Below are 115,343 nucleotides of genomic sequence, written 5' to 3'. Positions count from 1 at the left end.
GTGATGATCAGCCGTGAAGGTACACGTCCACTGCTAGTTGAAGTTCAGGCACTGGTCGATGATGCGCATGGTCAACCGCGTCGTGTAGCGTTAGGTCTGGAACAAAACCGTCTGAATATGCTGTTAGCCGTAATGCATCGTCATGGCGGCGTACAAACCTCTGGTCAGGATGTCTATGTCAATATCGTCGGTGGTTTAAAGATTACCGAAACGGGTTCTGATCTGGCAGTTCTACTTGCCTGTGCATCGAGTATCCGTGGTAAAGCTCTGCCGCAGCAACTGGCTGTGTTTGGTGAAGTTGGTCTATCAGGAGAAATCCGTCCGGTACCTAATGGTCAGGAGCGTCTCAAAGAAGCCATCAAGCATGGTTTTAAATATATTATCCTGCCGCGTGCTAATGCCCCGCAGAAAGAAATTCCGGGCGTACGCTTTATTGCGGTTGCCCGTCTGCATGAAGCCCTCAGTGAAGCCATGACTTTGAGTGATGAACTGTAGGATTCAATTTGTAGCACTCAGTTTGGAATTTCGGTAAAAAAATACAGTTTTTTGATTGAAATTCCATGTAAAGCCTATATAAATAGAGTGTTCAAATATATTTTTTACATAGGAAAATTGAATGGAAGTTCGACAGCGCGGTTTGATCGCGGGTTTCTTGACTGCAGCATTACTGGTTGCGCCTCTAGCTGCTGAAGCAAAACGTGCCGGTGGTGGTAAAAGCCATGGTATGCAACGTTCTGCTGCGCCGACTCAGACTTATCAACAACCTCGTCAGGCAGCTCCTGCACAACAGGCTCCGACTGCAGGTGCAGCAACTCAGCAGAAATCTGGTTCAGGTGTTGGTGGTATGGTTGCTGCGGGTGTAGCGGGTGCTGCAATTGGTGCCGTCGCAGCGAATGCTTTGGCAGATGACAACGCGGCATCTCAAGCACAAGTTGAAGCTGTTCAAGAAGAAGAACAAGGTGGTATCCCAGGCTGGATCTGGATCTTACTTGCTGCAGCTGTTGCCTTCTTCATTTTCCGTAAGATGGGCGCAAAAAAAAAAGTAACTTCTAGCAATCCATTCGCTCCAAACAATGGTGCTGGTTCGTCAGCACCATTTGGTCAAGCACCTGCTGCACCTCGCGGTGGCGATAGCACCAATATCTTTGGTCAGAATGTCGGTGGTCAAACACCAGGCAATAATGCCCCATTTGGTTCTGCTCCGGTAAATAATGCGCCGTTTGGTACTGCTTATACTCAAAGCGGTAGTCAGCTTCCTGATGGTACTGAACCTGCTGCCTTCTTGCGTGTTGCGCGTCAGCGTTTTAACCATATTCAGTCTATGAATACGGCAAGCAACATTTCAGAAATTCAGCGTTATCTGACCCCTGACCTGTATCAGTCTATGTATAACGACATTATGGCGAATCAGGATCAGGACGTTGCTGAGTTCTCTAACCTGAATGCCATGGTTGTAGATTCATCAAATGAAAATGGTCAATACGTGGTGAGCGTACGCTTTACCGGTACAGTAAGTGAAGACCTGAACAGTCTGCCACAGCCATTTGCTGAAGTTTGGCACTTTGTAAAACCTGCAGGTTCTAACCAAGACTGGTTGGTTGCGGGTATCCAGCAAGAAAGCTAAGACTTAAGTATTTTTAATGAAACAGCGGCCTTCGAGCCGCTGTTTTTATTTTCAGTATTGGGTTCCCATGCTGTGTTTCACAATCTATTTATCCCCCTATTTATACTGCTTAAACTCACACTTCAGTTTAATCATTTAAAAGATCTTTAAAAATAGTTATTTAAAATATAAACAATAATTGTTATCATTCGCATCAATGAAATTCCCACAGTTAAATAGCAGTATTTTCAATGACCAGCAGTCCTCATATGGATCTTACAGCTACTGAAAAATTAGCTGTCCCGAATCCAGTCATCCGATCTAAAAAGAAAGTGCAGCCCAAACTCACGGCTTATCGCTTTATGATTTTCTACCGTTTCATACTTGCTGCTTTAGGCGGATATGCTTTAGCCACTTTTGCAGCCATAGTCATTGCTCAGTACTTCAGTGATTATCAAAGTAGTGCTGCCATATCCGCCACTATGATCGCTTTTCTTTTACAGACAGGGGCTTTCATCTGGGTATTTATGGTCAATAAAACCCTAAAAGCGACGCTGGGCATTTTGGTTCCAGCTGGGTTGTTCTATATCGCTTACCAGTTTTTAGGGAAATAAGATGAGACCAGATGCAAAACCGGAAGGTCCACGCCAGTCAATGTCATGGTTGCATACTTGGGCCAGTTTAATCTTGGGCTGGCTGCTTTATGCGATTTTTCTGACAGGTACATTAAGTTTTTTCCAGAATGAAATTACTATCTGGATGAAACCAGAGTTGCACCAGTCTGTTCCGCAAGCCACCCAGATTGAACAGACCCGAGTGGCACTCGCCTATTTACAGAAAAATCATCCTGATGCGGGTAGCTGGGCCATTCAGCTGCCGCATGCGCGTCAGAACTATACCACGCTCAATATCCGTGGCGCTGGTGAAGATCCTCGTGCACGCCGCGGCGGCACACGAATTACTTTGGACAGTGCAACCGGTGAAGTACTAGAAGCACGCGAAACCCGTGGTGGTGGTTTCCTGTACCGTTTTCATTTTGATTTATATGGCATGCCACGTATGTGGGCACGCTGGATTGTCGGGATTGCGACTTTACTGATGATGGTGGGGATTATCAGCGGGATTATTACCCATAAGAAAATCTTTAAGGATTTCTTTACCTTCCGCCCAGGCAAAGGACAACGTTCATGGCTAGATGCACACAATGCAACCGCGGTATTTGCACTTCCCTTCCATATTATGATTACATTCAGTGGCTTATTGCTGCTGTTATTTACCATCATGCCTTGGGGCGTAAACCAGATTTATGAAAATCGTGGTGCTTTCCTCCAAGATCAGCGTAAAACTTTAGTTCAAGATAATAGTCAGGAAGCTGAATCTCGTGCAGGTCGTGGCGAACGAGGTAAAATGGCAGGTCGCGGTGAAGCACGTCGATCTCGTGACGAAAATTCCTCTGCCCGTCCAGCGCCTTTAACCGATCTGGCACCGGTTCTGGCAGCTGCGGACAAAGAATGGAATAACAATCCGGTTGGTACCATCACCATTATTCGGCCAAATACCAGCCAAGCTGAAATCGAATTACGTGCTCTGAATGGTATCAGTGTTGCCTATCGTAGCGTGTACCCAAGTCTGGAATTCAACGGCGTAACCGGTGCGCTCAAACCGGATCAAACCGAACTAAAAACCCCTTCAGTCGCGAATGGCATCTATAACGTAGTGACTTCACTGCATGAAGCACGCGGTGTGGATCTAGCCCTGCGCTGGTTATTGTTCCTGTCCGGTATTGTCGGCACATTGATGATCGCTACTGGTCTGATTCTATGGTGTGTGAAACGTGCACCGCAACAGCAGAAACAGGGCTATAAATCCTTTGGTTATCATACGGTGGAAGTGACCAATATCGCAGCAATTATCGGTCTACCTATTGCCTGTGCTGCTTACTTCTATGCCAATCGTTTTATTCCGGTGGAACTGGAAATGCGTGCCAACTGGGAAATCCGTACCTTTTTTATAGTATGGGTGCTGACTTTCTTCTATGCCATGATCCGGACGCATCGTCAGGCCTGGTTAGAGCTGCTGGCACTGGCAACTGCTTTATTTGCCCTGCTTCCGGTCATAAATGTCCTGACTGGTGGACAGCCAATCTGGAATACTATAGCGAATGGTCAATGGGTCATTGCGAGCTTTGATCTGGCTATGTGGCTACTAGCTGTTGTGTTCTGGCTTGCCCTTAAGAAAGTGAAAAATCACCAAGGCTTGCCTGCTAAAAAAGCCAAGACTACAGCTGTGGAGACTGAAGTATGATGTTCTTCTTATTCATCTGGTCTGTATCTTCACTGGGCTTTATTGCCCTGGCTGCTTCAATGTCTAAACATCAAAAACAGATATTTGGCAAAGAACTGGATGCTGGCAAAAACCGATTAGCCACACTTGCTGGCTGGGGACTACTGATCATTGCGCTAATTTTTTGCCTGTTTAGCGGTACGATCAGCAATATGGTCAGCTATTGGCTAGGCAGTCTGACTTTTGCAGCATTAGCAGTTGGTCTGAGCCTAACTTACTTTGAATCAAAAATTAAAATAATCAGTATTGGCTTTGTGCTTATTGCCTTCATTTCTGGACTAATTTGCGTATTTTAAGCTCAATTTAATTCCTTTTATAAAAAAGCCAGTCTTCGGATTGGCTTTTTTATTTTGAACCTTTTAATCTACATGCAAAGATTTTTGAGATTTTGACATGACCGAGCGTGTTTCTCCCCCTGCCACTCTGGCAAACCGCGCACTGGCAGGCAATGCCGAAGCACAATTTGAGCTTGCCGAACTATATATGCACAGCGAGCATGAAGATGACATTATCCTGGCTGAAGAATGGGCACTGAAAGCGGCTAATGGCGGTCTGGTTGAAGCCATGTACTGGCTCGGTGAAGGTTATACGGTTTATGCCAAAGAAATTGCGGAGGAAGACCCGGAAGATTCTAAAGCTCACTTTGAGTTAGCCTATTACTGGCTTAGCAAAGCCAATTTCGAAAAACACCCAGCGGCGACTTTAGAACTGGCAGGTTTTTATCGTCGTGGTGATGTAGTTGAAAAAGATGTCGAAAAATCTATTGCACTGGTGAAACAGGCAGCTGAATGGGGTGAAGTTCAGGCCATGCGTGACCTTGCCTTTATCTATGCCAATGGTTTGGGTGTGGTAGCAGATGACATACAGGCAGATTACTGGACACAAAAAGCAGACGAAGCTGAGCAGGAAATAGAATAAAGAAGAAGCCCATCAGATGATGGGCTTTATTTATGGATTGTTCCAACAGCCTGAACTTTCACTGTTAAAAACTCTATTTCTATCTTTGAGTTAAGTTTATTTATTAGCTGTTTTACTCTATAACAATAGTCTTGATCATTTTTAAAAACTGAAATTGCTACTTTACCATCAGCTTTGTTTTTAAAGATTTGTTTAACTAAATGGTGCTCTTGCTCTCCTAACCCCCAACCATAAATGACTAGATTTTTACCATCATCTAAAAACTCAGGAAGAATTTCATAAAAGACTTTACTCAAATAATTACTATCTCTGATTGCATCCATTTTTTTTACACTAGTCCCTTCAGCAACAAAAATAGGAATATTATCGTCAACCCAATTTTTTTCGATTATTTCTAATAGATCCGATTGATCCTTTCTTTTCACTTTACGTTCAACTTTATTTGCATAGCGAAATAACGTTAGATTACCATGCTGATAAAAGGTTCTAGTAATTTCCTTTTCATAAGGTCTTCTGTAATATGGCGTTTTCAAATAATCCCATCGATCAAATATAATCCCTTCATTCTTAAATCCATCTTTAAATACATGACCATCATTATTTTTTTCATTTCCATACATTCTTATCCAATGTAAAATAAGATCATAATTAAGTGAAACGATAGTAGAAAATTGCTTGGTAAACTTATAAAGAATAGGTAATTGCTTAACTATTTGAGCATGTTCACAATGAACCTCTTTAACAACTTCGATCAGTGCTTGTTTGATATTCTCATATGCTGAATCAATTTTCGGATCTACTATTCCCAAATGTTTATTTACCAACTTTGCATGCCAAACTAATCTCAAGATTAGCTCAAAATCACATGTATCAAATTCAACAAAAAGTTTAGATATATCTTCACTGAAAAGTTTTAATTTCTCAGCTTCTGCTTTTAATGAGCTAAACCCAAATTTAGAGTGCAAAGTAATACTAGCACCATTTCCAATAATTAAATTGCTATGCCTATAGTTATCTTTAATTTCAACCCATTCTTTAATTGAATACTTTTCATTGTCCGTCATAGTTTAATCTCAAAATTTTCTTATTAGTCAGATATTAAACAATTTCGGATTGGAACCAAATTAATTTCCAAGTACAATACCCCGCTAGTCGAGGGATGCTGCGACGTTTTACAGGTACGAAATGTAAAAGCGCCAGGCTCGACGATCGGTCCATCTTTTTCTAGACAGACCAACAACGGCATCCGCGAACTGAATGATCAATTATTGTTTTTTATAAGGAGATCGTGATGAACGCGGTTAATGCTTCATTTACAGATTATAAAGTTGCCGATATTTCACTGGCTGACTACGGCCGTAAAGAAATCAAACTTGCAGAAGCTGAAATGCCAGCCCTAATGGGTCTGCGTAAGCGTTACTCTGCTGCTAAACCACTTGCTGGCGCTAAAATTTTGGGTTGTATCCACATGACAATCCAAACAGCTGTTCTTATCGAAACTTTGGTAGAACTGGGTGCTGAAGTTCGTTGGACATCTTGTAACATCTTCTCAACTCAAGACCACGCTGCTGCTGCCATTGCTGCGTCTGGTGTTCCAGTATTTGCCTGGAAAGGCGAAACTGAAGAAGAATACATGTGGTGTCTTGAACAACAAATCAATGTAAACGGCACACCTTGGGATGCCAATATGATTCTGGACGATGGCGGTGACTTAACTGCACTTGTTCATGAAAAATACCCAGAAGTATTAGCGAAAATCCACGGTATTACTGAAGAAACAACAACTGGTGTTCAACGTCTGCTTGAAATGTGGAAAGACGGTTCACTTAAAGTGCCTGCAATCAATGTAAATGATTCAGTAACTAAATCTAAGAATGATAACAAATACGGTTGCCGTCACTCACTGAACGATGCCATCAAACGTGCAACAGATATGTTGTTATCTGGTCGTCGTGCGCTTGTCATTGGTTACGGTGACGTAGGTAAAGGTTCTGCACAATCGCTTCGTCAAGAAGGCATGATTGTACGTGTTTCTGAAATCGACCCAATCTGTGCAATGCAAGCATGTATGGACGGTTACGAAGTTGTATCTCCATACAAAAATGGCGTGCAAACAGGTAAGAAAGAAGATGTAAATGCTGACCTTCTTTTAAACACTGACTTGATCGTAACAACGACGGGTAACTACCACGTATGTGATGCTGCAATGCTTGATACATTAAAAGCAGGTGCTGTGGTATGTAACATCGGTCACTTCGACACTGAAATCGACACCAACTACTTACGTGGTTACAAGTGGGTTGAAGTTAAGCCACAAGTACACCAAGTGTATCGTTCAGAAAACGAAAATGATTACCTGATCCTTCTTTCTGAAGGTCGTCTGGTGAACCTTGGTAATGCAACAGGTCACCCTTCACGTGTGATGGACGGTTCATTTGCTAACCAAGTCTTGGGTCAAATGCATTTATTCGCTGAGAAATTTGCTGATCTACCTGAAGATCAAAAACAAGCAGCGATTCGCGTTGAACTTCTTCCTAAGAAATTAGATGAAGAAGTTGCGGCAGCCATGGTTGCAGGCTTTGGTGGTGTGTTAACGCAGTTAACGCAAGAACAAGCGGATTACCTTGGTGTAGCTGTTGAAGGTCCGTTTAAGTCTGACGCTTATAAATATTAATTAGCCCTCACCCCATCCCTCTCCCATAGGGAGAGGGTGAAACTCTCAAGTCATTTACATCTCAGGTTTTATTTATGACATGTAAATAATTTGATTCAAAACCCTGTGTTATTCAGTAATGAATACTCCTCTCCCTTTGGGAGAGGTCAGGGAGAGGGTGAATAAAAAGTATTTATAAAAAGGATTTAAACATGTCTAAACAGATTCCTATTTCTTTTGAGTTCTTCCCAACCAAAACTGATGCTGGTGCGGAAAAACTTAAAGTAGTTCATCAAGAACTACAATTGTTAAACCCAGAATTCTTCTCTGTGACTTATGGTGCCGGTGGTTCAACCCGTGAACGCACCTTGTCCACATTGGCTGATTTCAATGGTAAAGGGACGCCAGTTGCCCCTCACCTTTCATGTATTGGTGATAGCAAAGAACGTATCGCAGAATTACTGGATTTATATAAATCTCAGGGTATCAACCGTATTGTGGCACTGCGTGGTGATTTACCATCAGGTCAAGTCGGTTTAGGTGAATTACCATACGCTCAAGATTTGGTTCGTTTTATCCGTGAACATTCAGGTGATCATTTCCATATTGAAGTGGCAGCCTACCCTGAAATGCATCCACAAGCAGACAACTTTGACGCTGATATCAAACGTTTCTGCGAAAAAGCCCGTGCTGGTGCCAATGCTGCACTTACACAGTTCTTCTTTAATCCAGATGCGTACTTCTACTTTGTAGAACGTATCCAAAAAGAAGGGGTGAATATTCCTGTTGCACCGGGCATTATGCCAATTACCAATGCCAGCAATTTAATCCGCTTTGCCGATGGTACAGGTGCAGAGATTCCACGCTGGATTCGTAAACAATTGGCAACTTATGGTGACGATACTGCATCCATCAAAGCATTTGGTCATGAAGTGATCGTTAAACTTTGCGAACGCCTGATTGCTGGCGGTGCACCAAGCCTGCACTTCTACACCATGAACACCACTGACCCTACACGTCAACTTGTAAAAGACTTAGGTCTTGCATAAGTTTTGAGGCGGTATTTTACCTCCTTAATTTATCCCTTTGAGAGAAATACAGAGGGGGGCGTAAAAAAAATACCGTCTTGTTTTGTTCCACTTGAGAGTAACCCTTAAATGCCACGTTTTTTTATTGAAGCAGACTTAAATGTTGATTCCACGGTTGAGTTAACTGAAACCGTTTTTCATCATTGGGTGAAGGTATTACGTGCTCAAGTCGGTGAAAAAGCTACCCTGTTCAATGGACAAGGTGGTGAATATGAAGTTGAACTTGTAGAAGTTGCCAAAAAGTCAGCTACTGTACAGGTCAATAGCTTTAACCCAAGCAACCGCATGCCAAAATTCAAAGCTTTATTGGGTCAGGTCATGAGTAAAGGCGACCGTATGGATTATGCCATTCAAAAAGCGGTTGAACTTGGTGTCTCAGAAATTCAGCTTTTAACCTCTGAGCGCTGCGAAATGCGCCTCAAGTACGATCGTGACCAAAAAAAGCTCGATCACTGGCAAGCTATTGCTACGGCAGCCTGCGAACAATGTGGTTTGAATATTATTCCAAAAATTCTCCCTCCGATGTCACTAGAAAACTGGTTGCAAAGTGAACTTCCTCAAACCAAGCTCGTGTTGGCTCCAAACAAAGATGAAGTGGATGTTCTTTACAATGCAACGCCAGACTTGGCATTACTCATTGGCCCAGAGGGTGGACTCAGTGAGGCTGAAATCTCTGCTGCCAATACTCAGGGATTTGTGAACTGGTGTATTGGTGAACGTGTTCTGCGTACCGAAACTGCGCCTGTCGTAGCTTTATCTATTTTGAACTACAAATTTTAATTTCTCTCAATGATCAATTTTACTTTATCGCATTTGTAAAAATTTGTGGGGCTTTTGATTGATTTTTATATATTGGCACTTTAGTCTTAATAAGATAAAAATGAATGACCTATTAAATGATAAAAGTTACTTATTTAAGGGGCTTAATAAAAACAATGCAGTACCACCCTTACGTAGATTAAAGGCATCTTAATCATGATTCATAATCAGGATGATTATATTCAGCAGCAGCTAAACAGTGCACAAATCGTGAATACGATTCGTCACAGTCGATACTTTTTAATTAGTATCCTGCTGGTATGTCTTTATATCTTCTGTATTTACCAGTTACATTATCATCCGGCAGACAATTACCTGAATCTCTGGTTTATTCTTACTGAGATGGTGGTCTGCATGTGCTGGCTGATTAGTACCGTCTACTTTAAACCGAATGAGTTTAAACTGGAAACTGCTCACCGCTGGCTACAAATCCAGTGTCTACTGGTAGGTATCTGTATTTCAACCGGGATTTTTACCCTGTATGTTCATTTGCCGCGTGTAAATCCATCTTTTGAACTGATTGAAGCACTGACCCTGACTGGCTTGCTGATTATGGTGACTCAAGCTTTTGGTCTCACCTATCTCACGCAAAAACTGAGTTATTTCTGCCTGATATTCTTGCCGTCCCTGGTCCCATTCTTCTTTCTGCAGATCACGGAATCCTCTTCACTTAATCCGTTTTTCAGTCTGGCACTAAACTTTTCTGTCATTGTCATTTTACTGTGTGCCAATAGTACTTACCGTATTCATCAACGTACTTCACGTCTATATGCGGAGAATAATCTGTTGGTGACAAATGCTGAACAGCAAGTTACCTGGACTGATGAACTGTGTAAACAGTTACAAACTGAAGTAAATAAATCCAAAGATATCGAACTTCAGTTACAGCTCAATAATCAGCTGCTAGAACAAAAAGTGCGGGAACGTACTTATGATATCGAGCAGATTAATCTTGCCTTACAGGACCAGCATCAGAATCTGGAACTTGCGCATGAAATTGCAGGCATCCGCCCTTGGGACTGGAACATTAAAGATCGAACTATTACCCTGACTACACATACACAAGAAAAAATCCAGCGCAGTTCTGGTCAGCATCAGGCACAACTGCATCATCTGATCCATCCGGATGATCTTCATCATTTCAAAGATATGATGAAACAGCATTTACGCGGTCAGGTAGAACGCTATGAAGCCACCTACCGCATCCAGAATACCCAAGGGGTATGGGGCTGGGTTCATGATATCGGGCGTGTCATCAGCCGTGATCCAAAAACCAATAAACCTGTACGCATGGTCGGTATTCGCCGTGACATTCAGCAGGAACGTAATTCTCAGGAAGGATTAAAACTTGCAGCCAGCGTATTAGAGCAAGCGGCTGAAGGTATCTTTATACTTAATCAAGAGCTGAGCTATATCGAAGTTAATCCTTTTTTCGAGCAACTTTCTGGTTTTGAACGTCAGCAAATTCTGGGCAAGCACCTGTTTGATATTACGGTAAATACCAAATCTCAGCAGCGCAGTGTACATGCCAATATCATCAAACAGGTCATGAAGATTGGTTCTTTTGATGGCGAACTTAATGAAAAATTCTTGTCCGGCAAAGAGATGCCACTATGGTTGCATATCAATGCCATTATGGATGATGAAGGCCGTATCACCCACTATATCGGGATTGTGTCGGACCTGACTGAACGTAAGCTTCAGGAACAGCGTCTGTCTTATCTGGAAAATTATGACACCCTGACCGACTTACCAAATCGTTTCTATTATAACTATCAGCTGCACCAGTACCTGGTGACACAAAAAGATTCCATCAAGCAGATGGCGGTGATTCGAATCAATATCGACCGTTTCCGTCCGCTGAATGAATATCTGAGCAACAACGGTGGTGATGAGTTATTACGTCAGGTGGCACAGCGCTTACGCTTGACCAATGCTGAAGCCATGTTTGTTGCGCATTTGAATGGTGATGACTTTGCCATTCTATATGAAATCTCGCATATTCGCCCTTCTGTGCAGGAACATTGTGAGCATATTGCGAAAGCCTTTAGTCAGCCATTCAATATCTTTGGTCAGGACTATGAAATTACGCTTTCAATGGGGGTAGCTTTCTACCCTGATCATGGCCGTCAACTGGACTATCTCAATAACTGTGCCGAACAGGCACTGAGTGAAGCCAAGAATCTCGGTGGTAATACCATTCACTTTTATTCAAGTGAAAATACTGCCCTGCTGGAACAAGGAATTTTCATTGAACGCGATCTGCGTAAAGCCATCCAGAATGGTGAACTGATCGTCTATTATCAGCCGAAGATCAATCTTAATGACCAGAAGATCTACGGTTTTGAAGCCTTAATCCGCTGGAATCATCCGGAGAAAGGCATTATTCCACCGGGGATGTTTATTCCACTGGCAGAGCAGACCAGTATGATTTCGGAAATCGGTCAACTGGTGATACAGCAAACGGCAAAGCAAATCCGTAAATGGAATGACCAGGGTTTCCATAATATCTGTGTTTCGGTGAATATTGTGGCGCAGCAACTCCGCCGCGGCCAGTTACTGGATGATCTGGATGAAGCGATCAAACTGAGCTGTATTTCTGGTTCGAATCTAGAACTGGAAATTACCGAATCTTCATTGGTAGAAAATTCTGAAACCGTAATGAATGTGCTGAATCAGATCAAGGAACGTGACATCAACATTTCCCTGGATGACTTTGGTACGGGCTATTCGTCCCTGTCTTATCTAGCAGAGTTCCCAATCGATATTTTAAAGATTGACCGCAGTTTTGTATCCAAAATTGGTGAAGCCAAACAGGATGCTATTGTCAGTGCAATGGTTGCAATGGGCAAAGCCATGGGAATGAAAGTAGTGGCTGAAGGTATTGAGACAGAGCAGCAGCTAGATTTCCTGCGTCAACTCGGTTGTGATATTGCACAGGGTTATCTGTTTTCCAAGCCGCTTCCTGAACAGCAAGCGACCGAATTTCTTGAACAAAATATGACACCTGAGACTTATACCTATCAAGTATAAATCCAGACCTAAGACCAATTATTTCTTCAAAAAACGGGTGCGTTTGGCTGGGCTAAGCGCACAACTAGTGATATATTCTCCTGTATTCCGCGGTTATGTTACCTGCAATTGGGTAATTATTGATACATCGAGAGACTAATGGACGAACAATCTTTAAAACAACAGGCACTGTACTACCACGAATTTCCTACCCCCGGCAAAATCAGCGTCACCCCAAGCAAACAACTCGTTAACCAACATGATTTAGCACTAGCTTACTCTCCAGGTGTTGCAGCGCCGTGTTTGGAAATTGAAAAAGACCCATCTAAAGCAGCGCTGTATACAGCACGTGGCAACCTGGTTGCGGTAGTAAGTAATGGTACAGCGGTTCTTGGCCTGGGTAACATTGGTCCTTTAGCATCTAAACCGGTTATGGAAGGTAAAGGCGTCCTGTTCAAGAAATTTGCTGGCGTCGACGTATTCGATATCGAAATCGCAGAAAATGATCCAGACAAAATTGTCGACATCGTTGCAGCATTAGAACCGACTTTTGGTGGTATTAACCTCGAAGATATTAAAGCACCAGAATGTTTCTATATTGAACAGAAACTTCGTGAACGCATGAACATTCCGGTGTTCCACGATGACCAGCATGGTACATCAATCATTGTAGGTTCAGCATTACTCAATGCTTTAATTATCAATGGTAAAAAAATTGAAGAAATCAAGATCGTAGCATCTGGTGCAGGCGCTGCTGCATTGTCTTGCTTGAACCTTCTTTGTGCACTAGGCGCGAAGAAAGAGAATATCATCGTTGCGGACTCACGTGGTTTATTGACTACAAAACGTGAAGGCTTAGATGAATCGAAAAAAGCGTATGTACAAGACATCGAAGGTACTCAGCTTGCTGACGTAATGGACGGCGCAGATATGTTCTTGGGTCTGTCTGCTGCAGGCATTCTGACTCAAGACATGGTCAAGAAAATGGCCAAAGATCCAATCATCTTTGCCTTGGCTAACCCGGATCCGGAAATTTTGCCAGAACATGCCCATGAAGCACGTTCAGACGTGATCATGGCAACTGGCCGTTCAGACTATCCGAACCAGGTGAATAACGCTCTTTGCTTCCCATACATCTTCCGTGGCGCACTCGACGTTGGTGCAACCACCATTAACGAAGAAATGAAGATTGCTTGTGTACACGCGATTGCGCGTATGGCACATGTCGAAGCAGATGCTGCATCTTATGGTGAAAAATCAGCATCATTTGGTCGTGATTACTTAATTCCTCGCCCACTGGATCAACGTTTGATTTTAGAGATTGCGCCAGCAGTTGCTAGAGCAGCGATGGATTCTGGCGTAGCAACACGTCCAATTCAAGACTTCTCTGTGTATCATCAACGTTTGTCTGAGTTTGTTTATAACTCAGCATTTATGATGAAACCGATTTTTGCTCAAGCAAAATCAGATCCTAAGCGTATTGCATATGCGGAAGGTGAAGATCTTCGTGTACTTCGTGCTGTACAAATTGCAGTGGATGAAGGCATGGCGAAGCCAATCTTGGTGGGCCGTACAGCAGTAATTGAAGCAAATATCAAAAAATTGGGCTTACGCTTGGAAAACGGGGTGAACATCACCATCGTTGACCAAGAAAAGAACCCAGACTACGAGAAATTTGCCGATGACTACTACAGTATTATGCAGCGTAAAGGGGTAACACCAGAGTACGCACAACGTGAAGCTCGTCGTCGCTCAACACTTATCGCATCTATGCTTGTCAAACACGGCCTTGCAGACGGTATGTTATGTGGTACGTACTCAAGCTACGACATCCACTTGGACTTCGTCAGCAATATTATTGGTAAAAAAGACGGTCACAATACCTTCTTTACTTTGAATGCCTTGATGCTTGAAGAGCGTAACCTGTTTATTGCAGATACCTATATCAACCGTAATCCAACTGCTGAACAGCTTGCTGAGATGACCATTCTTGCTGCTGAAGAAGTACGTCGTTTCGGTATGACACCACGTATTGCGCTATTGTCTCACTCTAGCTTCGGTTCTGACCAGAACGATGCCAGTGCACAGAAAATGCGTAAGGTCTACGACATTCTGTCTGAGATTGCGCCTGAACTGGAAGTTGAAGGTGAAATGCATGGCGATGCGGCACTGGATGAAAATATCCGCCAGTTTGCTTATCCGAACTCACGCTTTAAAGGTGCTGCGAACCTGTTGATCATGCCAAACTTGGATGCAGCGAACATTTCGTTTAACCTGTTAAAAGCAACTTCTGGTAACAATGTGACCATTGGCCCGATTCTGCTGGGTGCAGCGAAACCAGTTCATATTTTAACGCCGACAGCGACTACACGCCGCGTCGTGAATATGACTGCTTTGACTGTTGCAGAAATCCAACAAGCGGAACAAGACGCCCTGTAAGCAAACGCGGCGAACGCCGAGTTTCTTGACTTGAGAAAACCTCTATTCTGTAGCATGATGCTTCTAAGAATAGAGGTTTTTTCATGCAAGTTTATTTAGTAGGCGGTGCAGTTCGGGATCATTTGCTCGGACACCCCTATCACGAAAAAGATTATGTAGTGGTGGGTGCAAGCCCCAATCAAATGCTCAATCTGGGCTATCAGCCGGTTGGGAAGGATTTCCCTGTATTTTTGCATCCTGAAACAAAAGAAGAATATGCATTAGCACGTACCGAACGTAAATCCGGCACTGGTTATCATGGTTTTGAATTCCATACCGATACCAGCGTCACGCTTGAACAGGACTTGATCCGTCGCGACCTGACCATCAATGCCATGGCCATGGATGAAGCCGGTCATGTGCATGATCCCTATAATGGTCAACAGGATCTTGCTGACCGCGTTTTACGTCATGTTTCTGATGCTTTTATTGAAGATCCACTCCGCGTATTACGTGTAGCGCGCTTTGCTGCGCGTTATCATGCAATGGGCTTCCATGTTGCCACAGAAACACTCGATTTGATGCGTCAACTCACTGAATCAGGGGAATTAAATACGCTAACACCTGAACGGGTCTGGAAAGAAACATCCCGTGCCCTGATGGAATCACATGCGGATATTTATTTTGAAGTATTACGCAGCTGTGGTGCATTAAAAGTACTGTTCCCAGAAATTGATGCCCTGTTCGGCGTCCCGCAACGTCCGGAATATCATCCGGAAATTGACTGCGGTATTCATACCATGATGTCGCTACAACAGGCTTGTCGCCAGAACTATGATTTGGATGTACGTTTTGCTGTTCTGGTGCATGACCTAGGTAAAGCCTTAACACCTGCCGAGGAATTGCCACGTCATATCATGCACGAAGAGCGTGGTGTACAGCCGGTAACTGAATTGTGCGAACGTTTCAAAGTACCAACTTATACCAAACAACTGGCAATTGCGGTCTGTAAAGAACATTTAAAATGCCATCAGGCACTCAATCTGAAACCAGGTACTTTATGGCGGCTATTGCAACGTCTGGATGTATTACGTCGCCCGGAACGTGTAGAAGCTTTTGTGCAAGCCTGTGAATGTGATTCTCGTGGCCGTTTAGGTCTGGAAGACCGTGCCTATCCACAAGCCCAATATGTGCGCGAAGCCATGCAAGTGGTTCGTGGCATCAAGGCTCAGGATTTACCAGCAGATATTCAGGGTCCTGATATTGGCGAGATGCTGATTGAACGTCGTATTCATGCCTTAGCCGAGCTGAAAGAACGCCATACTGCTTTAATTTAAGAAAGCTCCTTCGGGAGCTTTCTTCTTTGTATATATTGATATCTAAAATACTTTTATTCTGCGCACTTATATTCATATTCAAAATTATTAGAATTCATTGACCTCACCTTCCGCCTAAAATCAGCTTATCTCTCTTTCGCTTCTGTCTGGATAAAAACTTATGAATTTCCTGATTCGTCCTTTGCAACTTGAACAGGATTTGTATGCAATCCATGCACTTACTACACAACTTGGCTATCCCACCACAGTAGAAAATATTCAGCAGCGCTGGCAACGCATTCATCAGGATGCGAATGATTTGACGCTGGTCGTTGAACATGAATAACAGGTCATAGGCTATGCAGGTTTAATTCAGGAATACACCTGGGAATTTGATGGTGGATATTTGCGAATTCAGGCTTTTGTAGTTGATCAAGCTCATCGTGGGCAAGGTGTAGGGAAAAGCTTCATTGCAACGATTGAAGAGTTAGCTAAACAACGTGATTTAAAATTGATACAAGTAAATAGCGGCAATCGTGAGGAACGTTTAACTGCACATGCTTTTTATCAAAATCTGGGTTTTGATGCTTACAGTATCGGTTTTCGAAAATATCTGGCTTAATCAGCCTGCTCAAATAACAGGCTGATTAGATCAGGAGGAGGATCAGGAAATATCTGCCGGGAAAGTAATAACTTTCTCAAGCTTCATCTGATTGGTGGCAATCATCAACAGACGATCCACCCCAAGTGCGATCCCAGAACATTCCGGCATATTCGGTAAAGCAGCCAACAGATATTCATCAATCGGTATGACATGTAAACCGAGAGAGCTACGCTCTGCATTATCTGCTTCAAAGCGTGAGCGTAACACTTCCGCATCAATCAGCTCATCATAGGCATTCGCCAGTTCCAGACCTTCTATATAAAGTTCGAAACGTGCTGCAACCAGTTCACCATCTTCATCGATTTTGGTTTTTGCTAATGAAGCAAGTTCAGGCGGGAAATCGGTCAGAAATACCGCTGTGTCAAATCCCAAGCTCGGTTCCACCATATGCGAGAACAACAGGTCAATATAGGCCAGACGATCCTGCCCCAGATCCAGATTTAAACCAACGCGACGGCAGCAGTCTTTCAATTCCTGTAAAGTTGCCTGTAAGGGATTCAGATCCAGTCGATCCATAAAGGCATGTTTATAGCTCAGTACTGTTGGACGGACTTCACCAAAACGGGCTTTTAATACTACATTCAACAGATCTGAAACTTCAAACATCAGGTCTTTCAGGCTAAAGCCCGGACGATACCATTCCAACATGGTGAATTCGCTGTTATGTTTACGCCCATGCTCATCATCACGAAACACTTTGCAAATCTGGTAAATCGGACCACTACCACTTGCCAGCAGGCGTTTCATCGCAAATTCAGGAGAAGTTTGCAGATAATGGGTATTGAGCTTACCCAGTACATGACGTTGTGCTTGCACAGATGCCAGATGCACATCGGTCACACCCGCTTGAGACAAAATCGGGGTTTCTACTTCCAGCACATCACGTTCCGCAAAGAACTGACGCAGCTGTGCATATAAATGAGCACGTGCTCGCATCGCATTTACATCACAGCTCGGTTGATAAGCAATCGTCATGCTTTCGGCCCTCCATGTGCTGCCCATTCACGACGTAACGGATAGGTCTTACGTAAATGGTCAAAAGCCTGTTGATCGACTTTAGCGTCTTTTAAGCAAGCACGCAGATTGGCATCGTCACGTTGGATATCATAGATTTCATCCAGGTGCTGTTTGAGAGCTACTTTTAAATCCTGCCCTGTAAAATATGGCACACATTCTGGTAACTGGCTTTCAAACTGCTTATTAATTTCATAGCCAAAATGACGACAGAAAGCCTCATAGATCATTTGTGTACCACGCGCCTTACCTTCCAGACTATAACCGGCAATATGTGGCGTTACCAAGCTGACCAGATCCAGCACTTCAGCTGAAATCACCGGTTCATGTTCAAATACATCCAGTACCACCTGACGCTGAGTTGCCCTGATATCAGCGATTAATGCTGCTTCTTCAACGACTGGTCCACGCGCTGAATTGATCAAGATGGTTTCAGGCTTCATTTGGGCAAAGGCATCTGCATTGATCATATGATAAGTCGGATGCTCACCCTGTTTGGTCAAAGGCACATGAATACTGATCGCATCGGATTGCGCCAATAAGCATTGCAGATCAACCTGTTCAATATGGTCTCTTTGTACAAAAGGATCACAACCGATCACATGCCAGCCTAGCAGACCTGCCATATAAGCCAGTCGCGTACCCACGTTGCCTAGCCCAATAATTCCCAAGGTAAAATTGGCGCCAGCATCCAGGAGTGCTGGACGAAGTTTTAATAAGGCAGTAATCACGTACTCAGCTACGGCTTGGGCATTACAACCGGCGGCATTGCTCCAGGCAATTCCCTGCTGTTCAAGTGCAGCAATATCCAGATGATCCGTACCAATCGTGGCACTACCAACAAACCTGACCGAGCTGCCTTCTAGTAGCTGTGAATTGACTTTGGTCACTGAACGCACCAGTAAGGCATCTGCATCCTGCACATCTGCCGCAGTCAGTGTACGCCCTGCACAATGCTGAATCTCGGCAAATTCTGCAAAGAAATAATCGGTAAATGCCAGATTTTCATCTGCGACAATTTTCATAATGCCTTCCAACAACACAATGCCGTTATCTTAACGCGTGATGCTGCTGATGACCATTCAGTTATGTGGACTTCTATTTTCTTAAGTGATTAAAAAAAACCGAAGACTGGCTTCGGTTTAAGTAAAAAAAATTAACAGTTTAGGAAGCCGCAGATACAACATGATCAATAATACCCTGCGCATTGAGCGCGGCAATTTCTTCGGGACTACGGAACTGGGACAGAATCTGCTGGGTATGTTGTCCCAGTTTTGGCGGTGCATGACGATATTGTACAGGTGTATCCGACAGCTTGATCGGTGAACCAATCATTTTAAACTGGGCGTTTAAAGGATGCGGTAAATCTACCAGCATTTCCCGTGCAGCAACTTGGGGCTCATTCAAAGCATCTTCAATCGAGTTAATCACACCGACGGGGACTTTGACCGCGTGAATGGCATCAACCCAGTCTTTGGCATTTTTTGCAAGAAAATATTCTGATAATAAGGGAATCAGTTCATCACGATGTTTCACCCGATCCTGATTGCGTTGGAATTTTTCATCCTGCAAAAGTTCAGGTAACTCAATTGCCATGCATAAATCCCGGAATTGCTTATCATTGCCACAGGCGATAATAAATTCCTTATCTTTGGCTTTAAAGGTTTGATAAGGCACAATATTGGGATGATGATTTCCCATTCGTTTTGGTGCTGTTCCTGAAGTAAGATAGTTCATTCCCTGATTGGCCAAAGCGGCTACCTGTACATCCAGCAAAGACATATCGATATATTGACCTTTACCTGTATGATGACGAGCCAACAGCGCAGCCTGAATGGCAATGGTCGCATACAGCCCGGTTTGAATATCCACAACCGCTACACCGACCTTCTGTGCTCCACCACCCGGGACATCATCTGCTTCACCGGTAATGCTCATCAGACCTGACATACCTTGAATAATAAAGTCATAACCCGGCTCTTCGGCACGAGGCCCGTTCTGACCAAAGCCAGTAATCGAACAATACACCAGCTTCGGATTAATGGCCTTTAAGCGTTCATAATCCAGCCCATAGCGTGCTAATGCACCCACTTTATAGTTTTCAATCACCACATCCGCAGTTTTGGCAATATCCCGGATGAGTTCCTGTCCTGGTTCAGAGGCAATATCGACAGTGACCGAATATTTATTACGATTGGCACACTGAAAATAGCCTGCCTCACGGGTATTTTCACCAGATGGCGTTTTCATCCACGGCGGTCCCCACATGCGGGTATCATCCCCCACACCTGGACGCTCGATCTTAATCACTTCAGCACCCAGATCTGCCAGAATTTGTCCACACCATGGTCCTGCCAGCACTCGGCTTAAATCCAGTACGCGTATTCCTTTTAATGCACTCATGCTCAATCCTTTTTTCATTGGCTAGGAAACCCAACCTTTATAATGTTGATGATTACTGACTTGCAGTCGCTGGACGAGTTGGTTTCTTCGCAGTCACCGATCCAACTGAATCGCCATGTTCTGCTTCAGCCGGCTTCACCAGGCTGGACTGTTGTGGATCATATTGACGTTCACGAATAAACAGTCCTGGAATCACCCCGGCAATAAAGTAAGCAGTTCCCATCACGATAAATGCCATGGTGAACGAACCACCTGCGGCAATAAAACCGATAGTTGCCGGTGCAATCGCAGCACCTAGACGGCCCATGTTATAGGCTCCACCAATTGCCGTACCGCGTACATCAGTTGAGAAGGTTTCAGCCATATAAGTTGCATTGACACCGTATGGAATTCCGTAAAGGAAACCGAAAGTAATCAATAAGTAGGCAATATTGGTTGGAGTGTTATAGAAAATGATGATTGGCAGGAAAGCCGCTGTACTGACCGTACCAAATACAAAGGTAATACGACGTCCAAATTTATCCGCTGCATAACCGGCAATAATCTTGCCCAGAATCATGGCGGTATAAGCACCGACCATATAGCCAGTCAAGGCTTTGAAATTCATATTGAGTTCGGTTTCCAAATAGGTCGGCATCCAGTTATTGACACCGTAATAACCGAACTGCAGAAATGCGGCAGTTGTCATCCATAACAGGAACATACGGCGATGCGACTGATGGCCAAAAATACGCTTATAAATGCTTTCTGATGGTTGTTGAGCAGTAACTGTTGTTTCTGGATTTTCCAGTTTCAGCGCTTTACGTTTCGCCTGCTCGATTTTCGCTTCCTGCCAGGATGCTGGCTCTGGCACAAAACGCATAAATAGCAATGCAAAAGCGGCGGGAATGATTGTCACGTAGAACAGCATGCGCCAGCCATAGTCTGGAATAATCGCACCTGCCATCAAAGTCGCCACGATATAACCGACAGTTTGACCCGTCTGTAAGGTACCCAATACTGTAGTGCGGTATTTGGTCGGTACATATTCTGCCATCAAGGTATTACAGGCCATGTACAGTGAACCCAGGCCGAATGCACCAATAAAGCGAAGTACCATGAATTGCTCATAGCTTTGAGTGAAACCCAAGATACAGGTCATAATTGAGAAAAACACGACTGACCAAGCGATGGTTTTTACCCGTCCAAACTTGTCGCAGGCCCATCCACCGGTAATCCCGCCAAGTGCCATTCCGGCCAAAGAGGCACTCCCCAGCATTCCGGCCTGAAACGAAGTCAGGCCAAATTCTGCTTTGAGACTGGTCAAGCTAAATGACAGCAGCATGATGTCTACACCGTCAATCACCAGAGAGACGAATGCGAAGATAAATGCCAGTTTCCAGGTATGGGCATGAATGCGATGAGCTGTGCCGACATTATTCGGTAGCTTTATCCCCAAGGCAACGGCGTCCTGATGGAGACTATTTTGATTTTCGTTGTTCATGTATTACCTCATTTTCCCAAATGAGTCATCGACATTCCTCTGTCTTCAGGTTTACAGCAGCGTTCTTTATTCTTTTTCTGCTTACATCTTATGAACTTCTGCTTATTAATACTGAGAATGACAAGAAAGCTTCACGATGAATCCTTTATTTAAGTTATTGACCGGTTTTTAGGGACAAAAGCCCTAAGGATGCTCAATCCTGAGCATCCCGAATTTAGAAAATAAATTAATTAGAAAAAGCTGCGATACCTGTTTGGGCACGACCGAGAATCAGTGCGTGTACATCATGGGTACCTTCATAGGTATTCACCACTTCCAGGTTGACCAGATGACGTGCCACACCAAATTCATCAGAGATGCCGTTACCGCCCATCATGTCACGCGCAACACGAGCAATATCCAGGGCTTTACCACAGTTATTTCGTTTGATCAGTGAAGTTCCTTCTACCGAAGCAATCCCTTCATCTTTCATACGGCCAAAACGTAAAGCGACCTGTAAGCCAAGCGCGATTTCAGTTTGCATATCCGCCAGTTTTTTCTGAATTAGCTGGTTGGCTGCCAATGGGCGACCAAACTGTTTACGGTCCATGGTGTATTGATGCGCAGTATGCCAGCAGAATTCAGCTGCGCCCATCGCACCCCAGGCAATGCCATAACGTGCACTGTTCAGACAGGTAAATGGTCCACGTAAGCCACGAATTTCCGGAAACGCATTTTCTTCTGGAACAAATACATTATCCATCACGATTTCGCCGGTGATCGAAGCACGCAAACCCACTTTGCCGTGAATCGCTGGTGCAGATAAACCTTCCCAGCCTTTTTCCAGAATAAAGCCACGAATATCCCCAACATTACCTTCAACAGAGACTTCTTTCGCCCATACTACAAATACATCGGCAATCGGACTATTGGTAATCCACATTTTTGCGCCAGTTAAGCGGTAACCGCCATCGACTTTCTTGGCACGGGTAATCATGCTGCCCGGATCTGAACCATGATCTGGTTCAGTCAGGCCGAAACAGCCGATATATTCACCAGTTGCCAGTTTTGGCAAATACTTCTGTTTTTGCTCTTCAGAACCAAATTCATTGATTGGCACCATCACCAGCGAGCTTTGTACGCTGGCCATAGAACGGTAACCTGAATCGACACGTTCAACTTCACGTGCAATCAGGCCATAGCTGACATAGTTCAACCCGGCACCACCATACTGTTCAGGAATCGTCGGTCCTAGCAAGCCGAGCTCACCCATCTCACGGAAAATATTCGGATCAGTCTGTTCATGACGGAATTGTTCCAATACACGTGGTTGAAGCTTCCCCTGACAATAAGCGCGTGCAGATTGCATAATCATGCGCTCTTCTTCTGTCAGTTGCTGCTCCAGTAAAAATGGGTCTTGCCAGTCAAAATAGTTTTTCTGGGCTTTTTTTGTATTGACCATTTGATTCATCGCATCCTCTGCTTAACTGTCCATTGTTCTCGATCTTCTGACTTGATCCTAGGCAGGAATGAAATAGCTTTCAAACGAGTATTTAGCATGTAGATATGCGTTAATTGCATAACTGAGATATAAGCCTTTTAATCAACAACCCTTGAAGCCTGATTAACTCAACGCTGTAGACCAAAGTTGTATATAGGTTTAAGTTTAATATGTCATTTTGTGATAGGACGATATTTTCAAGGAGGAAATTATGCGCCGGAAAATCCCTTCTACCCAAAGCCTCATGTGCTTCGAATCTGCAGCACGCCATGCCAGTTATACCCATGCTGCACAGGAGCTCTTTCTGACGCAGAGTGCGATCTCACGCCAGATCCAGCATCTGGAAGAATTACTCGAGGTACAATTGTTTAGCCGTACGCGTCATGGCGTGGAACTGACCGCAGCAGGACAGCAATATTATGAAAGTATCAAACCTTTATTAATAAGTCTGGAACAAGCTACGCTGGATGTCATAGAACATAAAGGTCAAGGCGGTACGCTGAAACTGGGGGTTGTTCCTACTTTTGCAACCCGGTGGCTATTACCTAAGCTACATCGTTTCCAGCAGCGTCATCCGGAAATTACTGTACATCTGGAAACCAGCACACGCCCCTTCCTGTTTCATGAAACTATCTTCGATGCTGCCATTTATGCAGGCACACCAGAACAGGTCGCACAGTGGCCTGGAATTACCAGCCATTTCCTGATGCATGAAGATGTGGTTGCTGTCTGTTCACCCAGTCTCATCAAAACACATTTAAAAATGAATGTAACAGCTAACACACCACATTTAATACTGAGTGCTGAACAGCTATTACAGTTACCGCTTTTACAACAGACGACCCGCCCCACAATCTGGCAGGACTGGTTCGAATTGCATCAGGTAAAACATCCAAATCCTTTAGGCGGACAGCGGCATGAATTATTTTCTATGCTTGCCGTTGCAGCCAAACATGATATGGGAATGGCCCTGATTCCGCAGATGTTAATTGAAACAGAACTCGCCAGTGGAGAACTGGTGAAAATTTCTGATCAGAAACTGGAACGACGCCGGGCCTATCACCTGATTCATGCCCATAATGAACATTCCACGCTCATTGCCAGATTTGTAAACTGGATGAAAGAAGAACTACAGCAAGAACCCATTCAGGCTGATTCTGAAGCCCCATAAAAAAAACCCCAATCTTTCGACTGAGGTTTTGCAAATCTGGCGGAAGCGGTGAGATTCGAACTCACGGAGGGGTATAAGCCCTCGTCGGTTTTCAAGACCGGTGCATTAAACCGCTCTGCCACGCTTCCATGGACGCCATCATATAAATATTTCTGTTTCTTGGCAATAAATTTTCGCAAAACTTATTAAAAAATCCGTTCAATCAGCTAATTTTCAGCCGGACGCTTTTCTTGAGTAGACACTTGATAGATAGATGAATAATAAAAATAAACCCAATAAATTTATAATGCTGATTAAAACGGAATCACTAACATGAAAAAAAATTATAAGCATAAAAAAACCCCAATCTCTGGATCGGGGTTTTCAAATTTGGCGGAAGCGGTGAGATTCGAACTCACGGAGGGGTATAAGCCCTCGTCGGTTTTCAAGACCGGTGCATTAAACCGCTCTGCCACGCTTCCATGGGCGCCATCATATAAATAAAAATCCGGCTTGGCAAATATTTTTGAGAAATTTAGCTATCAAATGCACAAAATAAAATCAATTCGGTCAATTTGCTGAATTTTCAGGCTTTTCATAGCGGATGGTATTGATGAACCAGACTTTCTTACCAGAGGGTGTTATTACTTCTGCTTCATCATCAACCTGCTTGCCAAGCAGCGCACGTGCCATTGGCGAATCAATCGAAATATGCTGTGGATGATGGTCATAAATTTCATCGACTCCCACTATACGTAAAGTCTTTTGTTCTCCGGCTTCATTTTCAATTTCGACCCAAGCACCAAAGTAAACCTTCCCTTCCTGCTCAGGTGAAAAGTCAATGATCCGTAGCTCTTCCAGACGTTTGCCCAAATAACGGACACGACGGTCGATCTTGCGTAACAGCTGCTTGTTATACTGGTAATCAGCGTTTTCAGAACGGTCGCCGAGGCTGGCGGCCCAGTTCACTTTTTTAGTGATTTCCGGTCGTTCTTCATGCCACAGATATTTAAGTTCTGCCACTAATTTGTCATGCCCACCACGGGTAATCAAATTGGATTTCATCGTTTTCTTACACCACTCATGACATCATTTTCCTTGCTAACTGCCCTATTTTATTGGCTATTTTAACAAGCAAACATAATACTAAAAAAATTTTCCAATGATTTTAAATACTTAAATTACATTTTTAAACATTTTTGCGTACAAAATTTGACAATCTATTTTTTGATCATTACCATGCGCACATCTAATTAACTTTGTTTATTTTTTACTCTGTGTAGTTTTTCTACACATTGCCGTTTAATCCCAAGTCATTTTGAATGACGTCATGACTGCCCAACCCTAATTGAATTTATCAACTTTAAGAAAGTTCTGTGGTGTCTTTTGCCTAAAACTTTCGAGGGCATAAATTACTTGTAGCGGAGACAACATGCACAGTAGTTCATCTTCTGGGTCGAGGCTTTGCCTAAGATCTTTATTTTCCTCTCTCCCTGTAAAAATTCTTGTATTGAGCACTGCGCTTGTTCCATTCCACGCCATCAATGCAAGTAAAACACCAGCACATCAGTTTGATAGTGTCGTTAACAGCAATAAGCTTACTGTCGTTGCTGTGAAGAGCCCGACCACAGTGTTTGAAGAAGGCGGTCACCTGCATGGTTTTGGTTATGATCTGGTTCGTAACTATGCCAAAAACATGAATGTAAAACTGGATTTCAAAACAGTCAGCGATGATGCCACTGCATTGAAAATGGTTGCTCAAGGCAAAGCCAACATGGCAATGACTACAAGCAGTATCAGCAGCATTGAAGCGCGTAAACTGACGTCATTCTCTGCAACTTGTGGTGATGGCAGTTCTCTGTCGTCTAAAGGCCTGAATGCCAACCTGAACTGGGTTTTCAAATCAGCCAATGATCCATTGAGCCAGACTGCAAGTAATTTCGTATGTAACAGCAAGCAAAGCGGCGCAATCAATCAGCTCGCTTCCTTTTACAATCAGAATGTAGTCGAGGAGCATTTCAAGGATAATATCCATCAGGATCTTAGCCAGCGCCTCCCCATTTACAAGGCCAGCTTCCAGCGATCTGCACAGCAATACGGCCTGGACTGGCATCTGCTCGCCGCGATCGGCTACCAGGAATCTTATCTCAAGCCAAACTCCGTGTCCCCGACCGGTGTCCGTGGTCTGATGATGCTGACAAGCTCAACCGCAAAGGCAATGGGTGTAAATAACCGTACCGATCCTGTTCAAAGTATTGAGGGCGGTGCGAAATACTATGACAAGATGCTGTCACGCTTTGAGCATATTCCTATGCCGGACCGTAACTGGTATGCCTTAGTAGCCTATAACATGGGTCCGGGTGCAGTTCAGAAAATTCAGAACAGTATCCGTAACCAGGGTAAGGATCCGGATAACTGGGTGAACCTGTATAGCTATCTGGAGCATAACAAAGCCAGTAATGGCCGTTATCGTCAGGCGTTGCAATATGTAACCCGTATCCGTTCTTATCTGGAACAGATTAAAAGTTCAGAGCTTGTGAATATCTAATTTATTCAAGCCATAAAAAAAGCTTACCCTGGGGTAAGCTTTTTTTATGCAGATAGGACTGATCAGGTTGTTTGTTCAAGCACTTTCTTGAACAGATCTTTTTGCTCTTGGCTTGGTTTTGCAGTTTGCAATGCCATCAGCTGAGACATATCCCCCTGAACCTTGATCTTACCGGTCATGAATGCTTGCATTGCAGCAGCCATGTCAAACTCAAGGAATACTTTACGCAGAGTTTCTGCATCCATGTTCAGCGTAGTCTTCGCATTTGAAGACAGACCTTTTTTGATCGCTCCACCATCTAAAGATAATTCAGTATTACCTGTAGCGTCCGCAACCACCAGATTGATTGCAAGATTCGCAAGCGCTGGCGCCAGGTTTAGGTCACCTGCTTGAGCAGTCAGAGTTTCTACAGTTGAAAACCAATCATCAGTTAAAAAAGCAGGCATGATCTTTCCTCAATTTATTAGTTCGTGTGTGTCGTCTATCCAGACAACATCATTGTTGACGCTATTGCGCTTGCAGATTGTTATAACATGATCATTTGTCGAATGGCTAACGAATTTTGTACGCAGCGTTCAATTTTTGTCATTATCTTTCTGTTTTTATGTACATCGCCTTGATTGATAAGGCTTGACGGGCATTCAACTTGAATGAATACCCGTCAAAAAGGTCTTAATCCGCAGCAAAACCGAGGTTGACCATATTAATTCGTTTGCTTTCGCCTTCTACTGCTTCTTCAGTTGAGCAAGAATCTTTAAAGTCGAATTCACGTTGGCTGTCGAGTGCCTCGAAGTCAAACAGTTCACGGTCAGCCAGTTGTGACGGTGAAACATTTTGCAGTGCACCGAAAATGCTGTGCAGACGTTTCGGATGAGCTTTATCCCAGTCACGCAGCATGTCATTAATAATGGCACGTTGCAGGTTTTCCTGAGAACCACACAGGTTACACGGAATGATCGGGAACTGACGCATCTCGGCATATTTGATGATGTCCTTCTCTTCCACATAAGCCAGTGGACGGATCAGGATGTTCTTCTTGTCTGAAGACAACAGTTTTGGTGGCATCGCTTTTAAGCTGCCGCCATGGAACAGGTTCAGGAAGAACGTCGCCAGGATGTCATCACGGTGATGACCGAGCGCAACTTTGGTCGCACCAATTTCTTGCGCGAAACCATACAGCGAGCCACGGCGCAGACGAGAACATACGGCACAGTAAGTCTTGCCTTCAGGCGTTAGCTTCTTGGTAATGCTGTAAGTGTCTTTTTCCAGGATGTAATACGGAATGTTATTTTCTTCAAGATAACGTGGTAATACATCTTCAGGGAAGCCCGGCTGTTTCTGGTCCAGGTTTACTGCAACCACATCAAAGTTGATAGGTGCGATACGCTTGAACTGCAGCATGATATCTAACAAGGTATAGCTGTCTTTACCACCAGAAATACATACCATGACCTTGTCGCCATCTTCGATCATTTTAAAGTCACGAATAGCGTGTCCGACCTGACGGCGAAGCTTTTTCAACAAACGGTAATAGGCAGAGCTTGTTGGCAATTCCGGTTTGAAATTAAATCCTTGCTCGGATTCAACTGGCGAGTACATAGACGAGAATAACCCATAAATAAAAATACCGCGCAATTTTATCCGATTCGGGTGCTTCTCGCATCAAAAGAATTTATTTTCCTGTTATTGAAGTAATACTCTAAACTTCATGTTTTATTTAGATTGATAAATTGAACGAAACAGTTCATTTTTTATCCAGGATGCTTATGTTTTGGACTTTTCCACAGTTTTCCACAAAACCTGTGGATAACTTTGTGGATTTAAAACGACTTGACAGCTTTATCGGCCCCAAAAATAAGGGTTCTATTTAAATTGATCATTTTTTAACCAATTTATTTTATATTTAAAATCAATAACTTAAGTGTGTCAAGAAAGCCATATTAAAAAAAAATAAATATTTTTTTTGGTTAGTTCTTCAACATTAGGGACTTGCATTTACAAACTTGTTTATAAATGCGTCGCTCATCACTTTTCATTACAGTAAATTTTGTTAAACTCTGTAGTAAGTTTTGGGGACAAATGTTCAATACATATACTTACAATGAATAAAAATTTGTGGTTTAAGGGGACTTCTGTACTAAGTTGTCTTTATATTTTGATGGGAACTGCTGCTTTTTCGCATGCAGGTCAGACGATCTATCAAATGAAAGATAGCAATGGTGTTACCCTGCTGACGAATAATAAAGGTCGCTACAGTAATCTAAAAGTAGAAAAAAAGACCTATTATCCGGACAGTAACATTCATAGCTATAGCAACTGGGGCTCAAGTGAGGCTTCGGTATTGCCGAGCTATAGCAAAAACAAAAATGCCTTTGATTCAATTATCCGTGAGGCTGCACAAAAGCACGGTATTTCTGAAGGTCTGATCAAGGCTGTAATGCATACTGAATCCGGCTTTAATGTCCATGCCCGTTCTCCAGTCGGTGCTCAGGGACTAATGCAGCTCATGCCTGCTACCGCACGCCGCTTTAATGTATCCAATGCTTATGATCCGCATCAGAATATTATGGCAGGTGCCAAATATCTGGCCTGGTTAATGAAACGTTTTAATGGTAATACCGCTTTAGCACTGGCAGGTTATAACGCTGGTGAAGGCAATGTCAGCAAATATGGCGGTATCCCCCCCTTCCGCGAAACACAAGACTATGTACGCCGTGTGACCAGCCGGTATCACAATCTATATTCCAGTGGCGTTAATCTGACTGCCGCTGCGGCACCGGTTGAAACCGCCAAGATTCTGGCCAGCTCTGCCAATTATAAAACGTCAGCAGCACCTACCATCAAAGCCAGCAATTATCAGCGTCAGATCATTGCCAATGCAGATGGCAGCTTCACTGATGCGCCTGCCGGATCTTATGCCACCGCACATGCCACTGCATCCGCCAGAATATATATCAACGATTAAGCCCCTCCTCTTCATCATTCATCCTAAGTTTTGATTGATCATGGTGAGGAGGTAAATTCTGCGTAATTTACTATTTTTTTTCTTGAAATTTGAGTCATTTCACCTCATATTGAGGGTAATGATTGTAATTTGCTAATCAGATTATTTTTCTATAATAAGAGGATTTCTCAATGATGCGGATTGGTTTGTTTTTGCTAACCAACCTCGCGGTACTGGTTGTAGCTGGCATTATCTTGTCACTCTTCGGTGTCGGTAGTTACCATGGCGCGGGTGGCTTGAATCTAGGCAACCTGCTAGTGATCTGTTTTGTGTTCGGTATGGTGGGTTCTTTAATCTCACTATTCATGTCTAAATGGATGGCGAAGAAGACTACTGGTACTGAACTGATTGATCCGAATGCTCCTCGTAACCAGGCAGAAGCATGGTTATTACAGGAAGTAGCACAGCTATCTCAGCGCGCTGGTATTAAAATGCCAGAAGTGGGTATTTTCCCATCTTACCAGTCAAACGCCTTCGCGACCGGCTGGAACAAAAACGATGCACTGGTGTCTGTTTCTACAGGCTTGCTAGAACGCATGAACAAAGATGAGTTACGTGCTGTACTTGCCCATGAAATTGGTCACGTTGCCAATGGTGACATGGTAACACTTGCTCTGATTCAGGGTGTGGTCAACGCCTTCGTCATGTTCTTTGCCCGTGTTGCTGGTGATTTTATCGACCGTAACGTATTTGGCCGTGAAGATGGTGAAGCACCAGGAATTGCTTTCTTCGTGATTACCATTGTGCTTGATATCGTATTTGGTATCCTGGCATCCGCTATCGTGATGTGGTTCTCACGTCATCGTGAATACCGTGCCGATGAAGCCGGTGCACGTTTAGCAGGTAAACAGGCCATGATTTCTGCGCTATTACGCTTACAGGCAGAATCTGAAATGCCAGATGCCATGCCGAAAGAAATGAAAGCCTTTGCAATTTCAGCAGGTCAAGAACAAGGTTTCAGCTTAGCTGCATTGTTCCAGACACATCCAACGATTGAACAACGTGTAGCCGCTTTGCATCAGCTTGATTGTCCTTAATCTACTGAGCACAACGCTATACCGAAAAGCCTCCTGACGGAGGCTTTTCTTTTATTTATACTTTTGTGTTTAAGCAGTTTGACTGATCCATTGATACAGGGCCATCCCGCCCCAGCCAATTGCCAGTACAAACAGAATCAGGAAGATGGTACCCAGAATATCCGGAATATGAATCCAGATCCAGGCAACCACTGGATTGCGCCAGAATGCAGACTGCTGCTGTTTCTGTTCCAGTTTTTCATGCAGAAAAGGATGTACCACATGCCGATCCGTGTGGATCTGGTATTCCTCACGGATATGATCATGCACGATATCTAAGGCCTTACGGCTAGGACGGATAAAAATGTCGAAGATGGTTCCAGCCACGGGAATGAAACCGACCACGGCGTCCATGGTTGCCAATTTAATGACCGGATTCAGTTTGGACTGTGGCACTCCGATCTGACGTGCCTTATAAATGGCATAACAGGTCAAGGCAAAACCAGCCAGATCTCCCGCCACAGGTACGGTACTGAGTGCAGCATCAGCACCAACACCCTGCTTGGTAAACGGAATCCGGACTACGGAGTCCATCATATTGGCAAACTTGGCCAAATCCCGTTCCAGGCGAATGACTTCCTGTTGTGTCAGTTTTGGTGAGTTGCTGTTGTCTGTCTCAATCATCGGAACAACCCGTTTATCATTGTGTAATGATTCAGCCTAACCTAATTAGATATCAAAAATATAGCGTAATTTTATTAACTTAAAACAAAAGTCTGGATGCCACGAACAAATACACCACCACCCCACTGGCATCGCAGATCGATGTCACCAGTGGCGCTGAAGCACTGGCAGGATCGAGTTTCAGCTTATTCAAGACAAATGGCAGACTCATGCCGATCAGACAGCCGAGTAAAACAATCCCGGTCATACTGATGGCAAGTACTACGGCAACCATCAGATCGCCCCGGATATAACCCAGAATCGACACTGCACAGGCCATAGTTAGACCAAGACACAGCGCCACCAGAGACTCCCGTCCAACCAGACGGAACCAGTCTGAAAACTGTACATCACCAGTTGCCAATGCCCGAACCATCAATGTAGCAGACTGAGAACCCGCATTCCCGCCACTTCCCACCAGCAGCGGCAGGAAAAATACCAATACGATATGTTCCGCAATGATGTCCTCATATTTGGCAATACCAAAACTGGACAGCAAACTGCCAAACACCAGCAGTACCAGCCAGAATACCCGCTTTTTATACAGCGATAAAATCGGCACAGTTTTGATACTGTGTTGATCTAGCGGTGACACCGCACCTGCTTTTTGGAAATCCTCCGTGCTCTCGGCCTCGGCAATATCCATGGCATCGTCATAAGTCACAATCCCGACCAGCTTTTTGGAAGTATCAACAATCGGCAAGGCAATAAAGTCGTAATAAGCCAGTGTGCGTGCAATCTTTTCCTGATCTTCATCCACCGTGCCATAAATCACTTCTTTCGTCATAACCTCGGCAATAGTCGCGGTAGGCAGTGCCTGAATAATTTGACGTAATGAAATTACCCCCAGCAGATGTTGCTGTGCATCTACAATATAGATCAGATACAGCGTGTCATGATTTCCAGCGATATCACGTAGCGTTTCAATCGCCTCGTTCATGCTGAGTTCAGGAGGCAGCGTCAAATAATCCGAACTCATCAATGCACCGGCAGTTTCCTCCGGATAGGCATGGAGTACTTTCAGTACCTGACATGACTGTGCTGAAAGCTTGCCCAGCAATTGCTGCTGTACCGAAAGAGGCAGCTGTTTATACAGGTCAATAAAGTCATCCGAATGCATTGCATCCAGTAAGGCCACCAGTTCTTCGAGAGATAATGATGCCGTAAGCTGAAGCTGCTGATGCAGAGGCAAGTATTCAAAGACTTCTACCGGGCGTTGCAGCTGCTCAAAGCGATGCTGCCGTTCAGCTGGTTTCAGTTCGGCTAATAGCCTTGCCTGATCGGCGATATTCAATTGTGCTAGCTGCTGGTCTGCACCTGTCTGATGCAATTTTAATAATTCCCGTACCTGTTCAACTTGCTGATCCATCTGCGCGCTGCTGCCCTCTTGTTATCATGTATTTTTATATTCTAATTTCATTCACCATGCCTCAGCTGAGTGAAGCATGGTGTTACTTCATTGATCTTTATAGCTGAAGGTAGATGACAGGCATCTTAATTCAGTTCCTGCTTTTTCTTCTGAAACAGGCTACGGATCATCACATACATAAATGGAATAAAGATCAGTACTAACACAGTTCCAAAGATTACCCCACCCAGAACACTAACCCCGATTTCCTGACGGCTGACCGCCCCGGCACCAAAGGCAAACACCAGTGGTAGAATTCCGGCACCAAAGGCCAACGACGTCATTAAAATTGGACGTAAACGCAAGCTTGCACCTTCCAATGCTGCCGCGACAACGGATTTGCCATGCTGCTCTGCCAAAGCAGCAAATTCTACAATCAGAATGGCGTTCTTACAGGACAGACCAATTGTGGTCAGTAAGGCAATCTGGAAATAGATATCATTCGGAAAGCCTGCGAAATAACTGAAAATGATATTCCCACCAATACCCAGTGGAATTGCTGACATTACCGCAGTTGGAATACTCCAGCTTTCATAGAGTGCAGCCAGACACAGGAAGATAAAGCCAATCGAAATCGCATACAGCCAGATGGCCTGATTGCTGGATTGTTTTTCTTCGAAGGACAATCCACTCCAGGTCACATCAATACCTTTTTGATCGGCCACTAATGCTTCTACGTCCCGCATTGCTTCACCGGTACTGGTATCTTTAGTGACATCCGCTTCCATCTGCAAAGCGGTATAACCCATAAAACGATTTACCACTTCCGGACCACCGCTCCAGTCTACCGTGGAAAAATTACTGAACGGCACCATCTGATTCTGGTCATTGCGCACATGCCACATCGCCAGATCTTCAGGTTTGGAACGGAATTCTGCATCACCCTGCATCATTACCCGTTTAATCCGGCCTCGGTCGATGAAGTCATTGACATAATTCCCCCCCCAGGCAGCAGAAAGTGTACTGTTGATCGCGGATTGGGTCAGGCCATTGGCCATGGCCTGTTTCTGGTCAATATTAACCTTTAATTCAGCCTTCTCGGGATTGGAGCGCTTACCCAGATTTTCAAACGTTGAATATTGTTTGGTTTTTTCTTCCAGTTCTTTAAATTGCTGTTCCAGATATTGACGGCCATTTCCCTCTATATCCCGAATCCAGAATTCCAGTCCATCGGTTTGTCCCAGACCGCTGACTGAAGCTGGCATATTGATATTGACCTGGGCATCCTTAAAACCACGGAAATGTTTTAAGGCACGTTCACGAATAGCTTGCGCAGTATTTTCCTCGCCAGGACGATCATCCCAGTGTTTCAGTGCCACAAAACCGGTTGCCAGATTCTGACCGGTACCCGAGAAGTTACGGCCATAACGCATCATCACCAGATTAATATTGTCTTTTTCCTGTTCCAGGAAATATTCACGAATCTTTTCTCCGGTGGCCACCGTATTCTTTAGCGGCGCACCTTCTTGCAGGCGCACCTGAATGCTAAGCGTTCCCTGATCTTCACTTGGCAGAAAGCTGGTTGGCAAAGCCTTATAGAACAGACCAAATACAGCAACCAAACCGGCAAATAAAATTAAACAGATGGCCTTATGTTGTAGGGTGACATTAGAAAGTTTCAGATAACGCTGCTTAACACTTTCCAATTTATGGTTAAACCATTGCGCCCAGCGTGCCGGATTCGGATTTGGTTTGAGAATCAGGGCACACAGGGCTGGTGTCAGAATCAGGGCCACCATCAGTGATAAGGACATGGCAGCAACCAGCGTAATGGAAAACTGACGATAAATAACCCCGGTGGAGCCACCAAAGAACGCCATAGGAATAAATACTGCCGTCAATACCAAAGTAATACCGACCAGAGCCCCACTGATTTCCTGCATGGATTCTAGTGCTGCTTCCTTGGCGGTCAACTGCTTCTCATGCATCAGACGTTCAACGTTTTCCACCACTACAATAGCATCATCTACCAGCAGGCCGATTGCCAGAACCAGGGCAAATAAAGTCAGGGTATTGATACTGAATCCAAGAGCATACAGGATTACCATAGTACCGAGTAAAACCACTGGCACAGTGACTGCTGGAATCAGGGTAGCGCGCCAGTTTTGCAGGAAGATAAACATCACCACAATCACCAGGATAATGGCTTCAACCAGTGTTTTAAGGACTTCCTTAATGGATTCCTGAACGAATGGCGTGTTATCCCGTGGATAGGCAATCTTATAGCCTTCCGGCAACTGATTAGACAGACGGGCAATTTCTGCCTTGATTCGTTCTGACGTTGCGATGGCATTGGCACCGGAAGCCAGCGAAATTGCCAGACCTGCGGATGCATAACCATTATTGGTACTATAGGATTGATAATTTTCTGCACCGAGCTCAACACGTGCTACATCTTTTAAATAGATAAAGCTGCCATCCCGGGCAGACTTTACAATGATATTTTCAAATTCTTCTACAGTTCTGAGTCGCGTGCCCGAAGTTACCTTGGCATTCAGATACTGATCCTCGACCGTAGGCAGATCGCCCACAGCACCAGCTGCGACCTGGGTATTCTGTGATTCAATCGCAGCACGCACATCGCTAGGCATCAGGTTATACTGTTTCAGCTTGAGTGGATTCAGCCAGATTCGCATGGCATATTGCGAGCCAAAAACATCCACCTCACCAATGCCTTCAATCCGGGAAATGTCCTGTTCCAGATGTGTCATCAGGTAGTCTGACAAGGCAATATTGTCACTGCGCCCGGATTCGTCATACAGGCTGATCACCATATGCGTATCGCCCAGCGACTTGAACACATTCACACCCTGCCGTTGTACATCTTCAGGCAGGCGGTTCAGCACCCCATTAATCGCATTTTGTACCTGTACCTGAGCCGTGTCTGGATCAGTCCCGTTTTCAAAGCTGATATTGATCCGGCTACGCCCGGAGGAATCGCTGCTGGAACTAAAATACAGTAAGTGATCAATGCCTTTAATCTGCTGTTCCAGTACTTGGGTCACGCTCTCCTCCACCGTTTCCGCAGATGCGCCGGAATAGGTTGCCGATACGGTCACTCGCGGTGGTGCAATATCCGGATAACGTTCCACAGGTAAATTCATCACCGCAAAAAGTCCAATGGCCATGACTACAATGGCCAGCACACCTGCAAAAATAGGACGATGAATGAAAAACTTAGACAGCATAAGTCTGAATCACTTTGAATTTAATGAATTATGGAAAGCGTTGCATTATTGAGTCAGCTTAAGGATATTCAGGCAGTGGCCTAGAGAATGCAAGGCTTGATCACAGAAAAATATGTATAAAATTGAATCATGAAGAAAATATGAAGATTTTGCCTTTCATCTAGCTGTTTCAACAATTTATAAGGTTATTCATTTTATTTTAGGCATAAAAAAACCCTGCTTGCGCAGGGTTTTTTTAGAATCGATTCAGAGCTGATTAAGCAGAGAATTGGTTCATTGTGTTTTTCGCATCGTCACCCGCTTTAAGCGCGTTGTCACCAGCGAAGATTTCTTTGTGGTCGTCACCGATGTCAGAACCCGCCATTGCTTGGTGTTTCACACAAGCGATACCGCCACGGATTTCTTTACGTTGTACGCCAGCAACATAAGCCAACATACCTTCAGAACCGAAGTAACCTTGAGCAAGCTCGTGAGTAGAAAGAGCAGCTGTATGGTAAGTAGGTAGAGTGATCAAGTGGTGGAATACACCTGCTTCACGAGAAGCATCTGCCTGGAATGTACGAACTTTCTCGTCAGCTTCAGCAGCCAATTCAGTGTTGTCGTACTCAGCGCTCATTAGTTTAGCGCGGTCGTATGCAGATACGTCTTTACCTTCAGCAACCCAACGGTCGTAAGCTTGTTGACGGAAGTTTAAAGTCCAGTTGAACGATGGAGAGTTGTTGTAAACAAGTTTCGCATTTGGAACAACTTCTTTAACACGGTTAACCATGTGAGCGATTTCAGCTACGTTTGGAGTCGCAGTTTCGATCCAAAGAAGGTCAGCACCGTTTTGAAGGCTAGTTACACAGTCAAGTACAACGCGGTCGATTTGAGTGCCTTCGCGGAACTGGTACAGACCAGAAGCAAGACGTTTTGGACGGTGAAGTTTGCCATCACGTTTGATCAGGATTTCGTCTTCTTGCGCTTCTGAAATGTCAATTTCAGTTGTATCTAAGTAGCTGATGTATTGAGAAGCGATGTCACCTGGCTCTTTAACCACTGGGATTTTTTGAGTCAAGTCAGCGCCTTCAGAGTCAGTACGTGCAACGATGATACCGTCGTCTAGACCCATTTCCAGGAATGCATAGCGAAGCGCGTGGATTTTCGCGATGAAGTCTTCGTGTGGAACAGTTACTTTACCAGCTTGGTGACCACATTGTTTCGCGTCAGACACCTGGTTTTCGATTTGAAGTGCACAAGCACCCGCTTCGATCATTTTCTTCGCTAGTAAGTAAGTTGCTTCTTCGTTACCGAAACCAGCGTCGATGTCCGCAATGATTGGCACAACGTGAGTTTGGAAGTTGTCGATTTGAGAAGTGATTTCAGCAGCTTTAGCAGTGTCACCAGCTTCTTGAGCTTTTTTAAGTGAACGGAACAGATCGTTCAATTCTTTCGCGTCAGCTTGACGTAAGAATGTGTAGATTTCTTCAATCAATGCAGGAACAGAAGTTTTTTCGTGCATAGATTGGTCAGGAAGTGGACCGAACTCTGAACGAAGTGCTGCAACCATCCAGCCAGAAAGGTAGATGTAGCGACGTTCAGTTGTACCGAAGTATTTTTTGTTCGCAATCATTTTTTGTTGTGCGATGAAACCGTGCCAGCAACCCAGAGATTGAGTGTATTTGCTAGAGTCAGCATCATAAGCAGCCATATCACGACGCATAATTGCTGCTGTGTATTTTGCAATGTCTAAACCTGTTTTGAAACGGTTCTGAAGTTGCATACGCGCAGCATCTTCAGGACTGATGTCTGCCCAAGTGTTGCCGAATTTCGCTTTTAATTCGCGGATTGCATCAATCGCTGTTTGATATGTAGTCATGATATATTCCTGTAATAATATTAGGATTTTTCTGCAACGTTGTTCTAAAATCAGACCCTCAAAACTTTGTTTAGATTTTAGTCAGCTCGTTGCGATGTTTAGAGATTAGATGCAATAAAAAAATTAATCCAATATTCTGCAAGAATTATCACTATTTATTTAAAAAATATGTAGATGAAAGTCTAATCATATATTGATCATTTTTATATAAATTATTGTAATTAATAGTTTATTTCTGAATTTTTAAAATAGATTTTTGTCTAAAATTTCAGCTTATTGAATATAAAATATTCATTAGACTTAAGTCTTGACTTGCTTGATGACCTAATTTTTTTGGTCTTTTTTGCCAGTCTTCCTTTATATTTCCGGCAAACTGAATTAATGCAAAACTATATATTTCACATAATTTATATACTATTAATCATTGACTCATTTCTTGTCTTGAAATCATTTTCACTTACCCTGATTTAACTAAAAACAGGTATCCAGTTTGATCCGGTAATGAACCAAATTGACAGAAAAAACCCAGACTTGATTAATAGATTCCTCTTGCTTGAAAATGAATAAAAACTGCTATAAATTCGGTGGCTTTTTTTTCATCGGTCACGTACACAAGCCGCAGTACTTATGGCATAATCACTATAATTTCATGATTTTATTTTCGGTATTTTTTTTATGAATCTGGAGCGGGTCGATCTCAATCTATTAATTTATCTTGATGTACTTCTTCGCGAAAAAAATGTCACACGTGCTGCTGAGCAACTTGGCGTGACCCAGCCTGCCATGAGTAACATTTTGCGTCGTCTGCGCAATTTATTTAATGATCCCCTCCTGATCCGTTCTTCTGAAGGGATGACACCGACTGAACGTGCACTCGAACTGCAGCCACGTATTCGCGATGCCCTGTCTGATCTGTCCATGATTTTGGAACCCCGTACCGAGTTCCGCCCTTATACCTCAAATCGTGTATTCCGTATCATGACTTCAGATTATGCTGAAGCGACGCTGGTACCGCGCCTGGTCAAAGCTTTACGCTCTGAAGCACCCAATGTTGTTCTAGACTTCCTGACACCAAGTGATGTGTCTTATCGTGACATGGAACAAGGTAAGGTTGATCTGGCGATTAACCGGTTTAATGAAATTCCGCAAAGTTTCCATCAGGTACTGGTGTGGCGTGACAGCTTTTCTTGTCTGTTAAATAATAAACATCCTGCTGCTGGTAACCTGAATCTGAAAAGCTATTTAGATGCACAGCATATCTGGGTATCTAAAACCGGCATGGGCGTGGGATTCGGGGTTAATCCTGAAAAGCAGGCCGGACTTGGCTGGATTGATCAGGCGCTGGAACGTATTGGGCAAAAACGTAAGATTTCAGTATTTACCCGTCACTATCAGATGCCGGGACTTTTGGCGTCAAATGTAGATCTGGTAGCAACGCTACCAACCCGTATTGCCCGCCTGCAAGCCAAGAACCATAATTTGCTACTTAAAGATCCACCCTTCTATATTCCTGAATTTGAACTGAAGATGGCATGGTGTCCATTACTGCATCATCATCCGGCACATCGCTGGTTGCGTCAGCTGATTCTGTATGTAGCGCGCCAGATGATTGAAGAGGAGAATCGTGAATTTATGCAGAATAATTCGCAATTTTCACCTTATTAAAATGAATTTCACATAAATTATTATTTTTTAAGCTTATACTGTAAGGACTTGAGATCTGTTTTTACACCTCAAGTCCTTTTTTGTGTTAAAAATATTCCAAGATAATATCAATCCACAGGTGGATTACGTGAGCCTCTTTCAAAACATCGTGATTATCTTAATACTCATCGCGGGGGCTGGTTTTTTATCACTGACTGAAATCGCACTCGCAGGTGCCCGTAAGGTCAAACTTAAAATTTTGGCCGAATCAGGCGACGTCCGTGCCCAGAAAGTGCTGGATTTGCAGGAAAACTCAGCAGACTTCTTTGCTGCCTCCCAAATTGGCTTAAATGCTGTCGCCATTCTCGGCGGTATTCTGGGTGAAGGGGCTTTCCGTCCTTATATCGCCGAATTTGTCTCGCGTATATATGATGGTCCTTGGACCGAGAACATCAGCTTTGCCTTATCTTTCACTCTGGTGACTTCATTATTCATTCTGTTTGCCGATCTGATGCCAAAACGCCTGGCAATGATTGCGCCGGAAAAAATTTCAGTCGCAGTTATCAACCCGATTCAAATTTTTATTAAAATCTGCAAGCCATTGGCCTGGATAATTAATGCCATTGCCAATCTGTTGTTCCGGTTATTCAAAGTCAATACGATCCGGGATGACAATATTACCTTTGCAGATATTTCTGCCGTGATGGATGCCGGTGCTCAGGCTGGCGTACTACAAAAGCAGGAACACCACTTTATTGAAAACGTGTTTGAACTTGAAGAACGTAATGTTCCTTCCAGTATGACCACACGTGAAAATGTGGTGTTCTTTACCCTGACTGAAGCTGAAGACAGTATTCGTCAAAAGCTGGCGCAATATCCTTATTCCAAATTTCTGGTCTGTAATGAAAATATCGACCAGGTAATTGGCTATGTCGATGCCAAAGACATTCTGGTCCGTATTCTCAACAACCAGAAAATCAATCAGCTGAATGAATCTACCATTCGTAATGTGTTGATGATTCCGGACACTCTGACCTTATCCGAACTTCTGGACCGCTTCCGTTCGAGCAAAGAAAAGTTTGCAGTGGTCATTAACGAATATGCACTGGTCGTGGGTGTGATTACCCTGTCTGACATCATGATTACCGTAATGGGTGACTGGGTAACACCAATGGAAGAAGATCAGCAGATCTTTAAACGTGATGCTGATTCATGGCTGATTGAAGGCAGTACGCCAATTGAAGACATGAAACATGCCTTAGGCATTGATGAAATGCCAGATGAAGAAAATTATGAAACGCTGGCTGGTTTTATGATGTACAAGCTGCGCAAGATTCCACGCCCTGCTGATATCGTGATTCATGCGGGTTATAAATTTGAAGTTGTCGATGTCGATCACTTTAAAATTGATCAGCTTTTGGTTACCCGCTTACTTCAAGACCATAAAGAATCTGAAACATCTGATTCTGAAGAATAAGTTGATTAATATTTCTTTTTCTAAAGCCTTACATGAACGTAAGGCTTTTTTTATTACATATCAGAAATGCTGATCCATACTTATCATGCATTTCACCATACTTTATGGATATATATTATTTATTAGAAAAATAGAATAAAAAATACCATTTGTTAAATAATATTTAAAAAATGGGTTGAATTGAATAGTATCAAGTTCACTTGAATATTAAATAAAACTATCACACTCAAAGGACTGATCCATGCTGACTATTTTAGGCTTAGGCATGATTATTTGCTTTATGTATTTAATCATGTCCAAGCGTTTGAGCGCGCTCGTAGCTTTAACTTTAATACCTATTCTTTTTGCTCTCATTACTTACGCATTAAGCTTTTTTGTCGACAGTCTAGCAGGATTTAATATTTCAGAATTAGGCCCCATGATGATGGAGGGGATCAAAAAACTTGCCCCGACGGGTGTCATGCTGTTATTTGCGATTCTGTATTTTGCCATCATGATTGATACAGGCTTGTTTGACCCATCGGTAAAATGGATTTTAAAACAGGTCAAAGGGGATCCCCTCAAAGTGACTTTAGGCACGATTACCTTAACATTGATTGTGTCATTAGATGGCGATGGTTCTACCACTTATATGATCTGTGTCGCTGCGATGCTACCCTTATATAAACGCATAGGTATGAGCCCATTGATCATGGCATGTTTAATGATGCTCGCCAGTGGCATTATGAACTTAACCCCTTGGGGTGGACCAACAGCACGTGCTGCAACTGCACTGCATGTCGATCCAAACGATGTTTTTGTACCGATGCTGTTCCCGATGTTTGTAGCCATTATCTGGTTATATTTCTTGGGCTTTATGTATGGTCGTATGGAGCGTAAACGCATTGGTATTGTTGAGCTGGATATTAGCCATGGTGACAATATTCAAATCTCGCAAGTCCCTGAAGCCAACCGCCATCATTTACGTACCTTCAATGCTTTGCTTACACTCGGCTTGATGATTACGCTGGTGATGGGCATTCTACCCGCTCCAATATTATTCATGGTGGCACTGTGTATTGCTTTAATTGTGAATTATCCAGATTTGGATATGCAAAAGCGCTTGGTGGGTAACCACTCTGCAAGTGCTTTGGCAGTCGTAGGTATTATCTTCGCCGCAGGTATTTTTACAGGAATTCTGTCAGGTACAGGCATGGTTGATGCCATGTCCAAGCAATTGGTCGAGATTATTCCTGAAAGTATGGGACCTTATCTGGCACCAATCACCGCAGTGATCAGTATGCCATTAACCTTCTTTATGTCGAATGATGCGTTCTATTTTGGTGTCTTACCTGTGTTATCGGAAGCTGCCGGACATTATGGTATTACTCCCGCAGAAATGGCACGTGCCTCAATTGTTGGGCAACCTGTGCATTTACTTTCACCCTTGGTACCATCTACTTACTTATTATGTGGACTGGCGGGAATCAATTTTGGTGAACATCAAGAATTTACCATTAAATGGGCAGTAATTACCTGTTTAGTGATGTTGGTGACTGCTGTCATCTTCGGTATTTTCCCACTCTATTCAACACTTGGGTAAAGATTTTTCCATAAAAAAGAGCATCCAAGGATGCTCTTTTTTTAGCGCTGTTTAGAAATTTTCAAGTAAAGCATCTAATACTGCCTGGTAGTGAATACGAATATCATCTTCCAGAATTTTATAGGCATTATCGAACTGCACCATTGGCCAGCCTTCTTTCCAGAATGGGAAAATATTATGCAGGTCATGCGTCACGATTGCATCTTCACGCACAATAGCCTGCGCGATCTGTGCCAATACAAATGCAGTTTCCGCACCATCAATCGCCAGGTAATCAATACCACGCGCCTTTAAAATACGGATACGGTCTTTCTTGTAACGAATCTTTTTGATCTGAGCTTCATTCAAATGAAGCGCGATAGACACTGCTTCAACAAATTTTTCTTCAAATGACTGATGCAATCTAACCAGCGCCTGTTTATGCGCTTCCTGACGACCCGCTTTACCACCCTGACGAATAGCTTCTTTCGCTTCGGTATCTAATTCATCGTTTTTCATTGCCTGTAACAGGTCCAGAATTTCGATGTCGCTTAAAGTCTCAGGAGATTGATCAGTCATGAACTGCCCTTACAAATAATATTTACAATAGGCTATTTTCGCATAATTCCCGGACAAAAAGACAAAATCCTGCTGCAAGTGAGATGATTTAATTGCGCATTGCAATTTTTCGGAAAAATTCAGCAATTTACTTTATAGTAATCTTACTCATCCATCTCCTGCCCGACTTCATACATGCAAAACCAACAAGTCAATGTGCTGCTTCAGCAACTTCAGCGGCTCTATCCAGCGGCTTTTAAGCACAATTACCTATTTTATAGTCAGATCAAGACCAGAGGTGTACTGGATGACCGTCGTGAATTTATTCCTTGGCTATTGGCGAGCATGATTTTTGTGCCAATCAGTTTCGTACTGAAAGATATTTTCCTGAGTAATTTTACTGAGCTGAGTAACTTTCAGGCACAAGCCTATGCCATTCTGGCAATTCTTTTATTCTTGATGGTGATTGTCCCTTTGGTCATTAAACAGATTCGACATTCTTCGCATTCACTTTATCAACTATTACGACATAGTCCTGTCAAGCTTGCTGTAATCGTCATTCTGTCTGCCCTGAATATTCAATTTTTACAAAGTCAGTTTGTGATGTGGGCGCTCCTGTTCTTTGGTGTCAGTTTTGGCTTTGTGCGTTTTTATAAGGAAAATCTGTTTCGTCAAAACAGTCAGGACAGTGAATATTATCAGCTGCATCAACTGCGTCGTGTGTGTTTCTGGGCATACAAACAAAGCCTGAGAACCCGATTAAAACTCTATATGACTTCGGCTCAAAGTCCTGAATATGAAGTACTCAAGCGTCAGCTAAACCGCTATGCCGACCTATATAGCCAGTTATTCAAATCTGAACACCAGTACTGTAAAAGCATTAAACATATTGATGTGGACAGTTATCTGGATGAAATGCTGTAAATCGATTAATTTATTGAAATTTAAAGCTTTGAATAACATCAGTCTTGCTTTCTTTTAAATTTTAATGGCTAAATTGCCTGAAAATAAAACAAATAATAAGAAATCATCTTGCCAAGTTCTCGCTGCTCATCTATGATGGCGCGCATGCCCGAGTGGTGAAATCGGTAGACACAGGGGATTTAAAATCCCCCGCCCACAAAGCGTGCCAGTTCGAGTCTGGCCTCGGGCACCATTTTGATTCAGTTTAAAATGGTGCAAATGCAGAAACCCAGCAATGAGCTGGTTTTTTTGTGCCTGAAATTTATAAATAGAGTGTGCCTCCTCATGTCCGCACCCCGCTCTTTCGATCTAGCCAGATTACAGTTACGCCATCCTGATGCATTCTTTTGCAGACTTAGCTATAGCCGCTATAAATATTTGAATCAAACCATTGATCCGTATTTATATTTGCGTATCGGGATTTTGATGCTGATTACAGCATTTTGTGGTCTGTGCTTTTCCCTGCCTTTTTATCCAGACTTTATGGATTCAAAGAATCAGGCCATTAGTGCAGGTACGATCGTACTTATTAGTATGCTCTATCCTTATATCTGGCGTGCCCAGTTTCAGGCCAAGTACAGTTCTGTACGCTACGCAAAGCGCTTGCAATCCTGTTTATATATTCAAACCCTGATTGTTGTTCTGTCACTGATCAATTACCAGTATTTTCATTCAGCGTTCATTGCTTTACCTTGCCTGGGTCTACTTGCCTTCAGCAGTTTTGTAGCGGTGTTAATTGAGCCCGGCTTTAGAAGTTCTACCCGCAGCACCCTGCTGGTACGTTTGCAGCACATCCGCCAATTGGCTTACTGGTCTTATCAACAGTCGCAAAGCAAAGAGCCGGAACCTGTGCCACTGCAAAAGGATTTAAAAAAATATTATCTGGAATTACATCAACGTTGCATGCAGGAAGAGCAGAAACTCCTAAATGAAATTCATTATAAAAATTTTAAAGAAGCATTTTTAGATCATTAAAAAAAGCCCTGTAAAAACAGGGCTTTTTTTACCATTCGCGGGTAGCGACCAGTTCTTCCATTTCAACTTCGAAGTATCCCTGTTCCTGCACCACCATCATCATGGCTTCAGCAATATAATCTGCTGCGGTATCATCTAAAGAGGAATCCAGGTCTTCGAACTGCGGCTTCATTTCATTGATTTCTGCCACAGTCGCATTGGCAAACTGATAAATCTCATATTCAGATAAACCAGATTTTGTCACCTTTTTGGCAAAACGCTCGATGTGCTGCTTTACTTCAGCAACCAGAATATCGGGATAATATTCATCATCGAACATTGGGAGAAGTAAATCTGCAAACATTACAGGCACTCTAAAACTATAACTAAAAATTAAGCGTGCCCTATATACCATATTGCCGCTTAAAAGCCAAACAGCACGCCGCCTGACATACAATCTAGCCAACAATTAAACTACGGCTTGCATTGCCTTCCAGACCTTAATCGCATCTGCTGTCACTTTGACATCATGTGCACGTACCATACAGGCACCTTGTTGAATACTTAGCAAGTGTGCTGCTACTGATCCCACTGCGCGTTCTACGGCTTCTGCTCCACCCAGCACCTGTCCAATAAAGCGTTTACGTGACAACGCAGACAATATTGGATAACCGAGTTGAGTCAGTTTGTAAAATTCATTCAGTAGTTTCAGGTTCTGTTCAGCATTTTTGGCAAATCCAAAACCGGGATCAATCATAATGTGCTCAGCCTTTACCCCGGCATCTAAAGCATCCTGCACTCGCTGTTTTAATTCCGCAATGACATCAAGCGTGACATCTTGATACTGATCCAGATTATTCATCGTAGTAGGTTCACCACGCATATGCATAATAATTACCGGAATATCCAACTCAGCAGCAGTTACCAAGGCATTCGGTCGTGTCAGTGCACGAACATCATTCCAGATATGTGCTCCAGCTTTCACTGCAGCCTTAATCACTTCTGGCTGGGAAGTATCAATTGAAATCACGACATTGTGCTTGGCCAGTTCTTCAACCACAGGCACCACACGGCGAATTTCTTCTTCTACTTCAACCACCGATGCACCCGGACGGGTCGACTCGCCACCCACATCAATGACCGTTGCGCCTTCTGCCATCATTTCCAATGCACGCGCTACTGCAGCATCTTGAGAATTATGTTTACCCCCATCACTAAATGAATCCGGTGTAACATTCAGAATTCCCATCACATGCGGCTGGGACAGATCCAGTGTTAAGTGTCCAAATGTCCATACGCGTGGTAATAACGGCATCAGCTGCATGTTTTCATCCTAAATCCAATAACTGGCGTATTGTCGTATGGATAGAGATATAAAGCAAAGCTGAAACAAACCAGAATTAAATTTCAAACTGCGGTTTATTTGAGTATTGCATAAGCTTAGATTGTAACTGTGATTTTACCTCTACCCATTCACTTCTTAAAATACTGTAAATATAACTATCCCGCACTGTCTGACCATCTTTACGCAACATATGACATCGAATGATGCCATCTCGTTTAGCTCCTAGCGCTTCAATGACTTTTTGACTTTTTAGGTTCAGATGATCCGCACGAAAGCCTACTACCTGAGCATTTAACCGTTCAACAGCATGACTTAACAGGAGATATTTACAGACCCGATTCACATAGGTACGCTGATAACGCTGTGCATACCAAGTATAACCAATATCCACACGTGGAATTTCAGGCTTGATATCATGATAACTGGTGGTTCCAATCGCTCGACCCGATGTTAAATCAATCACAGCAAAACCCATCCTTGTACCTTGAGCTTGTTGAGCCAAAGCTTGCTGTACATATTGTTTTAATTCGCTTAAGTAAGGTACAGAATTATAAAGCACTTCGCCTAAATCCCCTTCAGCACAAGCTGCTTCTAAATCTGTAAAATGCTCCCAAGTTAATGGTTCTAAACGTAAGTGATAAATACGGGATTCCAAAACAGGTATTGTCATTTTTATTTTTGCTCATTGATTTTTTATAGTTGAATATAGCATCACGCCAAAACAATCCAAATCATTGCCATAAAAAAACCACCCGAAGGTGGTTTTTTATTTTCTGCTTAATTAGCTGGTAATGGCGGAGGAGTCAACGGCCCATCCTTCGGTGTTACATCAATTACAGGATTGTCTGAAACATAGACCTTAGGTGGCTTAGGCTCACGACCTTCCATGATGTCACGGATTTGCTCGCGATCAATTGTTTCCCATTCCATCAACGCTTTCACCATGGCATGCGCGATATCTTTGTTATTTTCCAGAATATCACGAGCCACTTTATATTGCTCATCGATGATACGGCGTACTTCAGCATCAACCTGCTGTTGAGTCGCTTCAGAAATTGTACGGCTACCAATGCTGCCCATAAATGACTGTTGCGAGTCATCTTCATAGACCATTACGCCTAACTTGTCAGACATACCGTATTTGGTCACCATCGCACGCGCAACTTTGGTTGCACGTTCAAAGTCATTTGAGGCACCAGTCGACATCTGGTTAATAAAGACTTCTTCTGCAATACGACCACCGAACAAGATCGAAATATCATTCAGCATTTTATCTTTGTAATGGCTGGTCTGGTCAAACTCAGGCAACTGCCAGGTTACACCTAATGCCCAACCACGCGGCATGATCGTTACTTTATGCACAGGATCAGTACCTGGCAGCATTTCTGCAACAATTGCGTGCCCTGCTTCATGGTAAGCCGTAGCAAGACGCTCTTCTTCACGAAGTACCATCGATTTACGTTCAGGACCCATATACAGCTTGTCTTTAGCATCTTCAAAGTCATGCATGTCGACAGTATTCTTGTTACGACGTGCCGCGAATAATGCTGCTTCGTTTACAAGGTTTGCCAACTGCGCACCAGAGAAACCAGGAGTACCACGAGCCAGGACTTTCACATCCACACCCGTTGTAGACGGCAGTTTCTTCAAATGAACATTCAGGATTTGCTCACGGCCTTTAATGTCTGGCAAGCCAACCATCACTTGACGGTCAAAACGACCTGGACGAAGTAAGGCTTTATCCAGTACATCAGCACGGTTAGTTGCCGCGATGACGATAATACCTTCATTGCCTTCGAAACCATCCATTTCAACCAGCATCTGGTTAAGGGTCTGTTCACGTTCATCGTGACCACCGCCTGTACCTGAACCACGGTGACGACCGACAGCATCAATCTCATCGATGAAGATGATACATGGCGCATGGCGTTTCGCCTGTTCGAACATATCACGTACACGAGATGCACCGACACCCACGAACATTTCTACGAAGTCAGAACCGGAAATACTGAAAAATGGAACTTTCGCTTCACCTGCAATCGCTTTTGCAAGCAAGGTTTTACCCGTACCCGGAGGACCCACCATCAGGACGCCCTTAGGAATAGTGGCACCCAGACGTTTGAATTTTGCAGGATCTTTTAGGAAGTCAACGATTTCCACGACTTCCTGTTTTGCTTCATCACAACCCGCAACATCAGTAAAGGTAACTTTAATCTGGTCTTCAGACAGCATTTTCGCCTTCGACTTACCAAAGCTCATCGGGCCGTTCTTGCCGCCTGCACCGCCACCCATGTTGCGCATAAAGAACATGAATAACAAAATGATTAAGAGCACAGGGAAACTTGCAATCAGCAACTGCATCAACAAGCCTTGGCGTTGTGGTGCAGTACCTTCAACAACCACATTGTTCTTGATGAGATTTGGCATCAGTTCAGGATCCTGAACTGCCGGACGAATACTTTCAAATTCGGAACCGTTTGATTTCTCACCACGAATTCTTTCGCCATCTATTGTCACTTGCTTAATCTGGCCGTCATTCACCGCTGCAACAAACTCTGAATAGTTCATTGTTGTCGGCTGATTGCGATCACTGACGTTGCTGAAGATGAGCACCAGCACACCCAGTATCACGAGCCACAATACGGCATTCTTAAAAAGATCGCTCAAAGCTTTATTCCCATTTCCAATCTAATTTGATCATGCCCTCGCGGGTGACCTGAATTTCCAAGTTTGTTCAACTTGCAATTATTAAAAACGTACAAAATGCACAATTTTTAGCGTGTTGGCAAGTAGACTTTATTTCGAAGCCTTCTTGCGCCCCTGCCCCACCAGAAAGACTTCTTTCGAGCGAGCACGCGATGCAGCAGGTTTTACCGTTTTCAGAACATCAAAACTATTAACAACTTCCTTACGGAATTCATCAAAGCCAGTGCCCTGGAAGACTTTAACAATAAACTGACCTTTAGGACCTAAAACCTTGGTGGCAAAGTCAAGGGCCAGTTCACAGAGATAGATCTGACGCGGTTGATCTACAGCCTTATTACCTGATGTATTGGGGGCCATATCGGAAATTACAACGTCTACCGTACGTCCATCTAAAATATTTAACAATTTATCGAACACTTCCTGCTCACGGAAGTCACCTTGCAGGAAGGTCACATCTGGCAGTGCATCCATTTCCAGGATATCCGATGCGATCACCAGACCTTTAGAACCGACCAGTTTACCAGCAATTTGCGACCAGCTTCCTGGCGCTGCGCCCAGATCGACAACCGTCATACCTGGTTTGATAATGCCGTATTTTTCTTGAATCTCAAGAAGTTTATACGCTGCACGTGCCCGATAACCTTCTTTTTGCGCTTTCTTCACATAAAAGTCATCGAGATGCTCTCTCATCCACGCACGACTACTTTTGGATAACTTCTGGTTGGTAATGCGTGTTGCCATAACTCTCTAAATAAAAAAAACTTCCAATTATTAATTGTACGTGAAAAACACATGATTTGCAGTATTGATCTGTATCTAAATCGAAGACAGTTGGTTGGATTTTTTATGTGATGGCACCGATTATTTCCTGAGAATATAAAGCGTTTGTTTTTTGCTTTTGCTATACTAAGCCGTTTTAAAAATCAGGTTATCTCTCATGGCGTCTTTATCTATTCAGGAACGTAAACGTTTACGTCAAATCGGACATGCATTAAACCCGGTGGTAATGCTTGGTGACAAAGGCCTGACTGAAAATGTGATCGAAGAACTTGAGCGTGCGCTGAACGACCACGAACTGATTAAAGTGAAAGTTGTGGCTGAAGATCGTGAAGCACGTGCTGTTCTCATTACTGAGATCGTTGAAGCAACAGGTGCTGAAATCGTACAAACCATTGGTAAAATCGCGTTGCTTTACAAAAAAGCGCCGAAACAGAACCAAAAACTGTCTAACCTTGTTCGCTTTGCGCACTTGTCTAACTAAGTTCAGGATCTATGGCTAGTTACGAACTGAATGCATTCGATCGTCGTTTTCAGGCGATCTCGCTGGTCGGCGCGATTGAACAGCAAGGCCCATCCACATTGAATGTGGGTTTTTGGCTACGCGATCCGAACCAGTATGTGCTTTGGCCAGAACTGGTCGCAGCACACCCCCGTCAGGACTTTCTCTGGGAACAGACGTGTTTTGAAATTTTTATTGGGGTAAAGGACGAAGATTTTTATCGCGAAATCAATCTCTCTCCTTCTCAGGCTTGGCAAGCCTATCAGTTTGAAGAATACCGTTATCCAGAAGAAATGCCGCCACAAGCGGCTTATGATATCGACCTGAATCAGCTCAAGCGTACCCATTATGGACTCAATGTCAGCCTGGATCTAACCGATTTCATGGCCCTGAACAAGCTAAAATGGACTGATCTGTTCCTTGGCTTGTCTGCTGTATTGAAAACCCCTCAAGGCGATCAATACTATGCCATGCAGCACAGCAGTCCACAGGCAGACTTTCATAACAAGCGTGACTGGTTACATGTGTTCTAGGATGTAAATACTCTCCTGTAATACACAAATGATAAAAATATAAAAACGTGAGGCTCATCGGTCTCACGTTTTTTATTTTGCCTGAAGTTCAGGGTAAGTGGATTAGTGATGTAGTCTTGCATTTCTCTGTACTGCTGTCACAGCAGCGTAAAAAATCAGAATCATAGTAATCGCAATAATGGAAACTGCGGCCTGTAAAACACTGAAATAGCTAAAACTCAGTATTACCATGGCAAGATAGGCTAGACGGCTTTTCCAGGTTTCAAGATTTAAAACCATGATCAAGGCAAGTAGCAATATTGCCGCTATAAGATGATGTTGCATCATGACCCCCTATTTTTGTTTTATGAGTCAGTGTTGCGTCTAATACGAAAGGAGAACATAGATGCTCCCCTTCGGCTGCTTTTTTTGTTTTGTTGCTTGTTTAACTTTTTAGATCAGTTTCTTTTTCTTCGGTTTCTCCTTTTACAACGACGGGTTTAACTTTTTTCAAAACTTCAATCGTACTGTCTTTAGAGCGTTTTAGGGTATCTGCCAGATGATCCTTATGCTTGGTCGAAATCTGGGTGACATCTTCTTTTAATTCTTTACCGAGTTTTGATAGATCATCAATGACCGCATTAAATTCGGTTTTAATGAAGCTGGTCAGTTCATTCAACTCTTTTTGTGAGCCAAACAACTGCTCTTTCAGGGTATCGATGCGCTGCAGTAAATCCTGTTTAAACTGGGTTAGCTGATCAGTTACAGTATTGCTCAGTTTTTTTACTTCAGCTTCAATATTTTCTTTGCTTTCGCCAAGCGTTTCCACTGCCTGCTCTTTCGCCTCTATTGCTGCTTTTTCAAGCTGCTCGGCAGTTTCAGTGACAACGACATTCAGATTTTTTTTAGATGTTGTAGTTTTAGTTGGGGTAGCCATGTCTTTTGCCTTTAGTTATGTTTTGACGCTTTCATATTAGTAAATTCGATAAAATTTAAGACTTGATTTGTCTGACAATTATTAAATGGTTACATTTTTCAACATTGATCACGAAACAGACTTTCAAGCAAAAAGCAAGCCATTTATCTCATAGTTTTGCAGCAAAGCTATTGGACTTGGGGGGTGGTTCTGCGTATAATGCCGTGTTAAGTTCAAGCGAGCAGACATAGGAGGGTAGGTTTAAAAATTAACCTTCCTTTTTTTTCGTCTACTCGCTTTTTTACAGCCTAAATTTCAGGAGCTTTGGTTTGAGCACCCCAGCAATTTTAGCCCTTGCCGACGGAACTATCTTTAAAGGTACTTCAATTGGCGCATCGGGTTGTACGACTGGTGAAGTCGTTTTCAACACTGCCATGACTGGCTATCAAGAAATTTTGACTGATCCAAGTTATGCACAGCAGCTTGTAACTTTAACTTACCCACATATTGGTAATACGGGTTGCAACGAAGAAGACGCAGAATCAGGTCGTATTCATAAAGTATGGGCAAACGGTTTAATTATCCGTGACCTTCCTTTATTACACAGTAACTTCCGTGCTGAACAATCCCTAGGTGAATATCTAGAACAGCACAATGTAGTGGCTATTGCTGACATCGACACGCGACGATTAACTCGAATTTTGCGTGATAAAGGTGCACAAAACGGTTGTATCCTTGCAGGCGAAAACATCACTGAAGAAGAAGCACTTGAAAAAGCACGCGCATTCGGTGGTCTGAATGGTTTAGACCTTGCAAAAGAATGCTGTGATCCTGAAGGTTTTGAATGGACTGAAGGTTCATGGACTTTAGGTAAAGGCTTCGCTCAACCAGAATTTAAATTCCATGTTGTTGCATACGATTACGGTGTCAAAACCAACATCTTACGTATGCTTGCAGATCGCGGTTGTAAATTGACCGTTGTGCCTGCGCAAACTCCTGCTGCTGACGTACTTGCACTGAATCCAGATGGCGTGTTCTTGTCGAACGGCCCTGGCGATCCAGCTGCATGTGACTACGCAATTGAAGCTGTAAAAACAATTGTAGAAGATGCCCGCAATATTCCTGTATTCGGGATTTGCCTAGGTCATCAGATTCTTGCGCTTGCAAGCGGTGCCAAGACTGTGAAAATGCCTCACGGCCATCACGGTGCCAACCATCCTGTACAGAACATTGAAACTGGTACAGTGATGATTACTTCTCAAAACCACGGCTTCGCAGTGGATGAAAGCACCTTGCCTGCGGTATTGCGTGTGACTCATCGCTCACTGTTTGATGGTACTAACCAAGGTATTCATCGCACAGACAAACCTGCGTTCAGCTTCCAGGGTCACCCTGAAGCAAGCCCTGGTCCACATGACTGCGCACCATTGTTCGATCATTTCATCGAACTTATCGAAGCATCTAAGAAGTAATTAAGGAAGCATCATGGCTAAACGTACAGACATTAAAAGCATCTTAATTATCGGTGCTGGTCCTATTGTGATTGGTCAGGCGTGTGAGTTTGACTATTCAGGCGCACAAGCGTGTAAAGCGCTTCGTGAAGAAGGCTACCGTGTTATTTTGGTGAACTCTAACCCGGCAACCATTATGACTGACCCTGCAATGGCAGATGCAACGTATATCGAACCGATTACCTGGCAGACTGTTGCAGCAATCATTGAGAAAGAACGCCCAGACGCAGTTCTTCCTACAATGGGTGGTCAAACTGCATTGAACTGTGCCCTTGCCCTTGATGAGCACGGCATTTTAGAAAAATTCAATGTTGAACTGATCGGTGCGACCAAAGAAGCGATTGAAAAAGCTGAAGACCGTAAACTGTTCGACCAGGCAATGCGTAAAATTGGTCTTGAATGTCCAAAAGCAGACATTGCCGAATCAATGGAAGAAGCTTTAGAAATTCAAGCGCGCTTCGGTTTCCCTGTGATTATCCGTCCATCATTCACCATGGGTGGTTCAGGCGGCGGTATCGCATACAACAAAGAAGAATTCATTGAAATCTGTGAACGCGGTTTCGATCTTTCTCCAACCAAACAGTTATTGATCGATGAATCACTCATTGGTTGGAAAGAGTACGAAATGGAAGTTGTTCGTGACAAAAACGACAACTGTATCATTGTATGTACCATTGAAAACTTCGACCCAATGGGCGTGCACACAGGTGACTCGATCACTGTTGCGCCTGCTCAAACCCTTACAGATAAAGAATTCCAGTTACTACGTAACGCTTCTCTAGCTGTACTTCGTGAAATTGGTGTAGAAACAGGCGGTTCTAACGTTCAGTTCGGTATTAACCCGAAAGATGGCCGTATGGTTGTGATCGAGATGAACCCGCGTGTTTCTCGTTCATCTGCGCTTGCGTCTAAAGCAACTGGTTTCCCGATTGCTAAAATCGCTGCGAAACTGGCTGTGGGTTATACGCTTGATGAACTGAAAAATGACATTACTGGCGGTACAACACCTGCATCATTCGAACCTGCAATTGACTATGTAGTTACCAAGATTCCTCGTTTCAACTTTGAGAAATTCCCACAAGCTGACGCAACTTTGACGACTCAGATGAAATCTGTAGGTGAGGTGATGGCCATTGGTCGTAACTTCCAAGAGTCTATGCAAAAAGCACTTCGTGGTCTTGAAGTGGGCGCTTCTGGCTTTGATGAGAAAATCGAAGCGGGTACTGAAGGTGCGCGTGAGAAAATTTTACAAGAGCTTAAAGTTCCAGGTCCTGAGCGTATCTGGTACGTGGGCGATGCATTCCGTCACGGCTTCACGCTTGATGAAGTCTTTGCTGCGACGAACATCGACCGTTGGTTCTTGATCCAAATCGAAGACATCATCAAAACTGAAAACCAGATCAAAACTTTAGGTTTTGGTGACTTGAATGCGGACAATATCCGTGGGTTCAAACGTAAAGGTTTATCAGATCTTCGCATTGCGAACTTGATGGGTATTTCACAAAAACAATTCCGTAAACACCGTTGGAACCTGGGCGTAACGCCAGTTTACAAACGTGTGGATACCTGTGCTGCAGAATTCGAATCTGATACAGCTTACATGTATTCAACTTACGATGAAGAATGTGAAGCAAATCCATCGACTCGTGACAAGATCATGGTGATTGGTGGCGGCCCTAACCGTATCGGTCAAGGTATCGAATTCGATTACTGCTGTGTACACGCTGCCCTTGCAATGCGTGAAGACGGCTATGAAACCATCATGGTGAACTGTAACCCTGAAACTGTTTCTACGGATTACGACACATCTGACCGTTTGTACTTCGAACCAATTACACTTGAAGATGTGCTTGAAATCGTACGTATCGAGAAGCCAAAAGGCATTATCGTTCAGTATGGTGGTCAAACACCTTTGAAACTGGCTCGTGCTTTAGAAGAAGCGGGTGCGCCAATTATCGGTACATCTCCTGATGCGATTGACCGCGCAGAAGACCGTGAACGCTTCCAGCAAATGATTCAACGTCTGCAACTTCGTCAACCAAACAACAGCATCGTAAAATCTGCTGAAGAAGGTATGGCTGAAGCGTCTAAAGTAGGCTATCCACTTGTGGTACGTCCATCTTACGTCCTTGGTGGCCGTGCGATGGAAATCGTTTATAACGATGAAGAACTTAAACGCTACCTACGTGATGCAGTTCAAGCATCAAACGAAGCGCCTGTTCTGCTTGACCGTTTCCTGGATGATGCAATCGAAGTTGACGTAGACTGTGTCTCTGATGGTAAAGACGTTGTGATTGGCGGCATCATGCAGCATATTGAACAAGCAGGTATTCACTCTGGTGACTCAGCATGTTCGATTCCTCCTTATTCTCTGTCTAAAGAGATTCAGGACGAAATGCGTCGTCAAACAATTGCAATGGCAAAAGAACTTGGCGTAATTGGTCTAATGAACGTTCAGTTTGCGGTTAAAGGCGAAGACGTTTACATTCTGGAAGTGAACCCACGTGCATCACGTACTGTGCCGTTCGTTTCTAAGTGTATCGGCGAATCTTTAGCGAAAGTGGCTGCACGTTGTATGGCGGGTCAATCTCTAGAATCTCAAGGATTCACTTCAGAGATTATCCCTGAACACTTCTCTGTAAAAGAAGCAGTGTTCCCATTCAACAAATTCCCTGGCGTTGACCCGATCCTTGGTCCTGAGATGAAATCTACAGGCGAAGTCATGGGCGTTGGTAAAACATTTGGTGAAGCATTCTATAAAGCTGTTTTAGGTGCGAACGAACGTCTACCTGGTCTTCCGACAGAAGGTGAAGTGAAACACGCATTCATTTCTGTACGTGACTCAGATAAACCTCGTGCAGCAGGTATTGCGAAACAATTGATTGACCTAGGCTTCAAGATTCTTGCAACTGATGGTACATTTAAAGTGATTAGCGAAGCTGGTCTTGAATGTGAACGCGTAAACAAAGTAACTGAAGGTCGTCCAAACATTGTGGACCGTATCAAAAACGGCGAAATCCACCTTGTAATCAATACGACTGAAGGTAAAAAAGCGCAGGAAGATTCATTCTCGATCCGTCGTTCAGCGCTTCAAGGTAAAGTGTATAACACAACTACCTTGAATGGTGCGGACGCAGTATGCCAAGCTTTAGCGATTAAATTGCCGATGGATGTATATCGTTTGCAAGATTTAACAGTAGGTTAATTCGTTACTGAGAAGTCCCGCCACCTTCTCGGTGGCGGGCTTTTTTTCATTTATACACTTTGTATTTTACTTACATACCTAATTTTGAGGGACAACTATGCAACGTTATCCTATGACTCCTGAAGGCAAACTTGCCTTGGAAAAAGAATTACATCAGCTAAAAACTGTTGATCGCCCGCGTATTACAGCCGCAATTGCTGAAGCACGTGAACATGGAGATCTAAAGGAAAATGCAGAGTATCATGCTGCACGTGAACAACAGGGCTTCTGTGAAGGTCGTATTCAGGACATCGAAGGTAAACTTGGTGCTTGCCAGGTGATTGATGTTAAAGCACTGGAACAAAACGGTCGTGTTGTATTTGGCGTGACAGTGACCATTGAAAATCTGGACACTGAAGAACAAAAAACTTACAAAATTGTGGGTGATGACGAAGCAGACTTTAAGATCAACAAGATCTCTGTGAACTCTCCGATCGCGCGTGGACTTTTAGGTAAAAACGAAGGCGACGAAGTGAAAATCGTGACACCACAAGGTGAAGTGGAATACGAAATTTCCAAAGTTGAATATATCTAATTTTTTATTTAGATATTTTTAGGCTGTAAGACCCCTCGCTTGAGGGGTTTTTTATTGAGCCTGAAAATTTCTATCGGTTTTATTTTAAGAAACCAGAAGCCAATGCTTCAAATGCCTGTAAAGCCTGAGGTAAAACCTGTGCAGGATCACCGCTGGATGCCACCCACAGTGCTGCATTCATTGCTGCACCATTTAGCAAGACCGCAGCAGCAAGCGCATCGACTGGTTTTAATCGGCCCTCAGCCAGTAACTGTTCTACACATTCACGTGTTGATTGCAGGCATTTATTTTGACTTGGCCAATGCGCTGGATCACCCAGCACAGCCGGCCCGTCACGCAGTACAATGCGCTGGAATTCCGGATTCAAGGCATTTTGAATATAGGTCCGCCCTTCTAGCATCAATCCTTCCCAAAGATCATCAGGCTGCTCCAGATGTTGCTGGGCGGATGAAGCCATTTCTGAATCAATCTGATCGACCACGGCGGCAAACAAACCTTTTTTATCTCCAAAATGATGGTATAGCGCCCCCCGGGTTAGCCCCGCTTCTGCCGTGAGCTTATCCATGGAAGTGTCCGCATAACCATATTCAGCAAATGCACGACGTGCGACTTCTATGAGCTTTTTGCGGGTTTCCGCCATTTTTTGTTCACGTACAGACATATGTTATTTCCATCAGTATTGTGAAAATTTTAATTGACATACGAAGCGTATGCGAAAATTTGAACTGCTTTCTAAAATACGTATAAATTAAATAATGAGCGAGAATTATCATGACTAGAACTGCCATATTTCCCCAAGATCGCCATGCTTTGTATGAACAGCATGGTTATTCTGCTGCGATCAAATCAGAAGATTTATTATTTGTTTCTGGTCAGGTTGGTAGCCGTGAAGATGGTAGTCCTGAACCTAACTTTGAGAAACAGGTAGAACGAGCCTTTGAAAACTTGGCTGCTACATTGGCTGCAGCTGACTGTACTTTCGATGATATTGTCGATGTCACAACTTTTCACACCGATCCTGAACAGCAATTTGAAAGCATCATGAAAGTTAAGCAGCATGTGTTTAATCAAAAACCTTATCCGAACTGGACAGCTGTGGGCGTGGCCTGGTTGGCAGGTTTTGACTTCGAAATTAAAGTCATTGCCCGTATTCCTCAATCCGCTAAGGCCATATAAAACTTAATCCTGATCAGGCCAGTTATTGAATGGGATTGTTCTCCAGCTTAAAGATCAATTCGCTATAATGGCGTATTCCTTAATTTTTGTATCCCGGTTATGGCTGAAAAGTTGATTAATTCCCCTGTGAACCATTGGTGCGAGTTCGAATTCATCTCGAAAACTGTGAAGAATCCGAATATTCATATCAAGGGCAATTACAGTTATTACTCAGCCTATTGGGATCAAGGTTTCGAGCGTTGTGTGGTGCGTTATCTACATGACAAGCCTGCTACGCCAGAGAAGCCGATCGACCAGCTTTATATCGGTAATTTCGTCTGTTTTGGCGCGGAATGCGTAATTATGATGGGTGGTAACCAGTTACACCGTACCGACTGGATTTCAGCGTTTCCATTCGATACACGCAGTTTTGTACCTGCTGGCGATACTGTCATTGGTGATGGTTGCTGGATTGGCTCTCGTGCCATGATCATGCAAGGTGTAACGCTTGGCGAAGGTGCTGTGGTGGCAACAGGTGCTGTAGTAACGAAAGATGTGCCACCTTATGCTGTTGTCGGTGGCGTACCTGCGAAAATTATTAAATATCGTTTCCCTGAAGAAGATATAGAAAAACTGCTTTCACTAAAGCTTTATGACTTAGATGAAAAGCAGTTTTTAAAGATGCGTGAACAGTTGCAGACAGATGATGTGGTATCACTGATTAATTATTTCAAATCACTTAGCGATAAGGGGTAACGACCACCGTTCTCTTCCGTACCTTTTTCCTTGCCTTATCTGCAGGCCAATCGGTTTCAGTATAAGTTAGATCCCATTGATAGTAGGGTTTCCCAATATCCTGATAATTAATTGAGAGTACGGTGTAGTGTTCATCATGACAGTGTGAAGAGGATCTCTTATAGTCCTGCTCACCAAAGCACGCTTTAATTCGCTCATAAGAATAAAAAGGTATGTCTTCAAGAACCCGGTGTGCTTTTCCTTTAGGCAATAATTGAATAAATTGTGCAATCTGCTCGCTTCGACCTCCGCCTGCATAGCTTGTAGATGAACTAAACACTAAAGCAACCGCATAACTATTCCGATTCAACGGGTATAGGGCAGGATATATAAACTCTTCACTGATCTCATTCTCTTCAAGCGCATAAACCTGTTGATACCTAGTTAGATCCCAATAATCAACGATTTGATACTTTCCAAGATGTTTTGAAAGCTGAATCATTTGTAAATTTTCATTAATTAAATAATATTTTTCAGCTTCAGCAATTTTAACTACCCAAAGTTTTGCACCACTCTCATCACAACTAAGTTTTATTTGCTGACAAATTGATCGTATTTCTGCTTTGGAAATACTTTTTTCTTTAAAAGGAAGTGACTTAATTGAATCTGCAGCAAAAACAGGTAAAGCAATAAAGAAAATCAGAGTTGATAGCATTAAATTTTTAATCATCATACATATTCTTGTTATTTGTTTTATTTTAACTATTGTAAGGCTTTTTATATTTTTAACCAATGAAGCCACAAAACATCAGCCATAAAAAAACCCACTCAATCGGAGTGGGTTTTTTCAGAATATGGTGGCTATGACGAGACTTGAACTTGTGACCCCCGCATTATGAGTGCGGTGCTCTAACCAACTGAGCTACATAGCCTTAAACTGTGCGCGCATTATGAGTTTTTCTAAAAAAAACGTCAACCCCATAATGCACTGATTGATCAAAATTTGGTGAAGTGAGCCGATAAGCCGGGTTCTGTCGAGAACGATCATTCCTCTAGGCGTACAATCACTCATACGCTCAAGCGACCTACCCGGATCCAGCATGGGCCATGCCTAAAGGATCCCTATTTGGTCTTGCTTCCGGTGGGGTTTACCATGCCATGAACTGTTACCAGTCATGCGGTGCGCTCTTACCACACCCTTTCACCCTTACCTCCGATTCCGATTGCTCAGAACCATAATGAAGGCGGTCTACTCTCTGCTGCACTTTCCGTCGGCTCACGCCGCCCAGGCGTTACCTGGCACCTTGCCCTATGAAGCCCGGACTTTCCTCCCCTGCTTCAATCACGGAGATCTCCACAGCAGCGATCGTCTGGCTCACTTCGAGCCGCATAGTATCAAATCTGGCAACTAATTGCTTGATGTTTTTTGAGCAGTCAGTTTTGCATACTTGGCCTGAAGTTGTTCCTGCGTCTCTGCATGGTTCGGATCCAGCGGGATACAGTCTACAGGACAGAATAACTGACACTGCGGTTTATCATGATGCCCGACGCACTCGGTACATAGATCAGGATTGATCTCGTAAATGAGTTCCCCCATAAAAATCGCCTCATTCGGGCATACAGGTTCACAGACATCACAGTTGATGCATTCATCGGTGATATATAAAGACACGCTACCAACCTTGTTGAAGTTTACGCTCGAAGGCAGCAACCACGTTTGGCGGAACAAACTTGGTTACGTCCCCTCGCAAGCGGGCAATTTCACGCACCAGAGTGGATGAAATAAAGGAATACTGTTCTGAAGGGGTTAAAAATACCGCTTCAAAATGTGAATCCAGCTGACGGTTCATATTGGCCAACTGAAATTCATACTCAAAATCTGACACTGCACGCAGACCACGCAGGACTGCTGTAGCATTCTGCTCACGGAAGAAATTCACAAGCAGGCCGTCAAATCCTACAAATTCAACATTGTTCAAATGGCTCAACGACGCTTGGGCCAGCTCAACTCGCTCTTCTAGACTAAATACCGGATTCTTGTGATGTCCAATCGCAATTGCAACCACCACTTCATCAAACATCTTTGCTGCACGGGTCACCAGGTCAATATGGCCATTAGTGATCGGATCAAAGGTCCCCGGATAAATTACACGAGTTTTAGTCATCCATTTTTACTCTGTTTATTGTGTAAGTTTTCCATTTTAACAAAATCTTGATTTTTTGGCGAAGAAACTCCATCAATTTAAAAACTTCAACTCAATTAAAGTTGCGGTACAATAGCAGCAAGTTTGGAAGTATCAGATTATGGCGAAAGCAAGTATTGTAGTTAAAAAAAATAACGGCGGAACGATTGCGCTAAACAAACGTGCCCGTCACGATTATTTTATTGAAGAAAAATTTGAAGCTGGACTTTCCTTACAAGGCTGGGAAGTAAAATCCTTGCGTGCTGGTCGTATGACCATCGTGGAGAGCTATATCACCTTTAAAAACGGTGAAGCTTTCCTGTTTGGTGCCCAGATTCAGCCACTATTGAGTGCGTCTACCCATGTAGTACCTGAAGCGACGCGTACCCGTAAACTGTTGCTGAATCGCCGTGAAATTGAAAAACTTCTGGGTGCAATTAACCAGAAGGGTTATTCATGCGTACCACTGGCTTGCTACTGGAAAGGTCCACATGCCAAGCTGGAAATTGCGTTGGTAAAAGGTAAACAGCTGCATGACAAGCGTGCAACTGAGAAAGACCGTGACTGGCAACGCGACAAAGCGCGAATTTTCCATCGCTAATGGTTACATAATGCCTATAAAAAAACCTCCATGTAATGGAGGTTTTTTTATGAATCCAATTAAGCCTTCAGATTCATACGGGCCAGCGTCAAGGCAATATATTCACCGAACCACAGCGCAGTTTTTAAATCCCCTTCAGGTGGGGTTACTTCAACAGGTGCATTATCCGATTGAGTCATCAAACCTAAAAAGCTGGACATACGATTCAGGTCAGTTACGCCACGCCCAGTTGGCATTAATGGCAAACCTGCCCATAACATGCCGTGCTGCATCGCAAACAGGTTAATCTGCTGCAAGACAGCCAGCTTGTCCCCACTTAAGCCACCACCATTGGTAAAGGCTGCTGCCAGCTTGCCTTGCCAGCTACGTGCCAGCCAGCGCTTGGACGACTGCTCCATAAACAGCTTCATCGCAGAGGTTAGACTACCCATATAAGTTGGACAGCCAAAAATAATGGCATCTGCGGCGTCCAGCACCTCCCAATCTATATGTTCGACATTCATCATATGCACCTGAACACCAGTTTCCCGTGCACCATCGGCAATGAAATTTGCCACTTTAGCCGTGTGTCCATAAGGACTGTGATAAACAATCGCAACAGATTGGGAAGATAGGGACATAATACTTAAAAACCAAGAATTTCAGTCAAGTTTAACATTTTCAAGCCATAAACACGAATGTTGCCATACGTCCGGTCTTGGCTTCACGGCGATAAGAGAAGTATTCATCTGCCTGACGGTAAGAGCACTGATCACCACCCAGCACAGTTTTGATACCATGCTGATTCAGGATATAACGGGCGATTGCATACAGATCGGCATAGTGCTTGCCTGCCTGCTCTCCTGCCTGAAATGCACTGTCCAGTTCAGGATATTTGGAACAGAAAGCTGCTTTTACTTCTGCGCCAATTTCAAAACACGGCTGACTAATCGCCGCACCGAGCCATGCCCAAGTCGGCGGAGTCTGCATGGCAGTAATTGTATTTTCCACAATCCCCCCTGCCAGCCCGCGCCAGCCTGCATGTAAATTGGCAACTTCTGTGCCATCTGCATTTCCCAGTACCACAGGTAAACAGTCTGCGGTCATCATCATCAAGGCGTGCGCTTTGCGCTGCGTGACCAGACCATCACCGATTAGCGCCTCAAATGGCATCTGCTCATTGATGGTATGACAAATCGTGCTATGGGTTTGGGTCATCCAGGTGATTTTATCCACGCCAAAAGGCTGGAAGTCTTTTAGCAACTGGATGCGATGTTTTTGCACACGCGCCGGATTGTCATTGACATGCAATGCCAGATTAAAGCCCGCCAATTCTGGCTGCTCCGATGGCTGTACCTGTTCATGATGAACACGGGTCTGCCCTACATAAACGCCTTGAGGCAAACCTTGTACAAATTGCATGTCTCTTTCCTTTTAATGACCAATGCTGGAAATGAAGAAATTAATAAGCCTTGTTTTCGCTGCGCAGTACTTCAACCAGATTGGTGAAATCTTCTGGCCACGGCGCATTAAAGGTCATTTCTTCTTTGGTCCGTGGATGTTTCAGACCTAAAGTCGCAGCATGTAGTGCCTGACGCTTAAAGCCACGCAAGGTATCTTCAAGCAACTGTGAAGCACTAGCTGGCATACGCACACGCGGCATATACACCTGATCACCTACCAGACCATAACCGATATAGCTAAAGTGCACACGGATCTGATGGGTACGACCAGTTTCCAGACGCGCTTGAACACGGGTAAAGTGCTGGAAGCGTTCTTTCACATTGTAATGCGTGACTGCATCCTTGCCACCTGGAAGTACGGTCATTTTGACACGATCTACCGGATGACGTTTGATTGGCTCATCAATGGTACCACCGGCAATGATGTTGCCATATACAACCAGATCATAAACGCGGTATACCGATTTTTTCTCAAGCTGACGGCTTAAAGAGAATTGCGCTTCAAGATTTTTCGCAACCACTAGTAAACCCGAGGTATCTTTATCGATACGGTGCACCAGACCGGCACGCGCCAGTTCTGCTGATTTTGGATAATGATGCAATAACGCATTCACCAAAGTACCAGAACTATTGCCTGCACCCGGATGCACGACCATGCCAACTGGTTTGTTGACCACAATAATGTCATCATCTTCATAGACGATGTCCAGTGGAATATTTTCAGGAAGGCTGCGGGTCTGTGCCTCAAGCTCGACATTTAATGTAAGCGTTTCAAAACCATCACATTTATATTTAGGCTTTACAGGCTGGCCATTGACCAATAAATTACCGTCTTTGATCCACTGTTTCAGCTTTTCGCGGGAAAAATCGCTCCATACGATCGCGGCAACCTGATCGATACGCTGGCCCAGATAGGTTTCATCCACTTGAAATTGCAACGCTAAACGTGTTGCAGTTGTGTCTGAAGTATGGTTATCTGCATCCTCAGAATCTTCAAGTAAATTAAAATCAGTTTCAGGGAAATTAGAATTGGAAGATTGTGCTTGACTCATTTGCTCATTCAGACAAAAGTGGTTTAATAGTGCAATTGTAGCTCATTGCCCGTATTAACAGAGGAATTTTTATGTCGCTACCACATTATAAAATGACAATGCTTGCAATTACGTTAGGCGTTGCATCGGCAATGGTAGGCTGTAGCAGTAATCCAACAAAAAAAGACGTCGTGGATAAAGGCCCTGAAGCCAGCGAACAGGTTTATATTCAAAAAGCACAAAAAGCGCTTGATCGTCAGCAATATAGTGACGCTGCACGTCAGCTTGAAGGTCTGGAAACCTATTTCCCTACCAGTCAGTATGCAGCTCAGGCGCAACTGGATCTGATCTATGTCAAATTCCAGCAAAAGGATTTTGAAGGTGCAGTAGCATTGGCTGAACGCTTCATCCGCCTGAATCCACAACATCCAAATGTGGACTATGCCTACTATGTGCGTGGTGTAGCCAACATGGAGCAGAACTATAACGGTCTGCTGCGCTATACCAAACTGAAACAGTCACACCGCGATGTCAGCTATCTGAAAGTGGCTTATCAGAACTTCGTCGATTTCATTCGTCGCTATCCTTCAAGCGAATATGCAGTTGATGCTGCTCAACGTATGAAGTTTATTGGTCAGGAACTGGCTGAGCACGAAATGAATGCGGCGCGTTTTAATATCAAGCGTAAAGCCTACCTTGCGGCTGTTGAACGTGCGCAATGGGTGATTGAACACTACCCACAAGTGCCACAAACTCCGGAAGCTCTGGCGACCATTGCCTACGGCTATGACAAGCTCGGTGATAAAGCGACTTCACAGCAATATATCGAAGTGCTGAAACTGAACTATCCAAATCTGGTGAATGCCGATGGTACCGTAAACCTGCGTGCAGCACGTAGTGAAGGCAGTTTCTTTAACCGTGCAACCTTAGGGATCTTCGGTAAAGAAGCGCGTACCTACTCAGGTTCTGACAATATTCCGGAACCAAAACAGGACCGCAGCCTGACCAATCGCATGTCATTTGGTTTGTTAGATCGTCCTAAAAACACGGAAACTGAACAGCCTGAGCCGACTGCTGAATAAGCCGACTGTTACAGGTGCAATTTTGCAAAGGGCAAGGTATCATACTTGCCCTTTTGCCATTTCTGAGCAGCGCTTGAACAAATCGTGCAAAAGGTATACAAAGGAATTTATATAGAGCCGGCTTAATTCCTACTCTTAATTTTTCAATGATTTACACCTTATAAACGCAGCACGAGAAGCTTAGCAAACCATGGCCATTCCTCAGCATACGATTGATCAGATTCTCGATCGCACCGACATTGTCGATGTGATTGGTCAATTCGTGAAATTAAAAAAAACTGGCCGTACCTATTCGGGCTGTTGCCCTTTCCATCAGGAAAAATCGCCTTCTTTCCACGTTTACCGTGACAAGCAGTATTTCCACTGTTTCGGCTGTCAGGCCAATGGGAATGCCATCCGTTTTTTAATGGACATTGGCAACCGTAATTTCATTGAAGTGATGAAAGACCTGTCCAGTCAGACCGGCATTGAATTACCTAAAGATAATCAGGAATCCAGCAAGCTTAAATATAAGCGTGAAGCCAAACCAAAACCGGTTGCTACGCCACCAGCAAAAACTGCAGATACATCTACAAATCCAGTATCCGAACAACCTGCTTATTTTGATCCATTTGCTGAAATTCAGGTACCTGAAGCCGAATTTTATACGGATGATCCTTTTGCCGCTTTTGAGCAGATGCCTGCAGCAGAAGCACAAGCGGATGGCAACTTATACGACCTGCTGGAAAATATCGCGCAGTTTTATGAGCGCCAATTACCCAACAGTCCAAGTGCCCAGCAATATTTTAAACAGCGTGGTCTAACCGCAGAAACGATTGCTTACTGGCGACTCGGTTATGCACCGGAAGACTGGCAGCACCTGGAAAAAGCTTTCCCGCAGGATATTGAAGGTCTCAAGCTCTTAGGTTTGATTCGTACCAGCGACAATGGTCGTGATTTCGACCTGCTTCGTGACCGGGTGATTTTCCCGATTCGAGATGCGAAAGGTCGCGTGGTCGGCTTTGGTGGCCGTGCGCTCAATGATGAAATCAAGCCTAAATATATCAACTCGCCGGATTCGGAAGTTTTCCATAAGAACCAGTTGCTGTATGGCCTGTATGAGGGCCGTAAGCAGAAAGCCCAAGAGTGGCTGATGGTCGAAGGCTACATGGATGTCATTGCCTTGCAACAATATGGCATTCATGGTGCTGTGGCGACACTGGGGACTGCCAGTAATACCGAACATCTGAATATCCTGTTCAAGCAGAATCATCGTATTACTATTGCCTTTGACGGTGATGCTGCCGGTCAGAAAGCGGCACGACGTACACTTGAGATTGCCCTGCCGTTACTCAATGATGGTCGTGAGCTGAAGTTCTTTGTACTGCCAAATGACCATGATCCAGATTCATTGATCCGTCGAGAAGGCATTGAAAACTTTCGCCGTCTATTAGATCAGGCTCCGCTGTTATCCGATTTTGTATTTGCTCATCTGGCCCAAAACCATGATGTGACCACACCTGAGGGTAAAAGCCAGGTCATGGCAGAGTTGCGTCAGCTAACCGAGCTATTACCAAAGCAAGGTTCTTATCGCTATCTGTTGCAACAGTTTTTCCGGGAAAAACTGGGCTTTAACCGCAAATGGCAACCCAAGGTTAATAATGACGCAAGCTTAAGCTTTAGTACTAAGATTGATGCTGAAGAATATGTAATTGCAATCTTGCTGAATCATCCCTATTTGTACATTCATTTTGAACCATTGCGTGCCTTGGTTTCACCGGACCAATTGCTCTATAAGATCTTGAATATTCTGAATGTGATTTTTGATGATCTACCAGATGATCCAGAATTGTCGACTTATTATGTACTCGGTGCCTGTGCCGCACATCACCATGAATTACAGCACATCCTGCAACATGCCAATGTCAGCGACTATACCTCTTCTCCTGAACAGGCAGACAAGCTGGCAGCTGATTTCTCGACCAAGCTGCAATATCAATGTTTAAAAAACAAGATTAAGTCGAAGAAATTTAGCAGTATTGAAGAAATGAAGAATCTGAAGTTGCAGATTTTTGAGATTGACCGGAAGCGTACGATGACACTGCTTGAAGAATAATTTTCTTATTTTAAGTTGAGTAATGGAGATCTGTAGATCTCCATTTTTTATTGGATCGAAAACATCTAGTGCTTTGGTTTACGGCGTTTTAGCATGACCTCATGCAAGGTATGCTGTACCATCTCAAAACAGCTCGGGTCTTCAGCCTTGGCGGCTTCACGCAGTACGATCGAAGTGGGATGCAGCAGCTTTTGAGTCAGACGATGTGATAAATCTGCCAGTACCTCTACAGCTAGATCACCTTTGGCAATACGTTGCATGGCATGGGCCAGTTCCTCTTCACGTAACTGTTCACCATAATCACGATAGGCATGAATAGTGTCACCTGCCAGATTTACTTTCTGTTGGGTAACCAGTTCAGTTGCCAGCTGATTGACCATTACTTCCGCTTCAACCGCCGCCTGACGACGCTGTGCCAGGTTTTCCTCAATCACGCTTTGCAGGTCATCGACACCATAGAGATAGACTCCATCCAGCTTTTCAACCTTGGCATCGATATCCCGCGGTACAGCCAGATCAACCAGTAGCATTTGCTGGTAACGGCGTTTCTTTAATGCCGCTTTGACATCAGCAAAATGGATCACCTGATGCAGACTACCTGTACAACTGGAAATGACATCAGCACGATGCAGGTTCGCTGCCAGCTGATCAAATTCAATAATTTCAACATCGACACGATGCGCGATTTCCTGTGCCAGACTTTCAGCACGTGCGCGGGTACGGTTGCAGATAATGACCTTACCGACACCCATTTCCGCCAGATGCTTGGCCACCAGGCTATTCATTTCACCTGCGGCAACAATCATGACGGTCAGTTTTTCTGGCTTGGAAAAAACCTGAATCGCCAGCTGTGCCACCGCATACCCCATCGATACAGCATGACTCCCCACTGCAGTTTCCGAACGCACACGTTTGGCTGCATAGAAGGCATATTCAAATATACGGTTGAGGTTTGGCGAAACGGTATGAGCTTCTTTAGCCAGGGATAAAGCGGTTTTTACCTGTCCCAGAATCTGCGGTTCACCTAACATCAGTGAATCCAGACCACTGGCGACACGCATCAGATGTGTAACTGCCTGAGCATTTTCATAGCGATACACATGGTTTTGCAGCTGCTTGACATCAACCCCATTTTTTTGGGCGAGCCAGTTCAGCACCATGTCGACATTGTCAGACATCGCGTAGATTTCAGTTCGATTACATGTAGACACCACCACCATGTCATTCAGCTCAGGGTGCTGGCTTTGTTCAGCAAGCAAGACACTTAATTTTTCAGGATTAAAAGCGACTTGTTCACGAAGTTCTACAGAGGCAGTTTGATGGTTGACACCCAATGCAAAGAAAGACATATCAGGTCATCATTTCACTAAATTTATGCTATTGTGCAACATCGGTGTCATAAAAAGCATTACTTGGATCAAGAAAAAATTGCGATATATCAACAGCCGTGGTCACGGCCATACAATTAAGCAATATTCTACCACATTCTTACTTGTGGGTAGCATGGCTTCCACTGCCCAGCTTCAGGCAGCAGGAACAGTTTACCATGCCAACCCAAATTATGAAGCAATAAAACAGAGTATGATCGCCGAGTTTGCTTTAGCTTCTAATGACATTCCAACTGCACTACATAACTATACTGTGCTGGCCATCAAGAGCAATTCCACCACAGTAAAACAGCGTGCCTTGAATGTTGCTTTGGAACATGATGATCTGCGTGCAGCCCTTGATATTTCGACACATTGGGTAGTTCAGGAACCACAAGATGTCCCAGCAATGTTCTATCTGGCGCATATCGCCTTAAAAGCCCACGAATATGAACTGGCAGCAGAAACCCTAGATAAAATTCTACAGATTGATGACAGTGCCGATCTGGAAGAAATTCTTGCAGGAATCGTCCCAACAGATACTGACGATCGAAATTATCTGATACAGGCACTCAGTTCCAGCAAAGCCAAAAATAACCCCTCTATTCTTGTCCTGGTCGCAGGACTGGAAGCCCAGAATGGTCAGTTTGAACAGGCACTGCTGACCATTAATCGTGCTCTAAAGAAGCGTCCCAGATCTACGGGCTATATTCTGCTGAAGGCCAATCTGTTACAGGCCTTAGATGACCAGGAACAGACCTTAAAATGGTATGAAAAAGCCAGCAACAAAAACCGCAACAATATCGAAGTGCGCCTGGCTGAAGTCAAATACCTGATCAAGCTCAATGAAACTAGATTAGCCCTGCAAAAACTGGAAACTATTCTAAAAAAATGGCCTACGCATGAAGAGGCCTTATTTATTGCAGGCCTGACCAGTATTGACCTTGAAGAGTACGACAAAGCAGAAAAATATTTGGTCGAACTGCGCTACTCAGATCAGTATCAGAATGAAGCTTATTATTATTTGGCGATTAATGCCGAGCGTAAGCAGCATTATGAAACTGCCAAGGCCTATTACCGTCTGGTGGATGGCAGCCTGTATACCGTTTCCAGGCGTAACATGATCTCTATCTTCAGCAAGCAGGAAAAACTGACAGATGCCCTGCGCTTCCTGACCCAGGAACGAGTTAATTATCCACAACATGCCAGTTTTCTGTATCTGGCTCAGGCGGACATCTTAAAAAAGATGGACAACAAGAAAGCTGCCCTGCGTCTACTGGAGGAAGCCAGCAACAATCTGCCAGATGATCCGGAACTGGTCTATGCTCAAGTACTATTGTTAGATCCACATCAGGATCGTCTTCTGCTCGATCAGTTGCTGAAACGCTTATTGAACATTGAACCGAATAATCCAGCTTATTTGAATGCCTATGCCTATACACTGGCAATGCAGAACCGTCGTCTGGAAGAAGCCCGTCGTTATGTCGAGCAAGCACTGGAATATGCTCCTGAGCAAGCCTCGATTTTAGATACCTTCGGCTTTATCTGCTATCAGCAAAATGACTTTGCTACTGCTGCTCTAGCTTGGGAAAAAGCTTACAACCTGAATCCGAGCGCAAAAATTGGCGTACGACTGGCTCGCTCACTGTACATGAACGGTGATATTGAACAATTCCAACAAGTCTTTAAACAATTACAACAAAATTATCCGGATGATCCTGAATTAAAGCAGCTTCATTCGTTATTGTTATCACCACCGATGAAAACGAGTTAATTCTATTATGCCTAAGCTTAGCCAGCTGGCCTGTTGCTTCCTTGCATCAGGCACTTTGATTCTGACCGGTTGTCAGCAGATCGCGCAACCCAAACAACCTGCCACATCGGCAATTCCAACTGCTGAAAATGAATTCCAGCTCCAAGGCAAGATTGGTGTGCGTACCCCACAACAAAGTGGCAGTGCCTTCTTCACCTGGGCACAGCAGCAGGAACAATTTGATATTGAACTGACGGGTATTCTGGGCGTAGGCAAAACCCAGATCACTGGCCAACCTGGTCAAGTTTCGTTGAATAGCGCCAAAACAGGTCTGATTAAAGCTGCTACACCAGAAGAGCTACTGCAACGTGCAACTGGCTGGCAGGCACCGATTACCCATCTGGTCGATTGGGTACAGGCTCGTCCTGCGACCAGCAATGCCCAATTGCAAAAAGATGATACTCAACGCATCAGCCAAATTATTGAAGATGGCTGGACCGTGGATCTCAGTTATGCAGCACAGGCACGTCTGCCAAACCGCCTGATTTTAAAACAGACACTTGGGAATGGCGGTGAAAACCGTATTACAATGGTGATTCAAAATCGTTAATGCATTTGATTGAAACTTAACCATGATTCGTGTTCTCTCGCCTTCTAAACTGAATTTGTTTCTCCACATTACGGGTCGCCGACCAGATGGTTATCATGAGCTGCAAAGTATTTTTCAGCTGATTGATTTGTGCGACTGGCTGGAGTTTGAGCAAACTGCAGATAAACAGATTCAGATTGAAGGGCTGGCATCTGTCGATCTGGAACAAAACCTGATCTATCGTGCGATTCAGGTGCTTAAACCTTATGCAAAAGCTTATTCGGGTCTAAAAATCCGTCTGGAAAAAAATATTCCGATGGGTGCTGGACTGGGTGGTGGTTCATCGAATGCTGCCACCACTTTAATTGTCGTGAACCAGCTTTGGGATTGTGGGCTAACAATTGAGCAGTTAGCTGAACTGGGTGTCAAGCTTGGTGCCGACGTGCCGATTTTTGTTTATGGCCGAAATGCATGGGCAGAAGGCATCGGTGAACACTTAACATTCATTGACTTAGATCAAAAACAGTTCATTGTGCTCAAACCTGACTGTTTTATCAGCACTCAACTGCTTTTTTCACAAAAAACGTTGACAAGAGACACGAAGAGCTCTAAATTTTGCGCCTATCAGATAACGCCATCTGATTTCGGAAATAACTTTGAGCCACTGGCAAGAAGCTTATATCCTGAAGTCGATGAAGCAATGCAGTATCTCGACCAGTTCGGTGTTGCAAAGCTTACAGGTACAGGTGCCTGCGTGTTTATCGAAGTAACTGAAAAGATGAATGTAACCAACATTCTTGAAAATGCACCATGTAAAGCTTACCTGGTGAATAGTTTACAAGAATCACCATTACGTCATTTTAAGGTTTGTTAGGGGTATCGCCAAGTGGTAAGGCAGCGGGTTTTGATCTCGCCATCCGTTGGTTCGAATCCAGCTACCCCTGCCATTTTTCACCTGTAGATGTACTGTAGTAGGGGCGTCGCCAAGTGGTAAGGCAGCGGGTTTTGATCTCGCCATCCGTTGGTTCGAATCCAGCCGCCCCTGCCATCTTACAGTCATCAAATTAGGGGCGTCGCCAAGTGGTAAGGCAGCGGGTTTTGATCTCGCCATCCGTTGGTTCGAATCCAGCCGCCCCTGCCATTTTCTCAAAAAAGACAGGACATGGTTTTGCAGTAAGAGTGTTAATTTACCTTGACACAATAGCGCAAAAATATTAAAGTTCTGCCGCATTAGGGGTATCGCCAAGTGGTAAGGCACCGGGTTTTGATCCCGGCATTCGTTGGTTCGAATCCAGCTACCCCTGCCATCTACTTCCATACATACCAACCGCCAAGGGTGCTTCATGCCCAATCTTGTCGTTTTTAGTGGAACCGCGCATCCACAATTCGCTCAAAAAGTCGTAAGTCACTTACATATTCCTCTAGGTGCTGCATCTGTTTCTACCTTTTCTGATGGTGAAATTGCTGTAGAAATCACTGAGAATGTACGTGGTAAAGACGTATTTATCGTACAACCTACTTGTGCCCCAACGAACGACAACCTAATGGAAGTCCTCGTGATGGCTGACGCGCTGCGTCGTGCAAGTGCTGGTCGTATTACCGCCGTTATTCCTTACTTCGGTTATGCCCGTCAAGACCGTCGTCCTCGTTCTAGCCGTGTACCAATTACCGCAAAAGTTGTTGCAGATATGCTGACGACTGTGGGTATTGACCGTGTAGTGATGATCGACCTTCATGCTGACCAAATCCAAGGCTTCTTCGATATCCCTGTAGACAACATCTACGGTACTCCAGCATTGCTTGCTGACTTACGTCAACAACAGCATCATAACCTGATGGTTGTTTCTCCTGACGTGGGGGGTGTAGTACGTGCTCGTGCTGTTGCGAAACAGATGGGTGATATCGACCTGGCAATCATCGATAAACGTCGTCAAAAAGCGAATGAATCACAAGTGATGCATTTGATTGGTGATGTAAAAGATCGTGACTGTGTCATTGTTGATGACATGGTGGATACAGCGGGTACGCTTTGCAAAGCAGCTGATGCATTGAAAACTTTTGGTGCTCGTAAAGTGGTGGCTTATGCAACTCACCCGGTACTGTCTGGTAAAGCGATTGAAAATCTTAAAAATTCTGTAATCGACGAATTGGTTGTAACTGATACCATTCCGCTTTCAGAAGAAGCTTTATCTCTTGGTAAGATTCGCCAGGTTTCAGTAGCAAGCATGGTTGCTGAAACAATTCGTCGTATTAACAACGAAGAATCTATTAGCGCAATGTTCGATTCTTATCTATAATATAGCGCTGAATTTCCAAAGCCCTGCCATTTGGCGGGGCTTTCTATCACCGGATCGGTCGCAGGTCCGGTTCATTTAAAACTTAAATAGGATGTCTATCATGGCAAACTTCGTATTAAACGCAGAAGCACGTGAAGTAGCACAACAAGGGAAAGGTTCGAGCCGCCGCCTTCGTCATGCTGCTAAAGTTCCAGCGATCATCTACGGTGGCGAAGCTGCTCCTGTAGCTGTTACTCTTGAACTTCGTGAGCTTGTTAAAGCTTTAGAAAGCAATGCTTTCTTCGAAGAAGTTGTTGAAATCAACATCGACGGCAAAACTGAAAGCGTTAAAATCCAAGCGCTTCAACGTCACCCAGCTAAAAACACACCTATGCACGCTGACTTCAAACGCGCATAAGTGTTAATGGTGTAGATTAGTGTCAAATATTTCACTGATTGTTGGTTTGGGCAACCCAGGTTCTGAGTATGCTCAAACCCGCCATAATGCAGGCTTCTGGTTTGTAGAACGGCTTGCAGATCAATATTGCATTAGCCTTAAAAAAGACCCTAAATTCAATGGATTCAGCGGTCGCGGCAATATCGAAGGTCAAGACGTCCGTCTCCTTCTACCTACAACATTCATGAACCTTTCCGGTAAAAGTGTTGTTCCTTTCGCCAAATTTTACAATATCGCACCCGAATCAATCCTGATTGCCCATGATGAACTGGATATGAATCCAGGCATTATTCGCCTGAAAACTGGCGGTGGTCATGGTGGACATAACGGTTTACGCGATATCGTGCCGCATATCGGTCCGAACTTTCATCGTCTACGCATTGGTATTGGTCACCCAGGTTCTAAAGACCGTGTTTCTGGTCATGTACTGAGTAAGGCACCGAGCAGTGAGCAGACTTTAATGGATGACGCGATTGCACATGCCATGAATCGCATCAAGATGCTGGTCAATGGTGAAGTACAACAGGCCATGAACCAAATCAATGCCTATAAACCAAACTGATCATTCTATAAATTGTTGAATAATCTTTCTTGCCATCTTACGCATTTCAGAGCAAAATGCGTTTGCTCGATTGTTCACCATACAGCAAGCAAGATTGATTTAACCAAATGATCAAACTCTTAGGTCAACTCAGGGGACGCTAGCCATGCTATCTCGTTTATTAAAATGCAAAATTCACCGTGCTTTCGTGACACATGCGGAACTTCATTATGAAGGTTCATGTGCAATTGATGGCAAACTTATGGATTTAGCTGGCATTCGCGAATACGAAGAAATTCACGTCTGGAACGTAACCAATGGCAAACGCTTTACCACTTATGCGATTCGTGGTGAAGACAATTCAGGCATCATTTCAGTCAATGGTGGCGCAGCACATCAGGCAGATGTCGGCGATATCATCATCATTGCTACTTTCGGTGATTTCACTGAAGTAGAAGCCAATGCGCATAAACCACGTCTGGTATATGCCAACCCGGACAACACCGTGAGCCACACAGCGAACTGTATTCCTGTGCAAGTAGCTTAAGTCCAAGATTTTAAAAAGCCCGCAATGATGCGGGCTTTTTTATTGAAAAATACTTCTAAAAATAGACCTTAATTAACTTCCCTGTACCCAGTCTTTTTGGCTTTCGCAATTTAAAGCTCGTAGATTCTGATCCACCAGATTCGCCAATAAAGCCTGTCCATTATCTTTAACTTTAATCTCGGCATATTTTGCGTTGCGATAGCACGGTTCCAATCCTTCTGCAAACAGAAAGCTATTCGCTGCCGGATATAAATTGGCTAATCGGTTGGAAGGATTTTTTAGAAGCAAACGCGCGGAAGTTCCCGGATGAGTTTTTAAAAGATTTTCATCCAAGCTGGTTTGAATCACACGATGCTGATCATCTAGCTGCACATAGCTTAAAAGATGTGTCTGATCCTGAATACGCTTTTCTAAGGCTGCAATTTTCTTATCCGCTAAACCACCCTCTTCTCCACGATCCGCTTCAGCATCACCCTCGAAATGCAGCTCATAATTCAGTGCCATATAATCGCCTTGCAAGATTGAGCGCGGATCGACCGGAGCAAGCTCAACAAAGATGGACTGGCTGTTCGCTAAATGATCTTCATGTTTCAGGATCAGCCCCACAAAGAGCAGAATACTGAATCCGGCCAGAATCAGAGGAAGAAACTTTTTCATGCAGTTTCCTCCTGACCAGATCTAATCCTTACCTGCTTTAAGCCATAGACCATGCACCAAACCATGAGACCTGAGATGAAAATCGTGAGGCTCTTTACCAGGAAACTCAGCCCCAGATTGTAATACAGCATCCATAACCAAAAGATCAGCAATAAAATCGATAGGGCTTGAATCATTCGTTGCTGATAGACTACAGCCCAAGCCATGAGCAGCATAATGATAAAAATTTCAAAATAGCCCAGCAGGATCAGTAATAAACCCAGAACCGGAATTAACCACAGCCATTTTTCAGAAAATTGTTGCCAGTTTTGCCAAATAAAACTGAACAACAATAAGCTCGGAAGAATATAAAATAGCAAGACTTGCTCAAAGCTGATCTGTCCGATGCTCTGCCAATGCTCCAATCCAGTTAGCGCCTGAACCACCGCTGAACCTGTCAGCATGGCGATCATCCAGAGAAAGATACTTTTCTGATAATGCGAAGATTGCCAATAACGAGCTGTTAGGAATAGTCCGATGAAAATGACATAGTTCAAGCTGAGTATGATACTGATCACCATGTCATCATGTTTAAAAGAATTTTCTAAGATCAGAACCACGATTGCTAATGCATGCGTAATCAGCAGCTGTAGGGTCAGAATAGACCAGTGCATCCGTTTGATTACAGCAAGCCCCAGCATTAGTAATTGTAACAGCCAGACTACAACCCTACTGTCGGTGAGTAGTTCTGTATGAATTAAAACTGCTGCCTGACCACAGATCCACAAGCAATAGGCAAACTGGTGCATAAAAACTGAAGCCTGCTGACCCAGCAGTTGCCAGGCAATACCTATAAAAATAATCCCCATTAAGATCGAAAATGCTTCCCAGTAAGTCAGTAACAGGACTGCAAGAATAATCCCGGAAATCCAGGCACCGAGTGCCAGAGGAATCACGGAGAATTTGGTTTGTGGAAAAATTCTATTTAAAGCAAAACTAATTAAGGCAAACCAGCCAAAAATCAGCACAGCTAGCACAAATAGTCCAGTAGCTGAATTGGTCAGTTGATTTTCAACCAGGTCAAATACCCAGAAGCTCACACTGGCAGCCAAACCTGCAATGAGAAGAATGGCTTCTAGCGCCTGATGTTTCCTATAAAAATAAAATGCGGCACCTGTCGGTAAAACAACTGAAGAAGCTAAATAGATCAGCTTAAAGTGATGGATAAACTGCATCATGCTGCTGATCGAAATCACGATCACAAATGTGATAAACAGAAAACGTAGCAGCGCGTAATAGCGCATGGCATACGCAAAGCTAAGTACGGTCAGCAAATTTAGACCGAGCAAATACAGCCCTTCTGCTCTTCCCATCCAGGAGCTTTGCTTAAAATACAGATACAACGTCAGCTGGCTCACTACGCAAAGCATGATAAAAATGCCAATATTGGAGCGATAGAGCCATGGTAAGAGCAAGGCTGACCAGAGCAGAAATAACAGATAACTATCTGCGCCAGTTTGATAAATCTGCCCAATCACTGCCAGACTTAAACCCAGCATGAGACCAGATACTGTATCCAGACTCTCTCTCACCCATTCCTGCTGGTCGAAGTAAATACTTGCTACTGCACTACAGAATAAAATCAGCATCGGGATTGCCAGCTGAACCGGATCCGGTAGCATCCACCAGTTCGCTGCCATTAAATACAGCAAACTGACCGTGATGAGTGCCAAGCCCAAGATTTTTAAATAACGTAGTACTTCTACATTGCAGAACAGCAAGGGCGAAAATTGATTATTTCGAATCAGTTCAGTTTTATGCATTGTTAGAATGATTGAAGGATTTCTAATCTTCCTCACACCATAGCATGTTTCCGCTATTTTGCTAAAAACCTGGGTAATTCAGATTATCTGTTTTGTTTATCTAAAATTCTGCAAATTACTTTCCATTTCAACCATCCCATTTTTTTAAAATCAGGACTATAATGATCCTACATCGCTTCAGGGCGGGGTGTGATTCCCCACCGGTGGTAATTTCAGCTTGTTATAATCAGGCTTGAATCAGCCCACGAGCGGTCAATTTCGATTGATCTGCAGATCTGGTGCAAATCCAGAGCCGACGGTATAGTCCGGATGAAAGAAGACGAAAGCAGCACCAAGGCTGTATGCCGTGCATACACCTGTTTTTGCTATAAGCCTATTTTCACTCAGTCCTGAAATGTTCAATCATATTTTTACTTTAGGTGAGCATTTCAATGTCAAGTTTGATTCAACCCGAAATTTTCTTTTCTGCTTTAGCCCCTGCTGAACAACGTATCCTTCAGGCACTCGAAGATCTCCGCCAAGGCAAACCTGTCTTGGTCATGGATGATTTTGACCGTGAAAATGAAGCCGATCTGATTGTGGCAGCTGAAACTTTAACTATAGAAACCATGGCGCGTATGATTCGTGATGGTTCCGGCATCGTTTGCTTATGTCTGACTGATGAGCTGGCAAATCATTTAGAGTTGCCACCAATGGTACAAGATAACTCTAGTCAGTTTAAAACTGCCTTTACTGTAAGTATCGAAGCAGCAGAGGGTGTAACAACCGGTGTTTCTGCCAAAGACCGCACGACTACAATTAAAACAGCGATTAAAGACGGCGCAGTTGCCAGTGATCTGAATCGTCCTGGTCATGTATTCCCATTACGCGCCCGTGAAGGTGGTGTCTTAACCCGGCGTGGTCATACTGAAGGTACTATTGACCTTGCGCGTCTGGCTGGTTTAAAACCTGCCGGCGTGTTATGTGAACTGACTAATCCGGATGGCAGCATGGCTTCTGGTATTCAGGTTCTGTCATATGCACAGACGCATCAACTAATCGTAATTACTATTGACGAACTGGTAAAGTATCGCCAGCAACACAATATATAAGTCTATTTAAAAAGAAAATCCCGGCATTTGGTTCGGGATTTTTTGTGTCATGTATATTGATTGAATTAACTGAAGATGGAATAAATTCCATACAGTGCAACCATTAACAAGATCAAGCCGCATAGCCCCAGTAAATGCGGATAAAGCTGAGACCGAGATAATCGCTGAAACCCCAGATACACCAGTGACAGGGTGAGGAAATCCAGAACAATCCAGCTGATTGTCAGAATCACCAAGCTTAAATCGAGGTTTGGGCTAATGCCTATAAATTGCGGAAAAAAGGCGGCAAAGAAAATAATATCCTTGGGATTAGAAATACCTACCAGAAAACCGGTACGAAAGCCGCCCTGTACAGGCTGCAGGCTTTGTGGTCCAGTTGATCCCTGCCCTTGCCAGATTTCCCTGAAAATCTGAACTCCCAGCCAGGCAATATAAAAACAGCCAAGTAGCTTAATGCCATTCAGCCAATTTTCGTTAACAACCAGAAGACCTTTTAGACTGAGAATGGATAAACCAATCAGAACCAGTGAGGCAAAGTTAGTCCCGAAAATAGTCTGCAAGGCATGCTTATAGCCGCCTTTGAGTCCGGCACTAGCGACCAGTAACATTACTGGCCCGGGTGTCGCGATCATGATTACTACGGCCAGACAATACAGCAGATATTCGGTAATATTCACCCCATTCCTCCTTGTCTAATATAGTCAGTATAAAAAAAGAGGACCTACTCGTCCTCTTCTTCCATCTGGATCAGATGCTGACTCATCCCATCAGCACGCAAGAATGCCAGATCATAACTGGCTTTTGCCAATGCCAATACTCGACGTTCAAATTCATCCCAAATCGGACGTACCTGTTTGTAATGAATGCCTAGGCCACTCTCATCAGTCAAATGCCGGTTTTTTTCACACAATTTTAATGCATGGTAGAGCTTACGCCCTTTACTGGCATCATCACGCAACCGCACCCGCTTGGACAATACAAATTTCTCGACATGGGCCATATCTGCCAGAGGCAGCATCGGGACTAGAATCTGATCAAGTTGAGCATCCAGACGTTGCCATACTGCGTTATGCTGTTCAGCCGTATAGGTATTCCACTGAATCACTTCATGATTAAAACGGCGACAACCGCGACATACCGCATCACCAAATACGGTCGAGCAACGCCCTGCACATGGGGTTAAAGATGCAATACGACGATCTGAACTCAAAACTTACTCCAACATTGCTGATCATTTCAGCACAGGCAGGTCTGTAATAATACCGGGTCGGGCAAGACTATACACGCTCTCCTGCATGAATTGAAGTCCCTATAAATGCTATGGGTTTTACTCGCATAATCATGCAAATCACGTTAAAATGTGCGCCTTTCAAATATCATGCTACGTTGGAGTATTCCATGAACGCTACTGTAGAACAGCTTGCACCTGTAGAACAGCAAGCGACGACTGGTTGGGTTGTTGCCGCACTTTATCAATTTAAGGAAGTTCAAGACCCCGCAGGTCTTCAGCAACGCCTCCTTGACCTGGTAAAAACCATCGACCTTTGCGGTACTCTAATTGTGGCAGGCGAAGGCATTAACGGTACCGTTGCAGGTAACCGTGAAGCCATCGACAAAGTACATCAGTTCCTTCTGGACGAAGGTTTCAACGAAATGGAATACAAAGAGTCTCATAGCTCTGACAAACCATTCCGTAAAATGAAGATCAAACTGAAGAAAGAAATCGTGACGTTAGGTGTTCCTGTTAAACCACGTGATCTTGTCGGTCATTACCTTGATCCTAAAGAATGGAACGAGCTGATTGCGCGTGATGACGTGATTCTGGTCGATACCCGTAATGACTACGAATACAAGGCCGGTACATTTAAGGGTGCGATTGACCCGAAAACTGAAACTTTCCGCGAATTCCCGGAATACGTGAAACAGAATCTGGAACAGCACAAAGACAAGAAAATTGCCATGTTCTGTACAGGCGGGATCCGTTGTGAAAAATCGACCTCTTTACTTCTTCAAGAAGGCTTTACTGAAGTTTATCACCTGAAAGGTGGTATTTTGAAATATCTGGAAGAAACCCCACCAGAAGAGAGTCTGTGGGAAGGTGAATGTTTCGTATTTGATGGCCGTACTGCCGTGACTCACGGTATGGAAGAAGGCCAAAATACTAAATGTCACGCATGTGGCTGGCCACTCACTCCCGAGGAAGCAGCATTACCAAGCTATGAACACGGTGTATCTTGTGTGTACTGTATTGACAAAACAACTGAGAAGCAAAAAGAAGGCTTCCGTATGCGCCAGTCACAAATCCTCGCTGCAAAACGTAAACGTTTATAATGTGTAGAATGTAACTAGATGTATAAAAGCCCTCATTTGAGGGCTTTTTTTTACACAAACTTCACAATCTAAATAAAAATCTCAACACGCTTTTACCAAGATTCCCCTTTAAAAAGAAAAAGTCTTGATAATCTATATGCAGTAATCATTTTCCACCTAAGTGTTTAATTACTAAATATATTTTTTATATGAAAAGGAACACAAAATAGCAAAATCCTACGCAAAATATGAAGATAATATTGTTCAGTTTCAACGCAAGGATCAGGTAAAAGTACAGCGGACTGTTGAAGTCATGGACCAGCTGGAACATGAATCACATCTTTTTATTGTTGTGCTAGGAACTGTTATTGGTGCGATCTTAGCGCTATTTATTGGCTATCACATCAACACTGGCATCGTGCAATTTTTGCTATTAAGTATATTGCCAGTATTCAGTGCCTATCTGCTGCGTCGAGTTTATATCTATACCCTCACGCATAGCTAATTTGTGCGATCTACAATTTATCTACTTTACCCATTCTGGAATACTCCGTAGGATAAAAGCAGTATTTTCAATTAACTGCTGCTTATGAATCTGACTGACTGGATTATTTCTATTATGGAACAGCTGGGCTATTGGGGTATTGCCCTGCTCATGTTCCTCGACAATGTCTTCCCGCCTATTCCCTCTGAAATCATTATGCCATCTGCGGGCTATTCCGCGTCCCAAGGCCAATTAGTACTGGTCGGCGTGATCATTGCGGGTTGCCTCGGCTCCCTGCTGGCTGCTGCCTTACTTTACTGGATTGGTTATAAATTCAGTCATGAATCGATTTTCAGATTTGTCGACCGCTATGGTAAATATCTGTTTATTAAGTCTGATGATGTAAAAAAATCTTTAGCATGGTTCGAGCAGTATGGTCATCGCATTGTTTTTGCTGGACGTATGATTCCCGCAGTGCGCTCCCTGATCAGTATTCCTGCTGGAATGAGTCGTATGCCCTTCTGGAAATTCATGTTTTATAGCAGCTTGGGAACCATCATCTGGACGACTTTTCTGGCCTGTATTGGATTTTATTTCGGGGAAAATCAGAACTTGATGCATCAGATTTTTAGCAAGGTCAGTTACATCATTATTGCAATTGTAGCGATTATTATCGGCTGGGTTCTGTACCGTAGACATCAACGCAAAAATCGTCCATCCTGAACAGTAAGTCCTGTTTAGGAGGCCAGAACGATGTCGCATTATCTTAAATATTTTGCAGCCGTTTATCTTGCCTTGCTGGTTTTGATTGGCATGATTGTGTATTGGTTAAACTTGGGTGCCATTATTTTCATTCCTGCATTAATTGCAGCAGCATTCTTGAGTGCCCGGCATTTTGTGCATAAGGAACTGCGTGTCCCTGACGCCAAGGAAAAAAATACCTTGGTCTGGGGCTCTACCATTATTGCCATGAGCCTTGGCTTTATTTTTATCTTGGTGATGATCTGGCTGCACCCTTATACCGAGGAAATTCTGCGCCGAATGAATTATACAGGCCGAGGCCCAAATTCATTTATTGTTGCTGCCTTGATTGCCTTGCATGCCGCCCTGTTTCATGTCGCCTATCATGGCTATACCCGCTATAGCTTGGCTAAACAGCCAAAGAAACACGCTTAATTTCAATCTAGTTCAAATCATGTCACGTGATCCTTCTATGCTTCACGTGACATTCGTCGTATTCTTTTAATTTATCTTGCTGAATATTCGAGCAAATTATTAAAATAAACAAACTTGTTGGTATAGCTTTTCCCATTTTCAACCATACAAGCAACAACAATAAAAACACAATATTCGAGATAAAAATGATGATTAAAAAATATTTTGGCTATTTCACTATAGTTTATCTGGTCGCGATTCTGATTGTCGCTGGTTTAAATATGTTTATCGATTTGCCTGGCAGCAGCACTGCCATCCCGGCATTATTCGGTGCAGGGGCAGTGGCAGCGATCAAATTTGTTCAGGATCAACAGCGTCTACCAAGTGCTATAGAGAAAAAACAGTTAATTTGGGGGTGTCTAAGCATTAGCGTACTCATTGGCTTGATCTTATCCTTGTCAATATTGGGTATTGCAGAACAACGGGAAATTATCCTCGGTATGCTGGAATCTTTATCTTTTGGCATCTGGATAAGCGTATTGCTGCTAGGCTTGGCGATTCAATATGTTGTCCTTGCCTTATGTTTCGGCTGGATGAGTAAAAGCGCTCTTAAAGGTCTGGAAGCAAAAAAACAGGCTAAAGAATAGCTGCTTAGCTTAAAATTATAGATATAAAAAGCAGATATCAAAAAAGCACCCGAAGGTGCTTTTTTGATTTGGGAGAATTAGTCTGGTGTATGATACATCAGGTACAATTCATTCAGGTTTTCTGGAATTTCTTCCGCAAGCTCGTCCATTAACTGGCCGTTACGACGGAAAGTTTCCATTTGTGGATCTTCTTCGTCAATCCCACTGAAGACCATGATTGGCAGGGTTAAATCCACCAGCTGTTCTTCAAATTCTTCTGCAAACCATGCTTCTTCGTTCAGGAACATGGCATCAACAAAGCCCACGCTCCAGTCACCAAGACTTGATTCGGTATCCGCTTCCTCGATTTCAAACGGGAAAGTGATGCCTTCTTCATTGGCCAAGCTTTGACGGATAGACTCCAGCCATACTTTAACCTGTTCGATGATTGCTGCTGGAACTTTTTTCTGATTGTTATCAAAAAGCTCATCCAGCCATCTGTCAAACTGCGGACCTACTGCAATTGCACACAGGAAACCGTGAGTTGCCGCGAAATCCAGACCATACTCATTTTGGTCGCCATCCAGATAGTCACTCAACAGGTCTAAATCTAAAGCACTCATCTAATATCCAAACTTAGAAATTCCGAAAGGCCTAGCATAGCATTTATTCAGGCCATGCTAAATCCGAATTGCTTAATCTTCGTCGTCGAAGTCATCGTCATCGTCGAAGTCATAGTCAAAATCTTTGAGTTCGCGCTCGAGGCGGCGTTGAGTCAACAGGTCATCAATCAAACGACGTTTTTCCAACGACTCTTTTGCGCTGAGCTTGCTGGAAGCCTCATCGAAGCTAACATCATCATCACCGTAGTTATCATCTAGTTCAAAATCTGTAGAAGACACTAAAACTACCTCATTGTGAAAAATGTAAAGGGTCCTAGGCGCTATTTATCTTGCCTAAAAATACTTGTCAAGTTTTATTTAAATTTTAGTATCTTAAAATTGTAATTAGGGCTTTTTTTCCAAGTAAATTGTATGGCATGATATAATCCACCCTGCGTCCTTATATTTTTTGACTATTATATTTTTGGTCAGATACAGATACGCCGGGGCTGGACTTGAAAATAACAAATTCATCCCCATCTTAAATTACTGAATTTCATTTTAAATATTTTGTCAGACAGCCTCGATGCTGAATAATCTGATGAAATATGTAGGCTATTCACTAAATTTAATAAGCTTAAGTCGTGCAGAGTTGTACGATTTTTTACTGTCACAGATTCAACGAAGAGTAAGCAAAGATGAGCGATATGACTTCCCCTACTTCGCAAGTAGCGGCTCTGATTAGCCGAGGCAAAGAACAAGGTTATTTAACCTTCGCTGAGGTTAACGATCATCTCCCGGACTCAATCACAGAAAGTGAACAGATTGAAGATATCATTCAGATGTTGAATGACGTCGGCATTCCGGTACATGATCGCGCGCCTGAATCTGATGATGCGATGTTTGAGGATACTGCAGAAGCTGCCGATGAAGTTGCAGAAGAAGAAGCTGCAGCAGTACTTGCATCTGTAGAAAATGAGCCAGGTCGTACAACTGACCCAGTACGTATGTATATGCGTGAAATGGGTACTGTTGAACTTTTAACGCGTGAAGGCGAAATCAGCATTGCAAAACGTATTGAAGAAGGGATCCGTGACGTTCTTCACTCCATTGCTTACTGGCCAAATGCCGTAGAAGTTGTACTACAAGAATACAAAGATTATGAAGCTGGCGAACGCCGCCTGGCCGACCTGCTTTCAGGTTATTTAGACCCTGAAACTGATGATGATATTCCAGAAGTGCTGGAAGAAGTCGCTGACATCGAAGAAGATGAAGAAGCAACTACCAAGTCAACCAAAGATGTAAAACTGGATGATGAGGAAGATGAAGAAGAGTCTGACAGTGATGACGATTCTGAAGGTGATTCAGGTCCAGATCCAGAAATCGCTAAAGTTCGTTTTGCTGAACTTTCAGATGCCTGGAAAAATACCAAGGCTGTTATTGAAAAGCATGGCCGCAACAGCAAAGAAGCAGAAGACGCACTGCAAGCTTTAGCTACTGTGTTCATGATGTTCAAGTTCACACCGCGCCTGTTCGATATCATTTCAGAAATGATTCGTGGTACCCACGACCAGATCCGTAGTGCAGAACGTGAAGTAATGCGTTATGCAGTCCGTCGTGGCCGTATGGATCGTACCCAGTTCCGTACTTCTTTCCCGGGTCAGGAATCTAATCCAGCCTGGTTAGATGAGCAAATTGCGAAAGCGCCTGCCGATCAAAAAGCTTATCTGGAAAAAGTACGTCCTGACGTGCTGGCATTCCAGCAAAAGATTGCAGACATTGAAAAAGAACTTGACCTGAAAGTTCGTGACATCAAAGACATCGCCAAGCGTATGGCGGTGGGTGAAGCCAAAGCGCGCCGTGCCAAGAAAGAAATGGTTGAAGCGAACTTACGTCTAGTCATTTCGATTGCGAAGAAATACACCAACCGTGGCTTGCAGTTCCTGGATCTGATTCAGGAAGGTAACATCGGTCTGATGAAAGCCGTGGACAAGTTTGAATACCGTCGTGGTTACAAGTTCTCGACTTATGCAACTTGGTGGATTCGTCAGGCGATTACCCGTTCAATCGCGGATCAGGCACGTACTATCCGTATTCCAGTTCACATGATCGAAACCATTAACAAGATCAACCGTGTATCTCGTCAATTGCTTCAGGAAATGGGCCGTGAACCGACTCCGGAAGAACTGGGCGAACGTCTGGAAATGGACGAAGTGAAGGTTCGCAAAGTACTTAAAATCGCTAAAGAACCTATTTCGATGGAAACACCGATCGGTGATGATGAAGATTCACATTTGGGTGACTTCATTGAAGACAGCAACATCACCTCTCCTGTGGATGCTGCAACGTCGGAAGGCCTGAAAGAAGCGACACGTGAAGTACTGGAAAACCTGACTGAACGTGAAGCGAAAGTCCTGAAAATGCGTTTTGGTATCGACATGCCAACTGACCATACTTTGGAAGAAGTAGGTAAGCAGTTCGACGTAACCCGTGAACGTATCCGTCAGATTGAAGCGAAAGCCTTACGTAAGCTGCGTCATCCTTCCCGTTCTGAACACCTGCGTTCATTCCTGGAAAATGATTAAGATTTGATACAATTGATAGAGACTTGAAACTCAGTTGATAGTCTCCATCTATGTATCCAGACAGACCCAAACGCCTGCGCTCATGCAGGCGTTTCGAATAGGGGGACTACATGTTAGACCGTACACCATCTCGTGAACTACAAGAACATCTTTGGGTTTTCCCTATGGACTACCCGATCAAACTGATTGGCCTTGCTGGTATTGAGTTGCATCAGGCCGTAAATGAGATCTTTGTAAAGCATTTTCCTGAATTTGATGGCAGTAAAATGACCGTTACGCCTTCACGTACAGGTAAATATCATTCGATCACTGCACAGCTCCGTTTCCTTGAACTTGAACAGGTACATGCTGTTTATGCAGATCTGGCTGCTTGTCCTTTGATCAAAACTGCGCTTTAAGACAGCTCAGGCCGTAATAAGAAACACGCTTCAGGGCGTGTTTTTTTATATCTGTGAATTGGTAATTGAGAATTACTGTGAATCGCTCCCCTATCACGGCTTGAAATCATTATAATTATTGGCAGTATTTTTTATCTTTCCAAGGACGCACACTGTGACTGATGCGGTTCAAAAACCCTGCCTGATTATTCGTCAATATAATGACCTGACTCCCTACGAAGACCGCTTTCTGGAAATGAAAGCCCTGACTGAAAACCGTGATGAAAACACCCCGGATGAGTTGTGGATTTTGCAGCACCATGATGTCCTGACTCAAGGGCAAGCGGGTAAGCCGGAACATATTCTGATGCCATCCAATATTCCGGTAATTCAGACCGATCGTGGTGGTCAAGTAACCTGGCATGGTCCGGGCCAGCTGGTGGCGTATTTTATGTTTGATCTGAACCGTCTTGGCTGGAACGTCCGTACGCTGGTCTCCTATGTCGAAAACCTGATGATTGAGCTACTCAAGAAGTATGATATTGAAGCCTATGCCAAACCGGATGCACCCGGTGTCTATGTGAATGAGCGAAAGATTGGTTCTCTCGGCTTTAAAATCCGTAAAGGTCGTAGTTATCATGGTCTTTCCTTGAATATTGACTGTGACCTGACAGGTTTCCATACCATCAATCCATGTGGCTATGCAGGACTGGAAATGGTCCGCATTAACGACTTGGTCAACAACCCGCCAAAATTTGCTGACTTGTGTGTCGAAATTATTGAAACTTTAACCAGCAGCGGTTACTTTAAGGACGTTAGCGTCGAGCAAAGATAAAACCTTTGCATTTCAACAATAAATAAATTAGAGTAATTACTCTAAACCAATAATATTCCAGGTAGGGATCATCACGTGATTGCAACTAAATCCGTTAAACCTGCTTTGCAACAGGCCTATGTCAAACTCATGATGGATGTGATTGGCAGAGGCTTAGTCATGGCAAGCCAGGTCGATGAAGAAATCAAAAAGGAAGTTGCCCAGTTTCCGGCGAATTTCAGTCTTTCCATGAAAGTCTTCCCCCACGGCCCGGCATTTATTGCCCGGGTTACTGAAGAGAAGCAACTTGAACTCGTGAAATCTATGGACACTGCGCCTGACCTTACGATCACTTTTAAGCATCTGCATCATGCCTTTTTGGTCTTTTCATTCCAGGAAAGTACCTCACAGGCCTTTGCCCATGACCGCATGATTGCCGATGGTGATATCTCTTATGCTATTCGTCTGGTACGTTGTCTGAATAAAATGGAAGCCTTGATTTTGCCGAAAATAGTGGCACAACTGGCTGTCAAAGAATATCCAAGTAATCTCAGCCTGAAAGAAAAATTAACTGAAGCAAGCAGCATCTATTTAAAAATTGCTCAATCTTATTTGAAACGGAGTGCCTAACATGACCAAGCCTTATTATGAATTTTTCTGTCCAGTCAAGGTGATTGCCGGTCATGCTGCGCTCGAACATATTCCGTTTGAACTCTCGACATTAGGTGCCAAACGTCCACTCATCATTACCGATAAAGGCGTACGTGCCAATAATCTGCTTGCACCGATTGAAGCTGCTTTTGAATCGACGGATGCAGAGATTGCAGCGATTTTTGATGATGTCCCACCCGATTCGAGCTTAGGTACAGTACGTCGTGCTGCACAACTATATCGTGACAATAACTGCGATGCGATTATTGCCATCGGGGGCGGTTCAGTTATCGATACCTCAAAAGCGACCAACATTCTGGTCTCTGAAGGTGGCGATGACTTGCTTAAATATTCTGGCGCACATAACCTACCAAAACCCTTAAAACCATTTTTCGTGATTCCAACCACGTCTGGAACAGGCTCTGAAGTAACCATGGTTGCAGTGGTATCGGATACTGAAAAGAACCTGAAAATGCCGTTCGCATCTTATTATCTGATGCCGCATGCTGCGATTCTTGATCCACGTATGACCCAGACTTTGCCACCGCATTTAACCGCAATGACTGCAATGGACGCGATGACCCATGCGGTCGAAGCCTATACCTGTATGGCAGCCAATCCGATTTCAGATGCTTATGCCACAGCAGCAGTGAAGAAAGTCAGTGAGAATCTGTTTAAGGTGCTGGATAATCCGTCTGATGCTCAAGGTCGTCTGGAACTGGCACAAGCTTCTACCATGGCTGGGATCGCTTTCTCGAACTCGATGGTTGGTCTGGTGCATTCACTCGGTCATGCGCTCGGTGCGGTGGCTCACTTGCCACATGGACTATGTATGAACCTGTTCCTGCCTTATGTCCTGGAATACAACAAGGAAGTGAATGGTGGCAAGATTGCAGAGCTGCTTCTGCCACTGGCTGGCCCGGATATCTATGCACAGACCCCTGGGCATCTGCGTGCCGATAAAGCGATTGCAACCATTCAAGCGATGCGTGACCGTATTTATGCCCTGACTAAATTACCACGTACATTAAGTGAAACAGGTAAGGTTTCTGAGGCACAACTGGATGAAGTTGCCGAGAAAGCATTAAATGATGGTTCTATCATTTATAACCCGAAAGAAGCCACGCTGGAAGATTTGAAAACCATCTTAAAAAAAGCTTGGTAATTCCTGAAAAATAAGCGAATATAGCGAAAATTTAGAGCCTGGTGTTTTTTTAAGCATCAGGCTTTTATCTTGCATGAAAATTTCATCATCAATCATGATAATTTTGGCATATTTCATGCTGTAGTAATCTCAAAAAAATTGCTAGCAAAAATGTTCATTCTAGAGTAGATTGGCGCGCTTTTGCTTAATTTGTAGGGGGGATCGTTCGTCTCAAACGATCCTTATTCAATATGACTGATCCTTGATCAACGATTAAGAGGATAACGCCGTTGACAAATTTCTCTGGGACTCAATCGGCAGCTAAACTGCAAAAAACGCTGGGACTCTGGCACATCATTATTATCGGTTTAGCTTATATTCAACCCATGACCTTGTTTGATACTTTTGGTCTGGTATCTGAAGAAAGTAACTTTCACGTTCCTACCTCTTACATTTTTGCACTGATTGCAATTTTGTTAACCTCTTTGAGCTATGGTCATATGATTCGTCGCTACCCATCTTCGGGTTCGGCCTATACCTATGCCCAAAAATCCATCCACCCGAATGTTGGTTTCATGGTGGGTTGGTCATCATTACTAGATTACCTGTTATCACCGATGGTCAATATCATCCTGGCTGTGATTTATCTGGAAGCACTTTTCCCAGATATGAATCATTGGGTCTGGGTCATTGGTTTAACAGCGTTCATGACTGCGATTAACCTCCGCGGTGCAAAATTTGTTGCCAACTTCAACAGTATGATTGTATTTGTACAGTTGGGCGTCATTGCATACTTCACCTGGATGGTTTACCAACTTCTGGAAGGTGGTGTAAATGCAGACGGCACATTAGTCGATGCAAAGTATCAATTATGGAGTTTAGAGCCATTTTGGAATGAATTTACCTCTGTTGCTGCCCTGATTACCGGTGCAACCTTACTATGCTTCTCTTTTACAGGTTTTGACTCTTTAAGTTCACTGGCTGAAGAAACCAAAGATACTGAAAAAACTTTGCCTAAAGCGATTTTCTTGACTGCATTAATAGCGGGTATCATTTTCATCATCAGTACTTACTTCATGCAGATCTTTTTCCCGAATGATCCAAAAACCTACTTTGAAGATATTGCTGCAACACAGCCTGATATTTTACAAGCAGTAGGTGGCGTGGCATTTAAGACAGTGGTACTTTACTTTGCGATTGTGACAGTTATGGCTTCCGGTATTTCAGCGCATGCGGGTGTGTCTCGTCTGATGTACGTAATGGGTCGTGATGGCGTAATTAACAAAAAAATCTTTGGTCACATTAGTCCGAAAAACTACACACCGTCGTACAACATCCTGATCGCTGGTGCAGTTGCTTTAACTGCTGGTTTCATGGATCTTGACTTTGTCGTGTCACTGATCAGCTTTGGTGCGTTAACTGCATTCAGTTTCGTCAACTTGTCGGTGATTTCACGTTATGCACTGCGTGATGGCCGCACGAAGAGTGCCAAAGAGATCATGAATTTTGTCGTCGTTCCCTTACTTGGCTTCATTTCAGTGTTTGCATTATGGCTAGAAGTCGACGAAGCTTCGCTTAAATACGGTCTGATCTGGGCATTTGGCGGTATCTTGTACCTGGGTTATAAGACCAAAGGCTTCAAGCACCCTGCTCCTCAGCACAATGAATTTGATGATAAATAATATCCTTCTTATTCAAATAAAAAAGGCGCTTGATGCGCCTTTTTTAGTTCTGACGTGTTTATTTTTTAGTTCAGTTCAAAATCATTTTAGACGACAGTTAAAGCCCATGCGGGTATCAACAATATTGTCTTTATAACCAAGCCGTTCGATAAATAGATTACGATTTTTTAAAACCTCCTGACTTTCAGGACTCAAACGCGCCTTGTTTTGTACAGCCAGATGATAGGTTTCATTCACCACACCCTGGAAGATATTACACACTTCCTGACGTTTTGGTTGATTCAGAATCCGTCCGCGCCAACTCCATTCAAAATCATCTTTGCTAAGGGTTTTACCCCAAGCTTCAATACGCTCATTCAGTTGCTGCTGCATCTCTGCCATACCCTGCCTGATTTCCTCCTGAGTAAGCGGTTTTACCTCTTCTACTGGCTGTTGTGGTTCTGGCTGTGCCTGGCTTGCTCCACTAAACATTAATAAAACCGCACAACTCGCTGTGATCCACCCCTTATTCAAGTTTTTTTCCTTTTTTTGTGTTCTCAACTATTTATACCGAAGATAAGCCCAATGACCAACCACTACACAAGCCTTGTTACACAAATCAAAAAGGCCACCAATTGGCAGCTTCTTAAAAGAAAGAATACTAATTAAAGCGTTTTAAACCCCTGCTGACGCCAGGCTTCGTACACAATCACTGCTGTCGCATTAGACAGGTTCAGACTACGCGAATTTTCAGCCATTGGCAGACGGATCCAGTGTTCTTTCGGGAACATCATACGCACATTTTCTGGCAGACCACGTGTTTCCGGCCCCATCAACAAAGCCACAGGACGATTTAAGTCTGAAGTATGTGGGGTTTCAGAACCTTTAGTCGTCAATGGATAGACCGCATCTGCACCAATGCCTTGAGAAGCTAAGTCTGCCAAACATTCTTCAATATTTTCCCAGATTTGCATATTGGCATATTCGTGATAATCCAGACCAGCACGTTTTAGCTTTTTGTCATCCAGTTCAAAGCCCAGTGGCTTCACCAAATGCAACTGTGCTCCCGTATTTGCGCATAGGCGAATAATATTACCTGTATTGGCAGGAATTTCAGGCTCATATAAAACAACATGGATCACAGCTTTTCTCTACTTTTGGGGAGTTAAGTGGTCGTTTACGACCACTTAAGTTTTTCACGTAAACGCACCACTTCACCGATAATGGTCAAAGTTGGTGCTTGAATATGGTGTTCAGAGACTTTAGATGCAATATCTTGGAGCGTTCCAATTACTACTTTTTGCTCAGGTGTAGTGCCTTTAGACACTAAGGCCACCGGCATATCCGGGCGCTGGCCATGCGCGATCAGTTGCGTACAGATCTTATCCAGCCCAACCAAACCCATATACAGCACTAAAGTCTGGTTTTCATAGACCAGTTCACTCCAAGGCAGCTCGGGTGAACCTTCTTTTAAGTGACCTGTCAGGAAACGTACACTTTGCGCATAATCACGATGGGTCAGTGGAATACCGGCATAGGCTGAACAGCCAGAAGCCGCGGTAATACCTGGCACCACCTGGAAAGCCACACCCGCAGCGAACAGTTCTTCAATCTCTTCACCACCACGACCAAAGATAAACGGATCACCACCTTTCAGACGACAGACACGCTTACCTTCACTGGCATATTTGACCAATAGAGCATTAATCCCATCTTGCGGAACCGCATGATTGGAACGTGCCTTACCCACATAGATCTTTTCCGCATCACGGCGGCATAGCTCCATAATTGGTGCAGATACCAGTCGGTCGTAAATCACCACATCGGCTTGTTGCATTAAACGCAATGCTTTTAAGGTCAAGAGTTCTGGATCACCAGGACCTGCGCCAACGAGGTAAACCTCACCTTTTGGCTTTTGCCATTCCAGTAGCGCCTGTTCAATCAGATGATCAGCTTCAGCCAGATTGTCATTAAACACCTGTTCTTTCAAAGGACTAGCATAAAGCTCTTCCCAGAAAATACGGCGTTCATCCGGATTGACTATTTTAGCCTTAACCGCACTGCGCCATTTTCCTGAAAACTCAGCCAGCTTGCCCATTCCATGCGGAATAGTGGTTTCTAGTTGGGTACGAATCTGACGGGATAACACTGGTGACGTGCCATTTGATGCCACCGAAATCACCAGCGGTGAACGGTCAATAATCGCCGGAACCATAAAGCGGCAATGCGGTGGATCATCGACGCTATTGACCAGGACATTTTCCGCTTCACACAGTTCAAAGACCTGACGATTGGTCTCTGCATCGTCAGTCGCTGCAATAACCAGTCGATATGGACGTAATGCAACTTCAGGATGAAAAGCTGCCTGCACATAGTGTCCTTGGCTATTTTGCACAATTCGCAGCAGACTCTCTTCAATTTCAGGCGCAATCACATGAATGATCGCACCTGCTTTTTGAAGTAAAAGTGCTTTACGGTATGCAATATGCCCACCACCGACAATCAGACAAGGTTGCTGTTGCAACTTTAACGAGATTGGAAAAATATCCACGAACTACCTCAAAATTTTAAATCTGACTGTCTATGCAATTTTCATGCACATTTAGGGATGCTGAGATCGACAATTAGTCGATATAAGTCGCACCACACATATATGGACGTAATACTTCAGGAATCTCAATGGAGCCATCGGCAAGTTGATAGTTTTCCATTACTGCAAGTAAAGTACGACCCACGGCCAGACCTGAACCATTCAAGGTATGCACAAATTCAGTTTTCTTCTGATCAGCACGGTAACGTGCTTTCATACGACGCGCCTGGAAATCACCCATGTTTGAACAAGATGAAATTTCACGGTAAGTATTTTGGCTTGGTACCCAAACTTCTAAGTCATAAGTCTTGGTTGCACCAAAGCCCATGTCACCACCACACAGAATGATCTTACGATATGGAAGACCTAAAGCTTGTAGGATACCTTCCGCATGACCAGTTAAGTCTTCCAGTGCCTGCATAGAATCTTCAGGTTTTACGATCTGAACCATTTCAACTTTATCAAACTGGTGCTGACGGATCAGGCCACGGGTATCACGACCATAAGAACCTGCTTCACTACGGAAACATGGTGTATGTGCAGCATATTTCAATGGCAGACGGTCGGCATCAATAATTTCATCGCGTACGAAGTTGGTTACTGGCACTTCAGCTGTTGGAATCAGATAAAATTCTTTTTCGCCTTGCAGCTTAAACAGGTCTTCTTCGAATTTGGGTAACTGACCTGTGCCACGTAGCGAATCAGCATTTACTAAATACGGTACATAGGCTTCGGTATAACCATTTTGGGTGGTGTGCGTATCCAGCATGAATTGAGTCAACGCGCGTTGTAGACGCGCTAAAGGACCTTTAAGAACGCTGAAGCGTGAACCAGTCAATTTAGTTGCTGTTTCAAATTCCAGACCGCCCATCATTTCACCCAGGTCAGTATGGTCTTTGATTTCAAAATCAAATTCGCGTGGTGTACCCCATTTCAGGATTTCCACGTTGTCAGACTCATCTTTACCTTCAGGAACAGATTCATCTGGCAAGTTTGGAATAGACAGGGATTTTTCTTCCAGTTCAGCTTGCAATTCAGCCAGTGCTGCTTCTGCTGCTTTAATTTCATCGCCAATTGCAGACATGCGTGCCATGATTTCAGACGCATCGCCACCGGCTTTTTTGATTTGGCCAACTTGTTTCGCACCCGCATTACGCTCAGCTTGTAGCGATTCAGTTTTGGACTGAATTTCTTTACGGCGAGCTTCAAGTGATGCCCACTCCTCGACATTCAGTTGAACACCACGTTTTGCCAAGGCTAAATTTACAGCCTCAATATTATTTCTGAGTAATTTCGGGTCGATCATAGCCAATCTTTAGATAAGAAAAAAACTGGCTATAGTGTAAGCTCTTAACGGCAAAAAATACAGTGACCTGGTGAATGGCTGCGCCTTATTAGCACAATATTTAAGGGGTTGTTTTTGGCAAAATGGATAAATATTCAGGTCGGATGATCCCGTTTAATGCCGTATAAGGTACTTTTAATTCTACCATCACACTTGTAGACTTGCTCAACTCACCTGCTGGATAAATCAGTACCAAGCCTTGACTGTCAAAATAATAATTATCACTTAATTCCAATTGCTTTGATGTTACTTGGGCACGATCCAACCAGTCTTTGTTTTCTTGATACAAGCTTTGTTTTAACTTTTCTTCAGTATTGCCCAGCATAATTTGATAAAGAGCCAGACGCTTCTTTTGCTTTAGGTCCAGATTGACGTATTCAGTATGAGATTGTGGCTGTGCTGCACGTCTAGGCTGATGAGCAGTTTTGAATATAAAAGTCGCCAGGTGACCATGCTGATTCAGGTAACTGGCCTGAATGGAACGCTGCTCAATAAATTTCGGCTGATCCTTTGCTTTGATTTTATCACTGCTTACTTTCCTAAAGGCAACTGGTTCGGTACGCTGGATACGCTCTAGAAAATACTGGTCAATCCAAGCCATATTGGTATCTACAGTTTGCAGATCAAAGCGCACACAACTCTCTACTTCGCACACGACCTGATTAACACCTTTCACTGGAATGGTTTTGGATTGTATTTGCCCTGCTTCTTCTGTTTGCGCAGATGCATTGACTGAAGACGTTTGAGGCTGACAGGCAAACAACCCCACATTTAAACATAAAATACAGCTGATCCAGCCGGTTTTAAATGAAGTCATTTTCATCCTAAGCACCTGAAATTTCATAATTTAATTGACTTGACTTTTGTTTATTCTAAAACGCCTGAATCTCTAGATATAGACAAACCTTGTAATATCTCCAAATCCATTTCTATTATTGGCAAATAAAAAGCAACCCGAAGGTTGCTTTTTTTATTTTGCTGACATTGATGCTTATTGATCAATAATGTCCGTTCCTTTAGGCGGTGTGAAATTAAAGGTAGATGCCGGAATGCTGGCATTCACTTTCACATTGCTAAAGTTGATATAAGTGGTTTGACCCAATGAATCTTCCAGAATCATCAGACTCGGTGCCTTGTTAGCGCCAAAGCTAATCGTCAGGCTTTCAAATACACCATCACTTGCCTTTGGATACAGCTTATAATAGGTCTTGCCTTTATTTGGCTGTGTCACACGATAAGACTGCATGATCTGGTTGGTATTTCCAGAGAGCAATAATGCTGGTGTATTGGAGACTTGTTCATCCAGGCTCTGACGAACGGCTTGCTGCAAGTCTGGGTCATAGATCCAGACAGTTTTTCCTGTGGTAGCAATTGTCTGTTTCGAAGGTGCCGTAGTTTCCCAATAGAATTTACCCGGACGCTGCACTTTCATCACACCACGAAAGGTCTGGTTCATGTGCTGGGCGCTCAAACCCTTTTTCTGAGTTGCTTTCGGATTGGTAATCTTGGTGGTTTGCTCAAAGTTTGCCGTTAAGCTACGGATATTACTGAGCTGCTTCACCAGATTGGCAGTGGCTTGCTGCTCCGTCGCTGCAGTTGCGGCAAATACAGTCGTGCTCATGACAGGAGCCAGTGTTGCCGCACCGATTGTTATGGCACATACAGTTTTACGAAGCATATTCATAATCTCACCTTTTTGTATTTGCATATCGCTATGTATCTAATGGCTCATCTTAAACGAATTTCAAAAACTAAGATGATAGAAAATAAGAAGTTTTGTATTGTTATTAATGCAAAATCCCTGCTTTTGTTCATCATGATGAAGATGAACGTTTATTCTTCAGCCATATGTTTCAGACTAACTCGTCAATCTTCAAGCATAAAAAAACCCACAGAATCTGTGGGTTTTTTCTATTGTCGCAGATTATGCTTCAACAGATACGTAGCGACGACCGAACTGGCCTTTCACTTCGAATTTTACTACGCCATCAGCAGTAGCAAATAAAGTATGGTCACGGCCCATACCTACGTTAACACCAGCGTGGAATTCAGTACCACGTTGACGAACGATGATGTTACCTGCAGTTACAGTTTGACCACCGTAAACTTTAACACCTAACATCTTAGGATTCGAATCACGACCGTTCTTAGTCGAACCACCGGCTTTTTTAGTTGCCATGTCTCATTACTCCTAGTAATTAGCCTGAAATGCTAGTAATTTTCAACTCGGTAAACCATTGACGGTGACCTTGTTGTTTACGGTAGTGCTTACGACGACGCATTTTGATGATGCGGATTTTGTCGTGACGACCATGGCTAACTACTTCTGCAGTTACTTTAGCGCCAGCTACCACTGGAGCACCGATTTGAATGCTTTCACCGTTTACAAGCATCAACACGTCATCAAAAGTAACAGTTGCGCCAGTTTCAGCTTTCAATAATTCAACTTTAAGGGTTTCGCCCTCAACTACACGGTGCTGTTTACCACCGCTTTGGATTACTGCGTACATAATGTACTCCAAATATGCCCGTGTCGTCGTGCCGATAAAGGGATATACCGGTCTTAAAACGTACGCCACTGGGGGTTATACAAGGGCAAAGATTTTAAGGGATATTCGTATAAACAACAAGCCATTTTATAGAAATATTGATGAACGCATTTATCCATCTCTTTGAGATTATACTAATTTTAGTAAAATCAGACACTCATGCAATTTTTTGCTACAAAAATCAACAGAGCCGGACGGTTATTTTTGAGTAGTATACTGAGCCACAAATTTCGGATCACATGATCCGTAAAGGTAAATCGATAGAGTACAGTCAGCCACCAGAATCAGGCTGGATGGATTATATTCATCATAAAAAACTGATTTTTAGTGGAGTTTGTACGTTTCTTATGTTTCATGGATGTTATAAATTGTTAAACTACCGACTTGAGATTTACCAAACTAGAGGTTTCCTTTCACATGACCATCGACTTTAAGCAAGATATTCTCGCTCCTGTGGCACATGACTTTGCTGCGATGGACACATTCATTAATGAGGGGATTACTTCAAAAGTTGCCTTAGTCATGGCAGTGAGCAAACATGTGGTTGAAGCCGGTGGCAAGCGTATGCGCCCGATTATGTGTTTACTGGCAGCCAAAGCCTGTGGCGCAGATGATCTGGATCAGCATCGTAAACTCGCGGCGATCATTGAAATGCTACATACTGCAACGCTGGTACATGATGACGTCGTGGATGAGTCTGGCCTGCGCCGTGGCCGTCCAACTGCGAATGCGACCTGGAATAACCAGACTGCCGTATTGGTCGGTGACTTCCTGATCTCACGTGCCTTTGACCTGCTGGTTGATCTGAACAATATGGTCTTACTCAAGGACTTCTCAACTGGTACCTGTGAAATTGCCGAGGGTGAAGTATTGCAGTTGCAATCGCAACATCAGCCTGAAACAACTGAAGAAACGTATTTAAATATTATTCATGGTAAAACTTCTCGCCTATTTGAACTGGCGACTGAAGGTGCTGCCATCCTGACTGGTAAAGAAGAGTTCCGTGCCCCGCTACGAACTTTTGCCGGTCACTTTGGAAATGCATTCCAGATCATTGACGATATTCTGGATTACACCTCAGATGCAGAAACACTGGGCAAGAATATCGGGGATGACCTGATGGAAGGTAAACCGACCTTGCCATTGATTGCGGCACTGAAGAATACCTCTGGGGATGACTTCGAGATTGTGCGTAAGAGCATTGCAACGGGCGGTACTGACCACCTTGAACAGGTGATTCATATTGTCAATGCATCCGGTGCTCTGGATTACTGCCGTCAGCGTGCGACTGAAGAAACCGAAGCTGCGATCGCTGCACTGGATCTACTGCCGGATTCTGAATACCGTCAGGCGCTGATTAACCTGGCCAAACTTGCGCTTCATCGCATTCAATAGATACCCACCTCGCCTATGCATATTAAGTTTCTCGATATTTTCCAAAGCATGCAGCAACAGCTTGAGCAGCCTCAAGCGAAGCTGGATGAAAACCTGTTAATTGAACTCGTGAATCGTATACGGCCAATAGACAGTAAGAATACCGAAGAAATCGAAGAAAAATTTCAGGCATTTTTACAGTCTTTACTGATCACCCCCAATGCGGTTTCTACCCTGCAGACCTTTGTGCTGCGCGTGATTAACCGCTACAAACAGACCAGCCTGTTTTCTGATACAGGTATTTTATCCCTGGACGGTTTCTGGAATCAGCTCAATCAGCGTATTGGTGCACATATTCTGCCCATGATTCCGGATGATAAAAGCCTGCAGGAACTGATGCGTCGGGTATTTCATGAGCGCAGTGACCGCTACTGGCTCGACTATCTGGCCGATGAAGACTGGCTGCGACTGTTTAGTGTGATGAATCAGGGTCATTCTAATCAGCCTGAAAAAACCCGGATTAAAGATGAACTGATCAAGGCACTGACTATCCTGTCATATCGCGTCAGTGGTATTGCCCTGCATCCTGAATTTATCAATGCCCAGCCTGAACTGATGGAATATGAATCGCCTTTTCTGATTCAGAACCGTGAGATCAATGAATTTATTCAGGAATATAAAAAGCGCTTTAATAATGTAGAACTGGTGGATTCAATCCTGCCACCAGACGCTTCTCAGGCAATGGTGATGCTTGAGCAATGTCATGATGTCGTCGCGAAAATTCGCCGCTCCACCAAACGCATTGGTGTAAGTGTCAGTTTGACCTACATGCTGGCGCTATTGGAACAATGTCTGGAACGGATTGAAATTCTGCTGAATATGATCATGGATGATGACCAGTTGCGTTATCAGTCTATGGGGTATTTTCTGGTAGATATTACTGAAGCACTTTATAGTGAACGTAGTGTCCGCTCCCTGCTGGCGACCAACAGCGAATTACTGGCTTTACAGGTGACTGAGAATGCTTCCAAAACTGGAGAGCATTATGTAAGTACCGACAAGCAGGGCTTCCTGGCCATGTATAAGGCCGCAGCGGGTGCCGGGGTCATTATTGCCACTATGGCTACCCTGAAGATACTCATGGCACGTGTCACCATGGCACCGCTCATGCAAGCCTTTAGCTACAGCATGAATTACTCATTGGGCTTTATGCTCATCCATGTGCTGCATTTTACTGTAGCGACCAAACAGCCCGCGATGACCGCAGCTGCACTGGCTTCTACCGTACAACAGCGTAAGGGTTCAAAAACCGCCCAGATCGCTGAACTGGCTGCACTGATTGTGAATATTATCCGGACCCAGTTTGTCGCGATTCTTGGGAACATTTCAATCGCAATCCCGGTTGCAGCACTGATTGCCCTGATGTGGGAGTTTGCCCTACATGAGCCATTAATGACGCATGCCAAAGCGGCCAAGACCTTACATGACCTGAATCCGTTTACTTCACTTGCGATTCCACATGCTGCGATTGCCGGGGTTTGCCTGTTCCTGTCTGGCCTGCTCGCAGGTTATTTTGACAATATGGCGGTATATCGTAAGGTCGGACCACGCCTGAAAGCGCATGCCCGTCTGGCTAACCTGATGGGACAAGAGCGCTTAAACAAATTTTCCGAATATATGGAACGTAATTTGGGAGCCTTGGGAGGTAACTTTATTTTCGGGATCATGCTCGGCAGTATGGGCACCATTGGTTTTATTCTCGGTATGCCGCTGGATATTCGTCATATTGCTTTTGCTTCGGCCAACTTTATTCAAGGACTAATAAATATTAATGGGCCTGATATCGGCCTGGTGGTGGTTTCGTTTCTAGGTGTTCTACTGATTGGTCTGACTAACCTGTTTGTCAGTTTTAGTCTGACCATTATTGTGGCATTACGTGCGCGTCGGGTGCGTTTCGAACAATGGAAACCACTGGCGAAACTAGTCATGACCCATTTCCTGACTCGACCGAGCGATTTCTTCTGGCCACCAAAGCAAGATGTTGATATTGACGAAAATCATACAACCAGCAAAGGTTGAAACTGAGACAATTCTTGTTGATTTATCAACAGAATTACCTAATAAAAATATGGATTTTGTATAAATTACGCACACTTGAAAAAAAGTGTACTGACAAGTACACTTCAGGACAGACGGTTAACCGGTATCATGTCGGTTAGAAAGAACAAGGATATCTGGCATGCCCTACTTGTTGCTTTTTATCGGTTTTTTTATTTGATTTTCAGTGTGTTCGTTCATCTTGATTCAGTTTATAGCAAGTTTGATTTGCTGATTGCTGAATAAATAAAGTACTGCACAGAGATCTGTCTGTATTAAATGACCGCAGCCATAAGGTGCCTATATGGCATGCCATTTGTATTACTTTTAACCATCTGCTGGTGTATTGCCCCAGTTTGGTATAAAAAGTATGCAAACTTAATTTTATATGTATCGGAATTCTTGGAGGATTTATTCTCAAATGGCGACTTAAAATTCTGATTGCCTCAGTATGGCCTTCTGGATGTTTCATAAATTGAACAATACAGATTGCCCATTCCAGTTATGACGTTTGGTGATTTACATCAGCCAGCAATATCTTCCTCATAAACTGATGGTGTGATGGGCATAAGAATTTTAAAAAACCTTTGGTGAATATAGTTTCCTCCAGAAGTAATCGCCGACCGGAGTATAAGTTTTATTTGGATCTTGTCATTGTATTTAATTTTTTAAATACAATAAGTTACAAATAAAAAATTTAGATAAAAATCTAATCGAGGTGGAACAATGATGTCTGCAAAGCTTTGGGCACCTGCCCTGACTGTTTGCGCATTAGCAACAAGTATCGCGCTTGTTGGCTGTAGCAAAGATCCTAAAGAGGGCCAGCAAGCTGGTGCTCAACAGCAAATGCCACCGACTGAAGTTGGTGTGCTGGTTGCACAGCCACAAAGCGTTGAGCAGTCTGTTGAACTCTCAGGTCGCACAACAGCATTTGAGATTTCAGAAGTACGTCCACAGGCGACTGGTGTCGTGCTAAAACGCTTATTCAGCGAAGGCAGCTATGTCCGTGAAGGTCAGGCGCTGTATGAAATCGACTCTAGTACTAACCGTGCCACAGTGGACAATGCTCGTGCAGCAATTGCACGTGCTGAGGCAAATCTGGGCGTGTTACGTGTTAAAGAAGGTCGTTACCGTCAACTGGTTGGTACTAACGCGATTTCCAAGCAGGAATATGATGACATTGTAGCGCAGGTTAAACTGGCTGAAGCTGATTTGAATGCGAACCGTGCAACATTGCGTAATGCTCAAATTAACTTAGGCTATTCAACTGTACGTGCGCCAATTTCTGGTCAGACTAACCGTTCTTCAATCACTGCAGGTGCGCTGGTAACTGCAAACCAGCCAGAGCCGCTGGTAACCATTCAGCGTCTGGATCCAATCTATGTAGATATTAATCAGTCAAGCGCGGAATTGCTGCGTCTGCGTCAGCAGTTGAGTAAAGGTGACCTGAACAGCTCTAATAACACACGTGTGAAGTTAAAACTGGAAGATGGCAGCATCTATCCGGTTGAAGGCCGTTTAGCATTCTCTGATGCCAGCGTGAATCCAGAAACTGGTACAGTGACACTGCGTGCAGTATTCCCGAACAAGAATCACCTGTTGCTACCAGGTATGTTTGCTACTGCGCAAATCGTTCAGGGTGAAGTACCAAATGCTTACCTGATTCCTCAGGCAGCATTAACACGTACGCCTACCGGTCAAGCTATGGCGATGTTAGTGGGTGCTGATAATAAGGTAATCCCACGCCCAGTCACTACTGCGGGTACACAAGGCCAAAACTGGATCGTGACTGAAGGTTTGAAGCCGGGTGATAAAGTGATTGTAGATGGTATTGCGAAAGTAAAACCGGAACAACAGGTCGTGGCTAAACCTTACCAGCCTCAAGCTGCTGCACCACAGGGTGCTGCACAACCCACTGCCCAACAACCTGGTGCAGCGCAAAAAGCGGATGATGCAAAAGAACAATCTGAACAAAAACCTGCTGCCAAAGCATAAGGAGTAAGGTTTATGGCTCAATTTTTTATTCATCGTCCTATCTTTGCCTGGGTGATTGCACTGGTCATCATGCTGGCAGGTATTTTGACCCTGACCAAAATGCCGATTGCCCAGTATCCAACCATTGCACCGCCTACAGTTACGATTTCTGCGACTTATCCAGGTGCATCTGCTGAAACGGTCGAAAATACTGTAACTCAGATCATCGAGCAGCAAATGAATGGTCTGGATGGTCTGCGTTATATCTCATCTAACAGTGCGGGTAACGGTCAAGCATCTATTAACTTAAACTTTGAACAAGGCATCGATCCTGATATTGCTCAAGTTCAAGTACAGAACAAACTACAATCGGCAACGGCACTTTTACCTGAAGATGTACAACGTCAAGGTGTAAAAGTCACCAAGTCTGGCGCAAGTTTTATGCAAGTACTTGCATTTTACTCTCCAGATGGAAGTCTTTCTGGGGCGGACATTAATGACTATGTAAACTCAAACATCTCTGAACCGCTGAGCCGTGTTGCAGGTGTTGGTGAACTTCAAGTCTTTGGTGGTCAATATGCGATGCGTATTTGGCTAGATCCAGCGAAAATGAACAGTTTGCAAGTGACACCAAGTGACATTGCTGCTGCAATTCGTGCTCAAAACGCTCAAGTGGCTGTAGGTCAGTTAGGCGGTGCACCTTCTGTACAAGGTCAAGTGCTGAATGCGACTGTCAATGCGCAAAGTATGTTGCAAACACCTGAACAATTTAAGAATATATTTCTAAAAAATACATCTTCTGGTGCTCAAGTCCGTTTGAGTGATGTTGCGCGTGTTGAACTCGGGTCAGATAACTATCAGTTCGACTCTAAATTTAATGGTAAGGCTGCTGGCGGTGTTGCGATTAAACTGGCAACTGGTGCAAATGCACTAGATACAGCAGCGGCTGTAGAAAAGCGCCTCAGTGAACTTCGTAAAAACTACCCAAATGGTTTAAAAGATCAACTGGCTTATGACACCACACCGTTTATTGAACTTTCGATTAAGAGTGTTGTTAAAACCTTAATTGAAGCGATCATTTTGGTCTTTATTGTGATGTTCCTGTTCTTACAGAATTGGCGTGCCACAATTATTCCAACATTGGCTGTTCCAGTGGTTGTATTGGGCACATTTGCTGTCATTAACATCTTCGGTTTCTCAATCAACACGCTCACCATGTTTGCGATGGTCTTAGCGATTGGTTTATTGGTCGATGACGCAATTGTCGTGGTGGAAAACGTAGAACGTGTCATGGTCGAAGAACATCTTGACCCTGTAGCGGCAACTGAAAAGTCCATGAAACAGATTTCTGGTGCCTTGGTCGGTATTACGAGCGTGTTAACCGCAGTATTCGTACCGATGGCATTCTTTGCGGGGACAACAGGTGTTATTTACCGTCAGTTCTCGATTACGCTTGTTACCGCAATGATCTTGTCATTGATCGTAGCACTTACCTTTACCCCTGCCCTATGTGCAACCTTGTTAAAACAGCACGATCCAAACAAGCAGGAAAGCAACAATATTTTCGCGCGTTTCTTCCGTTGGTTTAACCGTAGCTTTGAAAGACTTTCGGAGAAATACCAAGGCGGTGTCAATCGTATGACCCACCACAAGTTATTCTCTGGGGTACTTTATATTGTTGTGATTGCCGCTTTGGTTGGCATTTATAAAGTTTTGCCATCTTCATTCTTACCAGAAGAAGACCAAGGTGTGGTGATGACACTGGTTCAGTTACCACCGAGCGCGAGCTTGGAACGAACCGACAAAGTCATCGATACCATGACAGGCTATTTCTTGAATAAGGAAAAAGAAAATGTAGAGTCAATCTTTACAGTTGCTGGTTTCTCATTCACAGGGGTGGGTCAAAACGCGGGTCTTGCCTTTATTAAATTAAAAGACTGGAGTGAGCGTACGACACCAGAATCACAAATTGGTGCCATCATCCAACGTGGTATGGCATTGAATATGATTGTGAAAGACGCATCTTACATCATGCCATTACAGTTACCTGCAATGCCTGAATTAGGTGTATCTGCTGGTTTTGACATCCAATTAAAAGATGCGAGTGGTCAAGGTCATGAAAAACTGATTGCTGCACGTAATGCGATTTTAGGTATGGCAGCACAAGACAAACGTCTTGCAGGCGTCCGTCCTAATGGTCAAGAAGATACGCCTCAATACCAAATCAACATTGATCAAGCGCAAGCGGGTGCAATGGGTGTGAGTATTGCGGATATCAATACAACCATGAGCATGGCTTGGGGTGGTACTTATATCAATGACTTCGTTGACCGTGGTCGTGTGAAAAAGGTATATGTCCAAGGTGAAGCGAATACGCGTATGATGCCTGAAGACTTGAACAAGTGGTATGTGCGTAATAGCGCTGGCACGATGGTTCCTTTCTCAGCGTTTGCAACAGGCGAATGGACGTATGGTTCACCACGTCTAGAGCGTTATAACGGTGTATCTTCTGTAAACATCCAAGGTACTCCAGCACCAGGCGTAAGTTCGGGTGATGCGATGCTCGCGATGGAAGAAATTATTGGCAAGTTACCGTCTATGGGCTTACAAGGTTTCGACTATGAATGGACAGGTTTATCTTTAGAAGAACGTGATTCGGGCAATCAAACAGGTCCGCTCCTTGTTCTTTCGATGCTCATCGTCTTCTTATGTCTTGCCGCATTGTATGAAAGCTGGTCTATCCCTGTTTCAGTCTTGCTGGTTGTACCACTCGGTATTCTTGGTGCATTTGCATTGACATGGTTAGGTATGATCATTAAGGGCGATCCAAACTTATCGTTTAACATCTACTTCCAAGTTGCGATTGTTGCCGTGATTGGTCTTTCTGCGAAAAATGCGATCTTGATCGTAGAGTTTGCAAAAGAGTTGCAAGAACAAGGCGAAGACTTGTTTGATGCAACCCTTCATGCTGCAAAAATGCGTTTACGCCCAATTATCATGACCACCCTTGCATTCGGTTTTGGTGTACTTCCGCTTGCCCTTTCAACAGGTGCTGGTGCAGGTAGCCAACACTCGGTAGGCTTTGGTGTCCTTGGTGGTGTAATTAGTTCTACACTGTTGGGTATTTTCTTCATTCCAGTATTCTTTGTTTGGATTCGTAGTATTTTCAAATACAAACCTAAGAAACAAAATAATCAGGAGCAAACATCGTGATGCAAAAAGTATGGTCTATTTCAGGTCGTAGCATTGCGGTATCTGCACTTGCGCTTGCTTTGACTGCATGTCAAAGCATGCGTGGTCCAGAACCCATCGCTCAAGCGGATATCCCAACAGGATATATTGGTTCAACGACAGGTCCATCTGTTGCAGAACAAGGCTATAAAGACTTTTTTGCTGATCAGCGTTTAGTCCAAGTCATCGAGTTAGCGCTAGCCAATAACCGTGACCTCCGTACGGCGACTTTGAATATTCAACGTGCTCAGCAAGCGTATCAAATTAGCGAAAACAACCAACTGCCAACCATTGGTGCAAGTGGTAGTGTGCTTCGCCAAGATACTCTCAGCAGCAGCAAACCTATGACAACCTATAATGTTGGCCTTGGCGTAACTGCGTATGAGTTAGACTTTTGGGGTCGTGTTCGTAGCTTAAAAGACAATGCTTTAGACAGCTATTTGGCGACTCAAAGTGCACGTGATGCAACACAAATTTCGTTGATTGGTCAGGTTGCGCAAGCATGGCTGAGCTATTCGTTTGCCAATGCTAACTTAAAACTGGCAGACCAAACCTTAAAAGCACAGCTTGAATCATACAATCTGAACAAAAAACGTTTTGATGTGGGCATCGACAGCGAAGTCCCTGTACGTCAAGCGCAAATTTCGGTTGAAACCGCACGTAATGACGTTGCGAACTACAAGACTCAACTTGCACAAGCACAGAACTTACTCAACCTGTTGGTGGGTCAGCCTGTTCCTGCAAACTTATTGTCTCCTCAACCTGTGAAACGCATTACCCAAAGTACGGCGTTGACAGCGGGCTTGCCAAGCGACTTGTTAAATAACCGTCCTGATGTCCGTGCTGCGGAATATCAATTGTCTGCTGCGGGTGCCAACATTGGTGCGGCAAAAGCACAGTTGTACCCAACTATCAGCTTAACGGGTACGGCAGGTTATGCATCGACAGATTTAAGCGATTTATTTAAATCAGGTGCCTTTGTATGGTCACTTGGCCCAAGCTTGGATATTCCAATCTTTGACTGGGGCACACGTCGTGCCAATGTGAAGATTTCAGAAACTGACCAAAAAATTGCATTGTCAGATTATGAAAGATCGATTCAGTCTGCTTTCCGTGAAGTCAACGATGCACTAGCAGTGCGTCAGAACATTGGCGACCGTTTAGCTGCACAACGTCGTCTGGTGGATGCAACCAATAAGACGTATCGTCTGTCCAATGCCCGCTTCCGTGCCGGAATCGACAGCTATTTAACTGTCTTGGATGCACAGCGTACTTCGTATGCAGCCGAACAAGGCTTGTTATTGCTGGAACAGGCGAACCTGAACAACCAGGTAGAATTGTACAAATCTCTGGGTGGTGGTTTAAAAACCAATACCTCAGATACGATTCAATACCCGCCATCTACAGCTGAACGTAAACAGGCAAATCAGCAGTAAGTCTCGGTTTTCGATCTTATTGAAAAAGCTCACTTCGGTGGGCTTTTTTATTGCTTTTTATCGTGGAGTTTCTTATCTTCAAAGGAACAGAATCAGGTTCTCTATCCCTTATGCTACTCAGTAATCTGGAATCCGTCCCGGGACATGTTATTAGCCGTCAAATCGATGTGGTCTATGGCAGTACGGTACGTAGTAAACACGTTGGCCGTGATTTGCTCGCAGGTTTGAAAAATATTGTTGGCGGTGAGCTGACTGCCTATACCGAACTTCTGGAAGAATCGCGCCAAGAAGCGATGAACCGGATGATTGAAAAAGCTCGTCAGATGGGTGCCAATGCAATTGTCGGCATTCGTTTCTCAACGTCTAACATCGCCCAAGGTGCATCTGAACTGTTTGTATATGGTACAGCGGTGGTAGTGGAGCCGAATGTTCCAAAGCTTCCAGATCCCTTCCCGTCAGCAGGTTAAGCTATGGATAACCTGATTTTTCAGTTTGTCGTTTTTGCCCTGCTGTTTTCGGTAGGTTTTGGCTTTGGTCGTTATTATGAACGAAAACATCTAAAAGAGCTGGCGGAACAGGAAGTACGGCTTGCTCATATTGTGCTGGATACTCACCGTTTTACAACTTCAGAATTTGAAGGTCAGCTGATTAGCTCCAATGTAGTGATTTCCCATGATTATTTTAAATATGTGATTGCCAATATTCAGAACATTTTGGGTGGACGTCTGGTCAGCTATGAAAGTATTGTGGAACGTGCACGCCGGGAAGCTGTTGTTCGCCTGAAGCGTGAAGCCGAGAAAATCGGTGCTACTCAGATCATGGGAATTCGTCTCAGTACTACAGAACTGGGCATGCAAGGTGGAATGGTGGAAGTCTTTGCTTATGGCACTGCCATTAAAAAGCCTTAAGTCTTAGATTCAAAGTCTCTCAGTGAATAATATTCCATTCAGATGATCGATTTCATGCTGCACAATCCGTGCAGCAAAGCCACTAAATTCAGCATCAGCCTGCACACCTTCCATGGTGTAATAACGCACCCGGATATCTTGTGCCCGGGCAACTTTGCCTCTTTGATCCGGTACACTCAAGCAGCCCTCTTCACCCAGAACTTGTGCTTCAGAAACATGGACAATTTCCGGATTGAGCATTGTCACTGCTTCCATATACGGTGCCTCGGGATAACGCAGGTTTGGACGTGAAGCGACAATAATGATCCGCTTGGAAATATACACTTGCGGGGCAGCAATACCTACCCCCTGACGGTCAAGCATGGTATCCATCATGGATTTATTGAGCTGATACAGCCACTCACTGCCGAATTCCGAATCTGCCACAGCAGTTGCAACGAGTCCTAAAACTGCCTCACCTTGCCTGGCTACGGTTAACACAGTCATGTCAAATCTCTCTTTATTTAAGGCAGTCCTTCTACTCTTTATAGAGCAGTTTTAGCACCTTACAAAGCAGATTTTTTTGTAATCTGTATCACTGAAAACTTTTTAAACGAATAGCCTGATCAGGAAAGAACATCAATACGAACTAAAAAATCAGTCATCTCTATTTTTTAGTTCAGTTCTTTGCTCAATTTCAACTTTTATTATTCCAAAGCATTTTATAAATATCTTTTTTTATAACTTTTAGTTTATCTTGATCAAAGAAAGATTGATTATTCAATAAAAAATGTTTCTTTTAAAATCAAATAAATACTCAGTAATGGATTAAGGATTTCAGCATGGATGCACCTCCGCGCCTGTCACAAGCAGATAAACGCACTCTTGGACTTTCATCACTGGGCGGCGCGCTCGAGTTTTATGATTTTGTCATCTATGTGTTTTATGCCAAGCTCATTTCAGAGCTATTCTTCCCTAGTACACTCAGTCCTTTCTGGGCCATGTTGAATACCTACGGCATTTTTGCTGCGGGTTATTTCTTCCGTCCATTGGGCGGTGTAGTGATGGCACATTTTGGTGATCTAATTGGACGTAAACGACTGTTTAGCCTGTCAATTCTGTTAATGGCACTCCCTACTCTGATGATCGGGGTCATGCCGACCTTTGAAAGCATTGGTTATGCAGCGCCAATTCTGTTGCTGTTAATGCGTGTGCTACAAGGAATTGCCATTGGTGGTGAAATTCCTGCTGCCTGGACCTTTGTTTCTGAACATGTCCCTGAACGCCGTATCGGGATTGCCAATGGTGTGCTTACCGCAGGCTTGTCACTCGGGATTCTGCTGGGAGCCTTGATGTCACTCTTTATTTCCTTACAGTTCTCTGAAGCAGAAATTAAAGACTGGGCATGGCGTATTCCCTTTATCCTCGGTGGTATTTTTGGTTTTGTAGCGTTGTACCTGCGGAGTTACCTGAAAGAAACACCGGTATTTAAAGCCATGCAGGCCAAAAAAAAACTGGCAAAAGAATTGCCGGTGAAACAGGTTCTGGCAAAGCATAAAACCGGTGTCGTGATTGGAATGCTTTTTACCTGGTTCTTGACGGGCTGTGTAGTGGTGCTGATTCTGGCGATGCCAAACCTGCTGGTTGGTGCTTTTGGTTTTGAACGTGCCGATGCTTTCAAAATGCAAAGTGCGGCGATTGTGATGCAAATGGTGGGCTGTGTACTGGCAGGTATATTGGCCGATCGTTTTGGTGCTGGGCGTGTCATTCTGTTTGGTTCTCTTCTAGTTGCAACTATGGCGGGCATTTTCTATAACAGCCTAGGCCATGTTGCACCATCAACCGTGTTCATGCTGTATATGTTGTTAGGTTTAAGCTCCGGTACAGTCGGGATGGTGTCTTACAGCATGGTGAGAATGTTTCCAGCACAGATCCGCTTTACCGGGATTTCTTTCTCTTACAATCTGGCCTATGCCATTGCCGGCGGAATTACCTTGCCACTCGTACAATGGCTTAGCCTGTATAGCAATATTGGTGCAATGTACTATGTCTGGACTGTATGTCTGGTGACCCTGTTCACTGCCCTGATTTACAGAAGTAAATTTGAAAAATCGGTAGTCTGATCAATAAAATATTGTGATAAAAAAGAGCCCAAATATGGGCTCTTTCTTTGACCTTCTTGCCATTTAGGCAGTCAGGCTTTTACGGATTTCATCTTCAATGATACTGATTTCAATCTGGCTAAATTTGCGGATTTCGCCTTCCGCATGTTTTTCCAGCATGCCGCCGACCAATGGCACCTTTACTTTTACGGTCCAGTCCAGTTGAAACTCAATCTGACGTTCATCACCTTTTACTGCGCGTTGGCAAGTCGCTTCGATTGGCAGGTTCGCACCAAGCTCGACTGTAGAAGTTAAATGTTCCAGATTACTGATGTCGGTACGTTGCAGACGAAAAGCATCACGTAACAGTTTTTTTGCGATATCTGGAATATTCACGTCCAAATTATATGCACGTTTCAAGGTATAGATTTCACCCTGTTTCTCAGAAACCAGAATCTCCATGTTCTGCGCCGGAATACGACGACAGACCGCTTCGTGCATGCTGATATCACTGACCAGACGTTTAAATTCATCAATAGAAACACCATTGATGTTTGCCTTTACAGTAAATTGATGTGCCATGTGGTTTTCCTTTTTATTTTTTAAATTGTGGATGTCGCTTGTATTGGGGAAGCTTATTATAAAGCCAAATTCAGAATCAGATAACTTTGCTGTATATCGAAAGTATTAAACTGAATTTCTGATCCAGAGTCATTATGCAGTGTTTAGGTAAATTAAGGCACATAAGTCAATCATCCACCTTTAACCACACTTGAGTTTTCACGCCACTACTGATGATCAGCTTGGCTCCGGGATAGTAAATGACAGCTTCAAACTCATCTGCACCATCATCCAGCCCAGAGGTATACCAGGTCGTACCTTTCGGAAAATCATTCAGCCAGGTAGCCTTATAAAAATCTGATACCGAATCAAACTGGAGATACTGCTGCGGCTGTGCCTGAATTTTCCATGCCAATTCGATAAAAAGACCCAGTTGGGCCTGCCGGAAGTCAATCAGCATTGTCGTGCGCCTGACAAAAGCAGATTTTAGCATGCTGACTGCTTGCGAATAACAGACAGGGATATTTGCACAGTGACATATGGCTGAGGATCTCGATCCTATAGAATATATGCACTGGCTTCATCAATAGACAAAAAACAAGAATGAGGGCTATTAATAGTTAAGAAATTTATAGACCAAACAGATTGCATCAACCTGAACAGTTATCCGTATTCATTCAAAACTTTATTAGGCACAATGTGCATGGTCTGACTCGAAACGATGTTCATATCGATGTTCTTCTCCATGCCGGTCCACATGCGTATAGAAAACTCCATAACGTCCCACATAATACTCGATGGATTGACCATAAAAATTCCAGTAAATAGACCACTCTCCCAAGTCCATTTTTCGGATCACACTATTGGTCTGCAACGGCATTCGATTCAACCATTTCTGCTGTAACCCTTCAGCCTGAGTACGCTCGGTAATGATCGCGGGCTGCTTAAATAACATTTTAGCGATATCATCGAACAGTTCTAGCTCATAAGCATCTACCGTCATAGCCAGTTCATGTGGCTTTTGTGCGTTAGAAATAGACGTTTGATCTTGGGAAGATGGCGGCACTGCTTCAGGCTTTAAGCGCTGACCATGATAGCGGGCTTTATAGATTTTGAAGGCGATTATCCAGGCAACATACATCACCAAAACACTACAGATAATAAGCATTACTTTGACCATAGGCTAAGCCTCTTATTCATTTTTCTTATCTTCAATCTGTAACCACAGATCTACTCAATTACAGTTCATTTACAAACCATAACATATTGATTGAAAAATACCCAACTTTAGTCATTTCAAAATATTTCGAAAACTTTATATTTCCCACTATAGGATAATTTCTTTAAATACTTCTAAAATATTTTTTATCCTGACTAAAGAATTTAGCTCTAATGGAAATGCGAATAAAAATCAATACACGCTGTCTAACAATTTAAACAAGCCACACAAATGCGCCACAGAAACGCTGTATAAAGAGTTTTTTTGCCGGAAAATTCCCTAAAAATATAACAATCCTAGACTTTCATTCATACTTTAGATGCTGCTAAATGAAACACTCGTTATTATTTAGTTTAGTTAAATTTGCCTTATGATTCGTGAAGGAAAGGTTCAGGATATTCCTCAAATTGTACACGTTGTTCATGACAGTATTCGCTCCTGTGTCATGGATCATCAACGTGAGGAAACCCGTATACAAACCTGGCTTGAAGCATTTACCCATTCCACCCTGATTGTGGAAATGCTATATAATGATTGCTGGGTGTATACCGTACATGACAGAGTGGTCGGTTTTCTGATGGTGAGTGATCAGGGAGAAATCCGCATGCATTATGTAAGTAGCGGTATGCAGCGCATGGGATATGGAACACAGTTATTTTATTACATGCTGGATTTTATGACGCCTAAAAAAATTGACCGTCTTGAAATTGAAACTACACGAACTGCATTGCCCTACTATACTAAACTTGGTTTTCAGAATATTTCTCCCCACATGCAGGATGAACCTGCGTTGCACCTGTTCAAAGCTTTATCTTCCAGCACCTATCCTCAGTTCTGATCAGGCTGCCACAGCCTTGCTTTTGATTTGGTCTCTACCTGCAAGTTTGGCTTCATACAGATGCTGGTCTGCTGTTTTCATTAGTGTATGAATATCCGCATAAGGATGATGAGCATCCATATAGGCAACCCCTATGCTCACAGTAACATAATCTTTATCATCCCCGCGGTTATCATGCTCTAACTGTTCTGCACGTACTGCAAGCAGGACGTTTTCAAGAATTTCACGGGCTTCCGCAATCGGCATATCATGTAATAGAATTGCGAATTCTTCCCCTCCGTAACGCGCTAAATATCCCTGTTTAGGCAGAACCTGCTGAATCACCTGAACCAGCCGTTGTAATACTTCATCACCTTTTAAGTGACCATAATAATCATTATATTTTTTAAAGTAATCCACATCGATCATTGCAAAGGACAAGGTCTGTTCAGGATGTTGAATGGTCTGATTAAACAGGCGCTGGATTTCTTCATTTAAGGCACGCCGGTTATAGGCGCCAGTCAATGCATCAACATTAATCTGATACTGCAGTTTGGTATTCAGTTCATGTAGCTGTGCTGTTCTTTCTCGAACTTTTTGATCCAGTGAACTGTTCAAGACCATTAATTTATTATTCAGTCGCTCGGTATAGTAGGTTTGATGGGCATAATTACGAGACTGTTGAAACATAATGATCAAGGCATACAGACTGGTCGAAATAAATGAAAGATGTACACTCTCAATTACATTCAGTAATACCAGATAATCATTAAGAAAGGTCACACACAAAAAGATGATGACAAACAGGTTAGTGGACGAATATTCATCGCCTTGAGAAAGTGTCACATAAAACCCGTAAATAAAATTACCCAGTATCACCAGACCATAGATAACACTATACAAAGCCAGACGCTCAAAAACTTCTGGTGTGCTAAACAAGGTTACGGCGATATTAAAAATCAGTAATCCCGCCCCTACGTAATAAATTGAACGTCGGATATAACGCGGCTTAAACAGGTACATGTAGCTCAGGAAGAATAAGATCGCCAGAAAAGTGAACAGATATTCTAGACGAGCACCCCATAGCCAACTGATTTTACTCACAATGGCGTATGGATGCGGCGCAGAAAACAGATTATGCAGTGCCAAAAAAATAATAAATAAGCCAAAAATAAATACACTGCGGCTATTTCGCTCCACAGATCCGCGAAACAGGGAAAATAAAATGGTAAATAGTCCTACACCCAGCACTGTGCCACAGACCACGGCGATACTCATCATTTGCAGCATAAACTGTCGATTAATGGTCGCAGAGGGGCCAATTTTCAGAGGCTTTTCTAGTCCGCCATGTAAATTAGTATAGTTGGAAACCTGAATACTTAAGGTAAAATATTCATTCTGTGGCACAAAAGATGCGATCTTAGGTGCCTTTTCAGTCACCTGCCCTGTCGGGGTTTTACTGATTTTACCAAGACGCAGCAAGATATCCCCATTTAAATAAATGCTATAAGCACCATACTGACTCGGAATCTGAATCGCTAAACGTTGTCCGATAAATTTTTTGGGAATTTTAAAATGGCTAATAAAAGTGCCATAAGTAGCATTGGTTCCGGTGAGACTCTTGAATGAAGCTGGAAGTTCAACTACTTTTGATTCGAGTTCAGGATCTGGTTGCTCAATGAACTGACGTGGATAGAACTGCCATTTGCCTTGCAACAAGGTGGTACTATCTTCATCAAATTTTAGTTCGGTGACCTCATTCTGATGAGCTAGGAAATAAGATTCTGGAGCAGCATCATATTGAGCCCACACGATCCGTGTAGTCCCCATCAAAAATATCAGCATCAACCACGATGCCAATATCAGCATAATCCCCCTAAACCTGAGCAAAAAGGCCATCCTGTAGCTACTGTTATTAATTCTAATGTACGTGGAATGTTGGATATTGCCAATGATTTTTCATATAAAAAAGCAGGATAACCGACGAGCTATCCTGCTGCTGAATTCCTGACATATTGTACTCTTCAGAAAGTC

At 43.7% G+C, this 115,343-nt stretch carries 109 protein-coding genes, 8 tRNA genes, 1 other RNA gene and 1 riboswitch (1 of these 119 only partly in view); of the genes, 66 read left to right on the top strand and 52 right to left on the bottom strand.

The annotated features are described in order from the left end of the window. The 6 genes from radA to ACTJIX_RS03535 form a co-directional block, all read left to right on the top strand. Nucleotides 1–495 carry the 3' portion of a DNA repair protein RadA gene (radA, locus tag ACTJIX_RS03560; RefSeq protein ID WP_004815011.1) on the top strand. It extends 891 nt beyond the left edge of the window, so only the last 495 of its 1,386 coding nucleotides appear in the window; its start codon lies off the left edge, out of view; it ends in the stop codon at nt 493–495. A 121-nt stretch (nt 496–616) separates the two neighbouring features. Beyond that, entirely contained in the window at nt 617–1,624 is a 1,008-nt protein-coding gene (locus ACTJIX_RS03555) for a Tim44 domain-containing protein (RefSeq protein WP_004815009.1), read from the top strand. 230 nt (nt 1,625–1,854) lie between these two features. Continuing rightward, nucleotides 1,855–2,217 (top strand): hypothetical protein, encoded by a 363-nt coding sequence (locus ACTJIX_RS03550; protein WP_004815006.1) that lies wholly within the window; start codon nt 1,855–1,857, stop codon nt 2,215–2,217. Nucleotide 2,218: 1 nt separating this feature from the next. Then, nucleotides 2,219–3,907 carry a PepSY-associated TM helix domain-containing protein gene (locus tag ACTJIX_RS03545; protein WP_004815005.1) on the top strand — a complete coding sequence of 563 codons (1,689 nt, stop codon included), beginning with the start codon at nt 2,219–2,221 and terminating at the stop codon, nt 3,905–3,907. Beyond that, a complete protein-coding gene (locus ACTJIX_RS03540; RefSeq protein ID WP_004815002.1) occupies nt 3,904–4,242 on the top strand; it encodes a DUF3325 domain-containing protein in 339 nt (112 codons plus the stop codon). Before ACTJIX_RS03545 ends, ACTJIX_RS03540 begins: the two co-directional genes overlap by 4 nt. 97 nt (nt 4,243–4,339) lie before the next feature. Beyond that, nucleotides 4,340–4,864: a tetratricopeptide repeat protein gene (locus ACTJIX_RS03535; RefSeq protein ID WP_004815000.1), complete on the top strand. Its 525-nt coding sequence runs from the start codon at nt 4,340–4,342 to the stop codon at nt 4,862–4,864. 26 nt (nt 4,865–4,890) lie between these two features. On the opposite strand, the gene ACTJIX_RS03530 is transcribed toward ACTJIX_RS03535, so the two are convergent. Continuing rightward, a complete protein-coding gene (locus ACTJIX_RS03530; protein WP_004892078.1) occupies nt 4,891–5,928 on the bottom strand; it encodes a DUF4917 family protein in 1,038 nt (345 codons plus the stop codon). 227 nt (nt 5,929–6,155) lie between these two features. Between ACTJIX_RS03530 and ahcY the strand changes: the two genes are divergently transcribed. The 8 genes from ahcY (at nt 6,156) to ACTJIX_RS03490 (ending at nt 16,792) form a co-directional block, all read left to right on the top strand. Further along, nucleotides 6,156–7,538 (top strand): adenosylhomocysteinase, encoded by a 1,383-nt coding sequence (ahcY, locus tag ACTJIX_RS03525; protein ID WP_004814998.1) that lies wholly within the window; start codon nt 6,156–6,158, stop codon nt 7,536–7,538. 191 nt (nt 7,539–7,729) lie between these two features. After that, nucleotides 7,730–8,566: a methylenetetrahydrofolate reductase [NAD(P)H] gene (gene metF / locus ACTJIX_RS03520; RefSeq protein WP_004814997.1), complete on the top strand. Its 837-nt coding sequence runs from the start codon at nt 7,730–7,732 to the stop codon at nt 8,564–8,566. 108 nt (nt 8,567–8,674) lie between these two features. Continuing rightward, complete coding sequence (locus ACTJIX_RS03515) at nt 8,675–9,385, top strand: 16S rRNA (uracil(1498)-N(3))-methyltransferase (RefSeq protein WP_071320249.1); 711 nt, start codon at nt 8,675–8,677, stop codon at nt 9,383–9,385. Between the two features lie 195 nt (nt 9,386–9,580). Beyond that, nucleotides 9,581–12,457 (top strand): putative bifunctional diguanylate cyclase/phosphodiesterase, encoded by a 2,877-nt coding sequence (locus ACTJIX_RS03510; RefSeq protein ID WP_071320248.1) that lies wholly within the window; start codon nt 9,581–9,583, stop codon nt 12,455–12,457. A 138-nt stretch (nt 12,458–12,595) separates the two neighbouring features. Next, the gene (locus ACTJIX_RS03505) at nt 12,596–14,875 is read left to right on the top strand and encodes an NADP-dependent malic enzyme (protein WP_008302352.1); all 2,280 of its coding nucleotides are present in this window, start codon (nt 12,596–12,598) and stop codon (nt 14,873–14,875) included. A gap of 83 nt (nt 14,876–14,958) precedes the next feature. Then, the gene (locus ACTJIX_RS03500; protein ID WP_004814992.1) at nt 14,959–16,191 is read left to right on the top strand and encodes a multifunctional CCA addition/repair protein; all 1,233 of its coding nucleotides are present in this window, start codon (nt 14,959–14,961) and stop codon (nt 16,189–16,191) included. A 160-nt stretch (nt 16,192–16,351) separates the two neighbouring features. Then, nucleotides 16,352–16,516, top strand: coding sequence for a hypothetical protein (locus ACTJIX_RS03495; protein WP_181211895.1), 165 nt, complete (start codon nt 16,352–16,354; stop codon nt 16,514–16,516). 6 nt (nt 16,517–16,522) lie between these two features. Then, nucleotides 16,523–16,792: a GNAT family N-acetyltransferase gene (locus tag ACTJIX_RS03490; RefSeq protein WP_262467166.1), complete on the top strand. Its 270-nt coding sequence runs from the start codon at nt 16,523–16,525 to the stop codon at nt 16,790–16,792. Nucleotides 16,793–16,834: 42 nt separating this feature from the next. On the opposite strand, the gene epmA is transcribed toward ACTJIX_RS03490, so the two are convergent. The 5 genes from epmA to ACTJIX_RS03465 form a co-directional block, all read right to left on the bottom strand. Then, nucleotides 16,835–17,809 (bottom strand): EF-P lysine aminoacylase EpmA, encoded by a 975-nt coding sequence (gene epmA, locus ACTJIX_RS03485; protein WP_262467033.1) that lies wholly within the window; start codon nt 17,807–17,809, stop codon nt 16,835–16,837. After that, nucleotides 17,806–18,873, bottom strand: coding sequence for a 4-phosphoerythronate dehydrogenase (locus ACTJIX_RS03480; protein WP_076753919.1), 1,068 nt, complete (start codon nt 18,871–18,873; stop codon nt 17,806–17,808). The genes epmA and ACTJIX_RS03480 overlap by 4 nt, the downstream gene beginning before the upstream one ends. A gap of 139 nt (nt 18,874–19,012) precedes the next feature. After that, the gene (locus ACTJIX_RS03475; protein WP_076753921.1) at nt 19,013–20,251 is read right to left on the bottom strand and encodes a CaiB/BaiF CoA transferase family protein; all 1,239 of its coding nucleotides are present in this window, start codon (nt 20,249–20,251) and stop codon (nt 19,013–19,015) included. Nucleotides 20,252–20,303: 52 nt separating this feature from the next. Beyond that, entirely contained in the window at nt 20,304–21,734 is a 1,431-nt protein-coding gene (locus tag ACTJIX_RS03470; protein ID WP_008302341.1) for an MFS transporter, read from the bottom strand. Between the two features lie 226 nt (nt 21,735–21,960). Next, nucleotides 21,961–23,184 carry an acyl-CoA dehydrogenase gene (locus ACTJIX_RS03465; protein WP_004892060.1) on the bottom strand — a complete coding sequence of 408 codons (1,224 nt, stop codon included), beginning with the start codon at nt 23,182–23,184 and terminating at the stop codon, nt 21,961–21,963. 241 nt (nt 23,185–23,425) lie between these two features. On the opposite strand from ACTJIX_RS03465, the gene ACTJIX_RS03460 reads away from it, so the two are divergent. Then, nucleotides 23,426–24,385, top strand: coding sequence for a LysR substrate-binding domain-containing protein (locus tag ACTJIX_RS03460; protein WP_004892057.1), 960 nt, complete (start codon nt 23,426–23,428; stop codon nt 24,383–24,385). Between the two features lie 37 nt (nt 24,386–24,422). Here the strand turns inward: ACTJIX_RS03460 and ACTJIX_RS03455 are convergent. From ACTJIX_RS03455 to greB, 3 genes are all read right to left on the bottom strand, one after another. Next, nucleotides 24,423–24,513 (bottom strand) — tRNA-Ser (locus ACTJIX_RS03455). Nucleotides 24,514–24,755: 242 nt separating this feature from the next. Continuing rightward, nucleotides 24,756–24,846 (bottom strand) — tRNA-Ser (locus ACTJIX_RS03450). 88 nt (nt 24,847–24,934) lie between these two features. Then, entirely contained in the window at nt 24,935–25,429 is a 495-nt protein-coding gene (greB, locus tag ACTJIX_RS03445; RefSeq protein ID WP_004814978.1) for a transcription elongation factor GreB, read from the bottom strand. 367 nt (nt 25,430–25,796) lie between these two features. Between greB and ACTJIX_RS03440 the strand changes: the two genes are divergently transcribed. Then, entirely contained in the window at nt 25,797–26,912 is a 1,116-nt protein-coding gene (locus ACTJIX_RS03440) for a transglycosylase SLT domain-containing protein (protein ID WP_004892055.1), read from the top strand. Nucleotides 26,913–26,974: 62 nt separating this feature from the next. Here the strand turns inward: ACTJIX_RS03440 and ACTJIX_RS03435 are convergent, their stop codons facing one another. Together ACTJIX_RS03435 and ttcA are read right to left on the bottom strand one after the other, a co-directional pair. After that, on the bottom strand, nt 26,975–27,358 hold the full coding sequence (locus ACTJIX_RS03435) for an SCP2 sterol-binding domain-containing protein (protein WP_004814972.1): 384 nt from the start codon (nt 27,356–27,358) through the stop codon (nt 26,975–26,977). Nucleotides 27,359–27,584: 226 nt separating this feature from the next. Next, nucleotides 27,585–28,511 carry a tRNA 2-thiocytidine(32) synthetase TtcA gene (ttcA, locus tag ACTJIX_RS03430; RefSeq protein WP_004814970.1) on the bottom strand — a complete coding sequence of 309 codons (927 nt, stop codon included), beginning with the start codon at nt 28,509–28,511 and terminating at the stop codon, nt 27,585–27,587. Between the two features lie 559 nt (nt 28,512–29,070). Between ttcA and ACTJIX_RS03425 the strand changes: the two genes are divergently transcribed. Together ACTJIX_RS03425 and htpX are read left to right on the top strand one after the other, a co-directional pair. Beyond that, a complete protein-coding gene (locus ACTJIX_RS03425; RefSeq protein WP_008305700.1) occupies nt 29,071–29,877 on the top strand; it encodes a lytic transglycosylase domain-containing protein in 807 nt (268 codons plus the stop codon). A 170-nt stretch (nt 29,878–30,047) separates the two neighbouring features. After that, nucleotides 30,048–30,953 (top strand): protease HtpX, encoded by a 906-nt coding sequence (gene htpX, locus ACTJIX_RS03420; RefSeq protein WP_004814968.1) that lies wholly within the window; start codon nt 30,048–30,050, stop codon nt 30,951–30,953. A gap of 69 nt (nt 30,954–31,022) precedes the next feature. On the opposite strand, the gene ACTJIX_RS03415 is transcribed toward htpX, so the two are convergent. The 4 genes from ACTJIX_RS03415 to ACTJIX_RS03400 form a co-directional block, all read right to left on the bottom strand. After that, on the bottom strand, nt 31,023–31,616 hold the full coding sequence (locus ACTJIX_RS03415) for a DUF4112 domain-containing protein (protein WP_004892045.1): 594 nt from the start codon (nt 31,614–31,616) through the stop codon (nt 31,023–31,025). A 79-nt stretch (nt 31,617–31,695) separates the two neighbouring features. Further along, on the bottom strand, nt 31,696–33,024 hold the full coding sequence (gene mgtE / locus ACTJIX_RS03410) for a magnesium transporter (RefSeq protein WP_004892043.1): 1,329 nt from the start codon (nt 33,022–33,024) through the stop codon (nt 31,696–31,698). A gap of 125 nt (nt 33,025–33,149) precedes the next feature. After that, a complete protein-coding gene (locus ACTJIX_RS03405; protein ID WP_440611171.1) occupies nt 33,150–36,251 on the bottom strand; it encodes a multidrug efflux RND transporter permease subunit in 3,102 nt (1,033 codons plus the stop codon). Between the two features lie 256 nt (nt 36,252–36,507). Then, on the bottom strand, nt 36,508–38,109 hold the full coding sequence (locus ACTJIX_RS03400; RefSeq protein ID WP_004814964.1) for an isocitrate lyase: 1,602 nt from the start codon (nt 38,107–38,109) through the stop codon (nt 36,508–36,510). Nucleotides 38,110–38,784: 675 nt separating this feature from the next. Here ACTJIX_RS03400 and ACTJIX_RS03395 point away from each other — a divergent pair. The 3 genes from ACTJIX_RS03395 (at nt 38,785) to ACTJIX_RS03385 (ending at nt 42,812) form a co-directional block, all read left to right on the top strand. Beyond that, nucleotides 38,785–39,774, top strand: coding sequence for a LysR family transcriptional regulator (locus ACTJIX_RS03395; RefSeq protein WP_004814962.1), 990 nt, complete (start codon nt 38,785–38,787; stop codon nt 39,772–39,774). A gap of 127 nt (nt 39,775–39,901) precedes the next feature. Next, on the top strand, nt 39,902–41,230 hold the full coding sequence (locus ACTJIX_RS03390) for a hemolysin family protein (RefSeq protein ID WP_004814961.1): 1,329 nt from the start codon (nt 39,902–39,904) through the stop codon (nt 41,228–41,230). Between the two features lie 241 nt (nt 41,231–41,471). Then, complete coding sequence (locus tag ACTJIX_RS03385; protein ID WP_076753941.1) at nt 41,472–42,812, top strand: CitMHS family transporter; 1,341 nt, start codon at nt 41,472–41,474, stop codon at nt 42,810–42,812. A 51-nt stretch (nt 42,813–42,863) separates the two neighbouring features. Here the strand turns inward: ACTJIX_RS03385 and ACTJIX_RS03380 are convergent, their stop codons facing one another. Continuing rightward, nucleotides 42,864–43,370 (bottom strand): hypothetical protein, encoded by a 507-nt coding sequence (locus ACTJIX_RS03380; RefSeq protein ID WP_004814957.1) that lies wholly within the window; start codon nt 43,368–43,370, stop codon nt 42,864–42,866. 174 nt (nt 43,371–43,544) lie between these two features. Between ACTJIX_RS03380 and ACTJIX_RS03375 the strand changes: the two genes are divergently transcribed. The 3 genes from ACTJIX_RS03375 to ACTJIX_RS03365 all read left to right on the top strand — a co-directional run bounded on the left by ACTJIX_RS03375 (nt 43,545) and on the right by ACTJIX_RS03365 (nt 45,287). Beyond that, nucleotides 43,545–44,273, top strand: a complete 729-nt coding sequence (locus tag ACTJIX_RS03375; RefSeq protein WP_004814955.1) for a hypothetical protein — start codon at nt 43,545–43,547, stop codon at nt 44,271–44,273. Between the two features lie 146 nt (nt 44,274–44,419). Further along, nucleotides 44,420–44,505: transfer RNA gene (locus ACTJIX_RS03370), tRNA-Leu, on the top strand. Nucleotides 44,506–44,597: 92 nt separating this feature from the next. Further along, the gene (locus ACTJIX_RS03365; protein WP_071320252.1) at nt 44,598–45,287 is read left to right on the top strand and encodes a hypothetical protein; all 690 of its coding nucleotides are present in this window, start codon (nt 44,598–44,600) and stop codon (nt 45,285–45,287) included. A 28-nt stretch (nt 45,288–45,315) separates the two neighbouring features. Here the strand turns inward: ACTJIX_RS03365 and ACTJIX_RS03360 are convergent, their stop codons facing one another. From ACTJIX_RS03360 to rlmE, 5 genes are all read right to left on the bottom strand, one after another. Then, the gene (locus ACTJIX_RS03360; protein WP_004892021.1) at nt 45,316–45,630 is read right to left on the bottom strand and encodes a DUF5713 family protein; all 315 of its coding nucleotides are present in this window, start codon (nt 45,628–45,630) and stop codon (nt 45,316–45,318) included. Nucleotides 45,631–45,735: 105 nt separating this feature from the next. Beyond that, nucleotides 45,736–46,590, bottom strand: a complete 855-nt coding sequence (gene folP / locus ACTJIX_RS03355; protein ID WP_004892017.1) for a dihydropteroate synthase — start codon at nt 46,588–46,590, stop codon at nt 45,736–45,738. 76 nt (nt 46,591–46,666) lie between these two features. After that, nucleotides 46,667–47,281, bottom strand: coding sequence for a GNAT family N-acetyltransferase (locus ACTJIX_RS03350; RefSeq protein ID WP_004892014.1), 615 nt, complete (start codon nt 47,279–47,281; stop codon nt 46,667–46,669). A 107-nt stretch (nt 47,282–47,388) separates the two neighbouring features. Further along, nucleotides 47,389–49,278 carry an ATP-dependent zinc metalloprotease FtsH gene (gene ftsH, locus ACTJIX_RS03345; protein WP_103799941.1) on the bottom strand — a complete coding sequence of 630 codons (1,890 nt, stop codon included), beginning with the start codon at nt 49,276–49,278 and terminating at the stop codon, nt 47,389–47,391. Nucleotides 49,279–49,407: 129 nt separating this feature from the next. Then, nucleotides 49,408–50,058, bottom strand: coding sequence for a 23S rRNA (uridine(2552)-2'-O)-methyltransferase RlmE (gene rlmE, locus ACTJIX_RS03340; protein ID WP_308912186.1), 651 nt, complete (start codon nt 50,056–50,058; stop codon nt 49,408–49,410). A 196-nt stretch (nt 50,059–50,254) separates the two neighbouring features. Here rlmE and yhbY point away from each other — a divergent pair, with 196 nt between their 5' ends. After that, nucleotides 50,255–50,578, top strand: coding sequence for a ribosome assembly RNA-binding protein YhbY (gene yhbY / locus ACTJIX_RS03335; RefSeq protein ID WP_004814942.1), 324 nt, complete (start codon nt 50,255–50,257; stop codon nt 50,576–50,578). Between the two features lie 11 nt (nt 50,579–50,589). After that, entirely contained in the window at nt 50,590–51,129 is a 540-nt protein-coding gene (locus tag ACTJIX_RS03330; RefSeq protein WP_440611170.1) for a DOMON-like domain-containing protein, read from the top strand. 102 nt (nt 51,130–51,231) lie between these two features. On the opposite strand, the gene ACTJIX_RS03325 is transcribed toward ACTJIX_RS03330, so the two are convergent. Together ACTJIX_RS03325 and ACTJIX_RS03320 are read right to left on the bottom strand one after the other, a co-directional pair. Further along, the gene (locus ACTJIX_RS03325; RefSeq protein WP_004892004.1) at nt 51,232–51,453 is read right to left on the bottom strand and encodes a hypothetical protein; all 222 of its coding nucleotides are present in this window, start codon (nt 51,451–51,453) and stop codon (nt 51,232–51,234) included. A gap of 100 nt (nt 51,454–51,553) precedes the next feature. Beyond that, nucleotides 51,554–52,045 (bottom strand): hypothetical protein, encoded by a 492-nt coding sequence (locus ACTJIX_RS03320; protein ID WP_286834185.1) that lies wholly within the window; start codon nt 52,043–52,045, stop codon nt 51,554–51,556. Nucleotides 52,046–52,353: 308 nt separating this feature from the next. Between ACTJIX_RS03320 and carA the strand changes: the two genes are divergently transcribed. The 3 genes from carA to greA all read left to right on the top strand — a co-directional run bounded on the left by carA (nt 52,354) and on the right by greA (nt 57,314). After that, nucleotides 52,354–53,496: a glutamine-hydrolyzing carbamoyl-phosphate synthase small subunit gene (gene carA, locus ACTJIX_RS03315; protein WP_004814933.1), complete on the top strand. Its 1,143-nt coding sequence runs from the start codon at nt 52,354–52,356 to the stop codon at nt 53,494–53,496. Nucleotides 53,497–53,509: 13 nt separating this feature from the next. Further along, nucleotides 53,510–56,740, top strand: coding sequence for a carbamoyl-phosphate synthase large subunit (gene carB / locus ACTJIX_RS03310; protein WP_163165326.1), 3,231 nt, complete (start codon nt 53,510–53,512; stop codon nt 56,738–56,740). A 97-nt stretch (nt 56,741–56,837) separates the two neighbouring features. Next, on the top strand, nt 56,838–57,314 hold the full coding sequence (gene greA, locus ACTJIX_RS03305; protein WP_005222895.1) for a transcription elongation factor GreA: 477 nt from the start codon (nt 56,838–56,840) through the stop codon (nt 57,312–57,314). A gap of 79 nt (nt 57,315–57,393) precedes the next feature. Here the strand turns inward: greA and ACTJIX_RS03300 are convergent, their stop codons facing one another. Then, a complete protein-coding gene (locus tag ACTJIX_RS03300; protein WP_440611169.1) occupies nt 57,394–57,975 on the bottom strand; it encodes a TetR/AcrR family transcriptional regulator in 582 nt (193 codons plus the stop codon). A gap of 110 nt (nt 57,976–58,085) precedes the next feature. Between ACTJIX_RS03300 and ACTJIX_RS03295 the strand changes: the two genes are divergently transcribed. Beyond that, a complete protein-coding gene (locus ACTJIX_RS03295; RefSeq protein ID WP_440611168.1) occupies nt 58,086–58,490 on the top strand; it encodes a RidA family protein in 405 nt (134 codons plus the stop codon). 99 nt (nt 58,491–58,589) lie between these two features. Further along, on the top strand, nt 58,590–59,225 hold the full coding sequence (locus tag ACTJIX_RS03290; RefSeq protein WP_440611167.1) for a CatB-related O-acetyltransferase: 636 nt from the start codon (nt 58,590–58,592) through the stop codon (nt 59,223–59,225). Here ACTJIX_RS03290 and ACTJIX_RS03285 read toward each other — a convergent pair. The 5 genes from ACTJIX_RS03285 to coaD form a co-directional block, all read right to left on the bottom strand. Then, complete coding sequence (locus tag ACTJIX_RS03285) at nt 59,209–60,006, bottom strand: hypothetical protein (protein ID WP_440611166.1); 798 nt, start codon at nt 60,004–60,006, stop codon at nt 59,209–59,211. The genes ACTJIX_RS03290 and ACTJIX_RS03285 overlap by 17 nt on opposite strands. Nucleotides 60,007–60,059: 53 nt before the next feature. Further along, a tRNA-Met gene (locus tag ACTJIX_RS03280) sits at nt 60,060–60,136 on the bottom strand. Between the two features lie 72 nt (nt 60,137–60,208). Beyond that, nucleotides 60,209–60,586, bottom strand: an RNA gene (gene rnpB / locus ACTJIX_RS03275) — RNase P RNA component class A. Nucleotides 60,587–60,612: 26 nt separating this feature from the next. Continuing rightward, nucleotides 60,613–60,876 (bottom strand): YfhL family 4Fe-4S dicluster ferredoxin, encoded by a 264-nt coding sequence (locus ACTJIX_RS03270; RefSeq protein ID WP_076753959.1) that lies wholly within the window; start codon nt 60,874–60,876, stop codon nt 60,613–60,615. A 1-nt stretch (nt 60,877) separates the two neighbouring features. After that, the gene (gene coaD / locus ACTJIX_RS03265) at nt 60,878–61,369 is read right to left on the bottom strand and encodes a pantetheine-phosphate adenylyltransferase (RefSeq protein WP_004814921.1); all 492 of its coding nucleotides are present in this window, start codon (nt 61,367–61,369) and stop codon (nt 60,878–60,880) included. 139 nt (nt 61,370–61,508) lie between these two features. On the opposite strand from coaD, the gene smpB reads away from it, so the two are divergent. After that, nucleotides 61,509–61,988, top strand: a complete 480-nt coding sequence (smpB, locus tag ACTJIX_RS03260) for an SsrA-binding protein SmpB (protein WP_048882403.1) — start codon at nt 61,509–61,511, stop codon at nt 61,986–61,988. A 59-nt stretch (nt 61,989–62,047) separates the two neighbouring features. Here the strand turns inward: smpB and ACTJIX_RS03255 are convergent, their stop codons facing one another. From ACTJIX_RS03255 to rluD, 3 genes are read right to left on the bottom strand one after another with little or no spacing between them, the layout of a single operon-like run. Further along, a complete protein-coding gene (locus tag ACTJIX_RS03255; RefSeq protein WP_076753961.1) occupies nt 62,048–62,608 on the bottom strand; it encodes a flavodoxin family protein in 561 nt (186 codons plus the stop codon). Nucleotides 62,609–62,648: 40 nt separating this feature from the next. Then, a complete protein-coding gene (pgeF, locus tag ACTJIX_RS03250; RefSeq protein ID WP_076753963.1) occupies nt 62,649–63,389 on the bottom strand; it encodes a peptidoglycan editing factor PgeF in 741 nt (246 codons plus the stop codon). A 40-nt stretch (nt 63,390–63,429) separates the two neighbouring features. Further along, a complete protein-coding gene (gene rluD / locus ACTJIX_RS03245; protein WP_076753965.1) occupies nt 63,430–64,482 on the bottom strand; it encodes a 23S rRNA pseudouridine(1911/1915/1917) synthase RluD in 1,053 nt (350 codons plus the stop codon). 71 nt (nt 64,483–64,553) lie between these two features. On the opposite strand from rluD, the gene ACTJIX_RS03240 reads away from it, so the two are divergent. Next, on the top strand, nt 64,554–65,543 hold the full coding sequence (locus ACTJIX_RS03240; protein WP_440611165.1) for an outer membrane protein assembly factor BamD: 990 nt from the start codon (nt 64,554–64,556) through the stop codon (nt 65,541–65,543). Between the two features lie 190 nt (nt 65,544–65,733). Next, the gene (locus ACTJIX_RS03235; protein WP_008307613.1) at nt 65,734–67,638 is read left to right on the top strand and encodes a DNA primase; all 1,905 of its coding nucleotides are present in this window, start codon (nt 65,734–65,736) and stop codon (nt 67,636–67,638) included. A 65-nt stretch (nt 67,639–67,703) separates the two neighbouring features. Here ACTJIX_RS03235 and hemA read toward each other — a convergent pair whose 3' ends face one another. Further along, nucleotides 67,704–68,987, bottom strand: a complete 1,284-nt coding sequence (gene hemA, locus ACTJIX_RS03230; RefSeq protein ID WP_103799682.1) for a glutamyl-tRNA reductase — start codon at nt 68,985–68,987, stop codon at nt 67,704–67,706. A gap of 79 nt (nt 68,988–69,066) precedes the next feature. On the opposite strand from hemA, the gene ACTJIX_RS03225 reads away from it, so the two are divergent. From ACTJIX_RS03225 to panD, 11 genes are all read left to right on the top strand, one after another. Beyond that, a complete protein-coding gene (locus ACTJIX_RS03225; protein ID WP_034425016.1) occupies nt 69,067–70,779 on the top strand; it encodes a tetratricopeptide repeat protein in 1,713 nt (570 codons plus the stop codon). A gap of 7 nt (nt 70,780–70,786) precedes the next feature. Continuing rightward, on the top strand, nt 70,787–71,368 hold the full coding sequence (gene lolB, locus ACTJIX_RS03220; RefSeq protein ID WP_004891964.1) for a lipoprotein insertase outer membrane protein LolB: 582 nt from the start codon (nt 70,787–70,789) through the stop codon (nt 71,366–71,368). Between the two features lie 22 nt (nt 71,369–71,390). Next, nucleotides 71,391–72,221, top strand: a complete 831-nt coding sequence (gene ispE / locus ACTJIX_RS03215; RefSeq protein ID WP_312051447.1) for a 4-(cytidine 5'-diphospho)-2-C-methyl-D-erythritol kinase — start codon at nt 71,391–71,393, stop codon at nt 72,219–72,221. Then, nucleotides 72,220–72,294, top strand: a tRNA-Gln gene (locus tag ACTJIX_RS03210). Before ispE ends, ACTJIX_RS03210 begins: the two co-directional genes overlap by 2 nt. Nucleotides 72,295–72,320: 26 nt before the next feature. Continuing rightward, nucleotides 72,321–72,395, top strand: a tRNA-Gln gene (locus ACTJIX_RS03205). A gap of 18 nt (nt 72,396–72,413) precedes the next feature. Then, a tRNA-Gln gene (locus ACTJIX_RS03200) sits at nt 72,414–72,488 on the top strand. 91 nt (nt 72,489–72,579) lie between these two features. After that, nucleotides 72,580–72,654, top strand: a tRNA-Gln gene (locus tag ACTJIX_RS03195). A 36-nt stretch (nt 72,655–72,690) separates the two neighbouring features. Beyond that, nucleotides 72,691–73,644 (top strand): ribose-phosphate pyrophosphokinase, encoded by a 954-nt coding sequence (locus ACTJIX_RS03190; protein ID WP_048882398.1) that lies wholly within the window; start codon nt 72,691–72,693, stop codon nt 73,642–73,644. 100 nt (nt 73,645–73,744) lie between these two features. Beyond that, nucleotides 73,745–74,041: a 50S ribosomal protein L25 gene (gene rplY / locus ACTJIX_RS03185; RefSeq protein WP_004814908.1), complete on the top strand. Its 297-nt coding sequence runs from the start codon at nt 73,745–73,747 to the stop codon at nt 74,039–74,041. A gap of 19 nt (nt 74,042–74,060) precedes the next feature. Then, nucleotides 74,061–74,642: an aminoacyl-tRNA hydrolase gene (gene pth / locus ACTJIX_RS03180; RefSeq protein ID WP_440611164.1), complete on the top strand. Its 582-nt coding sequence runs from the start codon at nt 74,061–74,063 to the stop codon at nt 74,640–74,642. A 145-nt stretch (nt 74,643–74,787) separates the two neighbouring features. Then, entirely contained in the window at nt 74,788–75,168 is a 381-nt protein-coding gene (gene panD / locus ACTJIX_RS03175) for an aspartate 1-decarboxylase (protein ID WP_005176160.1), read from the top strand. A 72-nt stretch (nt 75,169–75,240) separates the two neighbouring features. On the opposite strand, the gene ACTJIX_RS03170 is transcribed toward panD, so the two are convergent. After that, nucleotides 75,241–75,825, bottom strand: coding sequence for a GDYXXLXY domain-containing protein (locus ACTJIX_RS03170; protein WP_440611163.1), 585 nt, complete (start codon nt 75,823–75,825; stop codon nt 75,241–75,243). Further along, entirely contained in the window at nt 75,822–77,627 is a 1,806-nt protein-coding gene (locus ACTJIX_RS03165) for a DUF2157 domain-containing protein (protein WP_440611162.1), read from the bottom strand. Before ACTJIX_RS03165 ends, ACTJIX_RS03170 begins: the two co-directional genes overlap by 4 nt. 170 nt (nt 77,628–77,797) lie before the next feature. After that, a riboswitch (FMN riboswitch) is annotated at nt 77,798–77,952 on the top strand. Between the two features lie 106 nt (nt 77,953–78,058). On the opposite strand from ACTJIX_RS03165, the gene ribB reads away from it, so the two are divergent. After that, the gene (ribB, locus tag ACTJIX_RS03160; protein WP_440611161.1) at nt 78,059–78,718 is read left to right on the top strand and encodes a 3,4-dihydroxy-2-butanone-4-phosphate synthase; all 660 of its coding nucleotides are present in this window, start codon (nt 78,059–78,061) and stop codon (nt 78,716–78,718) included. Nucleotides 78,719–78,783: 65 nt separating this feature from the next. Here the strand turns inward: ribB and ACTJIX_RS03155 are convergent, their stop codons facing one another. Together ACTJIX_RS03155 and ACTJIX_RS03150 are read right to left on the bottom strand one after the other, a co-directional pair. Further along, on the bottom strand, nt 78,784–79,395 hold the full coding sequence (locus tag ACTJIX_RS03155) for a LysE family translocator (RefSeq protein ID WP_004814902.1): 612 nt from the start codon (nt 79,393–79,395) through the stop codon (nt 78,784–78,786). Between the two features lie 44 nt (nt 79,396–79,439). Continuing rightward, entirely contained in the window at nt 79,440–79,928 is a 489-nt protein-coding gene (locus ACTJIX_RS03150; protein WP_005222926.1) for a DUF1289 domain-containing protein, read from the bottom strand. Nucleotides 79,929–80,116: 188 nt separating this feature from the next. On the opposite strand from ACTJIX_RS03150, the gene trhO reads away from it, so the two are divergent. From trhO to ACTJIX_RS03125, 5 genes are all read left to right on the top strand, one after another. Next, entirely contained in the window at nt 80,117–81,049 is a 933-nt protein-coding gene (gene trhO / locus ACTJIX_RS03145; protein ID WP_004891935.1) for an oxygen-dependent tRNA uridine(34) hydroxylase TrhO, read from the top strand. 205 nt (nt 81,050–81,254) lie between these two features. Then, a complete protein-coding gene (locus ACTJIX_RS03140; protein WP_004814898.1) occupies nt 81,255–81,533 on the top strand; it encodes a hypothetical protein in 279 nt (92 codons plus the stop codon). Between the two features lie 84 nt (nt 81,534–81,617). Further along, nucleotides 81,618–82,235: a DedA family protein gene (locus ACTJIX_RS03135; protein WP_004814896.1), complete on the top strand. Its 618-nt coding sequence runs from the start codon at nt 81,618–81,620 to the stop codon at nt 82,233–82,235. Nucleotides 82,236–82,265: 30 nt separating this feature from the next. Beyond that, nucleotides 82,266–82,688 (top strand): ABZJ_00895 family protein, encoded by a 423-nt coding sequence (locus ACTJIX_RS03130; protein ID WP_440611160.1) that lies wholly within the window; start codon nt 82,266–82,268, stop codon nt 82,686–82,688. A 185-nt stretch (nt 82,689–82,873) separates the two neighbouring features. Next, a complete protein-coding gene (locus tag ACTJIX_RS03125; protein ID WP_440611159.1) occupies nt 82,874–83,314 on the top strand; it encodes an ABZJ_00895 family protein in 441 nt (146 codons plus the stop codon). Nucleotides 83,315–83,391: 77 nt separating this feature from the next. Here the strand turns inward: ACTJIX_RS03125 and ACTJIX_RS03120 are convergent, their stop codons facing one another. Together ACTJIX_RS03120 and ACTJIX_RS03115 are read right to left on the bottom strand one after the other, a co-directional pair. Then, nucleotides 83,392–83,916 carry a YecA/YgfB family protein gene (locus ACTJIX_RS03120; protein WP_004814890.1) on the bottom strand — a complete coding sequence of 175 codons (525 nt, stop codon included), beginning with the start codon at nt 83,914–83,916 and terminating at the stop codon, nt 83,392–83,394. Nucleotides 83,917–83,988: 72 nt separating this feature from the next. After that, entirely contained in the window at nt 83,989–84,195 is a 207-nt protein-coding gene (locus tag ACTJIX_RS03115) for a PA3496 family putative envelope integrity protein (protein WP_004814888.1), read from the bottom strand. A gap of 398 nt (nt 84,196–84,593) precedes the next feature. On the opposite strand from ACTJIX_RS03115, the gene rpoD reads away from it, so the two are divergent. From rpoD to ACTJIX_RS03085, 6 genes are all read left to right on the top strand, one after another. Further along, entirely contained in the window at nt 84,594–86,480 is a 1,887-nt protein-coding gene (rpoD, locus tag ACTJIX_RS03110) for an RNA polymerase sigma factor RpoD (protein WP_008307589.1), read from the top strand. Between the two features lie 110 nt (nt 86,481–86,590). Further along, nucleotides 86,591–86,878 (top strand): YbeD family protein, encoded by a 288-nt coding sequence (locus tag ACTJIX_RS03105; RefSeq protein WP_004814884.1) that lies wholly within the window; start codon nt 86,591–86,593, stop codon nt 86,876–86,878. Between the two features lie 154 nt (nt 86,879–87,032). Beyond that, nucleotides 87,033–87,692: a lipoyl(octanoyl) transferase LipB gene (gene lipB / locus ACTJIX_RS03100; protein WP_004891922.1), complete on the top strand. Its 660-nt coding sequence runs from the start codon at nt 87,033–87,035 to the stop codon at nt 87,690–87,692. Between the two features lie 75 nt (nt 87,693–87,767). Next, nucleotides 87,768–88,301: a hypothetical protein gene (locus ACTJIX_RS03095; protein ID WP_440611158.1), complete on the top strand. Its 534-nt coding sequence runs from the start codon at nt 87,768–87,770 to the stop codon at nt 88,299–88,301. Nucleotide 88,302: 1 nt separating this feature from the next. After that, nucleotides 88,303–89,487, top strand: a complete 1,185-nt coding sequence (locus tag ACTJIX_RS03090) for an iron-containing alcohol dehydrogenase (protein WP_004814878.1) — start codon at nt 88,303–88,305, stop codon at nt 89,485–89,487. Between the two features lie 269 nt (nt 89,488–89,756). After that, complete coding sequence (locus ACTJIX_RS03085; RefSeq protein ID WP_005222946.1) at nt 89,757–91,148, top strand: APC family permease; 1,392 nt, start codon at nt 89,757–89,759, stop codon at nt 91,146–91,148. Between the two features lie 81 nt (nt 91,149–91,229). Here ACTJIX_RS03085 and ACTJIX_RS03080 read toward each other — a convergent pair whose 3' ends face one another. From ACTJIX_RS03080 to rplU, 8 genes are all read right to left on the bottom strand, one after another. Continuing rightward, a complete protein-coding gene (locus tag ACTJIX_RS03080; protein WP_051064890.1) occupies nt 91,230–91,619 on the bottom strand; it encodes a hypothetical protein in 390 nt (129 codons plus the stop codon). A gap of 173 nt (nt 91,620–91,792) precedes the next feature. Further along, nucleotides 91,793–92,269, bottom strand: a complete 477-nt coding sequence (locus ACTJIX_RS03075; RefSeq protein ID WP_004814872.1) for a tRNA (cytidine(34)-2'-O)-methyltransferase — start codon at nt 92,267–92,269, stop codon at nt 91,793–91,795. A 35-nt stretch (nt 92,270–92,304) separates the two neighbouring features. After that, nucleotides 92,305–93,678 carry a siroheme synthase CysG gene (gene cysG, locus ACTJIX_RS03070; protein WP_004814870.1) on the bottom strand — a complete coding sequence of 458 codons (1,374 nt, stop codon included), beginning with the start codon at nt 93,676–93,678 and terminating at the stop codon, nt 92,305–92,307. A gap of 73 nt (nt 93,679–93,751) precedes the next feature. Then, the gene (serS, locus tag ACTJIX_RS03065) at nt 93,752–95,023 is read right to left on the bottom strand and encodes a serine--tRNA ligase (protein WP_004814869.1); all 1,272 of its coding nucleotides are present in this window, start codon (nt 95,021–95,023) and stop codon (nt 93,752–93,754) included. Nucleotides 95,024–95,123: 100 nt separating this feature from the next. After that, the gene (locus ACTJIX_RS03060) at nt 95,124–95,885 is read right to left on the bottom strand and encodes a DUF3298 domain-containing protein (RefSeq protein ID WP_440611157.1); all 762 of its coding nucleotides are present in this window, start codon (nt 95,883–95,885) and stop codon (nt 95,124–95,126) included. Between the two features lie 168 nt (nt 95,886–96,053). Further along, nucleotides 96,054–96,746 carry an outer membrane lipoprotein chaperone LolA gene (gene lolA / locus ACTJIX_RS03055; protein WP_005222953.1) on the bottom strand — a complete coding sequence of 231 codons (693 nt, stop codon included), beginning with the start codon at nt 96,744–96,746 and terminating at the stop codon, nt 96,054–96,056. 240 nt (nt 96,747–96,986) lie between these two features. Further along, nucleotides 96,987–97,241 (bottom strand): 50S ribosomal protein L27, encoded by a 255-nt coding sequence (gene rpmA / locus ACTJIX_RS03050; RefSeq protein WP_004814861.1) that lies wholly within the window; start codon nt 97,239–97,241, stop codon nt 96,987–96,989. A 19-nt stretch (nt 97,242–97,260) separates the two neighbouring features. Next, a complete protein-coding gene (rplU, locus tag ACTJIX_RS03045; RefSeq protein WP_004814860.1) occupies nt 97,261–97,572 on the bottom strand; it encodes a 50S ribosomal protein L21 in 312 nt (103 codons plus the stop codon). Between the two features lie 456 nt (nt 97,573–98,028). Between rplU and sdsA the strand changes: the two genes are divergently transcribed. The 7 genes from sdsA to ACTJIX_RS03010 all read left to right on the top strand — a co-directional run bounded on the left by sdsA (nt 98,029) and on the right by ACTJIX_RS03010 (nt 108,631). After that, nucleotides 98,029–99,006, top strand: coding sequence for an All-trans-nonaprenyl-diphosphate synthase (gene sdsA / locus ACTJIX_RS03040; protein WP_004814857.1), 978 nt, complete (start codon nt 98,029–98,031; stop codon nt 99,004–99,006). Between the two features lie 15 nt (nt 99,007–99,021). After that, a complete protein-coding gene (locus ACTJIX_RS03035; protein ID WP_440611156.1) occupies nt 99,022–101,064 on the top strand; it encodes a site-specific recombinase in 2,043 nt (680 codons plus the stop codon). 744 nt (nt 101,065–101,808) lie between these two features. Further along, complete coding sequence (locus tag ACTJIX_RS03030; protein ID WP_368781097.1) at nt 101,809–103,077, top strand: efflux RND transporter periplasmic adaptor subunit; 1,269 nt, start codon at nt 101,809–101,811, stop codon at nt 103,075–103,077. Nucleotides 103,078–103,089: 12 nt separating this feature from the next. After that, entirely contained in the window at nt 103,090–106,269 is a 3,180-nt protein-coding gene (gene adeJ / locus ACTJIX_RS03025) for a multidrug efflux RND transporter permease subunit AdeJ (protein WP_184103710.1), read from the top strand. Continuing rightward, on the top strand, nt 106,269–107,723 hold the full coding sequence (adeK, locus tag ACTJIX_RS03020) for a multidrug efflux RND transporter AdeIJK outer membrane channel subunit AdeK (RefSeq protein WP_184103721.1): 1,455 nt from the start codon (nt 106,269–106,271) through the stop codon (nt 107,721–107,723). The genes adeJ and adeK overlap by 1 nt, the downstream gene beginning before the upstream one ends. A gap of 110 nt (nt 107,724–107,833) precedes the next feature. Beyond that, the gene (locus ACTJIX_RS03015; RefSeq protein ID WP_048882385.1) at nt 107,834–108,190 is read left to right on the top strand and encodes a YbjQ family protein; all 357 of its coding nucleotides are present in this window, start codon (nt 107,834–107,836) and stop codon (nt 108,188–108,190) included. A gap of 3 nt (nt 108,191–108,193) precedes the next feature. Further along, nucleotides 108,194–108,631 (top strand): YbjQ family protein, encoded by a 438-nt coding sequence (locus ACTJIX_RS03010; RefSeq protein WP_440611155.1) that lies wholly within the window; start codon nt 108,194–108,196, stop codon nt 108,629–108,631. A gap of 9 nt (nt 108,632–108,640) precedes the next feature. On the opposite strand, the gene def is transcribed toward ACTJIX_RS03010, so the two are convergent. Further along, a complete protein-coding gene (gene def / locus ACTJIX_RS03005) occupies nt 108,641–109,117 on the bottom strand; it encodes a peptide deformylase (protein ID WP_184103713.1) in 477 nt (158 codons plus the stop codon). A gap of 335 nt (nt 109,118–109,452) precedes the next feature. Here def and ACTJIX_RS03000 point away from each other — a divergent pair, with 335 nt between their 5' ends. After that, nucleotides 109,453–110,733, top strand: a complete 1,281-nt coding sequence (locus tag ACTJIX_RS03000) for an MFS transporter (protein WP_440611154.1) — start codon at nt 109,453–109,455, stop codon at nt 110,731–110,733. A 63-nt stretch (nt 110,734–110,796) separates the two neighbouring features. Here the strand turns inward: ACTJIX_RS03000 and ACTJIX_RS02995 are convergent, their stop codons facing one another. The 3 genes from ACTJIX_RS02995 to ACTJIX_RS02985 form a co-directional block, all read right to left on the bottom strand. Beyond that, nucleotides 110,797–111,294 (bottom strand): DUF2505 family protein, encoded by a 498-nt coding sequence (locus ACTJIX_RS02995; protein WP_004814839.1) that lies wholly within the window; start codon nt 111,292–111,294, stop codon nt 110,797–110,799. A 166-nt stretch (nt 111,295–111,460) separates the two neighbouring features. After that, complete coding sequence (locus ACTJIX_RS02990; RefSeq protein WP_108619379.1) at nt 111,461–111,733, bottom strand: hypothetical protein; 273 nt, start codon at nt 111,731–111,733, stop codon at nt 111,461–111,463. A gap of 228 nt (nt 111,734–111,961) precedes the next feature. Next, nucleotides 111,962–112,453, bottom strand: a complete 492-nt coding sequence (locus ACTJIX_RS02985) for a hypothetical protein (RefSeq protein WP_108675412.1) — start codon at nt 112,451–112,453, stop codon at nt 111,962–111,964. 409 nt (nt 112,454–112,862) lie between these two features. Here ACTJIX_RS02985 and ACTJIX_RS02980 point away from each other — a divergent pair, with 409 nt between their 5' ends. Beyond that, nucleotides 112,863–113,330 (top strand): GNAT family N-acetyltransferase, encoded by a 468-nt coding sequence (locus ACTJIX_RS02980; protein WP_005222973.1) that lies wholly within the window; start codon nt 112,863–112,865, stop codon nt 113,328–113,330. Here the strand turns inward: ACTJIX_RS02980 and ACTJIX_RS02975 are convergent, their stop codons facing one another. After that, nucleotides 113,331–115,178, bottom strand: coding sequence for a sensor domain-containing diguanylate cyclase (locus tag ACTJIX_RS02975; RefSeq protein ID WP_440611153.1), 1,848 nt, complete (start codon nt 115,176–115,178; stop codon nt 113,331–113,333). Nucleotides 115,179–115,343: the final 165 nt, after the last annotated feature.

The organism is Acinetobacter sp. 22323, assembly GCF_052044895.1.
GTDB classification, from domain to species: domain Bacteria; phylum Pseudomonadota; class Gammaproteobacteria; order Pseudomonadales; family Moraxellaceae; genus Acinetobacter; species Acinetobacter schindleri.
The sequence above is the reverse complement of the archived record's forward strand: the minus strand, read 5'-3'. Positions and strand labels throughout refer to the sequence as shown.

Excerpts from the sequence above, each read along its gene's own strand:
- ACTJIX_RS03555 (WP_004815009.1), top strand. The coding sequence starts at position 617 with ATGGAAGTTCGACAGCGCGGTTTGATCGCGGGTTTCTTGACTGCAGCA.
- ACTJIX_RS03550 (WP_004815006.1), top strand. The coding sequence starts at position 1,855 with ATGACCAGCAGTCCTCATATGGATCTTACAGCTACTGAAAAATTAGCT.
- ACTJIX_RS03545 (WP_004815005.1), top strand. The coding sequence starts at position 2,219 with ATGAGACCAGATGCAAAACCGGAAGGTCCACGCCAGTCAATGTCATGG.
- ACTJIX_RS03540 (WP_004815002.1), top strand. The coding sequence starts at position 3,904 with ATGATGTTCTTCTTATTCATCTGGTCTGTATCTTCACTGGGCTTTATT.
- ACTJIX_RS03535 (WP_004815000.1), top strand. The coding sequence starts at position 4,340 with ATGACCGAGCGTGTTTCTCCCCCTGCCACTCTGGCAAACCGCGCACTG.
- ACTJIX_RS03530 (WP_004892078.1), bottom strand. The coding sequence starts at position 5,928 with ATGACGGACAATGAAAAGTATTCAATTAAAGAATGGGTTGAAATTAAA.
- ahcY (WP_004814998.1), top strand. The coding sequence starts at position 6,156 with ATGAACGCGGTTAATGCTTCATTTACAGATTATAAAGTTGCCGATATT.
- metF (WP_004814997.1), top strand. The coding sequence starts at position 7,730 with ATGTCTAAACAGATTCCTATTTCTTTTGAGTTCTTCCCAACCAAAACT.
- ACTJIX_RS03515 (WP_071320249.1), top strand. The coding sequence starts at position 8,675 with ATGCCACGTTTTTTTATTGAAGCAGACTTAAATGTTGATTCCACGGTT.
- ACTJIX_RS03510 (WP_071320248.1), top strand. The coding sequence starts at position 9,581 with ATGATTCATAATCAGGATGATTATATTCAGCAGCAGCTAAACAGTGCA.
- ACTJIX_RS03505 (WP_008302352.1), top strand. The coding sequence starts at position 12,596 with ATGGACGAACAATCTTTAAAACAACAGGCACTGTACTACCACGAATTT.
- ACTJIX_RS03500 (WP_004814992.1), top strand. The coding sequence starts at position 14,959 with ATGCAAGTTTATTTAGTAGGCGGTGCAGTTCGGGATCATTTGCTCGGA.
- ACTJIX_RS03495 (WP_181211895.1), top strand. The coding sequence starts at position 16,352 with ATGAATTTCCTGATTCGTCCTTTGCAACTTGAACAGGATTTGTATGCA.
- epmA (WP_262467033.1), bottom strand. The coding sequence starts at position 17,809 with ATGACGATTGCTTATCAACCGAGCTGTGATGTAAATGCGATGCGAGCA.
- ACTJIX_RS03480 (WP_076753919.1), bottom strand. The coding sequence starts at position 18,873 with ATGAAAATTGTCGCAGATGAAAATCTGGCATTTACCGATTATTTCTTT.
- ACTJIX_RS03475 (WP_076753921.1), bottom strand. The coding sequence starts at position 20,251 with ATGAGTGCATTAAAAGGAATACGCGTACTGGATTTAAGCCGAGTGCTG.
- ACTJIX_RS03470 (WP_008302341.1), bottom strand. The coding sequence starts at position 21,734 with ATGAACAACGAAAATCAAAATAGTCTCCATCAGGACGCCGTTGCCTTG.
- ACTJIX_RS03465 (WP_004892060.1), bottom strand. The coding sequence starts at position 23,184 with ATGAATCAAATGGTCAATACAAAAAAAGCCCAGAAAAACTATTTTGAC.
- ACTJIX_RS03460 (WP_004892057.1), top strand. The coding sequence starts at position 23,426 with ATGCGCCGGAAAATCCCTTCTACCCAAAGCCTCATGTGCTTCGAATCT.
- greB (WP_004814978.1), bottom strand. The coding sequence starts at position 25,429 with ATGAAATCCAATTTGATTACCCGTGGTGGGCATGACAAATTAGTGGCA.
- ACTJIX_RS03440 (WP_004892055.1), top strand. The coding sequence starts at position 25,797 with ATGCACAGTAGTTCATCTTCTGGGTCGAGGCTTTGCCTAAGATCTTTA.
- ACTJIX_RS03435 (WP_004814972.1), bottom strand. The coding sequence starts at position 27,358 with ATGCCTGCTTTTTTAACTGATGATTGGTTTTCAACTGTAGAAACTCTG.
- ttcA (WP_004814970.1), bottom strand. The coding sequence starts at position 28,511 with ATGTACTCGCCAGTTGAATCCGAGCAAGGATTTAATTTCAAACCGGAA.
- ACTJIX_RS03425 (WP_008305700.1), top strand. The coding sequence starts at position 29,071 with ATGGGAACTGCTGCTTTTTCGCATGCAGGTCAGACGATCTATCAAATG.
- htpX (WP_004814968.1), top strand. The coding sequence starts at position 30,048 with ATGATGCGGATTGGTTTGTTTTTGCTAACCAACCTCGCGGTACTGGTT.
- ACTJIX_RS03415 (WP_004892045.1), bottom strand. The coding sequence starts at position 31,616 with ATGATTGAGACAGACAACAGCAACTCACCAAAACTGACACAACAGGAA.
- mgtE (WP_004892043.1), bottom strand. The coding sequence starts at position 33,024 with ATGGATCAGCAAGTTGAACAGGTACGGGAATTATTAAAATTGCATCAG.
- ACTJIX_RS03405 (WP_440611171.1), bottom strand. The coding sequence starts at position 36,251 with ATGCTGTCTAAGTTTTTCATTCATCGTCCTATTTTTGCAGGTGTGCTG.
- ACTJIX_RS03400 (WP_004814964.1), bottom strand. The coding sequence starts at position 38,109 with ATGACTACATATCAAACAGCGATTGATGCAATCCGCGAATTAAAAGCG.
- ACTJIX_RS03395 (WP_004814962.1), top strand. The coding sequence starts at position 38,785 with ATGAATCTGGAGCGGGTCGATCTCAATCTATTAATTTATCTTGATGTA.
- ACTJIX_RS03385 (WP_076753941.1), top strand. The coding sequence starts at position 41,472 with ATGCTGACTATTTTAGGCTTAGGCATGATTATTTGCTTTATGTATTTA.
- ACTJIX_RS03380 (WP_004814957.1), bottom strand. The coding sequence starts at position 43,370 with ATGACTGATCAATCTCCTGAGACTTTAAGCGACATCGAAATTCTGGAC.
- ACTJIX_RS03375 (WP_004814955.1), top strand. The coding sequence starts at position 43,545 with ATGCAAAACCAACAAGTCAATGTGCTGCTTCAGCAACTTCAGCGGCTC.
- ACTJIX_RS03365 (WP_071320252.1), top strand. The coding sequence starts at position 44,598 with ATGTCCGCACCCCGCTCTTTCGATCTAGCCAGATTACAGTTACGCCAT.
- ACTJIX_RS03360 (WP_004892021.1), bottom strand. The coding sequence starts at position 45,630 with ATGTTTGCAGATTTACTTCTCCCAATGTTCGATGATGAATATTATCCC.
- folP (WP_004892017.1), bottom strand. The coding sequence starts at position 46,590 with ATGCAGCTGATGCCGTTATTACCACGCGTATGGACATTTGGACACTTA.
- ACTJIX_RS03350 (WP_004892014.1), bottom strand. The coding sequence starts at position 47,281 with ATGACAATACCTGTTTTGGAATCCCGTATTTATCACTTACGTTTAGAA.
- rlmE (WP_308912186.1), bottom strand. The coding sequence starts at position 50,058 with ATGGCAACACGCATTACCAACCAGAAGTTATCCAAAAGTAGTCGTGCG.
- yhbY (WP_004814942.1), top strand. The coding sequence starts at position 50,255 with ATGGCGTCTTTATCTATTCAGGAACGTAAACGTTTACGTCAAATCGGA.
- ACTJIX_RS03330 (WP_440611170.1), top strand. The coding sequence starts at position 50,590 with ATGGCTAGTTACGAACTGAATGCATTCGATCGTCGTTTTCAGGCGATC.
- ACTJIX_RS03325 (WP_004892004.1), bottom strand. The coding sequence starts at position 51,453 with ATGCAACATCATCTTATAGCGGCAATATTGCTACTTGCCTTGATCATG.
- ACTJIX_RS03320 (WP_286834185.1), bottom strand. The coding sequence starts at position 52,045 with ATGGCTACCCCAACTAAAACTACAACATCTAAAAAAAATCTGAATGTC.
- carB (WP_163165326.1), top strand. The coding sequence starts at position 53,510 with ATGGCTAAACGTACAGACATTAAAAGCATCTTAATTATCGGTGCTGGT.
- greA (WP_005222895.1), top strand. The coding sequence starts at position 56,838 with ATGCAACGTTATCCTATGACTCCTGAAGGCAAACTTGCCTTGGAAAAA.
- ACTJIX_RS03300 (WP_440611169.1), bottom strand. The coding sequence starts at position 57,975 with ATGTCTGTACGTGAACAAAAAATGGCGGAAACCCGCAAAAAGCTCATA.
- ACTJIX_RS03295 (WP_440611168.1), top strand. The coding sequence starts at position 58,086 with ATGACTAGAACTGCCATATTTCCCCAAGATCGCCATGCTTTGTATGAA.
- ACTJIX_RS03290 (WP_440611167.1), top strand. The coding sequence starts at position 58,590 with ATGGCTGAAAAGTTGATTAATTCCCCTGTGAACCATTGGTGCGAGTTC.
- coaD (WP_004814921.1), bottom strand. The coding sequence starts at position 61,369 with ATGACTAAAACTCGTGTAATTTATCCGGGGACCTTTGATCCGATCACT.
- smpB (WP_048882403.1), top strand. The coding sequence starts at position 61,509 with ATGGCGAAAGCAAGTATTGTAGTTAAAAAAAATAACGGCGGAACGATT.
- ACTJIX_RS03255 (WP_076753961.1), bottom strand. The coding sequence starts at position 62,608 with ATGTCCCTATCTTCCCAATCTGTTGCGATTGTTTATCACAGTCCTTAT.
- pgeF (WP_076753963.1), bottom strand. The coding sequence starts at position 63,389 with ATGCAATTTGTACAAGGTTTGCCTCAAGGCGTTTATGTAGGGCAGACC.
- rluD (WP_076753965.1), bottom strand. The coding sequence starts at position 64,482 with ATGAGTCAAGCACAATCTTCCAATTCTAATTTCCCTGAAACTGATTTT.
- ACTJIX_RS03240 (WP_440611165.1), top strand. The coding sequence starts at position 64,554 with ATGTCGCTACCACATTATAAAATGACAATGCTTGCAATTACGTTAGGC.
- ACTJIX_RS03235 (WP_008307613.1), top strand. The coding sequence starts at position 65,734 with ATGGCCATTCCTCAGCATACGATTGATCAGATTCTCGATCGCACCGAC.
- hemA (WP_103799682.1), bottom strand. The coding sequence starts at position 68,987 with ATGTCTTTCTTTGCATTGGGTGTCAACCATCAAACTGCCTCTGTAGAA.
- lolB (WP_004891964.1), top strand. The coding sequence starts at position 70,787 with ATGCCTAAGCTTAGCCAGCTGGCCTGTTGCTTCCTTGCATCAGGCACT.
- ispE (WP_312051447.1), top strand. The coding sequence starts at position 71,391 with ATGATTCGTGTTCTCTCGCCTTCTAAACTGAATTTGTTTCTCCACATT.
- ACTJIX_RS03190 (WP_048882398.1), top strand. The coding sequence starts at position 72,691 with ATGCCCAATCTTGTCGTTTTTAGTGGAACCGCGCATCCACAATTCGCT.
- rplY (WP_004814908.1), top strand. The coding sequence starts at position 73,745 with ATGGCAAACTTCGTATTAAACGCAGAAGCACGTGAAGTAGCACAACAA.
- panD (WP_005176160.1), top strand. The coding sequence starts at position 74,788 with ATGCTATCTCGTTTATTAAAATGCAAAATTCACCGTGCTTTCGTGACA.
- ACTJIX_RS03170 (WP_440611163.1), bottom strand. The coding sequence starts at position 75,825 with ATGAAAAAGTTTCTTCCTCTGATTCTGGCCGGATTCAGTATTCTGCTC.
- ACTJIX_RS03165 (WP_440611162.1), bottom strand. The coding sequence starts at position 77,627 with ATGCATAAAACTGAACTGATTCGAAATAATCAATTTTCGCCCTTGCTG.
- ribB (WP_440611161.1), top strand. The coding sequence starts at position 78,059 with ATGTCAAGTTTGATTCAACCCGAAATTTTCTTTTCTGCTTTAGCCCCT.
- trhO (WP_004891935.1), top strand. The coding sequence starts at position 80,117 with ATGAACGCTACTGTAGAACAGCTTGCACCTGTAGAACAGCAAGCGACG.
- ACTJIX_RS03135 (WP_004814896.1), top strand. The coding sequence starts at position 81,618 with ATGAATCTGACTGACTGGATTATTTCTATTATGGAACAGCTGGGCTAT.
- ACTJIX_RS03130 (WP_440611160.1), top strand. The coding sequence starts at position 82,266 with ATGTCGCATTATCTTAAATATTTTGCAGCCGTTTATCTTGCCTTGCTG.
- ACTJIX_RS03125 (WP_440611159.1), top strand. The coding sequence starts at position 82,874 with ATGATGATTAAAAAATATTTTGGCTATTTCACTATAGTTTATCTGGTC.
- ACTJIX_RS03120 (WP_004814890.1), bottom strand. The coding sequence starts at position 83,916 with ATGAGTGCTTTAGATTTAGACCTGTTGAGTGACTATCTGGATGGCGAC.
- rpoD (WP_008307589.1), top strand. The coding sequence starts at position 84,594 with ATGAGCGATATGACTTCCCCTACTTCGCAAGTAGCGGCTCTGATTAGC.
- ACTJIX_RS03105 (WP_004814884.1), top strand. The coding sequence starts at position 86,591 with ATGTTAGACCGTACACCATCTCGTGAACTACAAGAACATCTTTGGGTT.
- ACTJIX_RS03090 (WP_004814878.1), top strand. The coding sequence starts at position 88,303 with ATGACCAAGCCTTATTATGAATTTTTCTGTCCAGTCAAGGTGATTGCC.
- ACTJIX_RS03080 (WP_051064890.1), bottom strand. The coding sequence starts at position 91,619 with ATGTTTAGTGGAGCAAGCCAGGCACAGCCAGAACCACAACAGCCAGTA.
- serS (WP_004814869.1), bottom strand. The coding sequence starts at position 95,023 with ATGATCGACCCGAAATTACTCAGAAATAATATTGAGGCTGTAAATTTA.
- ACTJIX_RS03060 (WP_440611157.1), bottom strand. The coding sequence starts at position 95,885 with ATGAAAATGACTTCATTTAAAACCGGCTGGATCAGCTGTATTTTATGT.
- lolA (WP_005222953.1), bottom strand. The coding sequence starts at position 96,746 with ATGAATATGCTTCGTAAAACTGTATGTGCCATAACAATCGGTGCGGCA.
- rpmA (WP_004814861.1), bottom strand. The coding sequence starts at position 97,241 with ATGGCAACTAAAAAAGCCGGTGGTTCGACTAAGAACGGTCGTGATTCG.
- rplU (WP_004814860.1), bottom strand. The coding sequence starts at position 97,572 with ATGTACGCAGTAATCCAAAGCGGTGGTAAACAGCACCGTGTAGTTGAG.
- sdsA (WP_004814857.1), top strand. The coding sequence starts at position 98,029 with ATGACCATCGACTTTAAGCAAGATATTCTCGCTCCTGTGGCACATGAC.
- ACTJIX_RS03035 (WP_440611156.1), top strand. The coding sequence starts at position 99,022 with ATGCATATTAAGTTTCTCGATATTTTCCAAAGCATGCAGCAACAGCTT.
- ACTJIX_RS03030 (WP_368781097.1), top strand. The coding sequence starts at position 101,809 with ATGATGTCTGCAAAGCTTTGGGCACCTGCCCTGACTGTTTGCGCATTA.
- adeJ (WP_184103710.1), top strand. The coding sequence starts at position 103,090 with ATGGCTCAATTTTTTATTCATCGTCCTATCTTTGCCTGGGTGATTGCA.
- adeK (WP_184103721.1), top strand. The coding sequence starts at position 106,269 with ATGCAAAAAGTATGGTCTATTTCAGGTCGTAGCATTGCGGTATCTGCA.
- ACTJIX_RS03015 (WP_048882385.1), top strand. The coding sequence starts at position 107,834 with ATGCTACTCAGTAATCTGGAATCCGTCCCGGGACATGTTATTAGCCGT.
- ACTJIX_RS03010 (WP_440611155.1), top strand. The coding sequence starts at position 108,194 with ATGGATAACCTGATTTTTCAGTTTGTCGTTTTTGCCCTGCTGTTTTCG.
- def (WP_184103713.1), bottom strand. The coding sequence starts at position 109,117 with ATGACTGTGTTAACCGTAGCCAGGCAAGGTGAGGCAGTTTTAGGACTC.
- ACTJIX_RS03000 (WP_440611154.1), top strand. The coding sequence starts at position 109,453 with ATGGATGCACCTCCGCGCCTGTCACAAGCAGATAAACGCACTCTTGGA.
- ACTJIX_RS02995 (WP_004814839.1), bottom strand. The coding sequence starts at position 111,294 with ATGGCACATCAATTTACTGTAAAGGCAAACATCAATGGTGTTTCTATT.
- ACTJIX_RS02990 (WP_108619379.1), bottom strand. The coding sequence starts at position 111,733 with ATGCTGATTGACTTCCGGCAGGCCCAACTGGGTCTTTTTATCGAATTG.
- ACTJIX_RS02985 (WP_108675412.1), bottom strand. The coding sequence starts at position 112,453 with ATGGTCAAAGTAATGCTTATTATCTGTAGTGTTTTGGTGATGTATGTT.
- ACTJIX_RS02980 (WP_005222973.1), top strand. The coding sequence starts at position 112,863 with ATGATTCGTGAAGGAAAGGTTCAGGATATTCCTCAAATTGTACACGTT.
- ACTJIX_RS02975 (WP_440611153.1), bottom strand. The coding sequence starts at position 115,178 with ATGCTGATATTGGCATCGTGGTTGATGCTGATATTTTTGATGGGGACT.